Raw genomic sequence first — 115,343 nt, forward strand, 5'->3', positions numbered from 1 at the left:
CGACGATGCGGTGAAGCGCTTCGAGAGCCAGCTGCTGGCCCGGCTCTATCCTGCCTTCCCGTCGACCCGTCAGCTGGCCAAACGCCTGGGCGTGTCGCATACCGCTATCGCCAACAAGCTGCGGGAATACGGCATCAGCAAGAAGTGATTTCTGCCTTGCTGCCTGCCACCAGAGAGCCCGTTACCAGACGGGCTCTCCGTTTTCTTTACACGAACTCTGTAGTTGATGGCGGGGTGAGACTTGTCAGGCCAGTGTCAGCCAACTTACTATCTGGGTTCATGTACCCGAACCGCAATGCCATAGCAGCGGTATTGTCAAGGCGACCACCTCCCGATCATGCTGTTACTCTTTTCCCCCCGTTTAACTGCCCGTCTGGCGCTCCTGTTGGTTGCGTTTGGCCTGCTGTTGCCCCGCGCGCTGGCGGAAACGGCCGCGGAGAGCCGGGCGACGGCGGTCAGGGAGCTGGTGCTCGATATCATGAGTTACACCCGCTGGCCCACCGAGCCTGCGGTGCTGCGTATGTGCGTGGCGGCACCGACCGAATATGCCGGAGCCCTCTTTACCATCGATCGTCAGGCCAATGGCCGTACCGTGCAGGTCCATCGTTACGAGGCGAGCGATCCGGCCATCAGCGATCACTGCGATGTGCTCTATCTGGGAGTGCTCGACGAGCCGACCCGGATTGCGCTGTTTGCCCGCCTGCAGGGACACCCAGTGCTCAGCATCAGCGAATACAACCACGACTGTTCCACCAGCTCGGTGTTCTGCCTGCAGACCTCGCCGGACAGCGTGCGGGTGCGGTTTAAAGTGAACCTCGATGCTCTGGCCCTGAGCGGAGTGCGGGTGCATCCCGCCGTGCTCAAGCTGGCCCATGCCGACAAGGGGGTCCCATGAGACGACAGGTGAGCGCGGCTCCCCGCCGTCTGACCCTGCGTCAGAGCCTGGGGCGAACCCATCTGGTGGCCGCCATCACAGCCGTCAGTGTGGCGGGACTCTTTTTTACTCTGGTGGCCCTGCTGGTAGTGCGTTTTTACGCCGACCACAATCTGGAGCTGGTAGCCCGCGCCATCAGCTACAGCGCCGAGGCGGCGGTGGTGTTCCATGATGAGGAGGCGGCGAGCGAGGCGCTCAGTGGTATCGTTGCCAAGGAAGAGGTGGCCCAAGCCACTATCGTACTGACCAATGGTCAGCTGCTCGCCAGTTGGGAGCGCCCCAGAAGCAACCCGCTGGTGACGCTCGAAGACTATCTGGCCCAACTGCTGATGCCGGGGCCTGTCAAGCTCCCCATGCTGCGGGGGGGTGAGCAGATCGCCACCATCGAGCTGCGTGGCCACGGTGAATACCTGTTGCTGTTTTTGCTCTCGGCGCTGCTGGTGATGGTGGTTTGCCTGATGCTGAGCGCCATGGTGGCACTCTATGTGGCTGACCGGATGCAGGTCTCCATCACCGCACCGCTGCGCAAACTGGCACTTGTCGCCCACTCGGTACGCCGACAACGCACCCTGGGGATGCGGGCACCACCGGCCGATATCGTCGAGATTAACGAGCTGGGGGATGACTTCAACTCCCTGCTGGACGAGCTGCAAGCCTGGCAGGCCCAGCAGGCCCGCGAAAATGCCAGCCTGCTCCATCAGGCGACTCACGATGCCCTCACCGGACTGCCCAATCGCGCCCTGTTTGAAGCGCGACTCGCGCAGGCCATCTCCCTCGGCGAGCAAGAGCGGTTTGCGCTGCTCTATCTCGACTGCGATCGTTTCAAGCAAATTAATGACACGCTGGGGCACAACGCCGGTGACGATGTGCTGATCGCGCTCTCAAGACGGGTGCAGCATCAGCTGCGTCCGGATGATCTGGTGTTTCGCCTCGGTGGTGACGAGTTTGCGGTGCTGGTTGGCCCACTCCAGCGACAGCATGAGGTGGAAGAGGTGATTGGCCGCATCCAGCAGGCGATGAGCGAACCGGTGGCGCTGCGTGACGGTCGTCAGCTGGTGGCAGAGGTGAGTGTCGGCTTCGCCGTCTATCAGGCGGGCATGAGTGCCAGCGTGCTGTGTGATCAGGCCGATGCAGCCATGTATCTGGCGAAACGGGCGCGCCGCAGCGAACAGCAAACCATCGCCTGACTGGCAAGAATAACAACATAAACAAGGAGCAAACCATGAAGATCACCCACCTGTTGAAAGTGACCCTGCTGGGGTTGATGTTGTCGCTGCTGGCCGGTTGCCAGAGCGCGCCCAAGGGGTTGACCCCGGAGCAAATCGCCGTGCTCAAGGAGCAGGGCTTTTATCTGACCGATGAGGGGTGGACGCTGGATCTGGCCAACCGAGTGCTGTTTGCCAACAACGTGGGGGCGCTCAATCCCCAGACTCGTCAATCCGTTGAAAAACTGGGTAAAACACTGCTTGGCGTAGGGTTGGACAAGGCGCGGGTGGATGGGCACACCGATAATACCGGCGAGAGCAGCTACAACCAGCAGCTCTCCCTGAAGCGGGCCCAGTCGGTAGCCGATGTGCTGGTCTCGGTCGGCATGAAGCCAGCCAATCTGGAGATCCATGGCCGTGGCGAGACCATGCCGCTGGCGGATAACAAGACCAGAGAGGGCCGGGCCGCCAACCGCCGGGTTGCCATCGTCATCAGCGATCAATAACCCTTTCATCGTTTCGTTACCCATAAAAAAAGAGCGCCCGACCGGCGCTCTTTTTGATCGCGACAGCTGGGGTCGCGAGGGCATGTGCGGGCGGGGTTACTGCGCGCTATTTTGCCCGTTATTGTCGTGATGGCTGCGCAGGCGGATGTTGATCATCTCCACCACCAGCGAGAAGGCCATGGCGAAGTAGATGTAGCCCTTCGGAATATGCAGGTCCATCCCCTCGGCCATCAGGGCGAAACCCACCAGGGTGAGGAAGGAGAGGGCCAGCATCTTGATGGTGGGATGGCTGTCGACGAAATCACCGATGGATTTGGCGGCAAACATCATGATGAAGACGGCAATCATGATGGCCAGCACCATCACCGGCACGTGATCGGCCATGCCGACTGCGGTGATCACCGAGTCGAGGCTGAACACGATATCGAGGATGGCGATCTGGATCAGGGTGCTGATAAAGCCCGAGGCCGCTTTGCTGACGCTCTCCGGCTCGGCCGCCCCTTCCAGGGTGACGTGGATCTCGTGGGCACTCTTGCCGATGAGGAACAGGCCCCCCAGCAGCAGGATCAGATCACGGCCGGAGATGGCTTCACCCAGCACGGTGAAAAGCGGATCGGTGAGGCGCATCACCCAGGCCAGCGAGAGCAGCAGCAGGATCCGGGTACCCATGGCGAGCCCCAGACCCAGAATACGCGCTTTTTGACGCTGCGCCTCCGGCAGGCGACCGACCAGGATGGAGATAAAGATGATGTTGTCGATGCCCAGCACGATCTCGAGCAGGGTAAGGGTGGCGAGTGCGACCCAGGCAGAGGGATCAAGAACCCATTCCAGCATGATTGAACCTTGGTTGAAAATTGGTTGGAAAATTGAAGCAGCGCATTCTAGCAGGGGCGCCACTGCTTGTCCCAGAGGGGGGAAAAGATAAAAATGGTGGCCATCGCAAGGGAGGCTGGCATGTTTCGATTAGGGTTCATCATTAATCCGGTCGCCGGGATTGGCGGCGCAGTGGGGCTCAAGGGCAGTGACGGCGTGGTAGCCGAGGCGCTTGCCCGTGGTGCCGTGCCCAAAGCGCAGGAGCGGGCGCGGCAAGCTCTGTTGCCACTGTGCGAGTTGAATGTCCCGTTCGAACTGCTGACGGTGGCGGGAGAGATGGGGGAGGCGGTGGCTCGCGAGCTGGGGTTGCCCTGTCGGGTCATCTATCAACCGGTCGGGGAGAGCACCTCGGCCGATGATACCCGCCACGCCGCCGGGCTGATGCGCGAAGCCGGGGTCGATCTGCTGCTGTTTGCCGGTGGCGATGGCACGGCGCGGGATATCTGCGCCGCGGTGGGGGAGTCCTGCCATGTGCTCGGCATTCCCGCGGGGTGCAAGATCCACTCCGGCGTCTACGGGGTGACGCCTGCCGCCAGCGGGCGGGTGGTGGCGCGGATGATCGCAGGGGAACTGCTCAGCCTGATCGATGCCGAGGTGCGCGACATCGACGAGGAGGCGTTTCGCGCGGGCAAGGTGCGGGCCCGCCACTACGGCCAGCTGAAGGTGCCCGGTGATCTGCGTTACGTACAGGCGGTAAAACAGGGGGGCAAGGAGTCCGAAGAGCTGGTGTTGGCGGATCTCGCCGCCGGTGTGGTGGAGCAGATGGAGCCCGATACCCTCTATCTGATGGGCTCCGGCAGCACGGTGGCAGCCTGTATGGCAGAGCTCGGTCTGGAAAATACTTTGCTCGGTGTGGATCTGGTGGAAAATGGCCGACTTATCGGGCAGGATCTCAGCGCCGCCGAGATCCTGACCCGGATCCGCGGCCGTCGCTGCCGACTGATCATTACCCTGATAGGCGGACAGGGACATCTGTTCGGGCGCGGAAATCAGCAATTGAGTCCAGAGGTGATTCGGTGTGTCGGGCTGGACAATATCCAGGTGCTGGCAACCAAAGCCAAGCTTGCCGCCCTTGCGGGCAGGCCGCTGCTGGTGGACACCGATGATCCCGAATTAAACCGGGCGTTGCGTGGTTATCTGCGAATAACCACGGGATACAAGGATCAGGTCATCTACCCGGTGGCCAACCCGGAATAGGACGCCAAGGACGCTGCTGGCCTGGCGCCAGAGAGCTGCAATCAACCGGATTGCGGTTCCATACCCCCGAATTTTTTGCCGCAAATGAGGCTGCGTTACATGACGATTCACGATTTTGAGCACAAGTTGTTGGGACTGATCGACAGCATGGTTGCTACCGCGACCGATGATGAGCTGTTTGCGGGGGGTTACCTGCGAGGTCATATCTCATTGGCGGTTGCCCGGGCCGAGCTGGAAGGCAAGACCCTGGTGCGGGACGTCAAGAGCTATGTGCTGCGCAGCCTCAACGAGGCGATCTTGCAAGGTGAGCTTTCTGAAGAGGATGAAAAGCTGGTGCAGGCGATGTGGAGTCGTTTGCAACAAGACGCAGAAGCTTGATCGGATACACAATTCAAACTGAAGTTTGAGTTTATCCTTCCCCTGAAGTTAGTGAAAGGTTAATAATAAGTTTCTCCTTTTGTTTCAGGGATTAAACTATGGCCTCCTCCTCACGCATTGCCAATAAACTGCCGCTCGAGATGCTCTATCACTGGGAGCGGCAGTGTCCTGATCGAACCTACCTGCGTCAAACCATCAACCGCGAATATGTCGATTTCACCTGGGGTGAAGTGGCCGATGAAGCGCGGCGAATGGTGACGGCCTTGCGTCACCTCGGTCTGGTGGCCGGTGACAAGGTGGCGCTGCTCTCCAAGAACTGCGCCCAGTGGTTTATCGCCGATCTGGCGATGCAGATGGGGCAGTATGTGAGCGTGCCCATCTACCCGACTGCCAACGTCGACACCATCGAATATGTGCTGCGCCACAGCGAGGCCAAGGCGATCTTCGTCGGCAAGCTGGATGACTGGAAGAGTCAGGAGGCGGGCGTACCCGCCGATCTGCTGCGCATCGCCTTCCCCTATGACACCATGCCGGCCAGCCACCAGTGGGACGATCTGCTGGAGGCGCATGAGCCGATCCCTGACAGCCCGGTGCAGGCCCCTGACTCCCTGCTGAGTCTGGTCTACACCTCCGGCAGTACCGGCAAGCCGAAAGGGGCCATGCTGAGCGTTGAGCGTTACGCCTGGTCGTGCGAGAAGCTGGTGGAGACGGTGAGCCTGAGCCAGGCCGATCGGGGCTTCTCCTACCTGCCGCTGGCCCACATTACCGAGCGGGTCTACATCTACGGCGGCAGCCTCTATGGCGGTGCTACCATCGCGTTCCCCGAATCCCTCGACACCTTTATCGAAGATGTCAAACGCTGCCGTCCCACCGTCTTTATCTCGGTGCCACGGCTGTGGGCCATGTTCCGCATCAAGATCCACGAGAAGCTGCCCCAGAACAAACTGGCGTTGCTGCTCAAGATCCCGCTTATCTCCGGCCTTATCAAACGCAAGCTGCAAAAGGGGCTGGGGCTGGATCAGGCACGGGTACTCGGCTGCGGCTCCGCGCCTGTCTCCCCTGCGCTGCTTGAGTGGTATCTGAGCATCGGCCTCAAGGTGACTGAAGCCTGGGGTATGACCGAGAACCACGCCTACTCCACCATCAACTACCCATTCCGCGCCGACAAGATCGGCACCGTCGGCAAGGCGGGGATCGGGGTGACCATCAAGATCTCCGACGAGGGGGAGATCCTCTGCCGCTGCGAAGGGATGATGCTGGGTTACTACAAGGATCCCGAGCACAGCGCCGAGGCCATCGATGCCGAGGGGTGGCTGCACACCGGTGACATGGGCAAGCTGGACAAGGAGGGTTATCTCACCATCACCGGTCGGATGAAGGATGTGTTCAAGACCGCCAAGGGCAAGTATGTGGCGCCGGTGCCCATCGAAGGGATGCTGGGGCAGGAGCCCATTATCGAACAGCTCTGCGTGATTGGTTATGGCATGCCCCAGCCTGTCGCGCTGGTGCAGCTGGCCGAGAGCGCAGCCAAAGGAAATCGGGATGAGGTCGTGGCCAGACTGGAGGCTGCGCGGGTGCGGGTCAACGACCAGCTGGAGTCCCACGCCAAGATCCGCGGCATTCTGGTGGTGAAAACCCCCTGGAATATCGAGAATGGCGTGCTGACTCCCACCATGAAGATCAAGCGTCACCTGCTGGAGCAAAAATATGCCCATGTCGGGGAGCGCTGGCCCTCTTCGCAAGTGGTGGTGTGGGAGGAGTAAATCCCCCATTTTCCACATCGCGACAAACAACAACGGCCCTTGATGGGCCGTTGTTGTGTTTGGGGGTTATCACTCGCAGCTATGTGGCTAGATCTGCGCCAGCGCAGCAGCCAGATCGGCGATCAGGTCGTCCGCGTCTTCCACCCCGATACTGAAGCGGATGAGGTCGTCATTGACCCCGGCGGCGAGACGGCTCGCCTCGTCCATGGCGGCGTGAGTGGTACTGGCCGGATGGCAGGCAAGACTCTCCAAATCGCCCAGACTTACCGCCTGCACGAACAGTTGCAGGTTGTCGAGCAGGGTGGCGCAGCGTTCAAACCCTCCTTCAAGTTCAATGCTCACCATGCCGCCAAAGCCGCTGGCGAAGGCGCCGAGGGCATCATGGCCCGGATGGTTGGCAAGCCCCGGGTAGATCACCTTCTTCACCGCCGGATGGGCGGCCAGAAACTCGGCCACTTTCTGGGCATTGTGCAGGTGGGCATCCATCCGCAGCGGCAGGGTTTTGACCCCGCGCTGCAGCAGGTAGGCCTCCTGCGGGCCGATGGGGGAGCCGATATGCTTGAGGGCCACGGTGCGGATCGATTTCATCAGGGCGTGAGAGCCTGCCACCACCCCGGCGATGATGTCGCCGTGGCCGCCCAGATATTTGGTGCCGCTGTGCATCACCACATCGACCCCGAGCTCCAGCGGGCGCAGCAGGTAGGGGGTGAGGAAGGTGTTGTCACACACTGTGATGGCGCCCACTTTGCGGGCCGCTTCCACCACCAGTCGCGGATCCACCACCTTGAGGGTGGGGTTGGTCAGGGTTTCGAACAGTACCACCTTGGTAGCAGAGCGGATGTTGGCCAGCAGATCGTGATCGCTCTCGTAGGCGGTGACCTTGATGCCGGCGCGGCTGAAGGTCTGCTTGAGGAACGCGTCGGTACCGCCGTAGAGCGGGCCGATATAGGCTACCTCATCACCGCTGTCGGCCAGGGCATACATGATGGAGCTCACCGCCGCCATGCCGCTCGCCACCACCAGCGCTTCGTCGGCACCTTCCAGCGCCGCCAGCTTCTGCTCCAGCTCGGCGGTGGTAGGGTTGCCAAAGCGGCTGTAGATAAAGCCGGGGGCTTGACCTGCAAAACGCTCCTTGCCCGCCTGGGCGTTGAAGTAGCTGAAGGTGCTGCTCTGGTAGAGCGGGGTGGTGAGGGCGCCGGTCTGGGGGTCGATCCGCTGGCCGCTGTGTACGCTCATGGTCTTGAATTTCATCGTGTTGCTCCGTGATGGCCAGGCTCTGGCCATGACTTGTTTTGTTGTTCGTTGCTTGTTGTTTTTGTCAGCGCGGGTATGTGCACGTGGCTGTGGCTTATGCATATACCTGCCGGCGGATCTCTGCGCTGTTCAGGCCGTTATCGCTTCGCTATCAGTGCGCGGGAGGCGAGCTGGTTCCACCGGCCCATAGTGACGCGCCGCCACATCCGGGTGGGAGCGCAGCCGCCCTTTCAGCACATTCTCCCCCACCTGATAGAAGAGCGGGTTGGTCGGGTCACTCTCCGGCCCTTGCGCCTGCGCTGCCAGCGCGGGGGAGAGGCTGAGCAGCGGCACGGTGGCATCGAGCCGCGCCGCCATAAAGAAGGCGCAGGAGAGGCGCGAGACGCCGGGCGGCGGGCTCACCACCCGATGCAGGGTCGCCTTGAGATAGCCGTTGGAGGCCAGCTCCAGCAGCTCGCCGATATTGACCACCAGCGCCCCCGGCAGGGGCGGTGCGGAGATCCAGCCGTCGGCCGTCTCGATCTCAAGCCCCGAGTGATTGTCCTGCATCACCAGCGTCAGGTAGCCAGGATCCTTGTGGGCGCCGACCCCCTGACTGCTGCCACCCGCCTCTTGCCCCGGGTAGTGAATGAGCTTCATGTGTTGGTAGGGGGCGCCGCGAATACTGTCGTCAAACACGTTGGCCGGTTGCTCCAGCACCTCGGCGAAGGCAGCGAGCAGGGTGAGGGTGATATCGCTCAGCCGCTCCTGCCACGCCAGCAGATGAGCTTTCATCTCTGGCAAGGCGGCCGGCCACTGGTTGGGGCCGATCAGCTGCTGCCAGGGTTCACGGATCTGCGCCACAGGCAGAGCCTGCGCCTCATTCATGATATCGAACTGCTCTCGCAGATCCGGCCGCTGGCGGGTCAGCTCGGCACCGACCCGGTTGTAGCCGCGAAAGTGGGGGCTGTTGACCATCTGCACCGTCAGCTTCTCCTGCTCCGGCAGGGCAAAGAAGCGCTCTGCCAGCGCCAGAGTCTCTAGCATCTCAACTTTGCTCAAGCCGTGGCCGACCAGATAGAAAAAGCCCACATCGCGGGCGGCCGCGGCCAGCCTGGCCAGCATAGGGCGACGTACCTCGGGCGCCCCGTTGAGGGCAGCCAGATCGATGATCGGCAGTGGTGAATGTTCCATGTGCACCTCCTCACTCTTTCGTTATCTCTGGCGCCATCTCTTGCATTGCCTCCGCTGTTGGCAGACCTGATAAGCGGCGAACGGGATGGCGCGACAGTGTGGCGCCATCTGGGATAAAGGGGATGCTACTGTTCGGTGTTATAAGACGGAAACAACAAATTATTCTTAGTTATATACAAAATTCGAAATGGAATTCGGCGCCTGATGGGCTGAAGGTTTTTTGCGCAGCCATTGCGGGGTAAAGGGGCAACGATGAGGGGGAGAGTGATAACCAGAAGCAAGCTACCAGCGGCAAAAATGACCAAAACAGAAAATGGCCAAAACAGAAGGGAGGCGGATGCCTCCCTTCTGGTTGAGCGGGTGTTCACCTGACCGAAAGCACAGGCGAGTGACCGTGCATTCTGGCCTTAACCGATTGCTGGCTCTCAGTAACCCAGGGTAAAGCGCTGGCGCTGGTGAGCCGGTTTTTCCACCTCGTTCAGCACACCGTCAGCCAGATCACCGGCGGTGATCCCGGCAGGCTGTTCGCCGCTAAAGAGCACCTGATCGCCACCAATCCGATAGCCGCCGCGCTTCTCGCCCGGTTCGAGGAACACCGGGGGAGAGACAAAGCGCCAGTCGAGGGTGGTTTCATGACGCAGGGCGGTGAGACCGTCGCGGGCCGCCAGCGCCCCCTGTTTCCACTCGGCCGGAAACTCAGGGGTATCCACCAGTTGCACGCCGGGGGCAACCTCCAGACTGCCGGCGCCACCTACTACCAGCAGCCAGCTGTTGGCCGCTTTGGCTGCTGCGACGATCGCGTTGGCGCCCTTGAGGTACTGGTCGTAGATATCCGGTGTGGTCCAGCCCGGGTTGTAGGCGCTGATCACCCGATCGTGCCCCTTGAGCACCTCGGCCAATGCCTGCGGGTTTTGGGCATCTACCGCCACGGCGGTGACCTGCGGATGGGCGGCCACCTTGCTGACATCGCGGACGATGGCGGTGACGTGATGGCCGCGGCTGACGGCCTCGTTCAGGATGGCTGAACCGACAAAACCGCTGGCACCGATCAGGGCAATCTTCATGGGGAACTCTCCTTCACTGTTGGAATGGGGCTATCCTACGCCGCCATTTATGATTTAATAATCACCTCAAAAATGCATTCACTTATAAGCTGGATTTAATAATGGAACAGCTCAGACGTTACGCCATCTTCGCCGCCGTGGTGGAAGCGGGCAGCATGACAGGGGCGGCCAAATCCCTTGGCATGACCCCCTCCGCCGTCAGTCAGCATATCAGTCAGCTGGAGAGCCTGCTCGGACTGCCCCTGCTCCATCGCTCCACCCGTCGTCTCAGTCTGACCGAGGCGGGAGAGGTGGTGTGGCAAGGGTGTCGGGCGTTGCAGCAGACTCTGAGCGAGACCGAGCTGCGCCTCTCGGAGGTGCGCGACGCCCTGCTCGGGGAAGTGCGGATCACTGCCCCGGTGGGGATGGCGGGCCAGCCGCTGGCTCTGGCCCTCTCGCCGCTGTTGCAGGCCCATCCCGGCCTCACCATCCAGATCATCGCCGACGACGAGAAGCGGGATCTGATTGCCGAGCGGATCGACGTGGCGCTGCGGGTCGGCACCTTGCCTGACTCGACCCTGGTGGCCCGCAAACTGGGGCAAACCCGGATGCTGCTCTGCGCCGCCCCCGCCTATCTGGCGCGCAAGGGGACGCCGCGCACGCCCGCCGATCTGGCCACCCACGACTGGCTTTGCGGCGACATGCTGGGCAACGGTTTGCTGCTGCAGGATGAAAAGGGGGGCGAGCACAGGGTGAGGTTCAAGGCCAAGGTGCTCTGCAATAACGTGTTGCCCCTACGCCAGTTTGCGCTGGCGGGGCAGGGGATCTCGCTACAACCGGAGGGAGAAATTGGCGAGGATCTGGCGCAGGGGCGTCTGCTCGAACTGTTGCCCGGTTTTCGGGTGGCGCCGATGGAGATCCACGCCATCACGCCGCAGCGGGAGATCCCGGAGAAGGTGCGGCGGGTGGTGGAGGCGCTGCGCAGCTATTTCGGCACGACGATGTCGTCATGAGCTGCGCCTTAATGGTTGAGAAAAGCCCCCCGATTATCCTGAAGGGGAATTATCCATAAGGCGATTTGTCGAGAAGAGCGATAGCCCGGATGAGGAGATGGGCATGCTTGACTGTTAAGCATACTTAAAACGAACTGACGGCCCGCACCTGATCTTTGAGCCAATTAAGCCCGGTATCCTGACCGGAGCTCTTGTACCAACTCATGTAGACGGGGCAATCCTCCGAGAGCCAGGGGAGGGGATAGCTGGCCAGATCCAGTGCCTGCCCCAGCTTCTCCATGTGCCACTGGCTGGCGACGCAGAGCCAGTCGGTACGGCTCACCAGATGAAGGGCGGTGAGCAGGGAGTCGCTCTCGTAGGCAATCTGGCGCGGCGGCAGCGGCGCCTTGGTCAGGGTGTTGAGCAGCAAGCTGTCGAGCCGCCTGGTTTGCAATACCACGTGCTTTTCGTTGAAGAAGGTGGCCATGTCGGGGGCTTGGCGGATCCTGGGGTGATCCTTTCGGCAGGCGATGCGCAGGGCCTGGGACATGATCTGCTCGTTTTCGATCCCCTGCTCCGCCATCGGCTTGGTGGCCAGCACCAGATCCACGCTGTGCAGATAGAGGCTGTTCTGGCGCAGGGCTTCGTCCTGGACCTGGGTGTTCCACTCCAGCTGACAGTTGGGTGCTTGGGTCTGCAGCAGGTTGTTGAGCTCCGGCAGGAAGAAGATATCGATATCGGGCACCCCCGCGATGCGAAAGGTGCGCCGACTGGTCTGGGGATCAAAGAGATCGGTGCGCTGCAGGCTGCGCTCCATGTCGTGCAGCGGCACCATGATCTCGTGGTGCAGACTGAGCGCTCGCGCCGTGGGGGTGATGCCGCGTCCCTGGCGGACAAACAGCGGCTCGCCCACCAGGGTGGTCAGGCGGCTGATGGCCTGGCTGATGGCCGAGGGGGTCATTTCCATCATCTCGGCGGCTGTGGTGACACCACCATAGCGGATCACCGCATCGAGGACGCGAAAGAGATTGAGATCGACTTGAGACATGGTGGCTACCGTTAAGCAAAATTAAACAGTTAACATACTGAACAGCCTCTTGTCCGGCCAGCATTCCCTGCGGTAACTGTGATGTTTCCCTCTCTATTCGTCATCTTCCATCATGCCGCGAATGCGATCGAGCCTGTTTTGCAGTCATGCTTGAGTCTGGCAGGTGGCTCGCGGCATAGAGCAGCGCGACCAGCAGCAATCCGCCCAGAAAGAGCCAGCGAGCGTTCCCCCATTGGCCGTTGTCCGTCATCAGGGCCGCCAGCAACAGGGGGCCAAGCAGCTGACCGAGGTTGGCGAGCTGGACAAAAAAGCCCTGCACGATGGCCAGTTGTACCGGCCCCTGACTCACTCCCTGTGCTGACGAGAGGATAGCCGGCGGCGCCATGCCACCCGCCAGGGAGAGGACGAGGCACATTCCATAGGCCCACCACGGCGACAGGCCGGGCCAGAAGGCGAGCATGCCGCACAGCGCCATCAGACCCAGTGCCCAGCTGATGAGCCGATCTCGCGCCATGCCCCTGCGCAGCAGCCATGCCCCCAGCAGGTTGCCGGGAATATTGGCGACCACCGCCAGCGCCGAGAGCAGGGCGATCTGGCTTTGGCCAATCCCGGGAGTGCCTTGCAACATGGTTGGCAGCCAGACAAAGAGCGCCCATAGCATCAGGCTGTAGAGCGTGAACGCCAACCCGTAGCGCCAGAGTGCCTTCTGCCGGAGCACCGTGAGTTGGCGCAGCGGGTGGCCCGAGTTGATCGAGTTTTGGGGTGCCCCTCCCCGCAGTTTATCTGCCGAGCGACTGGCGAGCAGAAGCAGCAGGGCAGAGAGTTGTGGGATCATCAGGATCAGCCAGGCCAGTCGCCAGCCACCTTGCGCCGTGAGCCAGGGGGTGAGCAGCATACCCGCCGCCGCCCCGAGAGGCAGGTTGACCGCCCACAGGCTTATGGCCAGCCGTTTATCCTCCTCCCGGGTCACCGCCACGATAAAGGCGGGCATGGCCACTGAGACCAGCAAAAAGCCAATCCCCTCGACAATGCGCGACAGCAGCATCATGGCCAGCCCGGTGGCGGGCAGTGCCAACGCCCCGCCTGTGGCGATAACCAAAAGCCCCACAACCCCGGTTTGCCGCCCACTCCAGCGAGTCAGCAGCAGGCCGAGAAAGAGGCTGAAGAGGATCGCCAGCGTATTGAAGGCCGAGGCGAGATAGCTGGCTTCGACCAGTGTCAGCCCCAGCTCGTTGCGCAGTATGCCGAGTACGGCGGGCACTTTGCCAAGGCAGAGGGCGCCGCTGGCACCGGCAAAAATGGCGAGGAAGACCAGAGGCCAACAGGTTCTTTGTGGCTGGTGGCCAGCGAGCGTGTTCATGGCTGAGATTGGCCGTTGTGCAGCCACTCATCGCTGAGCTGGCCAAATTCGCCGCGTTGATAGGCATGCAGCCGATCTGCAATGGCGTCGTGGCTGTTCATGACGAAGGGACCATGTTTGACCAGGGGTTCATTGAGTGCCTGGCCTGAGAGCAGCACGAAGTGGCAGGGCTCGGTGGCCTCCAGTTGCAGAGCCACCGCCTCGCCGCCATCGGCAGAGAGGCTGACCCCCATCCCGTGACCTGCCGGGATGAGGCGCCGCTCTCCCTCCGCCTGCAGGGTCAGCGATCCGGTCAGGGGATAGATCATCGCATTCCAGCCTGCCGCCAGCAGATGGGTGAAGCGGCTGCCGGGCGCGCAATGGCTATCGAGCAGGGTAAAGGGTTGGGGCAGCTCTGCCGAGTGTGGTGCCGTTATCCCGTTGCTGTGGCCTGCGACCACCCGTACTCGCACCCCTTCGCCATGAAACTCGGGGATGGTGGCAGCGGCTGCGTGGACGGCAAAAGGCGACATCATCTTTTGACGGGCAGGCAGGTTGACGAAGATCTGCAGGGCGTGGACATAGGGCGATTCCCCCTCCGGCTGCTCGGTATGCACGGCCCCGCGCCCGGCCGCCAGCCAGTGGAGCGCGCCCGGTTCGATGGGGCCCTGATTGCCGAGGGTGTCGTAGTTGACGTGGGAGCTCGTCGAATCCTCGAACAGATAGGTGACGGCAGAGATCCCGGCATGGGGATGGGGCTCGAAGGTGGGGGCGGTCATCTGGAAGTGATCCACCATCACCACGGGGTCTATCAGACCGTTGAAAAAGTGTTCGCCAAAATGGCTGGCTGCAAAGCCGCTGCCAATGCGCAGCGGTTGGCCCTTGACGGGGGCGGAGAGAGTCAGGCGTCTGGTCATCGATATAACCTCTTGAAGATAAAAGATGCCTTCGGTCATCTGACCGAAGGCGGGGCGAGTTACGACTTCTTGGCACCCTCTTGCATCTGCCACACCAGGGTGGCGAAAGGCATGTCGAGGGCGCTGTAGACATCGTGCGCCTTGGGGTCGACGTTGCTGCGCAGCATCTCGACCGCGGCGGAGGCGTAGTCGGTGACCGGGATACCGGCCCCCAGCAAGCGTTGCAGCCCAGTGGTGCGCTTGGCTTCGTTGAAGGTGCCGGAGGCATCGAGCACCACCCGGGCATCATAGCCGGCAGCCTTGGCAGAGAGGGCCGGGAAGCTGGCGCAGATCTCGAGGGATACCCCGGCGATGATCAGTTGTTTGCGGCCGGTCTTCTCAATGGCGGCGCGCACGGCGGGATCGTCCCAGGCGTTGATGACGGTGCGGTTGATCACCTTCACATCCGGCAGGGCACTGGTTAGTTCGGGCATGGTGGGGCCCCACATACCATCGGGCATGGTAGCGGTCACGATCACCGGCACGCCGAGGGCGCGGGCGGCGTTGGCCAGCGCCACCACGTTGTGCTTGAGCTCGCCCACCGTGGTGTCGCGCACGCCGCTCAGCAAGCCGACCTGATGGTCGACCAGCAGCAGTACCGCATTGTCTCGGGAGAGCATCTCCAGATAGCGGTTGGGTGATACGGTCGGATGGCTGGCAGCCTCGGCGGCCATGGCCGGTGTTGCTGTGGTGGCCAGCGTGGCGGTCAGGGTCGCCAGACCGAGCAGGGTGGCAGAGCAGATTTGTCGCAGTTTCATGGTGAACTCCTTGTGATATCGGAACAGTCAAACGGCCCTTGCTGGTGGGGCGGATTGCCCGCGCAGCAACCGTTTGATGGGGACAGGGCCATTATGATGGCTGCAAAAATAGCGACAATCTGGTGAAATAGGTTCTTATCGTTCCATCAATAGAACGATGTGAATGCACCTCACCCTGACCAAGGCTGCCCGATGACACCACTGGAACTTGATTTGAATGATCTCTATCTCTTCACCCATGTGGTGCAGCGACAGGGATTCACTGCCGCCGCGCGGGCGCTTGGCGTACCCAAGTCGCGGATCTCGCGCGGATCCGGCTGCTGGAGGAGCGGCTGGATACCCGGCTGCTGCAACGTACCTCGCGCCAACTCAGCCTGACCGATGCCGGTGAGGTGCTCTATCGCCACTGTCAGGCGATGCTGGCCGAAGCGCAGGCCGGAGAGGCGGCTGTGCGGCAACGGCAGCATGAGCCGAGCGGTCTGGTGCGGATCAGCGTGCCCATTACCATTGCCGATGCGCTGCTTGCCCGCTTGTTGCCCGTTTTTATGGCGCAATACCCCAAGGTGAGGCTCACCGTGCAAGCCAGCAATCGGCAGGTGGATCTGCTGGAGGAGGGGCTGGATGTGGTGATCCGCGGGGTGGCCTTCGAGCAGCCCCCCTCCAGCCTGGTTCAGGTGCCGCTCTGTACGGTGCAGTGGGGCGTACTGGCGACCCCGGCGTGGCTCTCGCGCCACAATGCGCTGGCGCATCCACGCCAGCTGGAAGGAGAGGATGCCCTGCTTTTCAGCTCGCTGGAGCGTCAGGCCGATCTGTTGCGGCTGCGGCACGATAGCGGGGAGAGTGAGGAGGTGGCGGTCAATGTGCTGCTGCGCAGCGACAATGTGCAAACCCTCAAACAGGCGGCGCTGGCGGGGCTCGGGATGGTGGGCTTGCCACTTTACGCCTGCGTGAATGAGCTGGCGGATGGGCGGCTGCAACAACTGCTGCCCGAGTGGCGTCCCAAAGATGGCAAGCTGGTGATGCTCTATCCCGCGCGGCGCGGTCTGTCACCGGCGGTCAGGGCCCTCATCGACTTTATCAAGGTGAAGTTGCCTGCACTGCTGGCAGAGGTCGGTCAGCCACGCTGAGGAGGGCTATCCCTCCATCTTGCGGCGAATGCGCTCGAACAGGCTCTGCAGGCAGGCTTGATCCCGATCGGCGGCCCGCACCGCGCCATACATATGGCGACGAATACCGCTCCCTAGGGGGCGGGCGCAGAGCATCCCCTGTCTGACAAACTCGTCGCTGGCCCAGCGCGGCAGGGCGGCGACGCCGAGTCCTGCGGCGGCCATCTGCAGCATCACAGAGGTGTTGTCCACCGGCTTGCAGCGGGCGGGCTCCACCTCGGCGGGTTGCAAAAAGCGGCTGAAAATATCCATGCGGCTGCGCTCCACCGGATAGACCAGCAGCACCTCCGGCCCCAGATCGCCTGGCTCAATGCGGCTCTGGTGGCAGAGGGGATGATCCGGCGCCATCACCAGAGTCAGATCGAAGGCAAACAGCGGCTCGAAGTGGAGATCGCCACGGGCCTGTACGTCCGAGGTGAGCAGCAAATCGAGCTGGCCGCCGAGCAGGGCATTGATGGCATCAAAGCCCGGCACCGACTCCACCTCCAGATCCACCCCTGGCCACTGGCGGCGAAATTCCGGCAACAGCGGCAGCAGCCACTGGATGCAGCTGTGGCAATCGAGCGCCAGATGCAGCCTGCCCGCATCGCCGCTCTGCAGGGCCTGCAACTGTTTCTCGGTCTGGGCCAGGGCGGGCAGTACCTGACGGGCGAGGGCGAGCAGCTGGCTGCCGGCGGCGGTCAGCACCAGCGGGCGGCTTTTGCGCAGGTAGAGCTCCAGATTGAGGCGGGTCTCCAGCTCTTTGAGCTGGTGGGAGAGGGCGGACTGGGTGAGGTTGAGGGTCAGCGCCGCACCGGCCAGCGAGCCCTGCTCGGCCAGTGCGGTCAATGTTTTCAAGTGTTTGATCTCTATCCCTGCATTGCTTGGCACTGCCATAAGATGGCTCCTTGTGAGATTGCGTATGGCGCTGAGGTTGCGGCCGGCGGTTACCCTGCTGCGCTTCTTGACTCCGGCACCTCTTGCACCTGTAAACATCGGCCTCTGTATCCTCGCGGTGAACCTGATTGGCGGTCAGTTGAGGATTATTTGAGAGCCACTTGAAGAGGATTCAATAGCCAGCGTCACCTTATCTTGTCATTTTGGATGTGTAAACATCTGGATGGCTAAATCATCCAGTTTCCCATCAGATGAATGAGCATAAGGAAATGAACCTATGACACGAGCACACACCCTGGGCTTCCCCCGTATCGGCGCCAAGCGCGAGCTGAAATTTGCCCTCGAATCCTACTGGCGTGGCGAGACCACTCAGGCCGAACTCGTTGCCGTGGGCAAGACGCTGCGTGAGCGCCATTGGCAGGCCCAGCACGGCACCGGGGTCAATCTGCTGCCGGTGGGCGACTTTGCCTGGTACGATCAGGTGCTCGGTACCAGCCTGCTGGTGGATGCGGTGCCTGCCCGCCACCGCCATGGCGAGACCGATCTCGACACCCTGTTCCGGGTGGCCCGCGGCCGTGCGCCGACCGGCCCGGCGGCGGCCGCCGCCGAGATGACCAAATGGTTCAACACCAACTATCACTATCTGGTGCCGGAATTCAGCCGTGATCAGCGCTTCAAGCTGGGCTGGAGCCAGCTGTTTGACGAGGTGGAAGAGGCCAAAGCTCTGGGGCTGCCGGTCAAGGCGGTGCTGCTGGGACCGGTCTCTTATCTGTGGCTTGGCAAGGAGAAAGAGAGCGGCTTCTCCCGCCTTGAACTGCTCGATCGCCTGCTCATCGTCTATCAGGAGATCCTGGCCAAACTGGCCGCCCAAGGGGTGGAGTGGGTACAGATCGATGAACCTGCGCTGACGCTGGACCTGCCGGACGAGTGGCGGCTGGCCTACCTCAACGCCTACGAGCGCCTGAGCGGCCCCTGCAAGCTGCTGCTCACCACCTATTTCGGTTCGGTGGCCCATCAGCGCGACATCATCACCAGCCTCAAGGTAGATGGCCTGCATCTGGATCTGGTGGCCGCCCCCGAACAGCTGGAGACCCTGGTGCCGCATCTGCCCGCCCAGTGGGTCATCTCCGCCGGGGTGATCAACGGCCGCAACGTCTGGCGTGCCAATCTGGCCAAGCTGGCGCCGACTCTGAAGGCACTGAAAGCCAAACTCGGCGAGCGGCTCTGGGTGGCCTCATCCTGCTCATTGCTGCATAGCCCGGTGGATTTGACCCTGGAGCAGGAGCTGGATCCCCAGACCCGCAGCTGGTTCGCCTTCGCCTTGCAAAAATGTTTCGAGCTGGGACTGCTCAGAGAGTATCTGGATGGGGGCGAGCTCGACAAAATCACCGCCTACAGCCAGCCCATCGTGGATCGGGAGTCCGACAGCCGGGTGCACAAAAAAGCGGTGCAGTCACGGCTCGCCAGCCTCACCAACAGCGATTTTGATCGCCACAGCCCCTATCCGGTCAGGGCCGAGCTGCAGCGCTCGGATCTCAAGCTGCCGCTGCTGCCCACCACCACCATCGGCTCCTTCCCGCAGACCTCGCAGATCCGGGTGTTGCGGCAGGATTGGCGCGCTGGTCGCATCGATGACAGCGCCTACGAGGCGGGCATAAAGGCCGAGATCCGCGATGCCATCGCGCGTCAGGAGGCCATCGGGCTGGACGTGCTGGTACATGGCGAGGCCGAGCGCAATGACATGGTGGAGTATTTCGGTGAGCTGCTGGATGGCTTTGCCATCACCCGCTTCGGCTGGGTACAGAGCTATGGCTCACGCTGCGTCAAGCCGCCGGTGATCACCCGCGATATTGACCGCCCGACACCCATGACGCTCGAATGGACCCGATTTGCCCAGAGCCTGACCGACAAGCCGGTGAAGGGGATGCTGACTGGCCCTGTGACCATCCTCTGCTGGTCCTTCCCGCGCGAAGACGTGAGCCGCGAGCAATCTGCCCTGCAAATCGGGCTGGCCATTCGCGACGAGGTGGCAGATCTGGAAGCCGCTGGCATCAAGATCATCCAGATCGACGAACCGGCGATCCGCGAAGGCTTGCCCCTGCGCAAGCAAGATCATCAGGCCTATCTCGACTGGGCGGTGCGGGCCTTCCGTCTGAGTGCAAGCCCGGTGGCGGACAGCACCCAGATCCACACCCACATGTGCTACAGCGATTTCAACCTCATCATCGAGGCGGTGGCGGCGCTGGATGCGGATGTGATCACCATAGAGACCAGCCGCAGCCAGATGCAGCTGCTCGAAGCGTTCGAGCGCTTCAACTACCCCAACGAGATTGGCCCGGGCGTCTACGACATCCACTCGCCTAACGTGCCAAGCCAGAGCTGGATTGAGGGGTTGCTGCGCAAGGCTGCCAAACAGATCCCGGCCGAGCGGCTTTGGGTCAACCCGGATTGCGGCCTCAAGACCCGCGGCTGGGAAGAGACTGAGGCCGCCCTCAAGGTGATGGTCGATGCCACCAAGGCGCTGCGGGCCGAGCTGGCGTAACCGGCAAGGCGTGACCGCCATCGGTAAGGTGGTGTGCTGAAAAACGAATGAGAGAGGGGAAGCCACTGCTTCCTCCCTCTTTTTTCGTTGGCCACTTTTTCCACTGGATCCTGAACCTTGCCGCAGCCCGCTTTGCACTAGGCTCAGAGGTGGCAGAAGTGGATGGAGTCGCGGCCATGAGAGTCAGTCTGGGGAGCGCAATCCTGTGGGGATTGCTGATGTGGCAGAGTGTCTGGGCGGCGCCAGCGGCCGAGTTGAAGCTGGTCTACTTTGACGACTTTGCCCCATATTCGTGGCGTGACGAACAGGGCAAGATGCGCGGGCTGATGATCGACGTGATGGAGCGGGTGGCAGCGCACATGGGGCTGCGGGTGCGCCATGAAGGTTATCCGTGGCAACGGGCGCAAAAAATGGTGCGGATGGCGCAGGCCGATGGTTTTGTCACCATCGCTACCCGGGAGCGGCGCAGCTATACCCTGATTGTGGAAGAGCCGGTTACCACCACAGTGCTAACCATTTTTACCCAGCGCGCCCATCCCCGCATGGCGGAGTTTCAGCGAGCCAGCCGCTTGAGCGACTTCAAATCGCTTACCTTTCTCGACTATTTCGGTAACGGCTGGGGCAAGGAGAACCTGGCGGGCTTCACCGTTCATCACACCATCAATGTTGATAATGTCTTCAAAATGCTGGCGGCGCGTCGGGGGGATCTGATGGTGACCGACTGGTGGCACGCTTCAAACTCAACCAGCTGGGTCTCTCCGGGTTGGTGGTCGAGGTGCCGCTGCAGCTTGCCTCTACCCCGTTCAATCTCTGCATCGGCAAGCACTCCCGCTTCAATACCCGGATAACCGAGTTCAACCGTGCCCTGCAACAGTTGCGACAAAGCGGCGAGTTGGCGCGTATCGTCGAACGCTATCGTTGATGCGCGGCCGCCATCTGCTGTTTGCCAACGGCGTGTTTATCTTGGCGCCATATCGGCGATGGTTGCCCAGAAGGCATCGATCAAGGGCCCCTTGCTGTGGGGCGGACGGATAAGGCCAATGGTCCAGCAGGCTTCCCCATCTCTAAGGGGGAGGGTGAGCACATCAGGGTGCTCTATGGTGGTGGAGGAGGGAACCAGAGTCCAGGCGATCTCTGCCGCCGCGGTGGCAACACCGGCGGCGAAGTCGTTGACGTACTGGATATCGCGAAATCGCAGTCCGCTCTGGGCCAGATAGTTCATCAGGTGATCGTAAAAGGACGGCGCCTTGTCCCGACGCAGGATCGCCAGCGGCTTGTCCACCAGATCCGCCAACTCCCTCACATCGCGGTAGCTGGCGGGCAGTACGGCGACAAAGTGGGCTTCGACCACCGGCAGGGCGTGCCACCCCTTGGGGGCGGGCATGCGGCAAAAACCGAGATCCAGCTTGCCTTCACTGAGCGCCAGTAGCTGGTGGTGGGTGGAGAGATCGTTGAGCTCGATGGTCACTTGCGGCCGCTCGGCGCGAAAACGGGCGATGGCCGCGGGCACCAGGATCTTGGTGGCCACGCCAAAGCCGATGCGCAGGGTGCCGACATTGCCCGCCAGCACGTCGCGGGCGGTGCGCGAGAGCTGCTCGCTCTGGATGACCACAGCGCGGGCATCCTCATACAGCGCCCTGCCCAGTCCGGTGAGGCGAGTGGTACTGGCGTTGCGCTCGAACAGCTCGCCGCCCAGCTCCTCCTCCAGCCGCCTGATCTGTTTGCTCAGGGCCGACTGGGTAACGTGTTGACGTACCGCTGCCTGGCCGAAGTGCAGTACCTCCCCCAGAGTGACGAAGGCTTTCAGATCCCGTAGCTCCATCAGGGCTCCTTTCATTCCTGTTGGGAATGTTGAGTGGTCAAATTTGTCATTGGACGGAATTTTAGAAGTGATGGATGCTTATGCCAATTCATTTCGGATGCCCCGGCACGGGGGCGCCGAGTTATCAGAGATGGTTGACACCATCAGCGCAGAAGGAGCAACACCAGATGCATCACCACAAGTTCAACGACTTCCCGAGCGATTTTTTGTGGGGCGCCGCCTCCGCCGCCTATCAGGTGGAGGGGGGCTGGAATGCCGATGGCAAGGGGCCCTCGGTGTGGGATCTCTTCACCAAGCTGCCGGGCAAGACCTTTGAGGGGAGCAACGGCGATGTGGCGGTGGATCACTACCACCGCATGGAAGAGGACGTGGCGCTGATGGCCGAGATGGGGCTCAAGGCTTACCGCTTCTCGGTGAGCTGGCCGCGCATCTATCCCACCGGTCGGGGGGAGGTGAACGAGGCGGGGCTGGCCTTCTACGAGAAGCTGATCGACACCCTCTTGGCCCACCAGATCGAACCGGTGCTGACCCTTTATCACTGGGATCTGCCGCAGGCGCTGCAAGATGAGTACGGCGGCTGGGAAGACCGACGCATTATCGAGGATTTCGAGCGCTACTGCGTGACCCTCTATCAGCGTTTTGCCGGCAAGGTGAAGTACTGGGTGTCGCTTAACGAGCAGAACTACAACCTGACCAACGCCTATCAGCTCGGCACCCATCCGCCGGCTGTGCAGGATCGCAAGCGCTTCTTTGCCGCCAACCATATCGCGTTTCTGGCCAACGCCCGGGTGATCAAGGCGTTTCGCCAGCATGTGCCAAATGGCCTCATCGGCCCGAGCTTTGCCTACTCCCCTGCCTATCCGGCGTCGTGCGACCCGAAAGATATGCTGGCCTATGAGAACGCCGAGGAGTTCAACAACCTCTGGTGGCTGGATGCTTACTGCTTTGGCCGCTATCCGCAGGCGGCGCTCGCTTACTTGCGGGAAAACGGCGAGGCTCCGGAGATCCTGCCGGGCGATATGGAGCTGCTGCGCGAGGGGACGCCCGACTACATCGGCGTCAACTACTACTACACCCTGACCTACACAGATAACCCCTTGGGCGGTCAGACCCTGCAGCGCATCAACACCACCGGCAAGAAGGGCACTACCCCGTCCAGCGGCATCCCCGGCCTCTACAAGACGGCGCCCAATCCGCACCTTGAGACCAGCAACTGGGACTGGGCCATCGACCCGACCGGGATGCGTATCGCCCTGCGTCGCCTCTCTTCCCGCTATGGTCTGCCGCTGATGATCACCGAGAACGGTCTTGGCGAGTTCGACAAGCTGGAGGCGGGCGACAAGGTGAACGATGAGTACCGCATCGATTACCTGCGCAGCCACGTCAAGGCGTGCCAGGAGGCGATGCAGGATGGGGTGGAACTGCTCGGCTACTGCGCCTGGTCGTTCACCGACATCCTGAGCTGGCTCAACGGCTATCAGAAGCGCTACGGCTTCGTCTATGTGGAGCGTGACGAGCAGGGGGGCTCCCTTCGCCGGATCAAGAAGGCGAGCTTCCACTGGTATAGCCAGGTGATTGCGAGCCAGGGCAAGCAGCTCTGACGGTTTATCGCGTCGCGTAACCAGCGGGCCCGGGCAATCCCCGGGCCCGCGCTGTTTTTGGCGGGGGAGCGGGGATAAGCCGGTTTCTCACCGTGCGACTCATCCCTGTTTGCTGATTTTTGTCCTGCCAAAGCCGCCGACCCCTGCTATTATCTGCGGCCGAACATGAGCCAATAAAAATCAGGATATCGTGATGACTGACCACACTTTTATTCCCGGCAAGGACGCGGCGCTGGAAGACTCCATCGAACGCTTCCAGACCAAGCTGCAAGCCTTGGGCTTTGATATTGAAGAGGCCTCCTGGCTCAACCCCGTGCCGAACGTCTGGTCGGTGCATATTCGGGACAAAGAGTGCCCCCTCTGCTTTACCAACGGCAAGGGTGCCAGCAAGAAGGCAGCCCTCGCGTCTGCCCTTGGCGAATATTTCGAGCGTCTCTCCACCAACTACTTCTTCGCCGACTTCTATCTTGGCGAGCAGGTTGCCAACGGCGATTTCGTTCACTACCCGAACGAAAAGTGGTTCCCCATCGAGGGTGACCAGTTCCCGGCCGGTCTGCTAGACAGCTTCACCCGCAAGTTCTACAACCCGGACGGTGAAGTGACCGCCGACATGCTGGTGGATCTGCAGTCAAACAACGAGGAGCGCGGTATCGTCGCCCTGCCGTTCGAGCGTCAGTCCGATCACGAGACCGTCTACATCCCGATGAACATCATCGGCAACCTCTATGTTTCCAACGGCATGAGCGCTGGCAACACCAAGACCGAAGCGCGCACCCAGGCGCTCTCCGAAGTGTTCGAGCGCCACGTGAAGAACAAGATCATCGCCGAGGCCATCAGCTTGCCGCTGATCCCGGACGAGGTGATTGCCCGTTATCCGGGGATTGCCGCCTCCATCGCGGCGCTCGAAGCGGAAGGCTTCCCCATTTACAGCTTCGATGCTTCCCTCGGTGGCCGTTATCCGGTCATCTGCGTGGTGCTGCTCAACCCGAGAAATGGCACATGCTTTGCCTCCTTCGGCGCCCACCCGCGCTTCGAAGTGGCCTTCGAGCGGACCGTCACCGAGCTGCTGCAGGGCCGCGGTCTCAAGGATCTCGACGTGTTCGTGCCGCCGTCATTCGACAACGAGCAGGTAGCGGATCACCACAACCTCGAGACCCACTTCATCGACTCCTCGGGCCTTATCAGCTGGGATCTGTTCAAGCAGGATGCGGACTTCGAGTTTGCCGACTGGGATTTTCGTGGCACCTCGCAGGAGGAGTTCGATCACCTGATCGGCATCTTCCATGAGCTGGAGCAGCCGGTCTATATCGCCGACTACGAGCATCTGGGTGTCTACGCCTGCCGCATTCTGGTGCCCGGCATGTCCGACATCTATCCGGCCGAAGATCTGTTGCTGGCCAACAACAATATGGGCGCCAACCTGCGCGAAGTGATCCTGGCACTGCCATCACTTGATTGGGATGCCGAGCAGTACATGGCGTTGTTTGATCAACTGGATGAAGAGGGGCACGACGAGCGTACCCGTGTACGCGAGCTGCTGGGCATCGCCGCTGCCAAGGGGACCGCGCTGCACACCCTGCGCGTTGGCGAGCTGAAAGCCATGCTGGCGCTGGCCGCCGGTGAGCTGGAGACCGCACTGGATCTCATCGACTGGACCATGGAGTTCAACCAGTCAGTGTTCACTGCCGAGCGTGCCAGCTACTACCGCGCCCTGCGTGCCTGCGTCGAGTTGTTCCTCGACGAGGAGCGGGATCCGGAGCAGTATCGCGCCGTCTTCACTCGCATGTATGGCGAAGAGACGCTGGCACAGGCATGGGCTAACGCCACTGGCGAAGCACGCTTCCACGGTCTGGAAGCGGCCGACCTGTCCCTCTCCCAGTTCCCGCTGCACCAGAAGCTGCTGGCGGCCTACGAGAAGCTGCAGAAGGCCAAGCGAGCCCATCACTGGGCGTGATCGTTGCTGTCAAGGAAGGGGCCGTGTTGCCCCTTCTGTTTATGGTGCGGCAAGGCAAGGGATTGTTATTCAAAGATGAAATAAAAAACAAAAAATACCCCTAAGGGGGTTGATGGCAGGGCAGGGGATGTGCTGTTGAACTGCAAAGATATCTTGCCAATACCATATTTCCATGCTCTGGAATAAATTCTTTAAAATCATTGCATTAAAAATGTGATATTTCTGTTTCAGCTGATACCTGGTGTAAAGTGGCGTAGCCATCGCACTAAAATATTTGTAGTAAAATTACATTCGCACTCTGATAAACTTGATCAATGTCAATTTTGGCTATTTGGCCCTTTGTTATGATTTCAACAGGCAAAACATTCAGGTAGAAAATAATTGAAAGCTGAATCTCCATTCGATTGTCTCAAGCCCGAAGCCATCGCTGCACTGGCTGAAGACATCACCTATGCCAAGGCTACCAAGCCGGCATACAAGGTCATTCCACTGGCCATCACCGCAGGCGCTTTCATCGCCATCGCATTTATCTTCTACATCACAGTGACGACCGGAACCGGCTCCATGCCTTGGGGTATGGCCAAGCTGGTGGGCGGTCTCTGCTTCTCTCTCGGACTTATTCTCTGTGTGCTGCTCGGTGCCGAGCTGTTCACCTCCACCACCCTGACACTGGTGGCCAAGGCTGCCAATCGCATCAGCTGGGCTCAGCTGCTCAAGAATTGGGGTTTGGTCTACTTCGGTAACCTGATTGGCGGTCTGCTGATGGTGGCGCTGATCATCGTTTCTGCAGAGTACACGGCAGCAGACGGTCAGTGGGGCCTTAACGCCCTCAAAGTGGCCCAACACAAAATTCACCACACCTTCTTCGAAGCGGTGGCGCTCGGTATCCTCTGTAACCTGATGGTATGTCTTGCTGCATGGATGGCCTTTGGTGCCCGCAGCGCGACTGACAAGGTAGTGGTTATGCTGCTGCCGGTTGCCATGTTCGTTGCCTCAGGTTTCGAGCACAGTATCGCAAACATGTTTATGATTCCGGTTGGTATCGCTATCCACAGCGTGGCTAGTCCGGAATTTTGGCAGGCCATCGGTCAGGATCCGGCAACCTTTGCTGACCTGACCGTATCCAACTTCGTCCTACACAACCTCATCCCCGTGACCATCGGCAATATCATCGGTGGTGGCGTGATGGTTGGTCTGACTTACTGGTTTATCTTCCGTCGTCATCATTAAGGATGATTGCGGGATACTACATCAATACCGTGTGAGGTAATGAAAAATGGCAGAACTTAACGAACAGTTCCAAAAAGCATGGGAAGGCTTCGCGGCCGGTGAATGGCAGACCTCTGTCAACACCCGTGACTTCATCCAGAAGAACTACACCCCGTATGAAGGTGACGAGTCCTTCCTGGCTGGCGCGACCGAAGCGACCACCAAGCTGTGGGACAAGGTCATGGAAGGGATCAAAATCGAGAACCGCACTCATGCGCCGGTTGATTTTGATACTGACCTGCCCTCCACCATTACCGCACACGATGCCGGTTATATCGATCAGAGCCTGGAGCAGATCGTTGGTCTGCAGACTGACAAGCCGCTGAAGCGCGCCATCATCGCCAACGGCGGTATCAAGATGGTTAAAACTTCTTGCGAAGTGTACGGTCGTCAACTGGACCCGATGGTCGAGAAGATCTTCACCGAGTACCGCAAGACTCACAACCAGGGCGTGTTTGACGTTTACACCAAAGACATCCTGAACTGCCGTAAGTCTGGTGTTATCACCGGTCTGCCGGATGCCTACGGCCGTGGCCGTATCATCGGTGACTACCGTCGTGTTGCTCTGTACGGTGTTGACTTCCTGATGGCCGACAAACTGGCCCAGTTCAAGTCCCTGCAAGCTGACCTGGAAAACGGCGTCAACCTGGAAGCCACCATCCGTCTGCGCGAAGAGATCTCCGAGCAGCACCGTGCCCTGGCACAGATGAAGGTGATGGCTGCCAAGTACGGTTGCGATATCTCCGTACCGGCCAAGAACGCCAAAGAAGCCGTACAGTGGACCTACTTCGCCTACCTGGCGGCAGTCAAGTCCCAGAACGGTGCAGCCATGTCCTTCGGTCGTACCTCCAGCTTCCTGGATATCTACATCGAGCGTGACCTGCAGAAAGGCCTGATCACCGAGCAAGAAGCCCAGGAGCTGATGGACCACATGGTCATGAAGCTGCGTATGGTTCGCTTCCTGCGTACTCCGGAATACGATTCACTGTTCTCCGGCGACCCGATGTGGGCGACCGAGACCCTGGCTGGTATGGGCGTTGACGGCCGTACCCTGGTCACCAAGAACAGCTTCCGTATGCTGAACACCCTGTACACCATGGGCCCGTCCCCTGAGCCGAACCTGACCATCCTGTGGTCCGAGAAGCTGCCGGTCGGTTTCAAAAAGTACTGTGCCAAGGTATCCATCGAGACCTCTTCCGTTCAGTACGAGAACGACGATCTGATGCGTCCGGATTTCAACAACGATGACTACGCCATCGCTTGCTGTGTGTCCCCGATGATCGTTGGTAAGCAAATGCAGTTCTTCGGTGCTCGTGCCAACCTGGCCAAGACCATGCTGTATGCAATCAACGGTGGTATGGACGAGAAGCTCAAGATCCAGGTCGGTCCGAAAACCGAGATGGTCAAGTCCGAGTACCTCGACTACAACGACGTGATGGATCGTCTGGACCACTTCATGGATTGGCTGGCCAAGCAATACGTTGCTGCGCTGAACATCATCCACTACATGCACGACAAGTACAGCTACGAAGCCTCTCTGATGGCGCTGCACGACCGTGACGTATATCGCACCATGGCGTGTGGTATCGCTGGTCTGTCCGTAGCCGCTGACTCCCTGTCTGCCATCAAGTACGCCAAGGTCAAGCCGATTCGTGACGAAGATGGCGTTGCCATCGACTTCGAAATCGAAGGCGAATACCCGCAGTTCGGTAACAACGACGCTCGCGTCGATGATATCGCCTGTGACCTGGTTGAGCGCTTCATGAAGAAGATTCAGAAGCTGAACACCTACCGTGGTGCTGTTGCTACCCAGTCTGTTCTGACCATCACCTCCAACGTGGTATATGGTAAGAAGACCGGTAACACCCCGGATGGCCGTCGTGCTGGTGCTCCGTTCGGTCCGGGTGCAAACCCGATGCACGGTCGTGACCAGAAAGGTGCTGTTGCTTCCCTGACTTCCGTAGCCAAGCTGCCGTTCGCTTACGCTAAAGATGGTATCTCCTATACCTTCTCCATCGTTCCGAACGCACTGGGTAAAGATATGGAAGCCCAGAAAGCCAACCTGGCTGGCCTGATGGACGGTTACTTCCACCACGAGTCCAACGTAGAGGGTGGTCAGCACCTGAACGTTAACGTGATGAACCGTGAAATGCTGCTGGACGCCATGGAAAACCCGGAGAAATATCCGCAGTTGACCATCCGCGTATCCGGTTATGCCGTTCGCTTCAACTCTTTGACCAAAGAGCAACAGCAAGACGTCATCACCCGTACCTTCACCGCTTCTCTGTAATCGAGACGTAGTGAGCAAAAACCGGCGCCAAGGCGCCGGTTTTTTTATGTTTGGTTTTTATTGCTAAATAACTCTGTGGGCCATGCCAACCTTGAAATTCAGGGTAACAATAGGTATAACGACGCGTTTGAGAAGGCATATTAAGTGAGCGGTATGATGCAATCCTCCTTTTGGCAGACCAAGAGTCTGCAGCAGATGACTGAATCCGAGTGGGAATCCCTCTGCGATGGTTGCGGCAAATGTTGCCTTAACAAGCTCATTGATGAAGATACAGATGAGCTTGTCTTCACCAATGTGGCTTGTAACCTGCTCAATACCAAGACCTGCCAGTGTTCCGATTATCTTAATCGCTTCAAAAAAGAGCCTGACTGTCTGCAGATAACTCACGACAAGATTGCCGAATATGATTGGCTTCCCTCTACTTGCGCCTATCGTTTACTGGCTGACGGGGATACTTTGCCAGAGTGGCATCCACTGCTGACCGGCAGTCGCTCTGCCATGCATCAGGCGGGTCAATCTGTACGTGGCAAAGTGGTTCACGAGGTGCAGGCTGGTGAGTGGATTGATCACATAATCACTTGGGCCAGTTGAGCCAAGCGATCAAGAGCAATGTGGCCTTATCTAGAAGCTGAAAACGTCACCCATTTTTAGATTGTGTTTTCTACCTCAAAACCCCCGATATAGCGTATCGGGGGTTTTGTCGTTCAGAAGGCGGTTCTGGCGTTCGCTTGTTGTAGATCTCCGCGGTCCCACTCAGATGACCTGTGCTTGAAGCTGCCTCTCTTGACCATCACTACAACAAAGGTCAGCAAGTCTGGTTGATCTGTTCAGTCAGTGTCTATTGGGCAACCAGATAGAGCTCCTTGCTGTAGACCACATCTTGCGGGTTAAGGTGGGGGTAGCCTTTCACGAAAGGCTTGAGCAACCTGGATTTGACCGAGAAATAGATTGGGGCGATGGGGGCATCCGCATCAATGAGTGCCTCTGCCTGTTGATACAGGGCATTGCGTTCAGCGGGATCCAGCGAGTCGTGGGCCTTGGCCAGCAGGGCGTCATACTCCTTGTTGAACCATTTGCCGCTGTTGGCACTGCTGCTGGAGGTCATGATGTCGAGGAAGGTGGAGGCATCGTTATAATCCCCGTTCCAGCCATAGCGGCTAACCCCGAAATCCCCCTCGTTGAGTGCCGAGACCATGGTCTTCCACTCCATGTTGTTGAGGGTGGCAGTGACCCCCAGGTTGTGTTTCCACATGGAGGAGACGGCCAGCGCAATCTTTTTGTGGCTCTCGTTGGTGTTGTAGAGAATGTCCACTGTGAGTGGCTTGTCCGGGCCATATCCCGCTTCGGCCAACAGGGCTTTGGCCTGCTTGATCCGCTCCTCTTTGCTCTGCAGCTGGCTGGCCGGTTTTTTCAATTCAAAACCGTCCACAATGGGGGGCGTGAAGCTATATGCGGCAATTTGTCCCTGTCCCAGGATCTTGTCGGTGATGGTCTCCCGGTCGATGGCGAGCGAGAGCGCCTTGCGTACTTTCGGGTCATCGAACGGTTTGCGCTGGGTATTGAAGACATAGTAATAGCTGGCCAGCGTGGGGACGCTGACCAGTTCTTCCGGGCTCTTGCTCTTGAGCTGCTTGTACTGCTCCAGCGGATAAGTGGTGTAGTGCAGTTCACCGGTGCGATAGCGGTTGTAGGCGGCGGTTTCCGAGACGATCTCCAGATAGACCACCTTGTTCAGGACGGTGTGCTGGTTGTTCCAGTAGTGGGTATTGCGCTCTGCACTCAGCCGCTCGTTGGGGGTCCACTCTTTGAGTACAAAGGCACCGTTGGAGACGATATTGCCCGGTTTGACCCAATCCTTGCCGAATTTTTCAATGGTGGCCTTGGGGGCCGGGAACGTGGTGTAGTGGGCCAGCGTCTTCAGGAAGAAGGGAACCGGATTTTTCAGGGTGACCTGCAGGGTGTGGTCATCGAGCGCCTTGATCCCGAGCTCTGACGGGCTCTTCTTGCCCTGGGTCACCTCGCTTGCATTGACCACTCCGGTCAACTCGATAAACCAGGCGTAGTTGGAGGCCGTCTTGGGATCGGCTGCCCGTTGCCAGCCGTAGACATAATCGGCGGCGGTGACCGGTTCACCGTTTGACCACTTGGCCTCGGGCCTCAGCTTGAAGGTGTAGACGGTACCTGTCTTGTCGACCTCGTAGCTGACGGCGCCTGCTGGTTTGATCTTGCCGGTATTATCCAGCTCATAGAGCCCTTCAAACAGATCGTTGACGATGGCACTACCGGCGGTCTCTTCTACCAGCTGGGGGTCGATGGTGGTGGGTTCGGTGCCGATATTGGTCACGTAGATTTGTTGGGCATCCGGCAGCAGCTTGGTACCGGCAGGCACCTGGGCAGCCCAGGCGGGAAGGGCAAACAGTCCGGCTACCATGCCGGCAATGAGAGTCTTGTTCATTGATAATCCTTGAGTTTTATTTGCTTCCAAAGCGAAATCAGTGTGCTGGATTGGCGATCGAATCTCAAGAGGCAATGGCTGAGGGAACAGCAGGCCCATCAGACTCCATTTTTAATGGACCAAGGCCAGTCAGCTCATGGCTTGCAGCAGGTTATTGCCACGAATTAAGGGGCTGAAAGTTATCGAATGAAACCGAATAAAACGCGTCTTTTACCATAACGTGAGGCGAAATAGCCTATTTAATAGGCCGCTTAATTTGCTGCAAAAATAAAAAACAGACGTTACATTAGGTTACAAATCAAGGCCGCCGGTGATCGGCATTTTTTTGTCGACGCCTGCAAACGTTTTCAATGCCAACGGATGCGATCTAAAGGAACAAAAATGCGAAACATGATCACCATGGGTGAGTTCATCGTCAAAAAGCAGGCGGATTATCCTACCGCGACCGGTGAGCTGACTTCGTTGCTCAGCTCGATCCGCCTTGCTGCCAAGGTGGTGAACCGGGAGATCAACAAGGCGGGACTGGCGGATATCATCGGTTCCATGGGCGCTGAAAACGTACAGGGCGAGGTGCAGCAGAAGCTGGATGTTTATGCCAACGAACGCTTCAAGGCGGCGCTCGAAGCGCGCGGCGAGGTGTGCGGCATGGCTTCGGAAGAGGAAGAGGACTTCGTCGCCTTTGACTCGCCGCTCTCCAAAAACTCCAAGTATGTGGTGTTGATCGACCCGCTCGATGGCTCCTCCAATATCGACGTCAACGTCTCGGTCGGGACCATCTTCTCCATCTACCGCCGTTTGAGCCCGCAGGGTTCGCCGGTGACCCTGGAGGACTTCCTGCAGCCGGGCAACCGTCAGGTCGCCGCCGGTTATGTGGTCTACGGCTCCTCCACCATGCTGGTCTACACCACAGGGTTTGGCGTCAACGGCTTTACCTACGACCCCTCCATTGGCTGCTTCTGCCTCTCCCACGAGAACATCCGCATTCCGGAAGAGGGCAAGATCTACTCCATCAACGAGGGTAACTACATCAAGTTCCCGGATGGGGTGAAGAAGTACCTCAAATATTGCCAGGAGCGCGATGAGGCGACCCACAGACCCTACACCTCCCGTTATATCGGCTCTCTGGTCTCTGATTTCCATCGCAACCTGCTCAAGGGCGGCATCTACATCTATCCGTCCGGCACCAACTCGCCGAATGGCAAGTTGCGGCTGCTCTATGAGTGCAACCCGATGGCGTTTCTGGTGGAGCAGGCTGGTGGCAAGGCCTCCGACGGCTTTGGCCGCATCATGGATATCCAGCCCACCGCGCTGCACCAGCGCACCCCTTACTTCGTTGGCTCGACCAAGATGGTGGAGCGGGCCGAGGCCTTTATGCGCGAGTTCTCCGCCCATGAGGATCCAGCTAACCAGGGCTGATAGTACGCAGCTGACTGATAGCGAATAAAAAACGGGAGCCGATATGGCTCCCGTTTTAGTTGGCATTATCTCTCTGGCTCGCCGCCAGCGTTGCAGATATTCACAGGCTGTTGTTGGCCAGATCAGCCAGCAAACCATCCACCAGTTTCAGGCGCATCGCACGATCCTGGGTCGGTACCTGGAAACGCAACCGGGTCGGCCCGTCCATCTTGTAGACCCGTGGCTGGCTGGAGAGCAGTTTGACCAGATAGGCCGGATTGACCTTGGTCTCCTGGGTGAAGTCGAGATAGCCACCGCGCTCGCTCATCTCCACCCGGCGAATGCCAAGGGTGGTGGCACGCTGGCGGAAGGCGGCCAGCTCCAGCAGGGTTTTGGTCGCCTCCGGCAAGAGGCCAAAGCGGTCGATCAGCTCCACTTTCAGCTCCCGCAGCTCCTGCTCGTCTGCCGCGCTGGCGATCCGCTTGTACATGGAGAGGCGCATATTGACGTCCGGAATATAGTCATCCGGCAGCAGCGCAGGCAGGCGCAGCTCCACCTCGGTGTGCTGGCTCATCAGCTGCTCCAGCGATGGCTCCTTGCCATTTTTCAGCGCCTCGACCGCCTGCTCCAGCATCTCCATATAGAGGGTGAAGCCGACCGATTCAATCTGGCCGCTCTGATCGTCGCCGAGCAGTTCGCCCGCGCCACGGATCTCCAGATCGTGGGTCGCCAGCGCAAAACCGGCGCCGAGATCTTCAAGCGAGGCGATCGCCTCCAGCCGCTTCGCCGCATCCTTGGTCATCAGCTTGGGATGGGGGGTGAGCAGGTAGGCATAGGCCTGATGGTGAGAGCGGCCAACCCGACCCCGCAGCTGGTGCAGCTGGGCCAGACCCAGGTGATCCGCCCGATCCATGATGATGGTGTTGGCGCTCGGTACGTCGATACCGGTCTCGATAATGGTGGTGCAGACCAGCAGGTTAAAGCGCTGGTGGTAGAAGTCGGACATGATCCGCTCAAGGTCACGTTCGCGTATCTGGCCGTGGGCGATGCCGATGCGGGCCTCTGGCACCAGTTCGGCAAGATCGGCGGCGCACTTCTCGATGCTCTCGACATCGTTGTGCAGGTAGTAAACCTGACCACCACGCTTCAATTCCCGCAGTACCGCCTCGCGTACCACTGCCGGTTCGTGCTGGCGGACAAAGGTCTTGATGGCGAGCCGCTTGGCGGGCGGAGTGGCGATGATGGAGAGATCCCGCATGCCGGACATCGCCATGTTGAGGGTGCGCGGAATAGGGGTGGCGGTGAGAGTGAGGATATCCACATCGGCCCGTAGCGCCTTGATCTTCTCCTTTTGGCGCACCCCGAATCTGTGCTCCTCATCGACGATGAGCAGTCCCAGATCCTTGAAGGTGAGTTCGGAGCCGAGCAGCTTGTGGGTGCCGATGATGATGTCCACTTTGCCTTCGGCCAATTCCTTCATCACAGCGCTCTGCTCCTTGGCGGAGCGGAAGCGGCTCAGTACCTCGACCCGCACCGGCCAGTTGGCAAAGCGGTCGCGGAAGTTGTCGTAGTGCTGTTGCGCCAGCAGAGTGGTGGGCACCAGCACGGCAACCTGCTTGCCGCCGTGCACGGCCACAAACGCCGCCCGCATCGCCACTTCGGTCTTGCCGAAACCCACGTCGCCGCACACCAGTCGGTCCATGCTCTTGGCCTGACACATGTCCCCCAGCACCGCATTGATGGCGTTGAGCTGATCGTCGGTCTCCTCGAACGGGAAGCTGGCGGCAAACTGGCGATAGGCCTCTTTGTCGTGCTTGAAGGCAAACCCGGCGCGAGCGGCGCGATGAGCGTAGACATCCAGCAACTCGGCTGCCACGTCGCGCACCTTCTCCGCCGCCTTGCGCCGCGCCTTGCTCCAGGCCTCGCCGCCGAGCTTGTGGCTGGGCGGGTTATCAGAACCGGTGTAGCGGCTGATAAGGTGCAAACTGGTGACCGGCACGAACAGCTTGTCGCCGCCGGCATATTCGAGGGTCAAAAACTCGGTGGGCAGACCACCGGCGTCGATGGTTTCGAGCCCCAGATAGCGGCCGACCCCGTGATCGAGATGGACCACCGGCTGACCCTGGGTCAGCTCACCCAGGTTTCTGATCACCGCATCGGAGCTTAAGTTTTTGCTCTTCTCCCGTGCCCGCTTGCTGCGCACCTTGCCGCCCAGCAGCTCGGTTTCGGTGATCAGGGCCAGTGGCTGATTACTGGCATCAGCTCCGGCTTCTTGCCACAGGAAGCCACGTTCAAGCGGTGCAACCAATAGGCCGTGGCGATCCGGGCTCGCCATAAAGGCGTCGAGGGAGGGGAACTCTTTGGGTTGCAGCGAGATACGAGCCAGCAGATCGCCGAGCACCTCCCGTCGCCCTTCGGATTCCACCGCAAACAGGGTGCGCCCGGCAAAGCCTTGCAGGAACTGGTTAAGCGCCAGCAGGGGTTGCTCCTTGCTGTGATCGAGTTGCAGATCCGGCAGCGCCGAGATGGGCAGATCATGCTGACCGGCATCACCGGCGGTAGCGGCCTCTTGCAGCCGCACCGCGCCATATTTGCCCAGAGAGGCAAAGAGCTGCTCCACCGGCAGATAGAGCTGGGCCGGTGGCAGCAGGGGGCGGGTGTTGTCCCAGCGTCTGTCTTCATAGCGCTGGCCGATGTCGTTCCAGAAACGCTGGGCGGCGGGGTAGATATCCCCCACGGTGAGCAGCAGGGTCTCTTCCGGCAGGTAGTCAAACAGGCTGGCGGTCTGGTTGAAGAAGAGCGGCAGATAATACTCGATGCCGGCGGGCCAGCGTCCCTTGCTCACCTCCTGATAGACGGAACCCTCGGCCCGCGACAGCTCGAACTGCTCGCGGAACTGGCCGCGAAACAGTTCGATGGCCGCCTCGTCGGTGGGGTATTCCCGGGCGGGCAGCAGGCTGACCGTCTTGACCGGTTCGCTGGAGCGCTGGGTTTCGGGATCGAATGGGCGGATGGAGTCCACTTCATCGTCGAAGAAGTCGATGCGATAGGGGCTGCTACTGCCCATGGGGAAGAGATCGAGCAGGGAGCCGCGGGCGGCAAATTCGCCATGTTCCAGCACCTGATCCACCGCCACGTAACCCGCCTCGGCCAGGCGTCCGCGCAGCTGTTGCAGGTTGAGGCGCTGGCCGGCCTTCACCATCAGGCTGTATTTGTCGAGATAGACCCGGGGGGCGCAGCGCAACATCAGGGTGGAGATGGGGACAATGAGTACCCCCTTGCTCATCTGCGGCAGCTTGTAGAGAGTCTCGAGCCGCTGGGAGATGATGTCCTGATGGGGGGAGAAGGTGTCGTAGGGCAGGGTCTCCCAATCGGGGAACAGCAATACGGGGGCGGACTGATCGGCTAGCTGCTTGTCTGCCAGCAAATACTGAAGCTCCTGCTCCAGGCGCAGGGCGCTCGGGGTATCGGCGGTGATAAGCAGTACCGGCCCCTTGGCTTCACTGGTGAGACGGGCTGCAATCAGCGAGAGGCTGCTGCCGACCAGCTGGCCGAGCGTGATCTTTTGGCCCGCTTTGGCGGGCAAGGCGGGAAGTTTCATTGGCATGGTTCGATTCTTTTAACGTTGACGTTATCTATCGCTGACGTTCGCTCTGGTTAGCGCTGACGCTCTTGGGCGCGCAGCTTGAGCTGTTTCGATTGCACGTGGAGGCTGGCACGAACCAGCAGTTCACGGTCATCTTCGCGGATCCGCACATAGTCGAGCTGCACATGGGTGCCATGTTCACCGCCGTCGAGCTGTTTGACCTGGCCATAGCAGTAGATGGCGGCCGCCTCTTCCCGCAGGAAGATCTTGAGGCGGACGATCTGGTGCAGGTGCGGCGCATCCCCGTGATCATGATAGGGGTGGAGGTAGGTGAGCTGGCCAGCCCCGAAGCGCAGGGTGTGAAAGCGCTGCTCCGGATGGTCCTGCAGGGAGAGCACATAGCCCATGATCATGTCGATCTTGCGGGACTGCTGATTGACGATCTCGATCAAATCGTGCATCGACTCGTTCTGGTTGCGCAGCAGTCGAGTGGTCACCAGATCGATGGAGGTAATGGCCGAAGAGATCCGAAAGGGCTCCGGCAGCTCAGCGTCAAGCTCCTCCAGCGAGGGGAGGTGGAAGTCGGCCGGCATGGGGATCACATTGACCGGCGTGGCATGAGTGACGCTGAAGAACTGTTCCTGCATGGAGGCTATCCCTTGTTGTCATGGACGGTTTCCCTTTATTATCCGGTATCTTATTTTGTTGGCAACGTACATATCCTTGAAGACCGGACTTTTTCAGCCCCTTTCGCTGGCCATCGGCCTGCGTTATGCAGGCTCGAAGCGCAGCAATCGCTTCGTCTCATTTATCTCCCTGTTCTCTACCTTTGGCATCGCCATCGGGGTTGCCGCCCTGATGGTGGTCATTTCGGTGATGAACGGTTTCGAAGGGCAGCTCAAAGGGCGCATCCTCGGGGTGATCCCCCATGTGGTGGTGACCAATCAGGCTGGCCGTATTGATGCAGACCCGCAAGGCTTGCCGGATCTGGCCAAATTAGCCCATGTGGTCGCCTCGGCCCCCATGCTCGACAGCGAAGGGATGCTGCAAAGCCCCGGCCAGCTGACCGGGGTGAGTGTGCAGGGGATCGACCCTGCAAAGTGGCCCAAGGATGACATCCTCCACAGCCAGATGCTGGGGGGGCGCCTCGATACCCTGCAGGCCGGCCACTACCGCATCGTGCTGGGGCAGGGGGTGGCTCGTCGCCTCAATGTCTCCATTGGCGATCAGGTTCGACTGATCCTGACCGAAGGGACCCGCTTCACCCCGTTTGGCCGGGTACCGGCCCAGCGCCTCTTTACCGTCTCCGGCATCTTCGGGGTCGGCGCCGATGTGGATAACCAGATTGCGCTGATCGCGCTGGGGGATGCCCAGCGGCTGCTGCGCCTGCCGCCAGAAACCGTCGGTGGCATTCGCCTCTGGCTCGATGATCCGTTTGCGGCCGATGAGGTGATCAAGACGCCGTTGCCTGACGGATTGGTCTGGCAGGATTGGCGCCGCGAGCGGGGCGAGCTGTTCCAGGCGGTCGCCATGGAAAAACGGATGATGGGGCTGATGCTGGTGCTGATCATCGCCGTGGCTACTTTCAACATCCTCTCCGCGCTGGTGATGGTGGTAACGGACAAGGAGGGCGAAGTGGCCATCCTGCGCACCATGGGCATGAGTGAATCGGGGATCGTCAAAATCTTCATGGTACTTGGCGCCTCCAGCGGGGTGATTGGAGCCCTGTTTGGTGGACTGGCGGGCCTTGCGCTCTCTCTGGGTCTCAACCCCCTGCTCAATGCGGTGGGGCTCAACCTCTATATGGCGGCGGGCGGTAGTGGCCTGCCGGTCATCGTCGAACCGGCTCAGGTCATCACCATCTTGCTGGGCGCCGTGCTGCTGAGCTTCAGTGCCACCCTCTATCCGGCGGCCCGCGCTGCGCGGGTGAAACCGGCCGAGGCGCTGCGTTATGAGTAATGCCGTGAATAATACATCTTCTGTTGTTACCTCCGGTGCGAGTACCGGCGTTGTTACTGGTGCCTCTGTGGTCACTGGCGTAAGTGGAGCCCCTGTTATGAATGAAGCCGTATCCCGTGAACCTCTGCTGCGCTGCCAGGCGCTCAATCATGTCTATAAAGAGGGAGAGCTGGAGACACAGGTGCTCAAGGGGATCGATCTCTGTGTCGCACCCGGCGAAATGCTGGCAGTCGTGGGGAGCTCAGGCTCTGGCAAGACCACTCTGTTGCACCTGATGGGGGCCCTCGACAACCCCTCCAGCGGTGCCGTACTGTTCAAGGGGGAGGATATCCACCATTGGGACAGCCGCACCCAGGCTCGCTTTCGCAACCGCGAGCTGGGCTTTGTCTATCAGTTCCATCACCTGCTCTCCGAGTTCAGTGCGCTGGAAAATGCGGCCATGCCGCTGCTGATCGCCGGTGAGTCGGTGGCGGTCGCTACCGAGAAGGCGACCCGGATGCTGGGACGGGTAGGGCTCTCCCATCGTCTCAACCACAGACCGTCCGAGCTCTCCGGTGGCGAACGCCAACGGGTGGCGATCGCCCGGGCGCTGGTCAACGAACCGAGTCTGGTGCTGGCGGACGAGCCGACCGGTAACCTGGATCACGCCAGTGCCACCGCAGTGTATGAACTGCTGTGTGAACTGAATCGTGAACTGGGCACCGCCTTTGTGGTGGTGACTCACGACTTGAGCCTGGCGGCCAAGCTCCATCGCCGGGTGACCCTGGTGAGTGGCGTGATGGCGGAGGTTGCCTGATGTTCAAACCGCTGCCCCTCTTTCTGGGCCTGCGTTACAGCCGCTCCCGCCGTCGCAACGGGTTTATCGCCTTTATCTCAGCCTCTTCCCTGATCGGTATCGCCCTCGGGGTGATGGCGCTGATCTTGGGCCTCTCCGCCATGAACGGTTTCGAGCGGGAGCTCAAAGACAGGGTGCTCTCCGTGGTGCCACAAGGTGAGCTGGACGCCGTCGAGCGGCCGTTGCCGGATTGGCCCCGTCTGCGCGACTACCTGCTGGCTCAGCCGGGCGTTGAGGCGGCAGCGCCGGTCATTCGCCTCAATGGCCTGCTGGAGCACGGCTCCGCCCTCAAGGGGGTGCAACTGCGCGCGGTATTGCCGGAGCTGGAAGCCAATTTGTCGGATGCGGGCAAATACATGACGGGCCGCGGCCTGCGTGAGCTGCAACCGGGTGAGCGTGGGGTGATCCTTGGCAAGACCATTGCCGACAAACTGGGCGTCAAGGTGGGTGACACTCTTGGTTTGTTGTTGCCACAAGGGGGTGATCAGACCGGGATCAAGAATCCCCGGCGCGAAGCCCTGACCGTGGTGGGGCTGCTGGAGATCGGCGGTCAGCTCGACGGGTTGCTCGGCTTTATGCATCTGGCCGATGCGCAAGCGATCACTGGTATGGGCAGCGATGTGGAGGGCTTCAGCCTGCGGGTGAGCGACGTGCTCAAGGCGCAATCCATCACGGTAGCCGCCGCGCAGCAGTTTCCCCATCATGTTTACATCCGTAGCTGGATGAACAGCCAAGGCTACCTCTATCAGGACATCCAGATGGTGCGTACCGTCATGTATGTGGTGATGCTGATGGTGGTGGCTGTCGCCTGCTTCAACATCGTCTCCACCCTGGTGATGGCGGTGAACGAGAAGCGCAGCGAGATTGCCATACTGAAGACCATGGGGGCGAGCCCCGGCCAGATCCGGCTTACCTTCGTCATTCAGGGCATGGTCAACGGCGTGGCCGGTGCCCTGCTCGGTGCCCTGCTGGGTGGGCTGCTTTCGAGCAAGCTGACCCAGATCCTGAGCGTTGTCGAAAAGCTCATCGGTCACCGCTTCCTCAATCCGGATATCTACTTTATCGACTTTTTGCCGACTGAGTTGCATATGCAGGATCTGCTCATCGTGACGGGCGCCGCCATCCTGATGAGCCTGGTGGCGACACTCTATCCCGCCTGGCGGGCGAGCGGTCTGGTACCGTCCCGCGAGCTGGGTCACTGATGCGTTGCATCTAATGCGCAATAAAGAACGAAGGGCCCGCCGGTGCAAACCGGCGGGCCCTTCTGTTTTTCAGGTCATGTAGACTGGCTTAGTGAGCGTTAAGCTCATCGAGTGGCAGGGAGAAGCTGGCCACGAAGGTGTCGATAAAGTAGCGCATCTCATCGCTCATCCGGGCTGCCAGCATGGCCTCGAGGCGCTTGCGAGCCGGTTCGAACTCCCGGTTGCCGGCGTTGATCTCCTCCAGACATTTGGTATAGGCGCAGAGGGTGTCGGCATCTTTCACCAGCCTGGCCAGCTCGTCATCCTGGGCTGCCGAATCGAGCAGGGGGCGAAAGTCCTCCACCAGTTCCGGCGGCAGCATGCCAAGCAGACGCTGCTCGGCGGCCAGTTCTATCTTCTTGTACTCGCGGGCAATTTCGGGGTTGAAGTATTTGACCGGGGTAGGCAGATCGCCGGTCAGCACCTCACTGCTGTCGTGGTAGAGGGCCATCACGGCGGCGCGGTCGGCATTCACGCTGCCGCCAAACAGCCGGTTTTTGATGATGCCGAGGGCATGGGCCACCATGGCGACCAGCAGGCTGTGTTCGGCAATGTTTTCCGGCTGGATGTTGCGCATCAGGGGCCAGCGGTAGATGAGTTTCATGCGGGCGAGATTGGCGAAAAAGTGGCTGGGTAACATGATGGCCTCAACAAAAGAGAATAAAAAAGGGCAGACCCTAGTCTGCCCTTTTTTTCGTTGCAGGGCAGCGTCTGCCCGCGCATTTCCCGTGTTTAGCGGATATAGCGGCCCGATTCCGCCTCCTGGTTGGTCACAATCATCTGGCCGATAGGAGCCAGGCTGATCAGCGCCAGCTTGAGGTGCTGGATACCGAACGGGATACCGATAATGGTTACGAAGCAGGCCAGCGCGGAAGCGATGTGGCCGATGGCCAGCCAGACGCCGATCAGCACGAACCAGAGGATGTTGCCAATCAGCCCCAGAGTGCCGGTGCCGATATCGCTCTGGCCGGTTATGGTTTTGCGATTGACGGCCTGCTTGCCAAACGGGAAGAAGGTAAAGGTGCCGATCACGAAGCAGGCACGTCCCCAGGGGATGCCGACCAGCGAGATAAAGCAGACAAGACCGGCCAGCCACCAGGCCAGGCCCATAAAGACACCTCCCAGTACAAACCAGAGCAGATTGAACAAGAAGCGGAAAAAGGCCATGTGAGTGACTCCAGATCATCAATTTGGTTGCCACCATAACGAGGGAGGGGTAGGGACGCAATGGTTGATTGGCCCAATCGCCATTTGGCTGGTCAAATTGAGTCGCCGCCCGCAACGGTGGGCTGTTTTTCGGCGAAAGATGGGCAATAAAGCGGCGTTCGGATGAAAAAAGGTGAGCAAACGCAAAATTATTGCCATCGGATAGTTGAAGTCGGGCACCTCTCTCCCCATATAAAGGGCAGTTTTGCACGAATTGTGCTTGCACGCCGCTCAATGTGGGGGATGTGTGGCTCGACTCGACCAAAGTGCGCCGCTATAATGCCGCGTCATATTTTCTCATCACAAAGACATATCGTTGTCTTTATAAACAGGAAGACTCCGGGCTTTGCCCAGGGGCAATAAAGGGTCAGCACACAGTGCTGAGTTGAACGAGGTAGAAGAATGCAAGTTTCTGTAGAGACAACCCAGGGTCTGGAACGCCGTCTTACCATCACTGTACCGGCCGCTACCGTAGACGCCGCTGTGCGTAAAGAATTGAATGGCCTGGCCAAAACTCGTCGCATCGACGGTTTCCGTCCTGGCAAGGCTCCGGTTGCCATCATCAAGAAGATGTTCGGCGCCATGGCTCACGCCCGCGTTGCTGATGAAATGATGCAGAGCAACTTCATCAAAGCCATCATCGAAAACAAACTGAGCCCGGCCGGTGCCCCGACCATGGATCCGAAAGAGATCAAAGAAGGTCAGGATTTCGAATTCACCGCCACTTTCGAAGTGTATCCGGAGTTCGAAGTTGCAGGTCTCGAGACCATCAAGGTCGAGAAGCCGGTTGCTACCGTGAAGGATGAAGATCTGGCCAACATGATCGACACCCTGCGCAAGCAGCACGCTACCTGGGCTGATGCCGATGTTGCCGCTGCCAATGGCATGCGTGTGACCATGGACTTCGTCGGTTCCATCGACGGTGAAGAGTTCGACGGCGGCAAAGCTGAAGGCTTCAACCTGGTTCTGGGCGCTGGCCGCATGATCCCGGGCTTCGAAGACGCCATCCTGGGCAAGAAAGCGGGCGACGAGTTCACCATCGAAGTGACCTTCCCGGCTGACTACCACGCTGAAAACCTGAAAGGCAAAGAAGCCAAGTTCGCTTCCAGCTGATCAAGGTTGAAGAGCAGATCCTGCCTGAGCTGACCGAAGAGTTCGTGAAGCGTTTCGGTATCGAAAGCGGTTCTGTTGAAGAGCTGAAAGCCGAAGTGCGCAAGAACATGGAGCGCGAACTGGCTCAAGCTCTGAAAAACAGCGTGAAAGAGCAGGTTCTGAACGGTCTGGTTGAAGCCAACCAAATCGACCTGCCGAAAGCAGCTGTTGCTCAAGAGATCGACGCACTGCGTCAGCAGGCTCTGCAGCGTTTCGGTGGCTTCCAGGGCGGCAACGCTCCCGAGCTGCCGGCTGAACTGTTCCAGGCTCAAGCCGAGCGTCGTGTACGCGTAGGCCTGCTGCTGGGTGACGTGATCCGCACCAACGAGATCAAGGCTGACGATGCCCGTGTAAACAGCATCATCGAGTCCATGGCGACTGCCTACGAAGATCCGAAGGAAGTGATCGAGTACTACCAGAAGAACGAACAGATGCTGAACGGCGTTCGTAACCTGGCAGTAGAAGATCAAGCCATCGACCTGATCCTGTCCAAAGCGCAAGTGACCGAAAAAGAAGTTGCCTTTGACGAAGTGATCAACAAGTCTGGCGCCGCTGCCTAAGAACATTTGACTTAAGGTCAAGACTGTTAAGTATAATGGCTCGTGTGATCTCCACTCGGGCCATTTTATTTTAGGGACAATGCCTTATGTACAAGAACTATAACGATATGACCGATTCTCCCAGCAATGCGCTGGTTCCCATCGTGGTCGAACAGACTGCCAAGGGTGAACGTTCCTACGATATTTACTCCCGTCTGCTGAAAGAGCGGGTGATCTTCCTGACTGGTCAGGTTGAAGATCACATGGCCAATCTGGTGGTTGCCCAGTTACTGTTCCTCGAGTCCGAGAATCCGGACAAGGACATCTATATCTACATCAACTCGCCGGGTGGTTCGGTGACTGCGGGCATGTCCATCTACGACACCATGCAGTTCATCAAGCCGGATGTCAGCACCGTCTGCATGGGGCAGGCCTGCTCCATGGGTGCCTTCCTGCTGGCCGGTGGTGCCAAGGGCAAGCGTTTCTGCCTGCCTAACGCCCGCGTGATGATCCACCAGCCGCTGGGTGGCTTCCAGGGGCAGGCATCTGATATCCAGATCCATGCCCAGGAGATCCTGAAGATCAAAAATACCCTGAACGAGCGCCTGGCGTTCCACACCGGTCAGGACATGGCTACCATCGAGCGTGACACCGATCGTGACAACTTCATGTCCGCCGAGCAGGCTGTGGCCTATGGTTTGGTAGACGGTGTCCTGAGCCAGCGTAGCTGAGCAGGGTGTCCCGGTCTGTTGTAAACTCAACAGGCCGATCCATCCTCTATTGATAAAACGAGGTTGCTGAATGACAGAGAAACGCAAGGGTGAGGGTGATAAGCTGCTCTACTGCTCTTTTTGCGGCAAAAGCCAGCATGAAGTGCGCAAGCTGATCGCTGGCCCTTCCGTCTACATATGTGATGAGTGCGTCGAGCTGTGCAACGACATCATCCGCGAAGAGATCCGCGAGATCTCGCCCAAGCGCGATGGTAACGAGCTGCCGACCCCTCATCAGATCCGCGCTCATCTCGATGACTATGTGATCGGGCAGGAGTACGCCAAGAAGGTGTTGGCCGTTGCCGTCTACAACCACTACAAGCGTCTGCGCAACAGCGGCGAAAACAGTGGTGTGGAGCTCGGCAAATCCAACATCCTGCTGATTGGCCCGACCGGTAGCGGTAAAACCCTGCTGGCCGAGACGCTGGCTCGTCTGCTGGATGTGCCGTTCACCATGGCCGATGCGACCACCCTGACCGAAGCCGGTTATGTGGGCGAGGACGTGGAGAACATCATCCAGAAGCTGCTGCAAAAGTGCGACTACGACGTAGAGAAGGCCCAGCGTGGCATCGTCTATATCGACGAGATCGACAAGATCTCCCGCAAGTCGGACAACCCCTCCATCACCCGCGATGTCTCCGGGGAAGGGGTACAGCAGGCACTGCTCAAGCTGATCGAAGGGACCATCGCTTCCGTGCCGCCGCAAGGTGGTCGCAAGCATCCGCAGCAGGAGTTCTTGCAGGTTGATACCTCCAAGATCCTCTTCATCTGTGGCGGTGCCTTTGCTGGTCTGGACAAGGTGATCGAGCAGCGTTCCGTGAAGGGAACCGGTATCGGTTTTGGCGCCGAGGTGAAATCCAAGGATGCCAAGGCCACCCTGAGCGAGACCTTCGCCAAGGTAGAGCCGGAAGATCTGATCAAGTATGGTCTGATCCCCGAGTTCATCGGCCGCCTGCCGGTGGTCGCGACCCTGACCGAGCTGGACGAGTCTGCCCTTATCCAGATCCTGAAAGAGCCGAAAAACGCGCTGACCAAACAGTACGCTGCGTTGTTCGATCTGGAAGGGGTTGAGCTGGAGTTCCGTGACGATGCGCTCAACGCCATTGCCCGCAAGGCGATGGAGCGTAAAACCGGTGCTCGTGGCCTGCGTTCCATCGTGGAAGCCGTACTGCTGGATACCATGTATGACCTGCCTTCTCTGGAAGGGGTCAGCAAGGTGGTGATCGACGAGACCGTGATCAAAGGGGACTCCGCGCCCTTGATGATCTACGAAAATCCCGAAACCCAGGCTGCTGCATCAGAGTAAATGTCTGATTTTTAATCGAATGGAAGGGGCTTTTTGCCCCTTTCATGCTTTTTACGGTTTCGGCGATTGAATCTCATCTCAGCGCCCCCATATACTCAGCCAAGCGCTTTGCCAACGGTATAACAAGCCGAGAGGACATATATGAACCTAGAGCGTTCAGAACGCATCGAGATTCCCGTCCTGCCTCTTCGTGACGTGGTGGTTTACCCCCACATGGTCATTCCACTCTTTGTGGGGCGGGAAAAATCCATTCGCTGTCTGGAAGCGGCCATGGAGCAGGACAAGAAAGTTCTGCTGGTGGCCCAGAAGGATGCGTCAACCGATGAGCCGACTGTGGAGGAGATCTTCACCGTCGGGACAGTGGCCAATATTCTGCAGATGCTCAAGCTGCCGGACGGCACCGTCAAGGTGCTGGTAGAGGGTGGGCAGCGTGCCCGCCTGGAGCGGATGATCGACGACAAGGATTTCTTTGTCTGCGAGGCCCAGTACATCCCCTCCCAAGCCATTGAGGAGAAGGATCAGGAAGTACTGGTTCGCTCCGCCATCGGCCAGTTTGAAGGCTATATCAAGCTCAACAAGAAGATCCCGCCCGAGGTACTGACCTCGATCTCGGCGATCGACGATGCTGCGCGTCTGGCTGACACCATGGCGGCCCACATGCCGCTCAAGCTGGAAGACAAGCAGAAGGTGCTGGAGATCGTCTCGGTTTCCGAGCGCATCGAATTCCTGATGGCGATGATGGAGTCGGAAATTGACCTGCTGCAGGTCGAGAAGCGCATCCGTACTCGCGTCAAGAAGCAGATGGAAAAGAGTCAGCGCGAGTATTACCTCAACGAGCAGATGAAGGCCATCCAGAAAGAGCTGGGTGAGCTGGAAGATAGCCCGGATGAGTTTGAAGCCCTCAATCGCAAGATTGAAGAGGCTGGCATGCCGGAAGATGCCCGTGAAAAGGCCCAGGCCGAGCTTGCCAAGCTGAAGATGATGTCTCCCATGTCCGCCGAGGCTACCGTGGTTCGCAGCTATGTGGACTGGATGGTACAGGTGCCGTGGAAGGCGCGATCCAAGGTCAAGAAAGACCTTGGCAAGGCGCAAGAGGTGCTGGATGCCGATCACTATGGCCTCGAGAAGGTCAAGGATCGCATCCTCGAATATCTGGCGGTACAGGCACGGGTGAACAAGCTCAAGGGCCCCATCCTCTGTCTGGTTGGGCCTCCCGGTGTAGGCAAGACCTCGCTGGGCCAATCCATCGCCAAGGCGACAGGCCGCAAATATGTGCGGATGGCCCTCGGTGGGGTGCGTGACGAAGCGGAGATCCGCGGTCACCGCCGTACCTATATTGGTTCCATGCCAGGCAAGCTTATCCAGAAGATGGCGAAAGTCGGCGTGAAGAACCCGCTGTTCCTGCTCGACGAGATCGACAAGATGAGCTCGGACATGCGTGGCGATCCCGCATCCGCCTTGCTGGAAGTGCTGGATCCGGAACAGAACAACAGCTTCAACGATCACTATCTGGAAGTGGATTATGACCTGTCGGACGTCATGTTCGTGGCTACCTCCAACTCCATGAACATCCCGGGCCCCTTGCTGGACCGGATGGAAGTGATCCGTCTCTCCGGTTACACCGAAGATGAGAAGCTCAACATTGCCAAGCAGCATCTGGTTGCCAAGCAGATCCAGCGTAACGGCCTGAAAGAGTCCGAGATCACCATCGAAGATTCTGCCCTGGTCGGAGTGATCCGTTACTACACCCGCGAGGCGGGTGTGCGGAGTCTGGAGCGCGAGATCTCCAAGATTTGTCGCAAGGCGGTCAAGCGCATCCTGCTGGACAAGAGCATCAAGCATGTTCAGGTCAATCAGGAGAACCTCAAGGAGTTCCTCGGGGTGCAGCGTTTCGATTACGGCAAGGCCACCGACCAGAATCAAGTGGGTCAGGTGTGTGGTCTGGCGTGGACCGAAGTGGGGGGCGATCTGCTCACCATCGAGACCACCAACATGCCGGGCAAGGGCAAGCTCACTTATACCGGTTCTCTCGGTGATGTGATGCAGGAGTCCATCCAGGCGGCCATGACCGTCGTGCGTGCCCGTGCCGAGAAGCTGCGCATCAACGCCGACTTCTACGAGAAGCGCGATATCCACGTGCACGTACCGGAAGGGGCAACCCCGAAAGATGGTCCGAGCGCCGGTATCGCCATGTGTACTGCCCTGGTCTCCAGCTTGACCGGTAATCCGGTTCGTGCTGATGTGGCTATGACAGGGGAGATCACCTTGCGCGGCGAAGTGCTGCCCATCGGTGGTCTCAAGGAGAAGTTGCTGGCAGCCCATCGTGGCGGCATCAAGCGAGTGCTTATTCCGAAAGAGAACGAGCGTGACCTTGAGGAGATCCCGGCAAACGTCAAACAAGACCTTGAAATTTATCCGGTTCGCTGGATTGACGAGGTGCTGGAATTGGCGTTGCAGGACAATCCACAGGGGTTTGAGCGCGTTTCTGTCGTGTAAATGTTGATGCGCCGCAAATTTGGCGCATTCGGCGGGTGGTTAAGGCTTGCATGCGCCCGATAACGGAAGTAGCCTTGACCACCGATCGGGTACTCGTGATGAGTCGCAATGCGTTGTGTGGCGCGGGTTTGCGCCAGATTGTCACTTGCAACTGATCAGGAGGCTTGCTATAAAACCTCCACTTGTTGTGGCCAGGGAAATCAGCGCCGCAGCGGTGTTTGATAAAAGGGGAATATAAGAGTGAATAAATCTCAACTGATTGACAAGATTGCAGACGGTGCCGATATCTCCAAAGCTGCCGCTGGCCGTGCGTTGGATGCCTTCATTGATGCTGTTGGTGAAGCGCTGAAAGAGGGTGACCAGGTTGCTCTGGTTGGTTTTGGTACTTTCGCTGTACGCGAGCGTGCTGCCCGTTCAGGCCGTAACCCGCAGACTGGCGCGACCATCGAAATCGCTGCTGGTAAAGTTCCTGCCTTCAAAGCCGGTAAGGCCCTGAAAGACGCTGTTAACTAAGTCGGTCGCTGATATCCGTCGGCTACCGTCCTTGGTCGCAGACCAGACAAGTTAGAGAGTCTTCTCTCATACTGATTGACCAAGGCGCATCGCAATCGGTGCGCCTTTTTATTGTTTACGCCCATCGAGTTCGGGAGCATAAGTACAAACATGATGTTGGATAAACTACGCGAAGGGGCGCAGGGCAAGGTAGCCAAGGTTATCTTGGGCCTGATCATCCTCTCCTTTGCCTTGGCTGGTGTAGGTAGTTACCTGAACGGCCCGGCCCGTACCGCCCCCGCCACCGTCAATGGCACCGAGATCAGTGCTGCGGCACTGGAAAATGCCTACCGTAACGAGCGCGCCCGCATGGAATCCCAGATGGGAGAGGCATTCAGCCAGCTGGCCGCGAACCCCGATTACATGAAACAGTTCCGTCGCGGTGTGCTGGATCGCCTGATCGATCAGGCGCTGCTGGACAGCAAGGCCCGTGAACTGGGTCTGCGTATCAGTGACGAACAGATCAAGCAAGCCATCGTGGCCATGCCGGAGTTTGCCGAGAACGGCAAGTTCAACAATGACCGCTATCTGCAGCTGATCCGTCGTGCCGGCATGACTCCTGAAATGTTCCGTGACTCCCTGCGTCAGGACATGGTGCGTCAACAGTTGATGAGCGCCCTGCTGGGCACCGAATTCTCCCTCAAGGGCGAAGCGGAGCAGCTCGACAAGCTCTACAACCAGACTCGCGATCTGCGTCTGGTGCGTCTGGCTGCTGCCAACTACATGGCTGACGTTCAGGCCTCCGACAACGAGCTGGAGCAGTACTACAAGACCAATGGCGCCCGTTTCATGAACGACGAGCAGGTCAAGGTCGACTATCTGCTGCTGGACGCTGCCAACCTCGCCAAGGATATCAAGGTCACCGAGCAGGATGCCCAGGATTACTACGATCAGCACCAGGATCTGTTCCAGCGTGCCGAGCGTCGCCACGTGGCTCACATCCTGATCCCGTTTGGCAAGGACGAGAAAGCGGCCGAGCAGAAAGCAGAAGCCGTGCTGGCCAAAGCCAAGGCGGGTGATGATTTCGCTGCGCTGGCCAAGGCTGACTCTTCCGATACCTTCTCTGCCAAAAAAGGCGGCGAGCTGGACTGGTTCGAGAAAGGGGTGATGGATCCGGCCTTCGAGAAAGCCGCGTTCGCCCTGAACAAGGCTGGCGATCTCTCCGGCGTGGTGAAGAGCCCGTTCGGTTTCCACATCATCAAGCTGCTGGGGGTTGAAGCCGCCCAGACCAAGCCGTTTGCCGATGTGAAAGAAGAGACCATCACCCGTCTGCAAGCTGACAAGGCCAAGGAGAAGTTCTTCGCCGAGCAGCAGAAGATGGCTGACAACAGCTTCGAAAACCCGGACTCGCTGGATCTGACCGCTGATGCCATGGGGATGAAGGTTCAATCTTCCGATTTCTTCACCCAAGCGACTGCTCCGGCTCCGCTGAATGATCCCAAGGTGCTCTCCGTGGCGTTCTCCGAACAGCTGCGCGATGACAACACCAACTCCGACGTGATCGAGCTGGCTGACGGCAAGGCGCTGGTGCTGCACATCACTGGTCACAAGCCCAAAGCAGTCAAGCCGCTGGCCGAGGTGAAAGAGCAGGTGATTGCCGCCATCAAGCATGACAAGGCCAGTGAAGTGGCCCGTGGCAAGGCCCAGGGCCTGCTGGACAAGCTGAAAGTCGGTGAGAGCATCACCGCCGATCTGACTGCACTGGGTCTGAAAGTGGAGACCCACAAAGGGGTTGCCCGCTTCGATCGCGAGCTGGATCAGAACCTGATTGCCCAGGCATTCACGCTGCCCCATCCGATCGACGGCAAGCCGAGCGTGGCTCTGGTTGCCGAGACCAATGGTGACCGCGTTGTAGTTGCGCTGGACAAGGTCAACGTCCCTGCCGCCGCATCCGGCATGGCCGCCATGCTGCAAGCTCAGCTGGGTCAGGGCAAAGCTCAGGTGGATTACAAGTCTCTGATCGACGAGTTGCGCAAAGCAGCCAAGATCGAGTACTTCACCAGTGTGGAAGCGACCGTCGAGTAATCGGCACTGCGCAATCCATTGAAAACGGCTCCTTGATGGAGCCGTTTTTTTATCTGTGGGCAAAAGAGGGGGATACTCAAGCTCTGCTCTCTGCTCTCTGCTCTCTGCTCTCTGCTCTCTGCTCTGTGGCGTGTAGTCACACCACTGCTATATGCCATCTCAGTCGTCTAAATACGGGATATAAAAAAACCGGCACCTGAGTGCCGGTTTTGCATTGCGCACTTGCGCAGGAGCGGGGTTACACCACGCCTTGGGTGCGCAGGTAATCCTCGTAGGTGCCGCCGAAGTCGCGGATGCCATCTTCGGTCAGCTCCAGGATGCGGGTCGCCAGAGAGGAGACGAATTCGCGGTCGTGAGAGACGAAGATCAGGGTCCCCTGGTAGAGCTCCAGTGCCATGTTCAAGGATTCGATGGATTCCATGTCCAGGTGGTTGGTCGGCTCATCCATGATCAGGATATTGGGGCGCTGCATCATCAGCTTGCCGAACAGCATGCGACCCTGTTCACCACCGGAGAGCACCTTGACCGGCTTCTTGATGTCGTCCTGAGAGAAGAGCAGACGGCCCAGTATGGAGCGTACAGCCTGCTCGTCTTCGTTCTCCTGTTTCCACTGGGCCATCCAGTCGAACACGTTGAGATCAGTGTCGAAGTCTTCGGCGTGATCCTGAGCGTAGTAACCGATCTGGGCGTTCTCGGACCACTTGATGGTGCCGGTATCCGGAGCCAGTGCGCCCACCAAGGTCTTGATCAGAGTCGATTTACCGATACCGTTGGTACCCAGAATGGCGACCTTCTCGCCCACTTCCATCATCATGTTGAGGCCCTTGAACAGGGGACCGTCGCCATAACCCTTGGATACACCTTCCACTTCCAGGATGTTGCGATAGAGCTTTTTGTCCTGCTCGAAGCGGATGAAGGGGTTCTGGCGGCTGGAGACCTTGACGTCCTCAATCTTGATCTTGTCGATCTGCTTGAGACGGGAGGTCGCCTGACGGGACTTGGAGGCGTTGGCGCTGAAACGGGAGACGAAGGATTGCAGATCGGCAATCTGGGCCTTCTTCTTGGCGTTGTCGGCCAGCAGACGCTCGCGCGCCTGGGTGGCGGCCAGCATGTAGTCGTCGTAGTTGCCTGGGTAAACGCGCAGCTCGCCGTAGTCCAGATCCGCCATGTGGGTACAGACAGAGTTAAGGAAGTGACGGTCGTGAGAGATGATGATCATGGTGCTTTCACGTTCGTTGAGCACCTGCTCCAGCCAGCGAATGGTGTTGATATCCAGGTTGTTGGTCGGCTCGTCCAGCAGCAGGATGTCAGGGTTGGAGAAGAGGGCCTGTGCCAGCAGCACCCGCAGTTTCCAGCCAGGGGCCACTTCGCTCATCGGGCCGTTGTGCTGCTCGAGCGGAATGCCGACACCCAGCAGCAGCTCGCCTGCGCGCGCTTCGGCGGTGTAGCCGTCATATTCGGCGACCAGACCTTCCAGCTCGGCAGCCTTCATATAGTCTTCGTCGGTGGCTTCGAGGTTGGCGTAGATGGCATCGCGCTCGGCGATGGCTGCCCACAGCTCGGTGTGGCCCATCATGACCACGTCCAGTACGCGCATCTCTTCGTAGGCGAACTGATCCTGACGCAGCTTACCGATGCGCTCGTTGACGTCCAGGCTCACATTACCGCCAGTGGGCTCCAGATCACCACCGAGGATCTTCATAAAGGTGGACTTGCCACAGCCGTTGGCGCCGATAAGGCCATAGCGGTTGCCGCCGCCAAACTTGACGTTGATGTTCTCAAACAGCGGCTTGGCGCCGAACTGCATGGTGATGTTGTTGCTACTTAACAAGGTATGTGTCCCGATTGGTCTGTCAAATGGCGCGCATTATGGCACAGATCCCCCGAAAGTTTTAGCGAGAAGTGTGATCTTGATCGGGGCAAGCGGGCGTGCAGCCGATTGATGGGCAATATAAAAAAGCCGGCGCGAGGCCGGCTTGGAAGGATGAACTTGATCTGTTAGTGGGAGGTGGCGCCAGAGGCACCCAGCCCGGTCTGGGAGCGAACGAACTGCGGCAGGAACTTGGCATGCTCGTCGGCGGCGTTCTGGGAGCTGTCGGTGATGGAGAAGAACCAGATCCCGACGAAGGCCAACCCCATGGAGAAGAGGGCAGGGTATTCGTAGGGGAAGATGGCCTGGGCATGGCCCAGCACTTTCACCCACACGGTCGGGCCCAGGATCATCAGGGTTACGGCGCTCACCAGTCCCAGCCAGCCACCGTAGACGGCGCCACGGGTGGTCAGGCGTGACCAGAACATGGAGAGGAACAGCACCGGGAAGTTGCAGCTGGCGGCGATGGAGAAGGCCAGACCCACCATGAAAGCGATGTTCTGCTTCTCGAACAGGATCCCCAGACCAATGGCAACCACACCCAGCACCAGAGTCGTCATCTTGGATACACGCAGTTCATCGGTCTCGTTAGCCTTGCCCTTCTTCAACACGCTGGCATAGAGGTCATGGGAGACCGCAGAGGCTCCGGCCAGGGTCAATCCGGCAACTACCGCCAGAATAGTGGCAAATGCCACGGCGGAGATGAAGCCGAGGAACAGGCTGCCACCGACCGCATTGGCCAGATGGACTGCCGCCATGTTGGTGCCGCCCAGCAGGGCGCCGGTGGCGTCCTTGAAGGCCGGGTTGGTGCTCACCAGCAAGATGGCGCCAAAGCCGATGATGAAGGTGAGGATGTAGAAGTAGCCGATAAAGCCGGTGGCGTAGAACACAGATTTACGCGCTTCCTTGGCATCGCTCACGGTGAAGAAACGCATCAGGATATGGGGGAGACCGGCGGTGCCGAACATCAATGCCAGACCGAGCGAGATGGCGGAGATGGGGTCAGCAACCAGGCCACCCGGGCTCATGATGGCGATCCCTTTCTCGTGCACCTTGACCGCTTCGCTAAACAGGGCACCGATATCGAAGTTGACCGATTTCATGACCATGATGGCCATGAAGCTGGCACCGGAGAGCAGCATCACTGCCTTGATGATCTGCACCCAGGTGGTGGCCAGCATGCCGCCAAACAGCACGTAGAGCACCATCAGGATACCGACCAGCACTACTGCCACATGGTATTGCAGGCCAAACAGCAGCTCGATCAGCTTGCCGGCACCGACCATCTGGGCGATCAGGTAGAGGGCGACCACCACCAGCGAACCACAGGCGGAGAGGGTACGCACTTCAGTCTGCTTGAGACGATAGGAGGCGACATCGGCAAAGGTATATTTGCCAAGGTTGCGCAGCCGTTCGGCGATCAGGAACAGAATGATGGGCCAGCCCACCAGAAAGCCGATGGAGTAGATGAGGCCGTCATAACCGGAGGTGTAGACCAGCGCGGAGATCCCGAGGAAAGAGGCGGCGGACATATAGTCACCGGCGATGGCCAGACCGTTCTGGAAGCCGGTGATACGGCCACCGGCCGCATAGTAGTCGGAAGCCGAGCGGTTGCGCTTGGAGGCCCAGTAGGTGATGAACAGGGTAGCGGCCACAAAGACCACGAACATCACGATGGCCGATACATTGAGGGGTTGGCGTTGTACTTCGCCGGTCAGCGCATCCGCTGCCAGCAGGGGGGAGGAGGCCAGTGAGGCTAACAGCAGCCACTTGCCTTTCATGCTTTTTGCGCTCATGACTGCACTCCCTTGAGGATTTTCTGATTCAGCTCGTCAAACTCGCCGTTGGCCCGAAACACATAGATGCCGGTCAATACGAAGGAGGAGAGGATCAGTCCCACCCCGACCGGAATGCCACGGGTGACGGTGGTGCTGTCGCTGAGCGGGGTGCCGAGCCAACCGGGGGCAAAGGCGATGAGCAGAATAAACGCCAGGTAGAGTCCCAGCATCAGAGCCGAGAGGGCCCAGGCAAAACGCTGGCGCTTGGCGACCAGCTCCTGGAAGTTGGGATCTTGCTGGATCCTCAGATAGCTTTGCTGTTCCATTGCAGTTCTCCATGACATGAGTGTCAGCGGTGGATGGGGTAACCCCGACGAGCAGGCAATCTGCTCATGTAAGCAAAATGTGAATTAAATGTTATTTGTCGACAATTAGACTTTGGGATAAGCCAGTGGCGAGCCGCAGGTCAGGCGCAGGTAGATGAGCGCGGCCGTGGTGGCATCGGCAAGGGCATCGTGGGCGGGTAGGGATGGGAGTTCAAGGTGGCTGCAGATGGCACTCAAATGGAGGTCAATAGCCGCATCGGGGTAGCGGCGATAGAGGTGGTCATGATAGAGCTGGCTCACCTCGATCCCTCGCTGGGGCAGAGTCAATCCCCACAATTTCTGGCAGGCGAGATTGAGAATACGCAGGTCGTAGGCGATGTGATAGCCCACCAGTTCACGGGGGCCGATAAAGTGAAGCAGCAGGCGCAGCGCGGCTTCCAGCTCCATTCCCTGTTGCAGATCCTGATGGCGCAGACCGTGGATCACCACAGATTGACTGGTCAGGCTGGCCGGTGGCTGTATCTTGATGGCGAGGGCCTCGCCGGTCAGCAGCCGGTTACCCTGAATGCGCACCGCCCCGATGGAGACGATCTCGGCCTGCTCGGGATCGAGACTGGTGGTCTCGAAATCGAGGGCGATCCGTTCATCTTCCGGTGGGGTGGCAAAGAGCAGCGCGAACTCGCCAGTTCGGAACGCACGGCCATACCAGTAGCGTCGAACGAGGCTAAACATGGCTATTGTCTCAGACGAAAGTGCAAGGTGAGCCACTGCTGGAACTTCTTAACCTGATGCAGCGCCTGACGCAACAGATCCCGCTCGCTGTGGCTGAGCTCGCTTGTCTGCACCCGACTATTGCCCCCCTTGAGCTGGCTGCGCAGCCTCAGCCGGATAAAGAGCCGGAACGCCTCTGCCAGATTGCTGCCATAGTCGGCACTGAGCCGATCGGCGGCCACCAATGCGTCGATACGCCCCAGGGTTGAGGTCTCCAGAATGCCTGCCTCAAGGACCAGCATGCGGATACCGTGCACCAGCGGGAACAGGCCGCCCCGCTTCAGATCCAGCCCTTCCGGTGGCTGCTCCAGCCTGCCAAACAGGGTGAGGGGGGCATGGAAGGCCACCGCCGGTCGCACCATCTCCGCCAGCAGATCCCGCCTGTCCGCCAACTGCTCGCGCAGCGCTCTGGCAACCGGCAGATGGAGCTGTCGATCCCCCGCGATGGGGTGAGCATCGGCCAGGGTGGCGAGCCAGAGCAGCTCATCCTCTTTTGCCGTGGTGCAGGCGCAGGCAATGGCGCTTTGCCACTCGCTGCCTGTTTTCACCCAGGCCGGATTGTTCACCATCACCTGCCCGGGGCACAGCGGGTAGCCGAGGCGCTCCAGCAGGGCGCTGAATTCGGCCAGATCGGCTGCCTGGGTGGGCCATGTCAGCCCCTCTGGCAGGATCAGGGCGTTGTCCTGATCGGTTTTGAGGATCTGCTCGCCACGCCCCTCCGAGCCCAGCATCAGCAGGCAGACCTTATCCTGCACCTCGGGGGGATCACCAGTGCAAAGGCTTTGGCGATCAGCTGTTCGTTGATGGTGGCGATGAGCTTCATCAAAAAGGCGGTGTGGATCCCTTGGGCAAACAGTGAGCGGGTCAATTGTTGCTGCTCGCGGGCCACCGCCTCCAGCGCCGGCAGGCTGTCGGCGCGGGCGATACGCAACGTCAGCACGTGGGAGTGGGTGGAGAAGAGCCCCAGCACCTGAGTCAGTTGCAAGATGCCCGCCACCTCGTTGCCACGCCACACCACCAGTCGCTTGATGCGATGGCGGGTCATCAGCAGCAGGGCATCAAACAGATAGCTCTCCAGCGGCAGACCAATCAGCGGTGTAGGGGTCAGCACCGAGAGGGGCGCCGTCAGCGGCAATCCCTTGAGGGTCAGGGCGTGGAGCAAGGTCTTGCGGGTTGCCAGCGTGAGGGAGCCATCGTGGGCCGGGTAGAGCAGGCAATCGGTTCCCTCGCTCACCATGGCTTCGGTCGCCGCCAGCAGTGACAGCTTGCTGTCGATGATAAGCGGTGCTTGCAGATGGCCGGGTTCGATGCGGGTCAGGATAAATTCCGCCAGATTCTTCTGCCCCAGTTGTTCGCGTTGCTCCTGCTGGCGCTGGCGCTCGGCCAGATTGGCGGTGAAGTAGCTGGCAAACTGCGGATCCTGCTCACAGAGCGTCAGAAAGGTGCGGCGAGGAATGAGTTGGCAGAGGCTATCTTCCAGCGCGGTGAAGCGGTGGCGGCAGCGGCCGTCAAACTGGGCGCGCACATCGAACAGGTCATCGACCCCGTAATCACCAAACTGATGGTGAGGGGCCGACTCTTCCACCGCCCCCTTGATGATGAGATAGAGGCCGGGAGGCTCGTCCCCCTCCTTGAGCAGCAGATCCCCGGCCCGAAAATAGCAGAGCGAGAGGTGACGGGAGAGCCGCTCGCGCGCCTCCTCATCCAGTCTGTCGAACGGTGGTCTGGCAAAATTGAACAGGGTTGACATGACAGCGTCCTCTGCTGGCTTGCGGCACTCATGCAGCTCCCAGTGTGACAAAGGGAGGGGGAGGCGACCAGCCGACTTTAGTCTCAGCTGTACCGCCTGTTCACACTCTGATAACGTGGTGGTATGACCAGTGAGTCAGTTTCAGGGATCAAGGAGAGGACAAGGGAGATGGAAAAACCAAGGATCAAGTGCGAGATCCACGACGGGATTGCCGAAGTGATGCTGATGCGGGGGGATAAACTCAATGCACTGGACAGAGCCATGTTCAGCGCCATCGATGAGACATTGACGCAGCTCGCCCGGCACAAGGGGTTGCGGGCGGTGATCCTGCATGGCGAGGGGCGGGCCTTCTGCGCCGGGCTGGATGTGAAATCCATGCTGAGACAGCCGGTGGCGGCGCTCGATATTCTCAAGCGCGAAGCGGACGAGGCGACCAATCTGGCCCAGCGGGTTGCCTATGGCTGGCACCAGCTGCCGGTGCCGGTGATTGCGGTGACCCAGGGAGTCTGTTTTGGCGGTGGATTGCAGATCGCGCTCGGCGCCGATTTTCGCTTCAGCACCCCCGATTGCCGCTTCTCGGTGATGGAGATCAAGTGGGGCATCATCCCCGATATGAGCGGCAGTGTCACCATGCGCAACCTGATGGGGCTGGATACCGCCATGGAGCTGGCCATGAGCGGGCGCGAACTGGATGCCGTCGAGGCCAAATCCCTCGGGATGGTGAGCCGTGTTTGCGCCGATCCGCTGGTGGAGGCGCGAGAGTTTGCCCGCACCCTCATCACCAAGTCGCCCGATGCACTGGCGGGGATCAAGCAGCTCTACAGCCAGGCCTGGGCCCGCAGTGACGAGGCGATGCTCAAAGAGGAGACTCGGCTGCAAAAGCAGATTTTGGGGCGACCCAATCAGTGGCGGGCTACCCTTAACAGCCTGTTTCGCTGGCGGCTGCCATTCGGGCCACGCCGCAATGCGCTTTGAGCTGGGTATTAGCCATGGCTGCCTTGGTGCCGAAGTAGTCGACGGTTAATTCAGTTTTCATGCTCACTTCAATGTTCTGCTTGCTGAACGGGGTTCAAATGACTTAATCTTACGTGAAGTTAAATAGTCTGGACTTTTGGGTTAAGCACTTTAGGCTGAAAATTGTTTAGATTACTGAACTATGAAAAGTGAACGTATTAGAGAACTCAGGAAAAAGCATGGACTTACCCAGCAAAAGCTGGGTGAACTCATTGGTGTAAAAAAGTCATCCATTTCTCAGTGGGAGAATGATGAGCACTCTCCCAGTGGCGACAACTTGGCCCAGTTATCCAAGGTGTTTGGAGTGTCCGCACATTGGCTTGCTACGGGGAAGGGCTCCCCTGAGCTTTCGAACGTGGAACCTGCAGTGATCCCGCAAGGTAACAGGGTTCCGATCCTCAGCTACGTCCAAGCGGGCAACTGGCGCGAGATGTGCGAGCAGGCCACTGCCTTTGATGGCAATGTCGAATATGTAGCGGCAGGTGGCGAGATCGGTCCCTACGGCTTTGGTCTGTGGTTACGGGGTGATTCCATGTTGCCGCAGTTCAAGGAAGGGGATCTCATCATCGTTGACCCTGACGAGTCGCCTCAGCCAGGGGATTACGTCGTGGCCAAGAACGGCAGCGACGAGGCCACGTTCAAAAAGTACCGGCCCCGCGGCATAGACGAGAGTGGCAAAGAGGTTTTTGAATTGGTCCCCCTCAACGACGATTACCCCACCATGCATTCCGACCGGCAGCACATCCAGATCATCGGCGTGATGGTAGAACACAGATCTTATAGAAAAAGACAAACAGGGCGCTAATGCGCTCTGTTTTTGTATCCGTTGCCAGCTTATAGCCACGCCAAGACGAAAATAACATTGGACGACATGCTTGAGCGGTAGAGACGTTTTAGGGAGAAAACATGCCAGAGTTAAATGATGTGCCAATATCATTTGGTTACAAGCGTAATAAGCAAAAAGCTTTGATCAGCCTCCACGGTATCTTGAGTGGTCTAACTGCCGATCAACGCCTTAATGACACTGAAATACTCTTTATGGCCACTTGGTTGAAATCGGATTCCGAGTTCAAAAAAGATGGCGATTTCCTCGATATTCAAGATCTCATCCATGACGTTCTCGAAGACGGTGTCATCACTTCAGATGAAAAAGAAGATCTGCTGAACCTGCTCAACGATGTGCTGCAATACAATGAAATTGAGCACGACAACATGGATGCATTGGTCAACATGTTGCTTGGCTTTCTGCAAGGTATCAGTGCCGATAGCAACATAGTAGAGCAAGAAGTTATCGCACTTAGTTCGTTGCTGCTCAAACATCGTGACCTGTTGGCCTCATGGCCGGGTAGTCTGCTGTTCAATCGCCTTAACGATATTCTGGCCGATGGTAAGATTTCTGACGAGGAGCGTGAAGACCTGCTGGAGTTGGTCAAACAGCTCTCTGGACAGCGCTTTACTGAATCGGGCCTCGCAGCGGGAATGGCTACTGAGTTTTTTGCCGATGGAAATATAATGAGCATCCAAGGCAAAACAGTCTGCTTTACTGGTAAGTTCCTTTCCAATACCCGCCACAATCTGGAACAACAAGCCAAATTACTAGGTGCAGAACCAGCGAAAGCGATTACCAAAAAGGTAAATGTGCTGATAGTTGGGAGTCTTGCTAGCCGAGATTGGATGTTTACCAGCCACGGACGCAAGATAGAAGCTGCAATTAAAGCGAAGGAAGAAGGACAGGATATCCAGATCATCAATGAAGAAGATTGGATTCGGATTGCATCAGAGCCTCTTTAAATAATTTATAGAAAATTTTTTAATAAAAATCTGCGTTGCAATTAAATAAGGTGAGAAAAATGGCAGAGCAATGTGAGTGTAAAAATAGAAAAAAAATGAGTACTCGGGAGTGGGTAATGGTATGTGTGCTCATAGTCCTGATTCAACTGCTTCTGCATTATTGGACTACTGAGTCGATGAATAGTGGTGAAGTTTTGGCATATGTATCATTTGCGGGAACAATAGTTTCAATAATATTGGCTGTTTTGGCAATCATATATTCATTTGTTCAGACCCAATCACAACAAGCAACCTCTGAATCTATATCAAGAGAGATTTTTAGATTGACAGATATCACAACCCACATAGATGCAACCTCAAAAGATGTGACGCATGTGGTTACTCAACTTCCTATAGTTTTAGAAAAATTTTCTTCTCTCCCTGATATAGTGTCTGGTGAAGTGAAAAGTATGATGTCAGATATTAGTTTGTCTAACAAAACCCTGCATGAAAAGACAGATTTATTGAAATCTGAAATAATGGGTAAATTAGAGCGCGTTAATGAGGTGTCACAAGAAACAAAAATTCTTACTCATGATGAAGATTTGCCTTATTTTACTAAAATAATATATGATGTTCCTGCATTTGTATTGGCTAGTTATCTTTTGTTCACTAAAAGTAACCATGTTGAGCTAAGTGAGAGAGCCTTTGAAACGTTACCTGCTGAACATGCAAACACAATCGTGTATTTATTATATAAGGCTGATGCAATGAATGAGTCATATTATATGTTAAGTGCTTTAAAGAAATATGAAACAGGCGGCTATATATTTAATGATGATGAACAAAGAAAGGAAATTACTGGGATGGTAAAGAAATTATATTGCGTATACGCGGATAGGCTTGAGTCTATTGTTAACGTGAACCACTTTGATGAACAAGTAGTCAAATACTTACTGAGTTTATTCAAAGAAGCTGGCTATAATGCTAAGAATGTTAAAGTTGAATGGGGTATCGAATGAGTTTATGTTGAGTTCGCTATCATATAAAATTTATTTGAAATGTAAATGTACGCCCCATTAAAATAAGTGATCCCCTAAGTTATTTATATATGGCAGTTACCTTGTTAAAGGAAGAGTCAATAAGAAGGTGGCTCTTCCATTTGATTCTTCAATTTTTTAACTTTCCCACCAAAACTTCGATAATATGCAACTCCTCCAAATATTATAATGTATGCAGGTATTCGAGTTGAACAATGATTTTTCGAATTGAGCGCTGTGTAAAATCACTGTTTCCTGATGGAGGTAGGATTAGATCGGGAGGGCATGGTTGGGAGCTGTGTCGATGTGTGAGTCGTAAGGCACGTTGAGAGCCTTCCAGTATAAGGAGGAACGATGAGCATCAAGTCCACGCCTGAGGGATACCTAGTTGATATCCGTCCGCAGGGGAGGGAAGGGAAGCGGATCCGCAAGCGCTTCAAGACCAAGTCCGAGGCGCAGCAGTTTGAGCGCTGGGTGATCGCCACCGAGCACAACAAAGAGTGGGTGGAGCGCCCGGCAGATAACCGGACGCTCTCCGAGCTTATCGAACTCTGGTGGCGCTACCACGGCCAGACTCTGAAGTCGGGAGTAAATGCCATTACCCGATTGCGCAAATTGGATGCCGCGTTGGGCTATCCGCAGGCTCGGCAAATAAACCGCCTGCTGGCAGCACTGACAGGTGACAACCAGAAGGTGGTCAAGTTGTGTCTGGCTACAGGGGCCCGCTGAAGCGAGGCGACTGGGCTGCGACGGGATGATGTGATTGCCAGCCGGGTGACCTACATCAACACCAAGAACGGCAAGAACAGGACTGTACCCATCTCGGCCGCCTTGGCGAAAGAGATCACCCTGGGTATTCATCGTGGCCTGTTATTCAAAGACGTTGACTATCTGCTGGTGCGTGATGTGATCAAGCAAGTTGCACCAGATCTACCTGCAGGGCAGGCGGTTCATGTGCTGCGCCATACGTTCGCTTCTCACTTCATGATGGCGGGTGGCAATATCCTGGCACTGCAAAAAATTCTGGGGCATCAGAACATTCATCAGACCATGACTTATGCCCACTTTGCACCGGATTATCTGAATGATGTGGTCCGCTTCAACCCGCTAGAAAACCATCTTCAACCAGCTTGATCTTCCCTGAGAATGGGCGTGGAAAAGTGTCCACATTTTGCCAATTTTGGTGTCTTTTCACGTCCCAAAGTGTCCCCTTGTGTGGCACTCAACCCCTTGATTTTTATGTAATACATTGAAGTTAAAGAAATAAAGATGGCAGCCGAGGCTGCCATTTTTATTGATGTCTTATGTCGTTCTGGTTCAGGAGGTCTTGCGATCCTGATCCGGCTCGAACTGATGGCCCGATTTCTCCAGCTCCAGGTTCTCTTCGGAGCGTTTGCCCACCCAGTAATCGGCGTTCTTGATGCCGAGCTTCTCCGGGTGGAATACGGGGTCAATCCCTTGTGCCTGCTGCGCTTCATAATCCTTCAGACAGGTGAAGGCGGTCTTTTGCAGCAGCAGAATGGCGATGATGTTGAGCCATGCCATCAGGCCGACCCCGATATCACCCATGCCCCACGCCAGATCTGCCGTCTTGACGGTGCCGTAGACAGTGGCAGCCATCAGCGCAATCTTCAGCAAGAAGGTGAGCCAAGGGCGATTAATCTTGCGGTTGATGTAGGCGATGTTGGTTTCGGCGATGTAGTAGTAGGCAACGATGGTGGTGAACGCGAAGAAGAACAGCGCGATGGCCACGAAAATGCTGCCAAAGCCCGGCATCATGCTCTCCATAGCGGTCTGCACATAGCCCGGGCCTGCTGCGATACCGGCAATACCCGTGTAGATGGCAGCGCCGTCCGGCCCTTGTACGTTATAGAGACCGGTGATCAGCAGCATAAAGCCGGTGGAGGAGCAGACGAACAGGGTGTCGATATAGACGGAGAACGCCTGCACCAGACCCTGCTTGGCCGGGTGACTCACTGCCGCAGCAGAGGAGGCGTGCGGCCCGGTACCCTGACCCGCTTCGTTGGAGTAGACCCCGCGTTTTACCCCCCACATGATGGCCAGACCCAGAATAGCACCGAAACCGGCATCCAGACCGAAGGCGCTCTTCCAGATCAGCAGGAGCACGCCCGGCAGCTGGCCGATATTGAGGGCTATGATGACGCAAGCCACGATGATGTAGCCCAGTGCCATAAAGGGCACTACGGTACTGGCGAAGTTGGCGATACGCTTGACGCCACCGAAGATAATAAAGCCGAGCAGCAGCGCCAGACCGGCGGCAGTGACGTTCGGATCGATATTAAAGGCGGTCTGCAGGCTTGAACCGATGGAGTTGGCCTGCACCCCCGGCAGCAGCACGCCGCAGGCGAAGACGGTCGCGATGGCGAAGGTCCAGGCGTACCACTTCATGCCAAGCCCTTTCTCAATATAGAAGGCCGGGCCGCCGCGGTATTCACCGTTGATCTTCTCTTTGTAAACCTGACCCAGAGTGGACTCCACGAAGGCGGAGCTGGCGCCGAGGAAGGCGACCATCCACATCCAGAACAGGGCGCCCGGGCCACCGAAGGTGATGGCGGTGGCCACACCGGCGATGTTACCGGTACCCACGCGACCGGCCAAGGTCATAGCCAGCGCCTGGAAGGAGGAGACACCGGCATCGGTGCTCTTGCCATCAAACATCAGGCGCACCATCTCTTTGATATGACGCAGTTGCAAAAAACGAGTGCGCAGGGAGAAGTAAAGACCGACCCCCAGACACAGGTAGATGAGCGCAGGGCTCCAGATTACACCATTGATGGCATTGACGATTTCATTCATGTACAACAACTCCTTTGTTGTGTTTGTGGCGCTGTCTTGGCGAGATCTTGGCCTCGCTCTCTGTCACTGTTTTCGGCCCTGTTTGTTAACAATCCAGTTAACAAATGAGCGCGAGGTTGAGGGGTTAAGCAGAGCGCAAACACGCGCCATGCATGGTTTGTAACATATCGAGTTGTATCGGTGCTTCCCAGCGAAAAATGTTGCCTTGTTGCAAATTTGTGAATTGACAAGGGTGGGGGGATAATGGCAGGCAGAGTTTTCTATGAGTTAAAGATGAGATCCTCCTTGTTGATCTGCGCCAGACAATGTGACGGGCGTAACACAATGGAAAGCAAACATGAGGCCAACAATGAAAAATGATCCTGAGACGTTGACGATCCGTCCCCCTGAGGCCGACGACGGGAGCGCCATCGCCCACCTGTTCAGCCAATTGGGGTATCCTGCCGAAGGCGCTGACGTGACGGCGCGCCTGTTGGCGCCGGATCCCGCGAGCGTTGTGCTGCTCGCATCCCTAGGCGACAAGGTGGTCGGCGTGCTGGTGTGGCACAAGCTGGCACCGCTGCATGTTGCACCAGCTTGGGGCCTGATCTCGGCGCTGGTTGTCGATGAAGGGGCAAGAGGGGCGGGAGTGGGCGCAGCCTTGCTCAAGGGAGCTGAAGCGATGGCGCGGGCCGCAGGTTGCGCCCAGCTGGAGCTATCCAGCAGCCTCAAGCGCGAGGCGGCTCACCGTTTCTATCTGGCGCAGGATTATCAGGAGCGGCCGAAACGGTTCGTCAAACTGTTATGACCTGTTTTTTGCATCAAAAGAAGGAGTAGGCGTGCTGGGATGGTTCAAATGGCTGGGGGGTCGCCCACAAACGTCCATGAGTGAGGATGAGTTGGCGCTGTGGCGTCAGGTACTGGCGGCTGTGCCCATCTTGCAAGGGCTCAGCGACACCGAGCAGACGACGCTCATCGGCTTGGGGCAACAGCTGCTCAAGCGCAAGACCCTGACCCTGATCGGGGTAGAGCTCAGCCGCCGTCAACAGGCGGTGCTGGCGTTGCAGGCGGCGTTGCCCATCTTGCACCTTGGCCTTGACTGGTATCGCGGCTTTCACGAAATCATCATCATTCCCGAACCAGTGACCCGGCGTCAGGAGGTGCAGGATGAGTTCGGGTTGGTGAGCGAGTTTGAAGAGGAGAACGCAGGCGAATCCTGGCCGCAAGGGCCGCTGGTGCTGGCCTGGAGCGAACTGCAGCAAGATGGCGACTGGGACGGCTTTAATCTGGTGATCCACGAGCTGGCCCACAAGCTCGATATGCTGGGCGGTGAGGCGGACGGTACGCCGCCGTTGCCGGGGCAGATGAGCAGCCAGCTCTGGCAACAGGCATTTCAGAGCGCCTTCGATGCGCTGTGCCAGCAGCTCGACCGGGACGAAGTGACCGATATCGATCCCTATGCTGCTGAACATCCCGCCGAATTTTTTGCCGTCAGCTGCGAGTGTTTCTTTACCGATCCGCTGCGGCTGCGGCAGGTCTATCCCGCGGTATACCGGCAACTGAGCCAGTTCTTTAGCCAGGATCCCGCACTGCGTTTCCCCGCGACCCGCTTGCTGGCGGGGGAGGCGGACGCCGGATCACTTACCTGATAACCGATTGGTTGAATGGTGATTCGAGATAGCAAAAAGGCACCCGAGGGTGCCTTTTTCACAATCTGAGTGGCTTGCCTATCAGGCAGCGGCTTTCAGCTGTACGGCGGCGGCTTTCTTGTGATCGCCGATCGGCATTACGGTGCGGCCGAACTGCTCGTTGATCACGGTGGCCATGGCCAGGTAGATGGCGCTGGCGCCACAGATGATGCCTTCGAAACCGGCGATGGTGCCGATCAGGGTGCTGCCGGTGAAGTCACGGGCGGCCAGCAGGAAGAACAGCACTGTCAGGGAGGCGAACACGAACTGCTTGGCGCGCGGGTAGTTGATGGTGCCAACCAGCATGAACAGGGTGAACATGCCCCACATCAGCAGATACCAACCCATGTAGGCGTGCGGAGTCGCTTCGGCCAGACCCATGGTCGGCATGACGAGCAGGACAACCAAGCTCAGCCAGAACAGGCCGTAGGAGGTGAATGCGGTCACACCGAAGGTGTTGCCACGTTTGTACTCCATGATGCCAGCGATGATCTGGGCGATGCCGCCGTAGCACAGGCCCATGGCCAGGATCATGGCGCTGATGGGGAAGAAACCTGCGTTATGGATGTTCAGCAGGATGGTGGTCATACCGAAACCCATCAGACCCAGAGGGGCAGGGTTGGCCAATTTTTCGCTCACGTGGCGTTCTCCAAAAATAGAGGTGGGGGTTAACAAAAGACGCGCGATTTTAGGCAGGCTGTGGCGAGCCCGCAAGGGGGCAAGGGGGATAAATCGTAAAAAAACTACGTGATTATTTGCATCAGAGGCCAAATGCTCACCAAGGCAGGCTGTTTGGTGAGCAAAAGGTGTCAAAATAGTTGAGGGGTTGTATTTTTATTACACATTTGCGCAGTGCGGCGGCGTCACTGATCCAGTGTCAGGATCACTTTGGCTTCCTTGTCTTCTTCTTTGACCTGGCTGTCGAGCACGAACAGCCGCTCCGGGGCGATCCCCTGGCTGTCGACCAGAAACTCCTTGGTATTTTGCGCCCGGCGCATGGCGAGATTGCGCAGGGATTTGGCGGTGATGAGCTGCTGATCCCGCAGCAGGATCACCGCCTGGGCCCGCAGTGCCTCGCTCTCTTCATCTAGATGGAGCCGATCGGCCAGGTCATCCAGATCTTCGCCAAAGCGCTCTTCATAGGCCTGGGCCAGCGCCTCTTGCAGGGCGGGGTCCTGTTCCAGCAGGTCGAGATCCGCCTGATTGCCGGTGAGCTTGGCCAGTACCCGTTCCAGCTTTTGCCGTTGCAGGATAGGGCGCTCCTCGTTGAAGTTGACCTTGCCGCGAATATTCATGCTGAGCTTGGGTCTATCCTTGAGGGCCTGCGCCAGCTTGACCAGTTTCTCCTGCTGGGTGGGGGTGAGATCGGGATCCCCCGGCAGGAAGGGTAGCTCGTCGAGATCTTCGGTACCATCGGCCAGCGAGGCGAGCAGGGAGAAGGGGGAGGTGATCGCCTTGCTCAGGGTGTTGCCCAGCACATCCCAGAAGATATTGCCGATGCTGAAGTCCGGTTGATCGAGATCCCCCTTCACCTTGAGGTTCATCTGTATCACCCCGTTGGCATCACTCAGCAGGGCGATGGCCAGCCCCAGCGGCAGATCCTTGGCCTGATCGCTCTTGATCTTCTCGCCCAGTTGCAGCTTCTTGATGGTGATGTCGTTATCCCCCTCCAGCCGGTTGCCCTCCAGCTTGTAGTGCAGCTTCATGGAGAGCTGCCCCTTGTCGATGGCATAACCGGCATAGGTGCCCGAATAGGGGGTAAAGGTGGTGAGCTCCAGATTGTGGAAAGCGACCGCGATGTCGAGGATTGGGTTGGCCACCAGCAGGTTGGTACCGCCGCGAATGGTCACTGGCGCATAGCGATCCACCTTGCCGTTGAAGGCGAGATCGGAGCGTTGCCCCGGAATATTGCTGATATGGCGACTCTGGCCGCCCAGCGAGGCGATATCGGCCACAAAATCCTGACTCAGGCTGCGGTCGGCAAAGCGCAGGTTGCCCTGCTCTGTGCGCAGTTGGTCAATGGTGAAACGAAAGTCGGGAGTCTTGCTGCCTGCCGCCGCTTGAGTACTTTTGGTTGCCGCCGGTTGCGGCAACAGCAGCTGTTGCAGGTTGGTGGTGCCATCTTCGTTGATCTCGATGCGGGCGAAGGGCTTGTTCAGAGCAATGTCCTTGATCCGCATCTGCTGGCTGATGCCGTCGTACGTCAGACCGGTGAGAGCCAGAGTGTTGAACTCCAGCAGCCGCTGATTGTCTGCCCGATCGACTACTTTGAGCCCGTTGATATCGAGCCCCCCTTGCAGGGTCAGCTTGCTCAGATCTCCCTGGGCGGTGGTGGCGAGATCAAGGCGGGTCTTGCTGCTCAGCAGCCCGTTTTGCACCTTGATGCGTACCAGATCGGCCAGATAGGGCTGTGCCAGCGTCAGGGGCAGCCCCTGCTGGTTGATGTCGCCGCTTAAGGTGAAAGGAGTCAGGGTCAGTTGGCCATCAAAGGCGAGGGGGCTGCTCTGGTTGAACTGGGTGGCCAGAGTCAGTTTGCTCGGTTGCTCCCCCTTGCTGCCCAGTGGCCCCAACGCCAGCTTGAGGCCGGAGAGCTGGCGTGCCTGCGGTTTGCCGCTGCTCGATTCGGTGAGAGTGAGATCGCCCTTGTCGATAAGGATCTGCTTGATCTGCCACTGCCAGGGTTTGTCTGCCCCGTGCTTCTTGCTGTTACCGGCTGTTTTTGCTTGTTGTGCCGACTTGGGCGCCGCATTGTTGGCCACCTCGTTTGCGGCGTGGGCCCCTTTGACGGGCTTGGCGGGGGCCTGTTCAATCAGCAAGTCAGCCAGATCAAGCTCCTGCTGTGGGTTGAGGGTGGCCTTGAGCAGGGGCTGTTGCAGGGTCACCTTGCCGATCTGGAGCGACTGTTTCTGGCCATCGACAGCCAGATCGCTAAGGGCCAACTGGCCGAAGCGTGCAAATTCGTCGCCCTGGTGTTTTTTAAGCTGCCAGTTGTCCAGTGTCAGCTTGCCTTTGGACAATTGCCACAGTACTCCTTGCTTGCCCTCTTTAAGCTGGTACTCCACCTCGGCATTGGCGTGGCCCTTGGCCAGATCCAGCTTGAGATAGGGTGCCCAGAGCGGGGCGAAGGGTTTCAGATCGACCTGTTTGAGGCTCACCTTGCCCTGACCCATGCCGCTCATCACATCGAGTTTGCCGTGAGCGGAGAGGCTGCTTTTGCCGTTGATGGCGGCGCTCAGCTGATAGGCGGTCGGGCGATTTGCCTCGGTGCGCAGGTTATCGAGCTTGAGGGTCACTTTTTCCAGATTGAGAGGCGGCAACCAGCCAGGTTCGCTCTCCTTGCGTTGATCCTGATAGCGCACATGCCCGTCAGTGACATTGACGCTGGCAATGTCGATCAGCAGCGGTGCACTGGCTGTTTCGGGTTCGGGGGAGGGGGCAGGGGCGAGCAGGGTCGCCAGCGCATCGGTCAGATTGAGCCGAACATCCCCCTTTTTGTCTGCCAGCCGTTGCAGCAGCACCACGGGTTTGGTCAGGGTGACGGCGGAAAGCACGGCCCCTTTCTGCTGCCAGCTGGCTTGCAGGTTTGGGGTGATAAAGAGCTGCTCAAAACGGATGATAGGCCGCTGTTTGGCATCGAGCAGGGCAGTCGCGCCGAGGGTGAGGGAAGGGTTGCGCAGCCCTACGTCAATCTCCCCCAGCGTCAGTTGCAGGCCATAGTGCTCGGCCAGCCAGCCGGGCAGATAGTGCTGGATCAGACGGGGGGTTTGCCACAGCAGCAGGGTGAGCAGGATAAGAAGCAGCAGGAAAGCGTAGGCAAGGTAGCGCAGCAAGCGGAGCTTGGGGGACGCGGGCTCGGTGGTGTTCATTTGGTGCACTCCCATTTGGTTCCCGCCATGGTACAGAAAAGCTGGATAGTAATCATGGGGTTGCGTGCTGTTGTACGCCGTACTTTGTCCAAAGGCGCTCCAGTTCCCCCTTTTGTTGCAGCGCTGCCAGCCACTGTTCCAGCTGGGCAGGGGTAATGGGGGCCTCAGGGTGAAGGATGGCGCGGTGTTGATATCGTTGATCCCATTTCTGCGAGATCAGCAACTGGTCGGCGGTGTCGGGGTGGGCCAGCAGATACTGGTTAAGGTAGGAAACGTTGAGAATGGCTACCTCGCCACGTCCTTTGAGCAGGGCTTGCAGGGCGCTGATATTGTCTTTGACCAGGGTGATATTGAGCTTGCGCTGCAGGTAGAGAGGATCGGCATTGAACTGGCCAACGCCGTAGTGGTAGCCGGTCACCCCGATAAGATGATGCCGAGAGGGGTCATCGAAAAAGCGCTGATCCCGACCCGTTTTGTTCAGGGCCACATAGACCTCGCCACCACCGAGGAAGGGTGCTGTCATCTTGAATTTATCTGTGTCCCAGCCCCATTTGGTGTCTTCAAACAGCATCAGCGAGAAACGGCCCAGATCGAGCGCCTTGTAACGGTTGGCGGCCGAGGTGGGAACAAACACGAATCTTACCTCTTGCTGGATCTCGTTTAGCTTGGCGATGAGGTCCAGCGTCAGCCCTTCATAGCGGGAATCGGGGAGTTTGACCACAAAGGGGGCATAGGGGTATCCACCAACCTTGATGAGGGGATGGCTCCAGCCAGAGAGGCTGAACAAGAGCAAAAACCAGCACCAATATCTCATGGGATCCCCAGGGCAATAGCTTGCTCCCAGATTCGGTTAATCTGCGCCAGTTTTCAAGCTGTTAAGGGAATTAACACAGCGCTGTTCGGCGGCTTCCAGCTCGGCCATCACCATCTGGATATCCTCCAGCTGCTGGCGCAGCACGCCGCGTTTTGCCTCGATCAGCTGGATCATGGAGTGAAGCTGGGTTTTGCTCGATTTGTCGGTGTCGTACATATCGAACAGCTCGCGGATCTCGGCCAGGCTAAACCCCAGCCGTTTGCCGCGCAGGGTCAATTTGAGCCGGATCTTGTCTCGATGGCTGTAGATGCGGGTTTGCCCCTCCCGTAGCGGGGTGAGCAGCCCCTCATCCTCGTAGTAGCGGATGGTGCGCGGCGTGACATCGAATTCGTGGGCCAGCTCCGAAATGCTGTAGGTGATCTCCTTGCCGGGCAGGGAACGGGACATGGTCATGACTCCTGTTGCTGGGCGTGTGGCTGGCAGAGGCGGGCACGCAGCCGCTCGGCATTGGCGTGCAGGGCCTGACCGACCCGCGAGCCGTTGGGGCGACTGAGCTGCTCGCTCACCCACTGGCCGGTGGCCGCCAGTTTGTCGAGATCCACCCCCGTCGTCATGCCAAGGCCGTGCAGCAGGTAGACCACCTCTTCTGACGCCACATTGCCGGAGGCGCCCGGCGCATAGGGGCAGCCGCCGAGCCCCGCCACCGAGCAGTCGATGGTGCGAATGCCACGCTCCAGCGCGGGTAGCAGGTTGGCCAAGCCCTGACCGTAGGTGTCGTGAAAATGGACCGCGAGTCGACCCGCCGGGATCTCGTGCAGCACCGCATCCAGCATGGGCGCCACCGTGCCCGGAGTGCCGACGCCTATGGTGTCCCCCAGCGAAATTTCGTGGCAGCCGAGGTCCAGTAACTGTTCGGCCATCGCAGCGACTCGTTTCGGGCGGGTCGGGCCATCGAACGGGCAGGCGATGACGGTGGAGAGGTAGCCGCGCACCTTGATGCCGAGGCGGCGAGCTTCCTGCACCAGCGGGGCGAAGCGTACCAGCGACTCCTCCACGCTGATGCCGATATTGGCCCGGGTAAAACCGTCGGAGCAGGCGGTGAAGAGGCCAATCTCGTCGGCGCGGGCGGCAATGGCTGCCTGCAAGCCTTGCAGATTGGGCACCAGAGCGCCGTAACGGGTTGAGCCCTTGCGCGGCAGTGCCTCGAACAGCGCTGCGGAGTCCGCCATCTGCGGCACTTTTTTGGCAGAGACAAAGGCACCCACCTCGATGCGTTGCAGGCCGCTGTCGGTAAGGCGCTGGATCAGCTCCAGCCGCTGTACCAGGGAGAGGGGCGCAGCTTCATTTTGCAGGCCATCTCGCGGCCCCATCTCCACCAGACTGACCCTGTCGTCACGGACGTCCTGTGATCGGTTCATGGGTGTTCCTCCTGTGAAGCAGTCTCTTCGGCAAAGCGCACCAGCACGGTTCCCTGGCTTACCTGCTCGCCCTGTTTGCACTGCAGGGCTTCAATTACCCCGTCCCGCTCTGCACGCAACTGGTGTTCCATCTTCATCGCCTCCAGCACCAGCAGGGGTTGCCCCTTGCTAACCGTTTGCCCCTGCTCGATCAGCACGGCTACCACTATGCCGTGCATGGGGGCGATGGCGCCCTGCGCCTTCTCATTTGTCTGATCATGATGGTGGCTGTGCTGCCGATCATCGGCCACGAAGCGGATGCGCTGGCCCCCCAGGGTCATGATGAAGGCTGCCTCTGGGCCTGCGACCGTCTGAATGGGGATCTGTTGCCAGCAGCCACCCTGCTGCAGCCGGATATTATCGTCACCTCTCTGGTAGCAATGAGTCTCCCCTTGCCACTCAAACTGGCCGCCATGATCGTTAAGGGTCAATACCCGGTGCTCATCACCGATGCGCACCGCTGCTGTCCAGCAGCGATCCGGCCCCAGCCGAAATCCGCAGGCTTGCTGCCAGGGGGAGCTGCCCGCAGGGCGGCTCGCCAGCCAGAGGGTGGCCAGCGGCCAGGCGAGCTCAGGAATGGGCCGTGCTGTGGTAGGAATGGGCCACTGGGTATGGTGGCCCATGGCCAGGACGTCAGGCTCTTCACACAGGCGCAGCAAGAGCGCGCCGTTGTGCACCAGCGGGCCGAGATCCAGTGCCGCCAGCGCATCGGCCAGTTTGGCGAACGCCTCGGCGCGGTTCTGGCCGTGGGCGATCAGCTTGGCGATCATGGGATCGTAATAGGGGCTCACCTCATCGCCAGCGGTGACGCCGGTGTCGATGCGCACGCCAACGGGCCAATGGAGCCAGTGGATAGACCCGCTGGCAGGCAGAAAACCGGCCGCCACATCCTCGGCGTATAGGCGCGCCTCCACCGCATGGCCGCGCAGCACCACTTCCTCCTGAGTGAGTGGCAGCGGCTTGCCTTCGGCTACGGCCAACTGCCAGGCCACCAGATCCTGCCCGGTCACCGCTTCGGTGACCGGATGCTCTACCTGCAGCCGGGTGTTCATCTCCATAAAGAAGAACTCATCCTTGCAGAGCAGGAACTCGATGGTGCCAGCCCCCTGATAATGGATGGCCTTGGCTGCGGCCACGGCTGCCTCCCCCATGGCGCGGCGCAGAGCCGGAGGGATGTCGGGGGCGGGCGCCTCTTCGATCACCTTCTGATGGCGTCGTTGCAAGGAGCAGTCCCTGTCCCCCAGATAGATGGCGTTGCCGAGGCTATCGGCAAAGACCTGCACCTCAACATGGCGAGCCTGGGGCAGATAGCGCTCCAGCAGCACCAGATCGTCGCCAAAGGCGGCCTTGGCTTCCCGTTTGACTGCCGCCAGCGACTCGTCAAAGTCGGCCAGCTGATCGACCCGGCGCATCCCCTTGCCACCGCCGCCACTGGCGGCCTTGATAAGAAGCGGGAAGCCAATCTGGCTCGCCTGATCGCGTAAAAAGTCCGGCCGCTGATCTGTGCCGTGATAGCCGGGCAGCACAGGTACACCGGCAGCCTGCATCAGCGCCTTGGCGCCCGATTTATCGCCCATAGCGAGAATGGCGGCGCCGCTTGGGCCGACAAAGCGCAGGCCGCGCTGTTCGCAGGCGGTGGCAAAATCGCTGTTTTCCGACAGAAAGCCGTAACCGGGATGGATGGCATCGGCGCTCGCCTCTTTGGCAACCTTCAGCACCTTGCCGGTGTCCAGATAGCTCTCTCTGGCCGGTGCTGGCCCCAGATGCCAGGCCTCATCAGCCAGACGGGTGTGCATGGCGTGGGCGTCGGCATCGGAGTAGAGGGCGATGGTGTGGATGCCGAGGCGTTTCGCCGTCTTGATGATGCGCACGGCAATTTCACCGCGATTGGCAATCAGCAGGCGCTTAATCTGAGTGTGATGGGTCATGTCTCTTCCTTGAAACGGGGGCGCCAGGCGGGAGGGCGTTTGTCGAAGAAGGCTTGCATCCCCTCCTGAGCTTCGAGTCCCACCCGAACCCGGGCGATGGTCTCGACAGTTCTCTCTTCGTGCAAGCGGGAGGGATGGGCCTCTATCGTCGCCAGCAGCCGTTTGGTCTCTTTCATCGCCTCCGGCCCGTTGCGGCACAGACGAAGGGCCTGCGCCCGTCCCTCCGCCAGCAGTTGATCCGGTTTGCAGAGTTGGTGTGCCACATTGAGCCGACAGGCGGTGATGGCATCGAACGGCTCGGCACTGAGCATGTAGCGGCGTGCCTGACGCATTCCCATGGCGCGTACCACGTAGGGGCTTATAACCGCAGGCACTAGCCCGAGGCTTACCTCTGAGAGGCAGAAGCGGGCATCATCGCTGGCCAGCACCATATCGCAGGCGCAGATGAGCCCCAGCGCCCCGCCGTAGGCGGCCCCTTGCACCAGCGCCACCGTGGGGAAGGGGAGCTCGTCCAGGGTCTGCATCAGCCGGGCCAGTACCCGGGCATCTTCGCGATTGTGCTCAAAATCGGCGTGGGCCAGATTGCGCATCCAGTTGAGATCGGCGCCCGCGCAAAAGTGTTTGCCTTCGGCCCGCAGCAGCAGGGCGTGGGGGCGTTCGGCAAGATCATGACCATGGAGATGGGCCAGATCATCGAGGCAGTCGAGTAGCCCCAGCATCAGGTCGGCATCAAAGGCGTTGTGGCGGGCCGGGCGCGACAGCACCAGCTCGGCCAGCGGGCCGTGCCGTTCCAGCCGAAACGGGCCCTGTGTTGAAGAGCCAAGTGCTGAGGAAGTGAGTGGATCTGACATCGTTTTGCTCCTTACATCCGGAAGATGCCGTACTGCTCGGTTTCAATGTGGGCACCCTGACAGGCGGCGAGCGCCAGCGCCAGCACGGTGCGGCTCTGGGCCGGGTCAATGACGCCATCATCCCACAGGCGGGCGCTGGCGTAGTAGGGGTGACCCTGGCGCTCATACTGTTCGATCACCGGGGCGCGGATGGCGGCCGCTTCCTGCTCGCTCAAATCTTTGCCCTCGGCAGTCAGCTTGTCGCGACGCACCTGCACCAGCACTCCGGCAGCTTGTTCGCCACCCATGACAGAGATACGGCTGTTGGGCCAGCTAAAGAGAAAATCGGGCTCATAAGCGCGGCCGCACATGCCGTAGTTGCCAGCGCCAAAGCTGCCGCCGACGATCAGGGTGATCTTGGGCACCCGGCTGCAGGCCACTGCTGTGACCAGCTTGGCGCCGTGCTTGGCGATCCCCTCTTTTTCTGCGCTACTCCCCACCATAAAGCCGGTGATGTTCTGCAAAAAGAGCAGCGGGATGGCACGCCGGTTACAGAGTTGGATAAAGTGGGCCCCCTTCTGGGCACTGTCGCTGTGCAGCACGCCGTTGTTGGCGAGGATACCCACTTCCATGCCGCAAATACGGGCAAAGCCGGTCACCAGTGTGGTGCCGAACAGCGCCTTGAACTCGTCAAAGTCAGAGCCATCCACCAGTCGGGCAATCAGTTCGCGGGCATCGTAAGGGCGTTTGAGACTGGTGCCCACCAGACCGTAGAGCTCCTCGATCGGGTAGCAGGGGGGCTCGTAGCCGGGGCTGCTCTCTATCGGCTCGTTACCCAGATGAGTAACCAGCGTGCGGGCGATGGCCAGCGCATGGGCATCGTCACGGGCCATATGATCAGCAACGCCGGAGTGGGCACAGTGCACTTCAGCGCCGCCCAGGGCCTCGGCGCTGATCTCCTCGCCGGTGGCGGCCTTGACCAGCGGCGGACCCGCCAGAAAGATGGTGGCTTGCTCCCTGACCATGATGGATTCATCAGCCATGGCGGGCACGTAGGCGCCGCCTGCGGTGCAGAGCCCCATCACCACTGCCAGTTGAGGGATGTTTTGGGCCGACATGCGGGCCTGGTTGTAGAAGATGCGGCCAAAGTGATCCCGGTCGGGGAACACCTCGTCCTGCATCGGCAAGAAGGCGCCGCCGGAATCCACCAGATAGAGGCAGGGGAGGCGCAGCCGCTCGGCGATGGCCTGGGCGCGCAGGTGCTTTTTCACCGTGAGCGGGTAGTAGGTGCCGCCTTTCACGGTGGCGTCGTTCACCACCAGCATGCAGAGCCTGCCCGAGACCCGGCCGATGCCGGTGATGATACCGGCGGCGGGCACTGGCTCGTCATAGACCTGCCAGCCAGCCAGCGCCGAGAGCTCGAGAAACGGGGAGCCCGGGTCCAGCAGCTGATTGATGCGCTCGCGGGGCAGCAGCTTGCCACGGGCCTGATGGCGGGCGTTGTTGGCCGCACCGCCCCCTAGCGCGATCTCGGCAATGCGGGCGTGGAGATCGTCGACCAGCCCCTGCATGGCGGCCCGATTGGCCGCATATTCCGGGCTCGCCGTGTCGAGGCGGGAGTGGATACGACTCATGCATTTTCTCCCATCAGCTCGCGGCCGATGAGCCAGCGGCGGATCTCCGAGGTACCGGCGCCGATCTCGTAGAGTTTGGCGTCCCGCAGTAGGCGGCCGGTGGGGTATTCGTTGATGTAACCGTTGCCGCCGAGCAGCTGGATAGCATCGAGGGCCATCTGGGTGGCGTTTTCGGCGGCAAACAGGATGGCTGCGGCGCAATCTTTACGGCTGGTGCGACCCTGATCGCAGGCGCTCGCCACCGAGTAGACCAGCGCCCGGCTGCTGGCTAGGCGGGTATACATGTCGGCGAGCTTGCCCTGCACCAGCTGGAACTCGCCGATGGCTTGACCAAACTGCTTGCGCTCACGCACATAGGGCAGCACTACATCCATGCAGGCCTGCATGATGCCAAGGGGGCCCGCAGCCAACACCACCCGCTCGTAATCGAGCCCGCTCATCAGCACCTTGACCCCGCCGTGCAGGGTGCCCAGCAGGTTTTCCTGCGGCACCCGGCAGTTGTCGAACACCAGCTCGCAGGTGCTGGAGCCGCGCATCCCCAGCTTGTCGAGCTTCTGGGCGGTAGAAAAACCGGGAGTGCCGGCTTCAACGATAAAGGTAGAGATTCCTTTGGGGCCGGCACTGGCATCAGTCTTGGCATAGATGACGAAAGTGTCGGCATCGGGTCCGTTGGTGATCCACATCTTGTTGCCGTTGAGCACGAAGTGATCGCCCTCGCGCTCCGCGGTCAGGCGCATGCTGACCACATCTGAACCTGCGCCCGGCTCGCTCATGGCCAGCGCCCCCACATGCTCGCCGCTCACCAGCGGGGGCAGGTAGCGCGCTTTCTGCTCCGCCGTGCCGTGGCGATGGATCTGGTTGATGCAGAGATTGGAGTGGGCGCCGTAGGAGAGGCCGACCGAGGCGCTGGCGCGGCTCACCTGTTCCATCACCAGCACGTGGGCCAGATAGCCGAGATTCACCCCGTCATACTCCTCCGCCACCGTAATGCCGTGCAGCCCCAGTTCACCCATCCGGGGCCAGAGATCACGGGGAAAGGCGTTGCTCTGATCGATCTCGCTGGCGCGCGGGGCGATCACTTTCTGGCAGAAGGCCGCAACCTGTTCGGTCAGGGCATTCAGGGTCTCATCCATCTGCATCCATGCTCTCCTTGCGGATATGACAGTCGGTTTGGAAGGTTGGGTCGACCGGCTGACTCGGCGTTACGGCTGGCAGTGGTCGGTCCATTTTGTACTTCACTTCTGCCACAAGTTTACGTTAGCGTAAACGTAAATCAATTGTTAATCTGTTGTGTGTCGATAAAGCGGTGGTAGTGAGAGCGTCATCAGCTACCACGACAACAGCGCCATAGTGGCAGATCCGACTGACGCAGCGTGTGGGCGCCGTGTCATAAAGCGCTAACGCAGGAAAATAAGCGCGGGGAAACAAGGGAGCGAACGACAAGATGGATTTTACCCTGACCGATGATCAACAGGCGTATGTGGAGGCGGCCGCCGCCTTTGCCGATGAGGCGCTCAAACCCCATGCCGCGCGCTGGGACAAGGAGCATGAGTTTCCGATCCCGACCATCAAGCAGGCGGCCGAGCTCGGGTTTTGTGGTCTCTATACCCCGGAGCAGTTTGGCGGATTGGGATTGCCTCGTCTCGATGCGAGCCTCATCTTCGAGCGTCTCGCCATGGGCTGTACCTCGACCACGGCTTATCTGACCATTCACAACATGGTGAGCTGGATGCTGGGCAGCTGGCTGCCCAACGAGGTTGCCAAGGAGTGGGTGCCCAAACTGGCCAGCGGCGAGCTGCTGGGCTCCTATTGCCTCACCGAGCCGGGGGCGGGTTCCGATGCTGCGGCACTCAAGACCCGATCCACTCGCGAGGGTGATAGCTACCTCATCGAGGGAACCAAGGTCTTTATCTCGGGAGCGGGCAGCACTGACGTGCTGGTGGTGATGGCCCGTACCGGTGGTGAAGGTGCGAAGGGGATCTCTGCCTTTATGGTGCCGGCTAATGCCCCCGGCGTGAGCTATGGCAAGGCAGAAGAGAAGATGGGCTGGAACAGCCAGCCGACCCGGGAGGTTGTCTTTAATGGGGTTCGCATTCCTGCCTGCTATCGGTTGGGTGAGGAGGGGGAAGGGTTCAAGTTCGCCATGCAGGCCCTTGATGGGGGGCGCATCAATATTGCCACCTGTTCGGTGGGCACAGCCCAGCAGGCGCTGGACGATGCGCTGGCTTATGTGCAGCAGCGTCAGCAATTTGGTCACCCGATCAGCGAATTCCAGAGCGTGCAGTTTCGCCTGGCCGATATGGCGACCGAGCTGGCTGCCGCCCGCCTGCTGGTACGTCAGGCCGCCGACAAACTGGATCGCGGGGCACCGGACAAGAGTGCCTGGTGTGCCATGGCCAAACGGTTTGCCACCGATGTGGGTTATCGAATCTGTGATGAGGCTCTGCAACTCTTTGGCGGCTATGGTTATATCCGCGAGTATCCGCTCGAGCGCTATCTGCGCGATACCCGGGTACACCGCATTCTGGAGGGCACCAACGAGGTGATGCGACTCATCATCGCGCGCCGCATGCTTGCCGATCCCGGTTTGTCGCTGGGCTAACCGGTGGTCGCATCAAGGGTGTGTTGCCTGCCACCCGATTGCACCATGCCGGTTTCGGCTTTGTGAGCCAGCCACAGGTTGGTGTCATTCAAGCCTGTCATCATGGCGGCAGCTTCATCGACAAGGACAATGTTATGACAAGGATCAGACTCGAATATCATGGCCACGTGGCCTATATCACCCTCGACCATCCCCCTGCCAACACCTGGACCCTCGCCAGCCTGCAGGCCTTTTTGCAGATGATGGTGGAGCTCGACAGTCGTCCCGATGTGGTGGCGCTGGTGATCCGTGGTGCGGGCGACAAATTTTTCTGCGCCGGTGCCGACCTCAATATGTTTGTCGAGGGGAATGTCGAGCTGGCCCGCGAAGTAGCCGAGGCCTTTGGCAAGGCCTTCGAGGCGCTGGCCCGTTTTCACGGCGTCAGTATCGCCGCCATCAATGGTTATGCCATGGGCGGTGGCCTGGAAGTGGCGCTGGCTTGTGATATCCGCATCGCCGAGCAGCAGGCGTTGCTGGGACTGCCGGAAGCCTCGGTGGGCTTGCTTCCCTGTGCCGGTGGCACCCAGCGTCTGACCGAGCTGGTGGGGCCGGGCTGGGCCAAGCGGATGATCCTCTGCGGTGAGAAGGTGAGTGCCTCGCTGGCCTACGAGATGGGGCTGGTGGAGGAGGTGGTGAAAACCGGTCAGGCGTGGGAGGCGGCGCACCAGATGGCCCATCTGGTGGAGCGCCAGAGCCCGAGCGCCCTGCGCGCCTGCAAAACCCTGATCAATCAGGGCCGCAGTGGCCCGCGGGATGCCGCCTTGCCCCTTGAGCGGTCGCTGTTTCTCGCTCTCTTTAGCGATGCCAATCAGCGTGAAGGGGTGGCCGCCTTCATGGAGAAACGCTTACCGCGCTGGCAATATGGCCCAACAGAATAAATCCATACGGAGCCGTTTATGAGTGAGCCGGTCAAGGTTAGCTGTTATCCCACCGAAGATGGCCATCAGGTCGGGGTGTTGACCCTCGACAGCCCTGCGTCTCTCAACGCATTGAGCCTGCCGATGATCCAGATCCTGCAACAGACGCTGACCCGTTGGGAGCAGGATCCCGCCATCGTCTGTGTACTGCTGCAGGGGGCGGGTGAGAAGGCATTTTGTGCCGGTGGCGATATCCGCTCCTTCTATTACCGTAAACAGGAGGCGAGCGGATCGGAACTGTTCGAGTATGCCCGCGACTTTTTCGAGCAGGAGTACCGGCTCGATCACCACATCCACTGTTACCGCAAGCCCCTGATCTGCGTGGCGGACGGTATCTGCATGGGGGGCGGCATTGGCCTGTTTGCCGGTGCCGATTTTCGGGTGGTGACCGAAAGAAGCCTGTTCGCCATGCCGGAGGTAACCATAGGACTCTACCCCGACGTGGGAGCGAGCTGGTTTTTAAGCCGGATGCCGGGGCGACTCGGGCTCTGGCTCGGTCTGACTGGCGCCCGCTTCAACGGGAGTGATGCCATCGGTCTTGGGCTGGCGGATCACGCCATAGCCAGCAGCGAGCGAGCCGAGTTGCAGCACCGATTGGCGGCACTCGACTGGTCAGCCGGTTGTGAGCCCCGTGAGCAGATCGATCAGCTGCTGCGGGGCCTTCATAAAGGCGCCGCAGCGCAGTTGCCTGCGCCCATCCTGCTGCCCCATCAACAAAGAATCGATGACCTGCTGGCGGGGCGAACGTTGGCGGGAGTGTTGGCAAGACTGTTTGCTGCCCGATTTGACGAAACGGCGGGAGAGAAAGCATTGGCCCAGGCGCAGGAGAGCTGTCGCACCGGCAGTCCCATCAGCCGTGCCATCCTCTGGCGCCAATATTGGCAGGCTCGCCGCAACTCCCTGGTCGAAGTATTTGCCGAGGAGCTGACCCTCTCGGTCAACTGCGTGCTCAAGGGGGATTTTGTGGAAGGGGTACGGGCACTGCTGATCGACAAGGATAAAGATCCCCGCTGGCAACTGTTGCCACCGGAGGGGGAGTGGCTGGACGAGTTCTATCGCTGGCCGCAGGGGCGCAATCCGTTGGCCTGCAAGGAATAACAGGTTGGCAACCGGCGGACGCCGCCATCAGCAACGCAAGGAGCAAGCGGGATGACAAGGATAGGGTTTATCGGGCTCGGCAACATGGGCGGCCCCATGGCGGCCAATTTGGCCAGGGCCGGGCACACGGTGCAGGTGTTTGATCTGGTTGCTCAAAACATTGAGCGCGCCATCGCCGCTGGCTGTATCGCAGCGGGGGATGCCCGAGAGGCGGTGACCGGCTGCGAGGTGGTGATCAGCATGCTACCTGCGGGGGAGCATGTGCGCGACCTTTGGTTGTCTGAGGGGCAGGATCTGCTGGCAGCCCTGCCGGTTGGTGCACTGGTGATCGACTGCTCCACTATCGATGTCGACTCTGCCCGTCAGGTCGGGGAGGCGGCCCGCGCACGCGGTTTGCGCTTTATCGATGCCCCTGTCTCGGGCGGTGTCGCCGGTGCGGCCGCCGGGACGCTCACCTTTATCGTTGGCGGCGATAGGGCGGATTTCGAGGCGGCGAAACCTTTGCTCGCCTGCATGGGGCAGAACCTGTTTCACGCCGGGACGCTGGGTGCCGGGCAGATCGCCAAGATGTGCAACAACATGCTGCTTGCGATCCATATGGCGGGTACCGCCGAGGCGCTGGCCCTCGGGGTGAAGGAGGGACTGGATCCCGCCGTGCTCTCCACCATCATGGGCAAGAGCTCCGGCAACAACTGGAGTCTGGAGCGCTACAACCCCTGGCCCGGGGTGATGGATAATGTCCCTGCCGCCCGCAACTATCAGGGGGGCTTTATGACCCGTTTGATGGTGAAAGATTTGGGATTGGCCATGGCGCTGGCCGAGCATGGCCACAGCGCTGTGCCCATGGGGGCGCTCGCGCGTAACCTGTTCAACCTGCATGCCGCTAAGGGGCAGGGGAGCCGCGATTTCTCCAGCATCGTCGAACTCTATCTGGATAAACAGGATCCCGCCTGACGGGCCACCTCTCTTCAAGGCATCTCCCTTCGACCAGCTACAAGGAGCATTGATGGATATCAAAGATAAGGTCATCGTTATTACCGGCGCCGGACGTGGCTTGGGACGGGCCATTGCGCTGGCCCTGGGCGCACAGGGGGCGACGCTGGCACTGCTCGACATCAATCGCGCCGATCTGGAGGCGACCGCAGCCCTGGTGCGCAGCCAGAATGATCAGTGCGATCAAGATAGCCAGTGCGAGCTGTTTGTCTGCAATGTGGCGAGCGAAGCCGAGGTTGAGTCGGTTTTTGCTGCCATCAAGGGGCGTTTTGGCGTGCTGCACGGTCTTATCAACTGCGCCGGCATTTTGCGCGATGGCATGCTGATCAAGGTGAAAGAGGGTGAGCTGGTGGAGAAGATGACGCTGGCCCAGTGGCAGAGCGTGATTGACGTCAACCTCACCGGTACCTTCCTCTGCGGTCGCGAGGGGGCGGCGCTGATGGCGCAAGGGGGGCAGGGGGGCGTCATCATCAACATCTCCTCTATCGCCCGCGCCGGCAATATTGGCCAGAGCAACTATGCCGCCAGCAAGGCGGGGGTTGCCTCGCTGGTGGTGACCTGGGCGCGGGAGTTGGCGCGCCATGGCATTCGGGTGATGGGGATTGCCCCCGGGGTGTTTGCCACCGACATGACGGCGGCGATGAAGCCGGAGGCGATGGCGCGGATGCAGCAGGCCATTCCGGTCGGCACCCTTGGCGAGGCGCAACAGCTGGCCGAGACGGTGAGCTTTATTTTTGCCAACGACTATCTGTCGGGGCGGATGATTGAACTGGATGGCGGTTTGCGTTTATAGGGATTTACATAATGGGCCCCGGTGTTTCCACCGGGGCTTTTTTATGCAGATTATTTATACAGAGAGTGCCTGAATGGCGATGCATAGGAACCATGCGAGTCAGGTTGTGTTGGCAGAAAAATGAGAAATATCAATGGGTCTTGGTTAATTTGAGCCAGCTCACAGGCCATATGGGTCAGTGCTGTAAAATTGCGCGCGGTCAAGGCGGTGCATGATTGACGGGACGAGGGATTGCGGTCGGAATAGTCATGCAATATAGTTGCCGCCTTTTTCACGGGGTCAGGATTCCCAGCCCCTCCCATATTGCGCGCAGTATGAATACGGACGCTCTGCCGCCGCCTAAATAAACAGGATTGAAATGGACAAGAAACTAGGGCTGGGCGCCCTCATTTCGCTGGTGATCGGCTCCATGGTCGGCGCCGGGGTCTTCAGTCTGCCACAAAACATTGCTGCGCATGCCAGTGCCGGGGCGGTCGCTCTGGGTTGGGCCATCACCGGTCTTGGCATGATCTGTCTCGCGCTGGTCTATCAGAACCTCTCCATGCGCCGCCCCGATCTCGATGGCGGTATCTTCAGCTATGCCAAAGCCGGTTTCGGCGATTTTATCGGCTTCAACGCCGCCTGGGGTTACTGGCTCTGCCAACTGCTGGCCAACGTCTCCTACGCCATCGTAGTGTTTAGCGCCCTGAGCTACTTCTTCGATACGCCGGACAACGTCATCTTCGGTGACGGCAATACACCGGTGGCCATCACGCTGGCCTCCATCCTGATCTGGTCGGTGCATGCGCTGGTGCTGCGCGGGGTACAGGTTGCTGCACTGGTGAATATCGTCACCACCATCGCCAAGATGGTGCCGCTCATCGTCTTCTGTGTTGCGATCCTGCTGGCCTTCAACATGGATACCTTCACTCTGGATATCTGGGGCCAGAACAACATGGAGCTGGGCTCCGTGATGGATCAGGTCAAGTCCACCATGAAGGTGACCCTTTGGGTCTTTATCGGGATTGAAGGGGCCGTGGTGGTCTCTGCCCGTGCCCGTCATCGCAAGGATGTGGGCCGCGCTACCGTGCTGGCGCTGCTCGGCGCCCTGACACTCTATGTGATGGTGACCCTGTTCTCGCTAGGTGTCATGAGCCAGCCGCAACTGGCGGCGCTCAAGAACCCCTCGACCGCCATGATCCTCGAGGCCGTGGTCGGCCCCTGGGGCGCCTGGCTTATCAACATTGGTCTGGTGGTGTCGGTGATGGGTGCTCTGCTCAGCTGGACCGTGCTGGCCGCTGAAGTGCCCTACATCGCAGGCAAGACCGGTGTGTTCCCGGGCTGGTTTGCCAAGGAGAACAAGAACGGCTCGCCGCAGGTGTCCCTCTGGTGCTCTACCTGTCTGGTGCAGATCTTCCTGATCATCATCTACTTCCAGAGCAGCACCTATCTGGCGCTGGTCAACATCGCAACCTCGGCGGCGCTGGTGCCTTACGTCTTTTCGGGCGCTTATGGCCTGAAGCTGGCATTGAAAGGGGAGACCTATCAGGGGCAACCCCATCAGCGCAAGCGTGACCTGCTGCTGGCCCTGGTGGCGACGGTTTACGGCTGCTGGCTGGTCTACGCTGCTGGTGTGGAGTACCTGCTGCTGGTGGCGCTGCTCTATAGTCCGGGCATCTTCATCTACTGGAAGGCGCGTCAGCATCACGGTCTGCGCGGTCTTAACCGGCTGGAGCAGGGGATGACGGCGGCCCTGCTCGGCTGCGCCGTGCTGGCCTTCTACAAGGTGATGGACGGTACCATTCCACTGCACTAACCGGCACAATGAAGAGATGGCCCTCGCGCCATCTCTTTTTTTTCATGCAGATATCCACTGTTGCCCGGCCGTGTTGGCTAGTTTTTGTTTAACACAGGAATTTTTATGCTGTTTATGGGTTACCTCCTGCTGGGCGCCTTTGCCGGTATGCTGGCGGGACTGTTCGGGATCGGCGGCGGTCTTATCATTGTCCCCGTGCTGGTCATGACCTTTCGCGCCCAGGGCATCGACCCTGAAATCATTACCCATCTGGCCCTCGGCACCTCGTTGCCCACCATGATCTTTACCGGATTCAGCTCGCTGCGGGCCCACCGGGAGGCGGGCGCCGTCGACTGGGTGATGATCCGCCGACTCGGCGCCGGCATGCTGATCGGGGGCTGGCTTGGCGGCATGACCGCCAATCTGCTCAGCACCAGCACCCTCAATATCATCATCGGTTGTTTCGCCTGGAGCATGGCGCTGCAGATGGGGCTCAACCTTAAACCCAAAGCGGAGCGCCATATGCCGGGGCCGCTCGGCACAGGCATCGCCGGTACCATCATTGGCTGGATGTCTGCGCTGTTTGGTATTGGCGGTGGCTCGCTGACCGTCCCTTATCTGAGCTGGAACTCGGTGCCAATGCGCAATGCGGTAGCGGCCTCTGCAGCCTGCAGCATGCCCATCGCGCTGGCGGGGAGCCTCAGCTACCTCTATGCGGGTTGGGATCATGCCGATCTGCCCGAGTGGAGTGTGGGCTACATCTATCTGCCCGCCCTGCTTGGCATTGTGCTGACCAGTACCCAGTTCGCCCGCATTGGCGCCAAGCTGGCACACCGCCTGTCACCCACACGCCTCAAGCAGGCCTTTGCCCTGCTGATGCTGCTGGTGGGGGCAAAATTTATGTTGTTTAGCTGATTCATTCGGCAGATTGTTGAAAAATAAGGCAAACGATCTGTTGGAGGGTAGAAAGCCGTTGCATTGAACGCCCAGTTTGCCTATTCTCCTCGCCGGTGGTCCTATTGGTCCTCTCGCATTGATAACCCGTCGACCTGGTCAGGACCGGAAGGTAGCAGCCAAGGCGGGGGACTCGAGTGCCGGGATGTGGCTGGTAGGGCCACCACTTGTTTCTGCAATTCAATAAGTTAGCTTTCTAAAGCCCTTGGTCATCCACTTTGTGTGGACGACGAGGAGCTCATCGATGAATCTCTGGCTCAGTCCCACGGCATCTGGTATTACCGGAAAGTCACCACGCTCCCCTGTGGTCGTCGTAAAGAGATCAAAAAATCCCTGCATACCCGAGACAAGCTGACGGCCCGTGCAGCTGTTGCGAAGCGGCTTGCCTGTGTGCGTTCCAGACCCAAGCCCATTCAGTTGCCTGCAGACGTCAATGCTGCCCCACATGAGCAATCAGTAGCCCAGCCGATGACTCCGGCGACCAAACCGCGTGCTCCGCACCTGTCGGTCCTGAGTGACCGCTATCAGAAAGAGAAGGCCCTCTCCTGGGCACCCAAAGAGCGAAAGAACCAGAAAAACTATCTCGGTTCCTTTATCGAAGCTATCGGCGACAAGCCAGCGGCAGGCTACAGCAAGGCTGATGTGGTCAAGTTCAAGGAGGGGTTGCTGAACTCTGGCAAGAGCCCAGCCACCATCAACAAGTATCTGCAGAAGCTATCCCTGTTATTTAGTTGGTTAGCTAACCATCAGGAGGGGATCGTCAACCACTTCGCTGGGCTCAAGTTGCAGCGGGTCAAGGAGGTGAACTCACGAAGTGGGTATACAGCGGAAGAACGTCGCAAGTTTATCGGGTGGACTAAGCAGCAGGAGCCCCACCGCAGGTGGATTGCTCTGCTGGGGCTGTTCACCGGAGCTCGTGCCAACGAGATCTGCCAGCTCTATGCCGATGATGTGCAACAGGTTGACGGTATATGGTGCCTGAATATTCGCAGTGGACGGCCAGACCAGAAACTCAAGACGGCCAACAGTGCTCGTCTCGTTCCTCTCCATCGACACCTCCTCCAGAACGGTTTCATCGAGTTTGTGAAGGGTAGGATAGGGGGACGCCTCTTCCCTGAACTGCCACATCGCCAGGATGGATACAGCCACCTGTGGGGGCAGTGGTTTAGCCGCCATCGCCCCGTCGACAAGGATTTCCACAGCCTGCGGCATACCGTGGGGACAGCCCTCAAAGATCACGGTGTGCCATTGCAGTATGCGGCGGCGATCTTGGGTCACACCAACGGGGCGATCAGCTATGACCGATACGGAGGGGATGTCTCGCTGGATAAGCTTCATGAGGTGATAGAGGCTGCCCTCTCATCCTTTGCTGATGCCGGATAAAGGGAAGGGTGGGTCTGCCGAGATGCTGAAATTTTGGCATTTTTAAGAACTTTTTCTACGAAGTCTCATACAGAAAAGTTCTATAACTGGCTGAAGTTTAATCAAATTAACTGCTTGGTTTGGACCCTTTTCCTTTGTTGGCGGGCAAAATGGGAAAGTCAAAAACGGCAGAGGGGCCCGCAGGCCCCCCATTCGTCATACTGTGTAGTTCGCTCCTGTCTCCGGCTGCTCTCGATGGGTTGAGACCGTCATGTCCGCCATCTCGTTATCGAGCAGGGTCAACCCGATGACGGTTGCCTTGCTGTTATAGCGGGGGACAGCAAAGCCCTTCTCAATCAGCTTCTTCTTGAGGGCCAACTGCTTCATGGCCCATTCACCGTTCTGCTGTGCCCAGCGGCTGTAGACTGCATAGACCTCACTCATGGGCACTTTGGCCCCTGCTCTGGCCTGTGTGCACTCTTCCAGGAAGCAGCCGACCATATCCGACTCAGCACGGTAGGTCTCGACATCCTGCTTGAGGCGAGCAGGAATCGACGCCTTGAGTCTCTGCTCTTGCCACATCTGGCAGCCCTGGATGGCCCAGTTCAGAATGCCGGGCATCTCGGCCCGTAGCTTCTCCATCAGCATTGGGTCCAGCTGTGCCTTCGTGAAGGAGGCATTGAATGGCAGCATCAGCATCCGACGCCACATGCCATTGCTGGTATCGCGGATCTCGGGCTTGTGGTTGCCCACAATCACCAGAGAGAAGGATGGGCGGAACTCCATCTCCTTCTTGGCGTAGGGAGCACGAGCGACAATCACGTCATCCCCTGTCATGGCCTTTACCAAGTTCTCATCCATGCGAGAGCCCTCTGGCAGCTCGTTGGCGACCACGAGGCGTGCATCCACCAGCTTGGTCAGGGACGGGTTCGGACCGGTATTGCCGTTGCGGTTGAACAGCAAGACGTTGCTGCTGATCTGCCGACTGAACTCTCCCAGCAACTGCTGAATGACCGACATGAAGGTACTCTTGCCGTTGCAACCGCCTCCGTAGAGGAAGAACAGGAGTTGTTCATCGGTGCGGCCGGAGATCCAGTAGCCCACACAACGTTGCAGGAAGGCGGCATACTCGGCATCGTCACAGGTGATCTCGCTGATGAACTGCTCCCATCGCGGGCAGACAGCGGCTGGGTCATAGGCCACCGGGCTATGGTGGGTAATCATGAATGCCCGTCTCGGTGCCAACAGGCGACCCGACTTCAGGTCGATGACACCATTCGCCGTGCCCAACAGCATCGGATTGGCGTTTAGCTCGTGCAGTCTTGCCGTCATCATCGGCTTGGCCAGTTCCAGCATGTTCTGAATGCCTGCCCGGTTAAGGCTGCTTGAGCCGTGTCTGAGCACTGCATAGGCCCAAGACAGCTCCTCTTTCTTGCACGCCTGCTTGATCAACATCTGTCCGATTTCCTGGATCTCTTTGCCCACGGTTTGAGCAAGGATCATTGGCGTCAAGTCATTCTGGGTCCAGTGCGTACCATCAAAGTGGATGAAGCCACCTAACTCAGGGACGAACTTCAGGTTATGCCCGTGCATCTGCACAAACCGTTCGGCGTTGGCCGAATCGTTGAGCTCGTTTTCAAAGATGGCAGTACGTGGCATGACCTTGACGACTTCCGGCAGCTGATCATCGTCCTGAACGGCTTCGGCTTCGGCTTCGGCTTCGGCTTCGGCTTCGGCCACAGGCTCAACCAGGGTGAATGCCGCCACCAGCTCGGTTAGAGGCAAGGGGTTGTCGCCATGCAGGTATTCGTCGATATCCTTCACGCAATCTGGCAGCTTGACTTGGGTCAGCTTGAGGCCCAGCCGAGCCACCTTTGAGCGGTACTTGTCGCCCGCGTCATCAGTGTCGAAGAAGGTGACAACATCACTGTCAGCCAGCTCACGCTTCAGCCACTCCAGCTGGGTCTGTGACAGCGTGCCAATGGTAGCCAGCACAGGGCCTGGCCAACCGGCATCTACTAGTGACAGGCGGTCATTCTCTCCCTCTACCAGGGCGACAGGGCCGGGGGCATTCAGGCTCTCTTCTCCGTAGAACTGCACCCCGTTAAGCCAGTACTGGCTCGGCAACTGGAACTGATACTGCTTGTTTGGGTCCTTGAAAGTGAAGCGGCTGACTTGTCCGTTGCGGTTGAAGTGCGGGAACACATAGACACCGCTCGGGAAGAAGTCACGAAGCAGATCTGGGGCATCGTTGCGAAGCTTGACCAGACCGGAGGCTAGTCGCTCCTCTTGGCTGAATCCTGCGTCCTTAAGTGCCTTGTTCAGGCCACCTGAGAAGCCGATATCCAGCCCCACCAACACATCCTCAGAGTGGCCACGCAACTCCGTCAGTTCGTCTACATCCAGGCGAGCCTGGTAGTGGTTGGCGGCCAGCTTGAAGAGTTCTTGCAGGCGAGCTGGTGGGGCCGTGTAGATCGGCTGCTCAAGCTTCACCACTTTGCGAACGGTCGGGGCGACTGACAGCTCGTCCAGCAGAAGCAAGCGGGCTGCATCAGCAGGGCTACGGGCTTTGTCACACTTGACGACTAGATCGAGCACATCCCCATGTTCATCACAGCTAAAGCACTTAAACCTATCGTTGTCAGGATAGAGGGTGAAGCAATCATTATGGCCGCACAGTGGGCAACTGGCATCATCCAGTCGATAGGTGTTGGAGCCGACTTTCTTGACGTCTTGCCCGGTCAGGGCCGAGGCGACATCCATAATGGAGAACTGCTCTTTGATGGCAGCAAAGTCGATAGTCAGGGAGTGGCCTGCATCGGCCAGGGCAAATTCAAGGTCAACTTGTTGGGTTTGAGACATGGTGTCTCTCCTTCGATGACCGCTGCTGTGGAACTAAAATTAGGTTGTGTGTGTTCCAAGTGGCGGTAATCAGGTCGGGTAACAGCGCCCCCCGTGGGCCTATGGCGTGAGCCAAGGTGCGATGTGCGGGGGCGTCTGCCCGCCGACAACCCCGACTATACGGATCGGCAGAAGCAATACAACCCCTCCTTTTTCATCCCAAAGACCCAATTTCTAAACTTTGTTGTGAACAATGTAAAACATCGAGATATGATTTTTTTTCATATCTAATTTGTACTGAGTTGGTATTCACCTGACAGCTGTTCACAACAGGGAGTGGTCATACGGCTTTAAACCGGATAACAAAACGGTACCCCTACCGTGTTATCTGGAGTCACCGTATGACCACCAACGAGAAAGTAGCACGTCGTACCCTCAGCCTGTTAGAGCTCGCAAAAGAGCTCAATTACGTCAGCAAAGCCTGCAAGCTCATCGGCTACAGCCGTCAGCAGTTCTACGAAATACGTCGTAACTACCAGACCCTATGGCGCTGGGGGCTTGCTCGACAAATTGCCCGGCTGTAAAGGGGCTCATCCCAACCTGGTCGCACAAGAACTGGCTCTGCAAGATGTCAATATCAGTGCAGGAGGTGTGCGTGGTGTGTGACTACTCTCCAAACACGACCGCTTGTTGCGTCTTGAGAAAACCCGATTGAGCTGAATGATGAGCAAATTCGCCTGTTAGTGCGTTTCAGCCCCGAGTTTCGTGAACGTCAGATAGAAGTTCACTACACCGGGGTACTGGTGGTGCTCGACACCTTTTTCGTGGGGCGTTCAAGGGGGTAGGTAAGGTGTATCTGCAAACCGTGCTGGACGGCTATAGCTGCCATGCTTGGGGGCGGCTCTACACCTACAAGCTGCCAATCACCTCGGTCCACGTGCTCAACGAAACAGTGCTGCCGTTCTTTGAAGCCCATGAGGCTCGGGTTTACTATTCTGTTGGACAACGGGCGTGAGTTCTGCAGACAGCCTGACCATCATCCCTGCGAGCAGTTCCTGCAACTGGAGGGATTGAGCACCGGACAACCAAGGTATGCAGGCCACAGAGCAACGGATTTATCGAGCGGCTACATCGAACCTTGCTGGATGAACACTTCCGTATCAAGGGGAGGACAGTCAGGTATGAGACGGTAGAGCAGATGCAGACAGACTTGGATAGTTACCCAAAACACTAGTACAACACTCAAAGGTCACATCAAAGCTGGATGATGGAAAGATAGACCCCCTACCGCATGTTCAAAAAGAGTCTGAAATTGATACCGAATGAAGTTCACTCTAAAGTAGCGTAAACAAGAGATCGGCTTGAGGCCGGTGTCAGGTAATAACTAGATCTGTTAATGTGGTATAACTTGAACATGCATCGCATTAACTCATGGATTTTTTTTCTCTATGAAATAGCCTTAAAAAACAATGTGGAGTCCGAGGTGGTGTTTATTCACATGAAAAATATGATGTGTATCACATTACTATATGTTCTTTTTTGTAAGAAAACTAAGTGTGTCTAGCCATTTTCCATACCAGGTTTGTAACTGTTCACTAGGCATAGGATATCCTGAAAAATATCCTTGGCAGGCATCACAACCAATTTGAGATAGTAACTTCCACGTATCTATATCTTCAACACCTTCAGCTACAGAGTTTAGACCTAACCTCTTTGCCAAGTTAATGCTAGATTCTATGATTGCTAATTTAGAAAGGTCATGAGTACAGTTTTCAATGAAAGAACAGTCTAGTTTGAGCTCAGTAAATGGTAGTAAAGCAAGTTGTTGCAATGAAGAATAACCAGCACCAAAATCATCTATGGATATGCAAAAACCATACATTCTGAGACGAGTGAGAATTTCTAGTGACCTGCCTAAATCTTGTGTGAAAGCACTTTCAGTTATTTCTAACGTTATAAATTTAGGGTCTATCTTTGATTGTTTACAATGCTTAATTAACATTGCACATAACTCACTATCAATTAATGAGGTAAATGGGATGTTCATCGATACATTGAGCTGTAGTTCATTATATCTCCATATTAAATCATCATTAAGACACTTGTTAACTATAATATCGGTAATGTAGCCAATAAGCTTGTGTCGTTCAGCTAATTCGATAAAATCTGATGGCATCAATAGACCATAAATAGGATGCTGCCAGCGAGCAAGAGCTTCTACCCCAATCCAACGACCGTTAGATAGGGCTACTTTGGGTTGGAACCATGGAAGAAATTCATCCTGCTCTAAAGCTCTATTTAAATCCTCAACTGTCAAATAAATATCTTTGTTTTTCTTTGGTTGAAATTTTTTAACGTTATGACGCTCTATTATTTCCTTCAGTTTAGTTTGACTACAAGGTTTTTCTAGTCGTCCAATGATTTTTAAACTGTAGGATTCGCCCATTCGTTGAACTGCAGTAATAACATCATTATCTAAAATACTTGAAATAACTATGCTGCCATCAAATTCAGATAGCGACAATTTATGCAAAAGAGCCATGCCATCCATTCCTGGCATTCGTAGATCACAAAAAATAATGTCAACTTTTTGATTTAAGCAAATATCGAGAGCTTTTTCCCCTGAGGATGCCTCAAGCAAGCCTTGATAACCAAGGCTTTTAATTTGATGTATAAGAGCTTTACGTTGAAAAACATGATCCTCAACTACCAGAATGATAAGATTGTCAAGGTCATTTATCATTTAGCCATACTCCAATATCATTCTTTACTATCTGCATGAGGGCCAACAAACGTTCTCCAGCTGATACACATTCTTCCCACTGAAGCCCCTTTACTGCAGCCTCCAATTGTGTGGCTGAATCTGCTAACTCAATTAATCCTACCATTTTAGCTGATCCTTTAATCCTATGGGCAGCATCAGGAAATAAAGATAGGTCTTTTTCATTCAATGCTTTGCGTATAACCGACTCATCCTGTGTATTCGAACGTATATATTCTAGCGCCATAGTCCGTGCATTCTCTTCATTCCCAAACAAACCGATCCAAGACTTTGATATTTGTTCTTGGGTCTCCTCGTTATGTATCTCTAATGAGATTGATTTTTTTTGATGGGAGTCAGGTAACCATTTGTTCAAAATATGCCACAGAGTATTCAATGTATATGGTTTAAACAGCTTATCATTCATCCCTGCATTAGCCATATTTGACACTGCTTCCTCAGATGCATCTGCAGTTACCCCGATTATAGGTTTATTTTCACCCATGCTTCGTAATTGTTTGGTTAAAGAGTAACCATCCATAAATGGCATATGACAATCAGTAAGAAGTAGATCAAAATTATCTCTATTCCAATATGTAATAGCATCCTGACCATTCTCTACTGCTTTAGCTGTGACCCCCAAGGTGTTAAGTTGTCTGAGTAGTAGCTCTCTATTTATGGGGTGGTCATCTACCACTAACACGTATCCATCCAAGAGGATTGGAGTTTGTGGGCCATATATAGATTCAGACTGATTACTAATTAATAGTTCACTAACCTCACATAAGAGATCTGGGTAGGTGGGAGCATTACCAAGCCTCCACCATTTGCTGCTATTTAACCGAGTTCTTGCCTGCTCATGCTGTGAAAAAATGATGCCTCCTGTAGGAATCATCAAAAGTTGCTCTTGCCACTGGTTACCAAATATTCTTTTAAGAGAAGCTTCATCGGCCAATAATCGACTTTCAATACCTTTTCGAACCGCATCATCATCTATTTCTGATAGAGTTGCACCCAAGCTCTTCATCATCATTATTATGTCATGGGATAAATCGAGAGTATTCCAGTGTGTCCCCAGTAATGGTTGGAATGTTTGTTCTTCTTTACATAGGGGCACATTGAATATAATACAGGTTCCTTGTGCTAGCTCACTTTCTACGGTTAACGAACCGTTCATTTGCTTGGCTAATAAATAACATATAGATAGCCCAAGGCCAGAACCACCGTAGCGACGAGTGATATCTACATCTAACTGCTCAAATGGAGTAAAGAGTCGATTTATTTTTTCATGAGGGATGCCAATGCCGGTATCTTTTATGGCAATAGTTAATTGATTATCATCCCAATTAATGCTTATTGTAATCTCACCTTTAGCAGTAAACTTGATTGCATTACTTAGCAAGTTAGATAAAATTTGGCCGATACGCACAGGATCGAAGTATGATTTAATTGGAACCAAAAGCCCCCATTTAAGATTTACGATAAGGCCCTTTGCTTTCGCAATCGAAGTATGGCTACGAATAATATCACATAATACAATGTGTAGATTACAAAGCTGAATATCTAAATGTAGCTGATTAGCCTCTATTTTTGAAAAATCTAGAATATCATTGACTAAATAGAGTAGGTTGTTAGCTGAACCCTGTACATTACGTAAGAGATATTTTTGGTTTTCATTAAGATCACTAATTTCAAGCAGCTCGAGCATACCATGCATACCTGAAATTGGTGTGCGTAGCTCATGACTCATTGTTGCTAAAAAACGACTACGAGCTTGCATCGCTTGCTCTGCAATATTACGGGCGTGTTGTAGTTCTCTAGCTTGATGTCTTAATGTGGTTATATTCTGTACCATGACAAAAAGCATAAAACCGTTATCATTTGTTGGTAAAACTTTGCCCTTGAGCTGAAAACTAAGCTCCTCCCCGGATGGGGTTATAAGTTCAAACACTAAGTCAAGCTGATGTTCTTTAGTTACCTGGTGAATAAAAAGTGGGACGTATTTACTTTCGTCAATTGTTATTCCTACATATTTAAATGCTGCGAGCAAACTATTAAGATTGTAGAGTGTTTCTCTAGTAACTCCCAATGAGGACTCTATTCCTGCACTTACGTAAATAATTTTACTGTCTTCAGGTGAACGATATAATTGTTGATAAACAAAACCAGGTACGTTATCGGTTAATTGAGTTAATCTTGCCTCCATTTCTTGAGCGTGTACTTTAGCTTGTCGTAATTCAGTAATGTCGGTTAAAACGGTTAATATCCCTAAGCGAGACCCATTTTCGTTAACAAGTAATTTTTTAGTGTACAGCAATTGACACATCAGACCATTTTTAAGCTTGACTTCGCCATTACCACTTAGCTCTACACCTGTTTCCCAGATATGCTTGTCATCAGAAATAATGTTGTCTATTATATCTTTAGATAAGTGAGAGTCGAGCAAAGTGTTATAACTCCCCTTAAGATCTTGACCGGAAAAAAATACATCACGATAGCTGTAGTTTGACATTATTATTTCATGTCGTTCATTTGTTAATACGACTAAAGTTGGTAAGCTATCAACTAGTAATTGTATGAATGAAATTTGCTCTTTAAGGCACTTTTCAGCAATAACCCTCCGAATCACTTGTCGGCGCAAAGTCCTATTCCATAAAATAAAAAGTAAAGATATTGAAATGAAAATAATCGTACCAATACTTCCCCAAAGAACAACCTTTTCAGGATTTAGTCCAGTTTGAATAGTTAGATTTAGCCAGCGCCTTTGCAAGTTGGCTAATTCATCAGGCTTTATCGTTTGCAGTGCTTTAGTTAGAATTCCTTGCAATATTTCAGCGTCGCGTTGTACAGCCATAGATATCGGCTGGTTCAGATTTTCATCTGAATAAACTACAGCGTAACGCTGGTTGAAATTTTTAGTTATTGAGTCTTGTACGTTACGAACAGGTAATAAAATGTAATCTACATTACCGAGATCTAACTGTGGTAACAAAAAGTTGTTGCTTGGGAATGTTATTGGTATTGCTCCTGATTCACGTAAGATGGTTTCTTCATATGAGCCAGAAACAATACCAATTCTCTTTCCTTTGAGTTCAGATAAAGTTGTTATTTCATCATCACCAGACTTACCAATAATAACTCTCTGTGCATTAGCATAATCAGGAGTAAAAAGCATGGTCTTTTTTCTATTCTCAGTCGGAGTTATACCTGGTAAAAAATCGACTTTTCTATCATCAAAAAGACGCAGGCTCTCCTCCCAACTAGATGTTGGTACTAAAGTAAAAATCAAACCAGTACGCTGACGAAGTAAATTGAATAAATCGTTCAGATATCCTTTTAGTTGGCCATGTTTATCTATTTCGCTAAAATTTGACCAGTAGGGTGCAACAGCAAAGCGTAAAGGGCCATGTGATAATAACCAATGGCGTTCAGCTTGGCTTAATGAAGGTAATGAAAATACTCTAAATTCATTTATTTTTCCAAATTGTGGTTTGTCAAAAAAATCTTGACGTTCAGACAGAGGAATTTGATTGATACCAAAAGATATCATATCTTTAAACTCTTTACTTCTCTGAGTCGAGATAATTGCTACCATATTACTGGTTTTTAACCACGACGGCATCACTAGTTGTAGAGATGATTCATCATATTCTTGGTGCCAAAGTAATGTAGGTCGATCTGCTACATATCCATCAATTATTCTATGTTGAAGTAATACCACACCCTCTTGGTCACTTTTAACAGTGATTATTTTCTTGATTCCTAAACTGCTTAGAGCGGAGCAATGAGCACTTCCAAGCTCACATCCAAATCGCATTTCTTTAGCATTTGCCAACGAGGGGATGGGATCGCCTTCTCTCAACAATATAGAACGAGGTATTGTTAATATATTAATAGTGTTTAGCGAAATTGATTTTTCATCTTTTTCAGCATCAAAAAAACCAAATAGTATGTCAACTTCTCCAGCCCCTAAAGCTTCGCGAGCTGAGGTATAAGTGAAAAATGGAGTGTAATTTATTGTAATCCCGAGCTTTTCAGATAGCTTGCGAACAAGTTGTATTAGTGGGCCACTATATTGCCCCTCTGCATCAACATAAACATATGGAGGCCATCCTTTCACAGGCACTGCAACGCTGAATGTAGCTGAAGTTTTGAGGAAGTGATTTGTATAAACCGAGGGAGAGTTGACTGATGCAATGCTGTCGCTCAGGCAGCTAGCTGAAAAGATACATAATAGAGTGATTTTTAGCCAGATGGTCTTCATGTGAAAGATAGATATCAAAATGATTTATTTACAATATAGTATTATTTACCCTTGAATGCATCATTTTTTGCTCACAATGGTCAGATTTGTACGCACTTAGTAGTTTTATGGTATTTTTCTATTGTGTTTTTTTGGTCTTTGTGGTCAGGGAGTGTAATTTTTGTCACAAGAAGTTTACATCGCGTGATTTTGTTAGCCTTCTAAAAGGTTATGCTTTAGATTTTATTGTGTAATGTATTTGGAAAAGACCATTTGCTCCCAATTCACTTGCTTCGCCTAAACCGAGATTAACCTGATTTGCTAACTGAGTACCACTGAGTACCACTGAGTACCACTGAACCTCCTATTTGACCAAGGAAGATCTGAATTTCCACTAGCGTTGCCTGATGGCACTGCTGTCTGTATTAGATTATATCGTTGTGCATGAGCTGGCCAATCGACTCTACCGTAACCATAAAGCGGCATTCAGGGATGCTGTCGATAAGGTGCTACCGGATTACCAGAAGCAAATGGGGCAGGGATGACACTTTAATGCGTCTATCTCCCGGAAAAGAGGATACACAGAGCCATAGGGTGGGGCGATTCAGAACTGCCATTCTGCTGAAATTTTGGCGTTATATGAACTTTCTTTTTCGACATTCCACACAGAAAAGTTCTATAACTAGATGAAATTTTGGCAGAATTATCTAACGGGAAAAGCCCTTTCCTCCTTTGTTGTAGTGAAAGGGCAAAGTTCGATATCCGCAGATGCTGGGTGTACAGTTACTCACTCGGGGTACGAAGTGGGCGCCAAACGAATTCTGACAGTTCTTTCGGATTCTCGGGGGGGAGTGCTATAGAGTTATCAGGCTCGAATCCTCGTTCGTACATCATGTCGATGATCGAGTAGCAGGTGCGTTCACCTTGAGTATCGGTAAAGGTGCCATCATGACGTTGAATAAAGTTGGGGGTGACATTTTCACCAATGGTAGATACTGGCCAAGCTTCTATGACGACTTCCCCTTGCCCTGTTTCGTATGCTTTGGTCAGGAAGCCGATTAACGGATGACGTTCGAGCACTACATCACAGGCTTCCGATGTTTGGATGTCGAAGTAGGCATATTCATTGGGCTGAGCGGGGATGAATTGGGTGACAGACAAGGGTCTCTCCTTATACTCAAGTTGTTGATATTAAGCTAAAAATTTAGCTTTTGGTGATTTACCCCAATAGCAGGGATTAGCAAAAACATACCTTGCTATGAAGAGCAAAACCGTGACTCTTATCTAAAAATTTTTAAGGGGGGTGACCAATAAAGGCCCTGCTTTCTCTACTTATACCCGCCTGAAACTCATTCAATTGTCTCGTACATTCTTGGCATAAGTAACTCGTGTATCCAAACGACGCGAGGTTACTGTTATGAAACACCACTATGATGATCACCCTGGACACGGCGATCACATCATCAATCAGGCATTGGCCATTCTGGAGAGCCGACAGCGGCATCTGGGCCAAGCCTTCATCCAGCCCCAAGCTGCTGCAGACTTCCTTCGGCTCAAGATGGGGGAGTACGAGCGGGAAGTGTTCGCCGTCATACTGCTCGACAATCAACATCGACTGCTCGATTACCAGGAGCTGTTCTTCGGCACCATCAATGCGGGCACCGTTCACCCCCGTGAGGTGGTCAAGGCGGCCCTCAACAAAAACGCCGCAGCGGTCATTCTGGCCCACAATCATCCATCCGGTATTGTGGACCCCTCGGACGCTGACAAGACTGTTACCGAGCGTCTCAAGGATCTGCTCGAGATGGTAGACGTGCGAGTGCTCGACCACTTCGTGGTGGGACAGCACGACATCGTCTCGTTTGCCGATAGGGGGTTGCTATGACCCCATCCAAACCACTACAGGCTTTGTTCACCAAGATCATCGGCAGCTACCCCGATGCCACTGCCCTGACCCTCAACTTCCGCAGTCCCGAGTATTCCGCCGACACCGGTGGTTACCGTCCGGTCGAAATCCGTCTGGAAAAACGGGCTGGTAGCTGGGGGATGGCCTACGTCACCGAGTTCACTTACCTCGGTGGCGAGCTGGTCAAGGATCTCGATTTTGACTTCAACGCCGGGCTGGCATCACAGCTCTGGTGTGGAGAGCGGCCGCTGGCCACCACCATGGACCTCTACCGGCTCTGGGAGAGGAACTTTCTCGACTATCGCCGGATGGAGGTCTACCGCCTGAAGATAACCCCTGAGTAATCGCCATGAATGACTTCATGAAAACCTTGCTGCTGGACGCCTTGAAGGCAGCCCTAACAGCATTTGCGTCGGTCATCGTCAACGCGATGATGGCCCGCTACATGCCGCCACACTTCTACAACATGAACGAAGAGGACTACCCATGAACAAAATGATCCTGACCTCGGTGACTCTGGTTGCCATTGCAGGGGGAACCCTGATGATCCGCCTAATCGCCCGTGACAAGGTTCATGCTGAGGAGCTGGCCAAGGTATTGCGGATGCCGGGCGGGGCAACGCGTCATTGAGATCCCCCGATCGGCACCCTGCATGACCAATAGATAGAGCATCCAGAGCATCTGGTTGACTACCCCTGCGGGCCATCCATCACGGAATGGCCCGTTTTCATTTGTATCACTGGCACAGGTCAATAGACCAAGCCCGTGTGACGCGAGCGAAAGTGCCACTTTTTGCCGGTCATATGGGTTCCTTTCGACCTTCTGACCGGTCGCGTCAGTGTACCTTGCCCTATTGACCAGGAGGAGACCATGGCACTGGTGGGATATGCACGTGTCAGCACTGTGGGGCAGAGCCTGGATGCCCAGCTTCAGGCACTGGCCGAGTGTAGCAAGATATTTCAGGAGAAAGTGAGCGGGGCCAAGGATGATCGCCCGCAGCTCTCGTTGATGCTGGATTTTGTTCGTGAGGGAGACGTGGTGATGGTGACCAAGCTGGATCGCTTGGCTCGCAACACTCGCCACCTGTTGGAGATCTCGGAGTACCTGCACGCTAAGCGGGTTGCTCTGAGGATTTTGAATCTGGGTATCGATACCTCGACACCTACCGGAAAACTGATGTTAACCATGATCGGAGCCATCGCCACGTTTGAGCGGGAGCTGATGCTGGAGCGTCAGGCAGAAGGGATTGCTATGGCAAAACAGCGTGGGGTCTACAAAGGTCGTAAGCCGACCGCCATGGCTAAAGGGGAGGAGGTTCTGTCACTCGCTGAACGGGGAATAGCCAAGGCAGAGATAGCACGTCGAACGGGGATTAGCCTATCCAGTGTGCAAAGAATACTCAGGCAGTTAGAGGGAAGATCAATGTAATCAACAAGATAAAGTCGTCATTAATGCGTGAAAGCGCTATCAATCACACAAATCTTAGCTGCGATTTATTAGCATGCCTCCTTTGGAATCAAATTGGGTTCGGTGTGCTGATAATAAAAAAGACAAGGAGAGAAATAGATGTCAGTTCGTTCACTGGTGAGTATGGGTATATGCATAGCTCTGACTGCTTGTGGAGGTGGTGGTGGAGATAGCGGTGGCACCCCGACCCCTCCTAAACCCAAGGCCGCGATCTCGGGGAAGGCGATCGATGGGTATGTTCAAGGTGCCTCTGTCTATCTGGACCTGAACTTCAATCGGCAATGGGATGAGGGAGAGCCTAAGAGCATCACATCTGGGGCTGGTGATTATCGTCTGGAGCTGACAGAGGCTCAGCAAGCGTGTGCTCAATACGTGCCCTTGGTTGTCGATGTGCCTGTGGGGGCCGTGGATCTGGATCTGGGGCCTGTTGAGAAGGCTTATCAGATGGTACTACCGCCGAAGTTCAAGCCGATCACGCAAGATGATTTCTATCATGTGACGCCGCTGACCACTGTGCTGTGGAGTTCAGTAGAAAAGGAGTTGGCTGCTGGTGGGGCTCTGACTTGCCAGAGTGTGATGGAAAACCAGCAAAAGCGTGAGCAACTGATGCAGTCGCTGAAACAGGCTGTAGATCGGGTGGTGTATCACTACAACATCCCCGAGAATAAACTGTTCGATGACTTTATCGCTACCGGTGATGACGAGACGGCGATCAAGGCCCAAGAAATCGTACGCGGGCTACAGAAGTCATTCAGCGCCAGTGAAGAGCTAAAGCGTGCCCATCCTGATGCGTTCTATGCCTATGTGGATTACCACCAGGGTGACTCGAGAGACAACAACAATGCGCATCCCAAGGCTTGGTATCGCGAGCAAGGGATCTATTGGCCAACCAAGAGTCAAACTGAGCTGGTTAAAGTCAGTAACGACTTCAATCAAGATATCAAAACCATCATCTATGGCGAGAAGATCAGCGTTGCTGGCAAGGACTATCGCTACAGCAATAGCTACGAGTTTGAGTCTCGGAATGGAGACGGAACCCCTTACAGCTGCGACATCAAGGAGACTGTCTCCACTAACGCTGATGCGAAGGAATACGAGCTGGTGAACCTTGCTAACGGTGAGGCTCAGGCGTTTGAAGATTGCATCCCAGAGAACCTGGCTGGGGCAATTACTCATCGCTATGCGACGGTCGGCTATAAAGCGGAAGGGGCCAACTACAGCAGCCAGTTTGTTTACTTCCTCGGCGGTTCTGCCAGTTTCCCTTTCCTCAGTAACTGGGTAGGGATGGCTAATGATCACGCGACTCGTAACATGAGCGAGTTGGTTGCCGCTTTCGAGCAACTGCCATATCGCTATGACGACAAAACACCTGAGCCTGAGGCTAGTGCTTGGTTCAAGAAACAGACCGTTACTGACAGCAATAAGGTCACCACCACTATCAGTTATGACAACCAAGGGCGTTACCGCAAGTTCACCGTCTTTGCTGATGGGACGCACAAAGAAGAGTGCGGCACCGATGGCGTGACATGGGGGGAATGTATTAATTGACGTTTAAAGAGGAGCCCGCCAAGGGCTCTTTTTGATGATTGAAAGGTTGTGTTGTCATAATGCGAGAAGGGTATTTCACTAAATGAAATCTAAATTCATACTATCATTTTTATTTATTACTTTTATTCCCATGGCCTATGCTACTAAAGAATCAGAAGAGTTCATGAGTGCCAAATATGAATGGGATAATTGTGGTGATGCGAGTAGTGATCAATGCATAGATGCCTTTCAACGGTATCAGGCTGCCAGCAATGCACTAAGCCATTCAGTTTTAACTAAAATGCAGGATGCAAATGAGAGAGCATTACAGGCCCAAGTAGATGATAAGCTACAACAGATTTTAGTTAGTGAGAATATCAAAGTATCTCAAGAAACAGAGAAGCCTAATGGTGATAGTATTAATCAGCCAGACCATGGTGAAACAGGAAAAAGCGATCGTGATTCTATAACTACAGTAGATAAATCTACGGAAAAAGAGAATGTTGATAGAGTTGTTAAGGGGGGAAGTGATCCTGCTTTAGTGTTGACTCATGAAGTTCAAGGGCGGCTTTTTGATCTTTTTGGTGATGAAGGGGAGTTTATTTATTTTGATTCCGATCTCAGGAAAGCTCTGGAATCGTCAAGTTTAGAGCAGTTATCTACAATGATTAAATATCCGTTACGCATTACTGGAACTGAATGGGGGGTGATTGCTATCACTAATCCAAATAGCTTAAGGGATAACTATTCTCGTATTTTTACTAAAGAGGTTGTTAATGCTATTTTGAAAACAAATCCTAATGGAATTGTATCGAGTGGTGATGGCATCCATTATTCTGACGGTAACAACTCTAATGCGAGTGTCGGAGTCATAGCGTTATATGTTGACAAAAAACTAGCGTATAAAATTGGTTCTATAAATCTACCACTTACAGCAGAACGTAAGCATTCAAAGGATGAAACAGGCATCACATATCAATGTGAGACTAAAAAGCACATGATATTGATCGACTCGATGCCTAACAACTTGTATCGATATCGCTCTTGGAATAAACCAAGAAAAATTACAGAAAAACCAGATGTAGAGATAAAAGATCCAAAAGCATGGCGCCCTCAAGGCACAGGGGCTTGTAGTTATACACTATGGGATTTTTCTCGGGGTAATATAAGCTACCAAATTGACGAAGGCTCTCCATGTGGAGAACAATCCATCTCCGATAAAAAGGGTTTCGTTAGAGTCTATATTGGTGGGGCAGAGAAACTAAGTCTTCCCTGCCTTTGATATAGCGAGTTTATCCTGAAGGGGCCTTGATGGGGCACCTTCAGATTTACAAGTTTGTATTGGAGTAAGGATGTAACGATGCTTGGCTCGGCAACCACGGCACCATGATTGTATCCTAGTTACACCAGCCATCCGTCTGAATCCGAATTCTCCTGCCCGATAGAACACATGAACGCCAGCCTGTTCTGAACAGCTCGGGCAGCTTTTGAGTTTCTGCCCGTTTTGATGGAACACAACTGAATGGTTGAGGGGCTGGCCACAAGAACACTGGTCGGTCATCGATGAACTCACTTCCGGCGGTTGTCGGTTTCTTTGGCTACCCCTTTGAAGGGCTCCCCACCTTGTTTCTGCTCGATAAACTTGCCGCTATCCGTATCACGTTTCGTCCAGTTCCCATTAACCGGGTTCTGAACTTGGGTACGGTCGTTGACGGAACCTTGTCGATAGCCTTTGCCTGTGTTCGTAGCCATATGTCACCTCGGGTTTAAGTGAGACCCAAAGTTACCATTAGATTTCATTTTGCTCAATATTGGGTTGATTGTTGAGCTGCTGAGGGAGGGGATGGGGCCTGTAATGAGGTGCTTGCAGTGTACGGGAGAGGGCGGGTAGGATTGGCCTGTTTGTTACCAATTTAAGCATGTCCACTTGATGTGGATGACCGTACTTCCGGCGGATTCTCGCTTGTTGAGGTTTCAGAACACTGTGATGGCAATCAGTTCCATCCCCAAGTGCCTGATTTATTTGGGCTCGCATTGATAACCCGTCGACCTGGTCAGGACCGGAAGGTAGCAGCCAAGGCGGGGGACTCGAGTGCCGGGATGTGGCTGGTAGGGCCACCACTTGTTTCTGCAATTCAATAATTTACAGCTAATAGCCCCCCTTCAGACCTCTTGGTAATCCACTTTGTGTGGATGAATCAGGAGTCTTCTCTGTGAATCTCTGGCTCTCTCCGCAAGGTATCTGGTACTACCGCAAGGTGACAGTGCTCCCCTGTGGTCGCCGCAAAGAGATCAAAAAATTCCTGCATACCCGAGAGAAGCTGACGGCCCGTGCAGCTGTTGCGAAGCTGCTTGCCTGTGTGCATTCCAGACCCAAGCCAGTTGTGCAACCCACAAGCGAGCCAGATAACCCTCAACCTCAGCCGAATATCAAGCCTGCTGTTCCGGCGGCCAAACCGCTTGCTCCGCTGTTGTCGGTCTCGTATGACCGCTATCAAAAAGAGAAGGCCCTCTCCTGGGCACCGAAAGAGCTCAGCAACCAGAAGAACTACATCGGCTGCTTCATCAAGGCGCTGGGTGAAATTGCACTGTGCGATGGCGAATGGATTTGCTAACGGATGGGTCAACTTACTGGTCAAGCGTGACGGGCCTTAGTCGGCTGCCATTGCCGACCACCATGGAGGCGGCGGTCAGTAACAGGGCACTGCCCATAAAGGTGGCACTGATAGAGAGGGAATCCAGTAACCACCCCCCCACGGCAGCCCCCAACGTGATCGCCAGCTGAATAGCTGCCACCATCAGGCCTCCACCGCTCTCGGGTGAATCTGAGATGCCCTGGGTGATCCAGGCTGACCAGGCGACCGGAATGGCGGAGTTAGGGGCGCCCCAGAGGATCAGCATCAGGGCCACACTCCAGAAGTGATGCTCCACCGCAAGCAGCGCCAGGGTGATAACGCCTAGCGCCAGTGGCAACCAGCGCAGCATCCGGTAAAGATGACGGCGCAGCAGCATGCTTACCGCTGTGGTGCCGACAAAACCGGCCAGCCCCAAAGCCAGCAGCAGCGCCGAGAGTTGTGGCAGGTCGACCTGGGTGCGTGTCTCTAGGAAGGGGCGAAAATAGGTAAAGGCACTGAAGGCGCCGGCAAAGGTCAGCGTCACGCCCATGATGGCAATGGCGACGTTGGGTCTGCGCATAAGGCGAAATGCGCTGTGCGGGCGTGCTTGGGAGTGCATGGAAGGCAGGCAAAGTACCATCCACAGCAGGTTGATCACTACCAACGGTACCAGCAGCCAGAACACGCCTCGCCAGCCGATAAGTCCACCCAAGTAACTGCCAATGGGGGCCGCAAAGGCGGTCGCGACCGCATTGCCGGTATACAGGATGCCCAACGCTTTGGGGACGGATTGGCTTGAGACCAACCGCATGATGGTGGCGGTTGCCAGCGCCCAAAAACCGCCGATAACGATCCCGAGCAGAGCGCGTGCCACCATCAGCACGGTAAAGTTGGGGCTTAGGGCGATCACGATTAAAGAGGTCAGCATCACGACGGCTAGCCCCATGAGCACATGACGTCGGTCCAGCCTGTGAGAGAGGGGGGCGATCAGCAAACTGGTCGGGACGGCAAACAGGCCGGAGATGGCAATAGCAAGACCGGCCATGCCATTGCTGGCACCTAGATCGGTGGCGATCGGCGTTAGCAGGCTGACCGGCATAAACTCGGCGGCAATGAGCAGTGCCACACACAGGGACATGGCAGCAACCGCAGACCAGTGTTCGTTGACGACAGCGGGTGTATGTGATGATAACGATGTTACGTTCATGGCATGACCTGAAAGTGAAATATGGGCTTATTCGATTGCTTCGATCGTGATGCTGGCGGCCGAGGTTATGGTCAGGTGGGAGAGACCCGATTCAATGCGCCCTAACTTAATCAGTCCGGTCGAATAGCCAAAGTCCCGATAGAAGATCGCCAGATTGCCCCACGGGGCGTAATAGGTGAGATCCCCCACGTTCGGGTCAATGCCTTTTGGGGCGCCCTGTGTGGTCAATTTGCGGGGCAGATAAGCAATCTTCTCGGTGTCGGCGTAATCCTCGAGGGGCAGTGTCAGGGGGAGCATGGCAAAAAAGTCCCGGGCGCTGTGACTATCTTCCAGGGTGGCCGTGATGATCTGGCTGGCTATCGTCATCTTGATGTTCATACTCTCTGCCTTGTTCTGAGCCTTAGCACTTGTAGCGGTTGCTGTGCTGGTCACCCCCAGCAACAGAGCCATCGCGCCAACAAACACTCCTCTGATCATTGAGCTTCTCCCTATGTGACGTGAATGGTGGCGTCGAAACCAGTGAGAAAACGCGGCGAAGAGGCCGCCGCGCTTTCGACGCTTACTTCATGTTGGTCTTGAAGAACTGCTCGAACTTGGCGAACGGGATCTTGCCAGCCTGGTTGTCATACAGGTCGACATGATTGGCGCCAGGCACAACGACCAGCTCTTTTTGCTTGCTGCCAACGGCTTTGAAGGCATCTTCGGCAAAGTAACGGGAGTGAGCCTGCTCACCGGTCACGATCAGGGTGGGAATGGATATTTCGCTTGCATAGCTCAGCAGCGGCATATTCATGAATGACAGCGGCATGGTAGTGGTCCAGGCCCCGTTGGAGTTCACCGAACGGGCATGGAAACCACGCGGTACACGGTAGTAATCGAAGAACTCCTTGAGTACCGGGTGCGGGTTTTCCGGCAGAACCTCTGGCAGGGTGCGGGCGGCAGCGGTGACATTTCCCTTGTCATCGACATAGAGGTCGTGATTGCTATGGGCATAGGTGCCACTTTCCGCGTCTTTCCAGCGTTGTTCATTCAGGTATGCCAGCACGGCGCGGCGATCGGCGGTGGAATATCGATCCTTGCCATCGCCCACCCCATGCCCCATGGCCCGGCTCATGTCATACATCACGCTGGTTGCCACCGCCTTGATGCGGGTGTCGCCAGCGGCGGCATTGAGGGCCATGCCACCCCAGCCGCAAATCCCCAGTAGACCGATACGGTTGCGGTCGACCTCTTTTTGCAGGCCGAGAAAATCGACGGCGGCGCTGAAATCTTCGGTGTTGATGTCTGGCGAGGCCACATCACGCGGCTGGCCGCCACTCTCACCGGTGTAAGAGGGGTCAAACGCCAGCGTGACAAAACCACGCTCAGCCAGGGTCTGGGCATAGAGGCCGCTCGACTGCTCTTTTACGGCACCAAATGGGCCGCTCAGAGCAATGGCCGCCAGCTTGGCGTCTCCCCGGTTTTTCGGCAGATAGAGGTCAGCCACGAGAGTGATGCCGTAACGGTTCTTGAAGGTGACCTTGCGATGATCGACCTTGTCGCTTTGGGCGAAGGTCTTGTCCCATTGGGTGACCATGGAGACAGGTTCAGTGGGGTTGGTTGTTTGGGCATGACTCAATGTAGATACTCCGGTTAATGCGGCGCCCAGCAGCAGGGTAGACGCGATAGCTGTCAGTTTCTTGGGGAGAACATTCATGGCAAAGTTCCTCGAAATCGGATTTCTGATGCGTGGTCCTGGTGGTGGATGGCTGGTTTTGTGAACCACGACACACAGTCTAGTTAGAACGAATAGTGATGATTAGAGGCGGTTTTTTGATAACATTAATGCTTGTTTGTTCTAAATTAAGACGTCTGACGCGCACCTGACTCAGGTCGTGGCGGACAGGAATATAGGGGGTGAACAAAATGACAGGCCGCGAGAATTACAACGATCTCCACGTCTTTATGCTGGTCGCTCGGGAAGGGAGTTTTACCAAGGCCGCAGCTAGGTTGGGGCTTGCCCAGTCCGGGGTCAGCCGAACGATTCGGGATCTCGAGGCACGGCTCGGGGTGCAGCTTCTGATGCGCACCACCCGCAGCCTCTCCTTAACCCAAGCGGGTGAGCAGTTGTACCGCACGGCGCAGGGCTGTTTTCAGTCCCTTGATGCGGGTCTGGCCACGCTCGCCCACTATCGTGATACCCCTTCAGGCACGGTACGGATCAACGCCAGCCAACATGCCATCGACAAGGTGCTGCTTCCCAAGCTGACCATCTTCAGGCAGCGTTATCCCGATATTCGGCTGGAACTCATCAGTGAAAGCCGCTTCGTGAACATCATCGATGAGCGCTTTGATGCTGGCGTGCGGCTGGGTGACGAGGTGGATGAGGGGATGGTGGCCGTGCGCATTACGCCTGATCTGGAGATGGTGATGGTAGCCACACCAGATCATTTTCTTCAATACGGATTTCCCCAGGCGCCTGCCGATCTGGCGGGACATCCCTGTATTGCTTACCAATTTGCCGATGGCAGCCTCTATCAATGGGAACTGTGGCAAGAGGGGAAGGCGATTAAGCATCGACCACAGGGGCAGTGGGTCTTCTCTGACAGTTATATGGAGGCGGCTGCTGCCAAAATGGGGCTGGGACTGGCCTATGTGCCAGAGGAATTGGTGAGCGATGAACTTGAGCGCGGCATCTTAATCCAGGTATTGAAACCCTATAGTCACCGTTTGGCTGGTCTGTACCTCTATTATCCCCACCGGAATGTTTCACCCGCATTAAGAGTGGTTATTGATGCATTAAAAACATAAATATAGTCATTCACTCTGGTCTGGACTTTGTAGGGAGGGGATTACTAGATCTGTACAGATCAAAAAATCCCTGCATACCCGAGACAAGCTGACGGCCCGTGCAGCTGTTGCGAAGCGGCTTGCCTGTGTGCATTCCAGACCCAAGCCCATTCAGTTGTCTGCAGACGTCAATGTTGCCCCACATGAGCAATCAGTAGCCCGGAATCCGCGGTTTTATTGCTTGGTGACACGCAGGGTGGCGTTGTATTTGAGCCGACCATGGGAAATATGTCTGTTTATCTCGCTTAGCAGCGTCTCTTTATTGATGGGCTTGGTGATATATCCATTCATGCCATGGGAGAGATAGTATTGCTTGGATTCCGGCATCGCATCAGCCGTCAGGGCGATGATGGGGATATCTGCCCAAGGCATCTGGGAGGTGCGGATCCGGGTGGTGGCCACCAGGCCATCCATCACTGGCATCTGGACATCCATCAACACCAGATCAAATTCGGTGTGACCCAGTTTCTCCAGCGCCTCTTCTCCCTGAACGGCCAGTGTGACCTGATGACCCACGGAGTCGAGCATGGCGCCGATCACCTTGCGGTTGGTGGCATTGTCATCAACCAGCAAGATGCGATAGCTCTCCTGAGCCAGCGGCTTGGACGGCAGGCAAACAATCGAGGGGGTCGTGGCTCTGGCGGGCCAGATGTAGGTAAAAGTACTGCCATGTCCCTCGCTGCTCTCTACCGAGATATCGCCGCCCATCAGGCGTGCGAGGTTACGGGATATTTCAAGTCCCAGGCCTGATCCGCCATATTGGCGGGTGATCGAGACATCCGCCTGAGCGAAACGTTGAAACAGGTTCTTTAACTGACTTTTGCTCATGCCGATCCCGGTGTCCTGGATCGAGATGCGTATCGAGTGGCGATCCTGCTCCAACAGGGTGCTAGCAACGTGGATCTTTACTTCCCCCTGATGGGTGAACTTGATGGCATTGCTCACCAGATTGAAGAGGATCTGGCGCACTCTCAGCGGGTCGATCATCAACCACTCCGGCGTATCGGGGGCAACAGCCAGGGTCAGCTTGATCCCTTTCGCATCGCAGTTGCTCTGCATCAGGGCCCGAATATCCTCCAGCAGCTGGGGCAAGTGATGGGGGGCCAGTTGCAGCTCGATCTTGCCCTCTTCCAGCTTGGATACATCCAGAATGTCGTTGAGCAGACCGAGCAGATGGTTTGCCGATTCCCGCGCCGTCTCCAGATAGTCTCGCTCCCTCGGATCCATATCCCGGTCGGCCAGCAGTGAGAGCATGCCGAGAATGCCATTCATGGGGGTGCGAATTTCATGGCTCATGTTGGCCAAAAAGCTGCTTTTGGCTCTTGTGCCTGCCTCTGCCGCCTGATTTGCCCGCAGCAGTTTGTCATTGAGCTGCTGCATCAGTTTGTGTTGCAGAAACGAGATATTCATTTGCCGCCAGATCAGCAGGGCGAGCACAAAGAGCAGCGCAAATTGCAGGGTTGCGATGAGTGTCGTCGTGATGATCTGCTCCCTCACGCTGTCGCGACGCGCCACATCAAACAGGGTCGCCTGCTGGTTCACCTCCAGAGTCAGCTGATGGAGCAGGGGGAGCAGGGAGGCGAGCTGTTGGCGCAGCTCCTGATGGGCAAGATTGTCCAGCGGCTTGGTGGCTTCCGGGCCGAGCCAGATATCCGCCAGAGAGATGTAGGAGCGAATGGCTTTGCTTGCCTGCTGGTAGATCTCTGTTTGCTGAAGCAGGCTGCGATCCTTGCTCTCCAGCACCAGATCCATGCGGCTGACCAGAATATCGTATCTGAGCTGGAAGGTCGGTTGCGACTCATGGAGCAGCGAGCTTTGAAAACGCAGCGCTTCGTTATAGAGCTGGAAATAGTTCCACATCACGTTGTCTTCGCCCTGGCTGGTACTGCGCTGCAGATCCTGAAATTGCCGGTACTGAATGGTACCAATACCGGCAAAGGCTAGGAGCAGCACACAAAGCACCACAAACAAGAAACGTTGACTGGCCGCCATGGAACGCATGATGGGATCTACTCCACTTTTATCGCACTGATCTGCCAGATAGCCCGACCGTAATAGAGCTTGTTTTGCAGTTCGGGATATTGATCAAACGGATAGACAAGGAACAGCGGCCCTTTGTCGCGCACCGACAGTGGCTTGCCATTGATCGTGCGGGCGAGGATGACCCGATACTGCTCGGCATCGCTTGTCGGCACCTGTACCGAGTAGTCATTGAGCGCGGTAATGGTGAGCTGTTTGCCGGTTGCCCCGACCTTGGCCAATACATCTTGCAGCAGCGGGCCGCGAAAGGTCTTGGCTTCGTCATACCAGGGGGTATGGGTTTTGATTTCGTGTACCGGCAGTTGATCCAGCATGGCGCTGTCCCACAGGGCCAGAGCCTGATGAGTGGGGCTGCTGATGGCGCCTTCAACCTTCAACACGGCGCTGTCAGGGGAGGGGGCTGCGTATGCGGTGCCGCAAAGGGCTGCCAGCAGTGGTGCGATGTAAAGGCCTGCTTTCATGATCTCTCCTTCCTGGAAAATGGCGGCATGGGGGCCGAGCCAAAGGTGGCTTGTGAAGTGTGTCCAAAGGCAAGCAATAATCGGGCCCAGTCTAATGGGCTTGAATTATCAGCCATTTAGCCTGTTATCGGGCGATCTCGGCCAAGGTGAATTGCAGTTTGCAACGTGCGGGGGAGGTTAATTGCAATTTGGCAATCAAAACGAGGAGTGGGTGTCGGCGAATAAGGCGCAAAGAGTATCATTTGGAGAACAAGTGCCGTGGCACTGTCCGGCATAACATTTGCAGCGTGCTGAATGCCGTGACAGCAAATAGTCTGAGAATCGACAAGGAGCTAGCGATGGAAAGCATGACTTACACCCTTAATGATATCCAGGTAGTGGTACTGGAAAACGAGTTTGACGCGATGGCCGTCAGTGAGCTCCGCCCGTTGTTTGAAACCCTCTCGACCCACCCGGGAGATATCCTGGCCGATATCAGCGATGTTCATTTTATCGACTCGTCGGGGATCGGAGCCTTGGTATTTCTCTATAAAAGATTGATTATGAACGGGCATCAGATGGCCCTTGTCTGCGGACCCGGTCAACCTCATGACCTGCTGGAGATGCTGCATATCGACCGGGTGATCCCCTGCCATGAGAGCATCAAGGCCTATATGCGTTCCCGTGGCATGATGGCCGCTGCATCATGAAACGCTTTGGTATCCTGCTCTCGTCCATTCTGCTGTCGGGTTGTGCGCAGTGGCCGCCGGAGGGGTATGGCGGCATGGCCGAGGCAAGACCCACCCGTATTCCGGTCAATGAGGATGAACGGCGGGTCTGGTCTCGTTATGATGAGCGTCAGAAGGAACTCGACTTGCAGCTGACGGAATTAAAGCAAGCGAGTCTGCAGGGGTGTATGCCTGCCGAGTTGAAACGACTACAATCTCAACGTATTGATATCGAACGGGATATGCACGGACGGCTCTGGTCGGATGTAGCCTGGCGTCAGACCGTGTTGGCACAATCACTACAACAAGTACGTTTGCGGCTGCAACAGACAACAGCGGATGGCTGTCGTGCTGATTGGTCAGGGCTCCCCTTACGCCAATGGGGGCAGACGTAACAGACGAAAAGGATGTCTATGAAACGGGGCGCTCTCGAAGGATTGATCTGTGTTCTCTTGCTGTTGTTCACCTGCCCGTTACTGGCCTCCACCTTGTTGGCTCCCGGTGATCGGTTGGCCATAGTGCAACCCGGTGAGCCTGCTTTTGATCAGCCTTTCCAGATCAACAAGCAGGGGGAAATTGCACTGCCTGAAGTTGGTAACGTCGTGGTGGGGGGGAAGACCCTGCAACAGGCGGATGAGCTGATCCGCACCGCCCTCAAACCTGTTTACAACAACCTCTCTCAATTGACCGTCACCTTGCTGGAGAAGCGGCTGCTGATCAGCGTGATGGGCTATGTTAAAAAACCCGGCAGTTATGATCTGGCGCCCGATGGCAACGTGCAGATGGCCCTCGATGCCGCTGGCGGTCTGGTGCCTGGTGCCCAGCTCAACAATATGCAGGTGCGGCGCGGCAGCACAGTCTCTAGCTTCGACTACAAGCGTTATCTCGATACCGGCGATGCCAGCGTGTTGCCGCCATTGCAATCCCTTGATGTGGTGTTCGTACCCGCCTCTCCGCTGATCGGCAACGTGCAGATTGATTTTGATGCGGCAACCCTGGCGGCAGGTGGGGATGGCGATACCGGCAAGGCGATCAAGGTGTTTGGCGAGGTCAACAGCCCCGGCGCCTTCAGTTTCAAGAGTGGCAACTCCATCGTGGATCTGCTGATGCGAGCCGGTGGGGTGACCCGTTTTGCCGGGGTGGAGCGGATCCGGGTGATCAATGGTGATGCCCCTGAACTGTTCGATCTCAAAGCCTATCTCGACTCCGGCAACAACAAGTTGCTGCCCAATCTGGCGCCGGGCGCCACCATCTTCGTGCCCAAGGATGAAGAGCAGATAAAACGGGGGGCACGTACCATCTACATCATGGGCGAGGTGTTCAAACCCGGCGCCTATGAGGGGCGGGAAGGGGACTCCTTCCTCGATATTCTGGCCAATGCCGGTGGCCCGACCCGCTATGCCGAGAGTCGCCAGATCCGTTTGCTGCGCACCGATGGCACGATCGAACCCATCGACTTGCAGGCCTATACCGAAGGGATGCAAAAGGCGCTGCCCCAAGTCAAACCCGGTGATGCCATCTTTGTGCCGGAAAAAACCGATATCAACGAGAAGTCCTGGTTGAAGGTGGCACCCGGGAGGGCGGTGATGGTGATGGGGGCGGTGCGGATCCCGGGCCGCTATGAATGGTCTGACGAAATGTCGCTGCTGGATCTGATCGCCCACGCCGGAGGGCCCAACGAGCGGGCCGATATCGCCAAGGTGCAGATCCTGACCGCCGAAGGGGGGCAGGCCACGCCAACCCTGTTTGATCTCGACAAGTTCCTTCATCAGGGCGGGGCGCTGGCCAGCCTGCCGAAGATCCGGGCCGGATTCACCATCATGATCCCCGAGCTGCCCACCGATCCCAGTGACAACAAGTCCCAGTGGGTGCGCCAGTCACCGGACAGTTCCATCTATATCTTCGGTCAGGTCGGGGCCCCCGGTCGCTATGCCTTCAATGAGCAGATGGGCTTTATCGACATCCTGTCGGCCGCCGATGGTCCGACTGCGGCGGCGGATCTGCGCAATGTGCGCATCGCCCATCGCAGTGGCAGCACGGCACGGGTCAGCAAGCTCGATCTTGCCCTCTACTTTGAAACCGGCGATGAAACCTTGCTGCCCAAGGTGCTGCCCGGCGACTCCATCTACCTGCCGGAGAAGAATCGCCCCTGGCTCGACGAGCCGAAGGAGAACACCATTCGGGTGTTGGGGGCGATTGCCCGTCCCGGTCGCTACCGCTTTGACTCCTCCATGACCCTGCTGGATCTGCTGGCTGAGGCAGGGGGCCCGACCAGCAGCGCCTATATCAAGAAGATTGTGGTGATCAACATGGCTACCAGTGGTCAGGGGGATCAGGCCCGCAGCTTCGATCTCGACGGCTTTGCCAAAGAGCCCGACTTTAGCCAGTTGCCGGTGCTGCGCGCAGGGGACACTGTCTTTATCCCTGATAGCAAAAGCAGCAACTGGGCCATTTTCATGGATGGCATGCGCGACATCCTGACCACGATCTCGGTGGTGGCCCTGGTCGGGACGCTTTGATATGAGCATCCCCATTCAATATCTGGAGCTCGAATCCCTCTACGCGGCGACGGTCGCCCGGGGGATCCGCTCGCTGGCGGTAACCTCGTCAGAAGGGGGAGAGGGGGTGAGCTCCATCTGCGATGCGCTGGCAAGGCGCTCGGAAGCGGATGGGCTGCGCACCCTGCTGGTGGATCTCAATCTCTATCACCCCGGCCGCGCCACGGCAGTTGCCTGGGGTCCCAATGATGTGCCCGAGCCGGTGGCCACTGGCCGCTCCTTGTCCTTGCTCCCGGCGCCGGGCAAGGATCTGATGGCTTTTCGCAACAAGGATACCTTGCGTCAGCTGCTGGTTCGCTGGCTGGAACATTACGATGTGGTGATCTTCGATACCTCACCGCTCACTGCCCTCAATCGGGGCAATATTCCGGCCGATCAGGTGTGTGGGGCCTGTGAAGGGGCACTGCTGGTGGTGCTGGCGGGAGTGACGCCGACGACCGTGGTACAAAGTGCGGTGGATAAACTGACTCGTGCCGAGGCCAATCTGATTGGCGCAGTCTATAACGACAAGCTCAACCCGGGGCTGGCCAGCGAGATCCTGCGCGAGCTCAACCGGCTGCCCAGTAACCGGGTGACCGAATGGCTCAAGCGCTGGTGTCGGCGCAGTGCCTTGCTCAATTTCCGGATCTGATCGCCCGCTGATGGAGGCCCGATATGGATGACTGGTTGCGATCTGCTCCGGCAACCCTGCAGGCGGTGCGCGAACTGCGCAACCGGCTGGCGCAGGGACTCTCCCTGTTTCAGGTCTCCCCAAAGGATCAAGCCAACTGGCTGCTCTGTTTCAGTGAGCTGGCCACCAATAGCGTCAAACACACAGCTCCTCCCGCGACCCGGCTCTGGCTCACTCTGAAAGAGGATGAAACGGGTTTGAGTCTGATACTGGAGGATGATGGCGGCCCGCAACCCGGTCTTGCCAGTGCGCCGTTACCCGATGAACTGCAGGAGGGGGGATACGGGCTGGCGCTGGTGCACCAGCTGTTTGCCGAGGTGCACTTCTCTCGCGACGATGATCGCAATCGCGTGACCCTTCGCCAGCAGGGCCCGGTCAACCAACTGCCGGTGATAGCGGTGATCGACGATGACAAGGTGATGCGTGCCTTGCTCACCGCCTACCTTCATGAGCACTACCGAGTTGAAAGTTATGCCGACTCCCATGCCGCCCTGCTGGCGCTTGGAAAGCAACCCCCCGCGCTGGTGCTCTCCGATATCGAGATGGAGGGGATCGATGGCTTTGGGCTGCGCCAGCAGTTGATGAAGGATCCCAAGATGAAGGGGGTGCCCTTTATCTTCCTGACCGGTCATCAGGATCAGTGGACCCAGAGTCGGGCGGGGGCGCTGGGGATCGATGACTTTCTGGTCAAGCCCATCACCAAGCAGGACCTGTTGCTGGCGGTTTCGCGGGTGCTGCAACGCTCGGAGCAGCTCAAGTCGCAATGGGGCGAGCAGCTGGATCAGCGCATGACCTCGGCGCTGCGCCCGTTATTGCCCGCCACCTCGATAGGGGGATACCAGCTTGCGTTGCAAACCCGCGCGGCCACCGTGGGGGGCGGGGACTTTCTGCTGGTCAAGGATCGGGTGTTGTGGCTCGGGGATGTGATGGGCCACGATGCAGAAGCCAAGTTTTTTGCCCATGCCTATGCCGGTTATCTGCGCGGCTTGCTGACGGCGCACGATCTGGAGCGCGCCCCCGCCCGTTTGCTGACCATCTTGTCCAATGCGGTTCACAGTGATCCGCTCCTTGGGGCTACCCTGCTCACCACCCTCTGTATTGAGCTCGGCAACGAGGGGCGGGTGCAGTGGGCCAGCGCGGGCCACCCTGCGCCCTGGCTGGTCGGGCCCGGCACCATCCGTCAGGTCGGCG

Annotated in this window: 92 protein-coding genes, 2 other RNA genes and 6 pseudogenes (2 of these 100 cut by a window edge); 60 read left to right on the plus strand and 40 right to left on the minus strand. The window is 57.1% G+C overall.

Translation table 11 applies throughout. The annotated features are described in order from the left end of the window. The 4 genes from tyrR to ACTG2T_RS18655 form a co-directional block, all read left to right on the plus strand. On the plus strand, window positions 1-148 hold the 3' portion of the coding sequence (gene tyrR, locus ACTG2T_RS18640; protein WP_069556244.1) for a transcriptional regulator TyrR. Its footprint begins 1,400 nt before the window's first position; the window shows 148 of its 1,548 coding nt (coding positions 1,401-1,548); its start codon lies off the left edge, out of view; its stop codon occupies window positions 146-148. 189 nt (window positions 149-337) lie between these two features. Continuing rightward, the gene (locus tag ACTG2T_RS18645) at window positions 338-895 is read left to right on the plus strand and encodes a YfiR family protein (protein WP_005333646.1); all 558 of its coding nucleotides are present in this window, start codon (window positions 338-340) and stop codon (window positions 893-895) included. Beyond that, entirely contained in the window at window positions 892-2,121 is a 1,230-nt protein-coding gene (locus tag ACTG2T_RS18650) for a diguanylate cyclase domain-containing protein (RefSeq protein WP_330124547.1), read from the plus strand. Before ACTG2T_RS18645 ends, ACTG2T_RS18650 begins: the two co-directional genes overlap by 4 nt. A gap of 35 nt (window positions 2,122-2,156) precedes the next feature. Next, window positions 2,157-2,645, plus strand: coding sequence for an OmpA family protein (locus ACTG2T_RS18655; RefSeq protein WP_005333642.1), 489 nt, complete (start codon window positions 2,157-2,159; stop codon window positions 2,643-2,645). Window positions 2,646-2,741: 96 nt separating this feature from the next. Here the strand turns inward: ACTG2T_RS18655 and ACTG2T_RS18660 are convergent, their stop codons facing one another. Continuing rightward, entirely contained in the window at window positions 2,742-3,479 is a 738-nt protein-coding gene (locus tag ACTG2T_RS18660; protein WP_005333641.1) for a TerC family protein, read from the minus strand. A gap of 120 nt (window positions 3,480-3,599) precedes the next feature. On the opposite strand from ACTG2T_RS18660, the gene ACTG2T_RS18665 reads away from it, so the two are divergent. The 3 genes from ACTG2T_RS18665 to ACTG2T_RS18675 all read left to right on the plus strand — a co-directional run bounded on the left by ACTG2T_RS18665 (window position 3,600) and on the right by ACTG2T_RS18675 (window position 6,856). Beyond that, window positions 3,600-4,715 (plus strand): ATP-NAD kinase family protein, encoded by a 1,116-nt coding sequence (locus tag ACTG2T_RS18665; RefSeq protein WP_236396902.1) that lies wholly within the window; start codon window positions 3,600-3,602, stop codon window positions 4,713-4,715. 99 nt (window positions 4,716-4,814) lie between these two features. Continuing rightward, on the plus strand, window positions 4,815-5,093 hold the full coding sequence (locus ACTG2T_RS18670; RefSeq protein ID WP_005333639.1) for a YfcL family protein: 279 nt from the start codon (window positions 4,815-4,817) through the stop codon (window positions 5,091-5,093). 98 nt (window positions 5,094-5,191) lie between these two features. Then, on the plus strand, window positions 5,192-6,856 hold the full coding sequence (locus ACTG2T_RS18675) for an AMP-binding protein (protein WP_330124548.1): 1,665 nt from the start codon (window positions 5,192-5,194) through the stop codon (window positions 6,854-6,856). A gap of 87 nt (window positions 6,857-6,943) precedes the next feature. Here ACTG2T_RS18675 and ACTG2T_RS18680 read toward each other — a convergent pair whose 3' ends face one another. The 3 genes from ACTG2T_RS18680 to ACTG2T_RS18690 form a co-directional block, all read right to left on the minus strand. After that, on the minus strand, window positions 6,944-8,107 hold the full coding sequence (locus ACTG2T_RS18680) for a trans-sulfuration enzyme family protein (RefSeq protein ID WP_330124549.1): 1,164 nt from the start codon (window positions 8,105-8,107) through the stop codon (window positions 6,944-6,946). 132 nt (window positions 8,108-8,239) lie between these two features. Then, the gene (locus ACTG2T_RS18685; RefSeq protein WP_330124550.1) at window positions 8,240-9,283 is read right to left on the minus strand and encodes an isopenicillin N synthase family dioxygenase; all 1,044 of its coding nucleotides are present in this window, start codon (window positions 9,281-9,283) and stop codon (window positions 8,240-8,242) included. 425 nt (window positions 9,284-9,708) lie between these two features. Then, entirely contained in the window at window positions 9,709-10,347 is a 639-nt protein-coding gene (locus ACTG2T_RS18690; RefSeq protein ID WP_330124551.1) for an NAD(P)-dependent oxidoreductase, read from the minus strand. A 101-nt stretch (window positions 10,348-10,448) separates the two neighbouring features. On the opposite strand from ACTG2T_RS18690, the gene ACTG2T_RS18695 reads away from it, so the two are divergent. Next, window positions 10,449-11,339: a LysR family transcriptional regulator gene (locus ACTG2T_RS18695; RefSeq protein ID WP_005361146.1), complete on the plus strand. Its 891-nt coding sequence runs from the start codon at window positions 10,449-10,451 to the stop codon at window positions 11,337-11,339. 124 nt (window positions 11,340-11,463) lie between these two features. Here ACTG2T_RS18695 and ACTG2T_RS18700 read toward each other — a convergent pair whose 3' ends face one another. From ACTG2T_RS18700 to ACTG2T_RS18715, 4 genes are all read right to left on the minus strand, one after another. After that, the gene (locus ACTG2T_RS18700; protein ID WP_330124552.1) at window positions 11,464-12,366 is read right to left on the minus strand and encodes a LysR family transcriptional regulator; all 903 of its coding nucleotides are present in this window, start codon (window positions 12,364-12,366) and stop codon (window positions 11,464-11,466) included. A 100-nt stretch (window positions 12,367-12,466) separates the two neighbouring features. After that, a complete protein-coding gene (locus ACTG2T_RS18705) occupies window positions 12,467-13,726 on the minus strand; it encodes an MFS transporter (protein ID WP_330124553.1) in 1,260 nt (419 codons plus the stop codon). After that, window positions 13,723-14,622 carry a pirin family protein gene (locus tag ACTG2T_RS18710; RefSeq protein WP_158109227.1) on the minus strand — a complete coding sequence of 300 codons (900 nt, stop codon included), beginning with the start codon at window positions 14,620-14,622 and terminating at the stop codon, window positions 13,723-13,725. The genes ACTG2T_RS18705 and ACTG2T_RS18710 overlap by 4 nt, the downstream gene beginning before the upstream one ends. A gap of 59 nt (window positions 14,623-14,681) precedes the next feature. Beyond that, window positions 14,682-15,419, minus strand: coding sequence for an isochorismatase family protein (locus ACTG2T_RS18715; protein WP_041210334.1), 738 nt, complete (start codon window positions 15,417-15,419; stop codon window positions 14,682-14,684). Window positions 15,420-15,611: 192 nt separating this feature from the next. Here ACTG2T_RS18715 and ACTG2T_RS18720 point away from each other — a divergent pair. Further along, window positions 15,612-15,799: pseudogene (locus tag ACTG2T_RS18720) on the plus strand (LysR family transcriptional regulator); the annotation flags it as partial. 12 nt (window positions 15,800-15,811) lie between these two features. Then, window positions 15,812-16,546 carry a substrate binding domain-containing protein gene (locus ACTG2T_RS18725; protein ID WP_439973826.1) on the plus strand — a complete coding sequence of 245 codons (735 nt, stop codon included), beginning with the start codon at window positions 15,812-15,814 and terminating at the stop codon, window positions 16,544-16,546. Between the two features lie 6 nt (window positions 16,547-16,552). Here the strand turns inward: ACTG2T_RS18725 and ACTG2T_RS18730 are convergent, their stop codons facing one another. Continuing rightward, entirely contained in the window at window positions 16,553-17,461 is a 909-nt protein-coding gene (locus tag ACTG2T_RS18730; protein WP_330124555.1) for a LysR substrate-binding domain-containing protein, read from the minus strand. Between the two features lie 277 nt (window positions 17,462-17,738). Between ACTG2T_RS18730 and metE the strand changes: the two genes are divergently transcribed. Next, complete coding sequence (gene metE, locus ACTG2T_RS18735; RefSeq protein ID WP_330124556.1) at window positions 17,739-20,003, plus strand: 5-methyltetrahydropteroyltriglutamate--homocysteine S-methyltransferase; 2,265 nt, start codon at window positions 17,739-17,741, stop codon at window positions 20,001-20,003. Window positions 20,004-20,179: 176 nt separating this feature from the next. Next, window positions 20,180-20,925 (plus strand): annotated as a pseudogene (locus tag ACTG2T_RS18740) (substrate-binding periplasmic protein). A gap of 36 nt (window positions 20,926-20,961) precedes the next feature. On the opposite strand, the gene ACTG2T_RS18745 reads toward ACTG2T_RS18740, so the two are convergent. Continuing rightward, window positions 20,962-21,825 (minus strand): LysR family transcriptional regulator, encoded by an 864-nt coding sequence (locus ACTG2T_RS18745; RefSeq protein WP_139440577.1) that lies wholly within the window; start codon window positions 21,823-21,825, stop codon window positions 20,962-20,964. 167 nt (window positions 21,826-21,992) lie between these two features. Here ACTG2T_RS18745 and ACTG2T_RS18750 point away from each other — a divergent pair, with 167 nt between their 5' ends. The 5 genes from ACTG2T_RS18750 (at window position 21,993) to ACTG2T_RS18770 (ending at window position 29,530) form a co-directional block, all read left to right on the plus strand. Further along, the gene (locus ACTG2T_RS18750) at window positions 21,993-23,426 is read left to right on the plus strand and encodes a glycoside hydrolase family 1 protein (protein ID WP_021231363.1); all 1,434 of its coding nucleotides are present in this window, start codon (window positions 21,993-21,995) and stop codon (window positions 23,424-23,426) included. A 193-nt stretch (window positions 23,427-23,619) separates the two neighbouring features. Next, complete coding sequence (gene ycaO / locus ACTG2T_RS18755; RefSeq protein WP_330124558.1) at window positions 23,620-25,380, plus strand: 30S ribosomal protein S12 methylthiotransferase accessory factor YcaO; 1,761 nt, start codon at window positions 23,620-23,622, stop codon at window positions 25,378-25,380. A gap of 381 nt (window positions 25,381-25,761) precedes the next feature. Next, window positions 25,762-26,610: a formate transporter FocA gene (focA, locus tag ACTG2T_RS18760; RefSeq protein WP_005333620.1), complete on the plus strand. Its 849-nt coding sequence runs from the start codon at window positions 25,762-25,764 to the stop codon at window positions 26,608-26,610. A gap of 46 nt (window positions 26,611-26,656) precedes the next feature. Then, window positions 26,657-28,939, plus strand: coding sequence for a formate C-acetyltransferase (pflB, locus tag ACTG2T_RS18765; protein WP_005352571.1), 2,283 nt, complete (start codon window positions 26,657-26,659; stop codon window positions 28,937-28,939). Between the two features lie 156 nt (window positions 28,940-29,095). After that, the gene (locus ACTG2T_RS18770; RefSeq protein WP_185900049.1) at window positions 29,096-29,530 is read left to right on the plus strand and encodes a YcgN family cysteine cluster protein; all 435 of its coding nucleotides are present in this window, start codon (window positions 29,096-29,098) and stop codon (window positions 29,528-29,530) included. A gap of 247 nt (window positions 29,531-29,777) precedes the next feature. Here the strand turns inward: ACTG2T_RS18770 and ACTG2T_RS18775 are convergent, their stop codons facing one another. Next, complete coding sequence (locus ACTG2T_RS18775; RefSeq protein WP_330124559.1) at window positions 29,778-31,394, minus strand: peptide ABC transporter substrate-binding protein; 1,617 nt, start codon at window positions 31,392-31,394, stop codon at window positions 29,778-29,780. A gap of 381 nt (window positions 31,395-31,775) precedes the next feature. Between ACTG2T_RS18775 and fbp the strand changes: the two genes are divergently transcribed. Continuing rightward, window positions 31,776-32,810: a class 1 fructose-bisphosphatase gene (gene fbp / locus ACTG2T_RS18780; protein ID WP_005336993.1), complete on the plus strand. Its 1,035-nt coding sequence runs from the start codon at window positions 31,776-31,778 to the stop codon at window positions 32,808-32,810. Window positions 32,811-32,910: 100 nt separating this feature from the next. Here the strand turns inward: fbp and mfd are convergent, their stop codons facing one another. Together mfd and ACTG2T_RS18790 are read right to left on the minus strand one after the other, a co-directional pair. Beyond that, window positions 32,911-36,390 carry a transcription-repair coupling factor gene (gene mfd, locus ACTG2T_RS18785; protein WP_330124641.1) on the minus strand — a complete coding sequence of 1,160 codons (3,480 nt, stop codon included), beginning with the start codon at window positions 36,388-36,390 and terminating at the stop codon, window positions 32,911-32,913. A gap of 56 nt (window positions 36,391-36,446) precedes the next feature. Further along, the gene (locus ACTG2T_RS18790) at window positions 36,447-37,022 is read right to left on the minus strand and encodes a hypothetical protein (protein ID WP_005351323.1); all 576 of its coding nucleotides are present in this window, start codon (window positions 37,020-37,022) and stop codon (window positions 36,447-36,449) included. A gap of 76 nt (window positions 37,023-37,098) precedes the next feature. Between ACTG2T_RS18790 and ACTG2T_RS18795 the strand changes: the two genes are divergently transcribed. The 3 genes from ACTG2T_RS18795 (at window position 37,099) to lolE (ending at window position 40,371) form a co-directional block, all read left to right on the plus strand. Continuing rightward, entirely contained in the window at window positions 37,099-38,334 is a 1,236-nt protein-coding gene (locus ACTG2T_RS18795) for a lipoprotein-releasing ABC transporter permease subunit (protein ID WP_330124560.1), read from the plus strand. A gap of 97 nt (window positions 38,335-38,431) precedes the next feature. Continuing rightward, window positions 38,432-39,130, plus strand: a complete 699-nt coding sequence (gene lolD, locus ACTG2T_RS18800) for a lipoprotein-releasing ABC transporter ATP-binding protein LolD (protein WP_005360062.1) — start codon at window positions 38,432-38,434, stop codon at window positions 39,128-39,130. Then, window positions 39,130-40,371, plus strand: coding sequence for a lipoprotein-releasing ABC transporter permease subunit LolE (gene lolE / locus ACTG2T_RS18805; protein ID WP_005360064.1), 1,242 nt, complete (start codon window positions 39,130-39,132; stop codon window positions 40,369-40,371). Before lolD ends, lolE begins: the two co-directional genes overlap by 1 nt. A gap of 88 nt (window positions 40,372-40,459) precedes the next feature. Here the strand turns inward: lolE and yfbR are convergent, their stop codons facing one another. After that, a complete protein-coding gene (gene yfbR, locus ACTG2T_RS18810) occupies window positions 40,460-41,050 on the minus strand; it encodes a 5'-deoxynucleotidase (protein ID WP_330124561.1) in 591 nt (196 codons plus the stop codon). A gap of 92 nt (window positions 41,051-41,142) precedes the next feature. Further along, complete coding sequence (locus ACTG2T_RS18815) at window positions 41,143-41,577, minus strand: YccF domain-containing protein (protein ID WP_106843766.1); 435 nt, start codon at window positions 41,575-41,577, stop codon at window positions 41,143-41,145. 441 nt (window positions 41,578-42,018) lie between these two features. Between ACTG2T_RS18815 and tig the strand changes: the two are divergent. The 6 genes and pseudogenes from tig to ppiD all read left to right on the plus strand — a co-directional run bounded on the left by tig (window position 42,019) and on the right by ppiD (window position 50,456). Next, a pseudogene (gene tig / locus ACTG2T_RS18820) lies at window positions 42,019-43,328 on the plus strand (trigger factor). Window positions 43,329-43,414: 86 nt separating this feature from the next. Then, window positions 43,415-44,038, plus strand: coding sequence for an ATP-dependent Clp endopeptidase proteolytic subunit ClpP (gene clpP, locus ACTG2T_RS18825; protein WP_005336979.1), 624 nt, complete (start codon window positions 43,415-43,417; stop codon window positions 44,036-44,038). A 70-nt stretch (window positions 44,039-44,108) separates the two neighbouring features. Next, a complete protein-coding gene (clpX, locus tag ACTG2T_RS18830; RefSeq protein ID WP_005336977.1) occupies window positions 44,109-45,383 on the plus strand; it encodes an ATP-dependent protease ATP-binding subunit ClpX in 1,275 nt (424 codons plus the stop codon). 141 nt (window positions 45,384-45,524) lie between these two features. Continuing rightward, on the plus strand, window positions 45,525-47,879 hold the full coding sequence (gene lon / locus ACTG2T_RS18835; RefSeq protein ID WP_005336976.1) for an endopeptidase La: 2,355 nt from the start codon (window positions 45,525-45,527) through the stop codon (window positions 47,877-47,879). Window positions 47,880-48,119: 240 nt separating this feature from the next. Further along, window positions 48,120-48,392: a nucleoid-associated protein HU-beta gene (hupB, locus tag ACTG2T_RS18840; RefSeq protein ID WP_005315375.1), complete on the plus strand. Its 273-nt coding sequence runs from the start codon at window positions 48,120-48,122 to the stop codon at window positions 48,390-48,392. Between the two features lie 150 nt (window positions 48,393-48,542). Continuing rightward, entirely contained in the window at window positions 48,543-50,456 is a 1,914-nt protein-coding gene (gene ppiD / locus ACTG2T_RS18845) for a peptidylprolyl isomerase (RefSeq protein ID WP_330124562.1), read from the plus strand. Window positions 50,457-50,694: 238 nt separating this feature from the next. On the opposite strand, the gene ACTG2T_RS18850 is transcribed toward ppiD, so the two are convergent. From ACTG2T_RS18850 to ACTG2T_RS18870, 5 genes and pseudogenes are all read right to left on the minus strand, one after another. Next, window positions 50,695-52,287 (minus strand): ABC-F family ATPase, encoded by a 1,593-nt coding sequence (locus tag ACTG2T_RS18850; RefSeq protein WP_069553922.1) that lies wholly within the window; start codon window positions 52,285-52,287, stop codon window positions 50,695-50,697. A gap of 167 nt (window positions 52,288-52,454) precedes the next feature. After that, window positions 52,455-54,107 (minus strand): cation acetate symporter, encoded by a 1,653-nt coding sequence (locus ACTG2T_RS18855; RefSeq protein WP_026035062.1) that lies wholly within the window; start codon window positions 54,105-54,107, stop codon window positions 52,455-52,457. Between the two features lie 11 nt (window positions 54,108-54,118). Further along, on the minus strand, window positions 54,119-54,430 hold the full coding sequence (locus tag ACTG2T_RS18860; RefSeq protein ID WP_005336970.1) for a DUF485 domain-containing protein: 312 nt from the start codon (window positions 54,428-54,430) through the stop codon (window positions 54,119-54,121). Between the two features lie 105 nt (window positions 54,431-54,535). Further along, window positions 54,536-55,162, minus strand: a complete 627-nt coding sequence (locus ACTG2T_RS18865) for a 3'-5' exonuclease (protein ID WP_330124563.1) — start codon at window positions 55,160-55,162, stop codon at window positions 54,536-54,538. Between the two features lie 2 nt (window positions 55,163-55,164). Further along, a pseudogene (locus ACTG2T_RS18870) lies at window positions 55,165-56,951 on the minus strand (putative nucleotidyltransferase substrate binding domain-containing protein). A 168-nt stretch (window positions 56,952-57,119) separates the two neighbouring features. On the opposite strand from ACTG2T_RS18870, the gene ACTG2T_RS18875 reads away from it, so the two are divergent. The 5 genes and pseudogenes from ACTG2T_RS18875 to ACTG2T_RS18895 all read left to right on the plus strand — a co-directional run bounded on the left by ACTG2T_RS18875 (window position 57,120) and on the right by ACTG2T_RS18895 (window position 61,909). Continuing rightward, window positions 57,120-57,926 carry a crotonase/enoyl-CoA hydratase family protein gene (locus ACTG2T_RS18875; RefSeq protein ID WP_330124565.1) on the plus strand — a complete coding sequence of 269 codons (807 nt, stop codon included), beginning with the start codon at window positions 57,120-57,122 and terminating at the stop codon, window positions 57,924-57,926. A 181-nt stretch (window positions 57,927-58,107) separates the two neighbouring features. Further along, window positions 58,108-58,770, plus strand: coding sequence for a LexA family protein (locus ACTG2T_RS18880; protein ID WP_005336963.1), 663 nt, complete (start codon window positions 58,108-58,110; stop codon window positions 58,768-58,770). Window positions 58,771-58,871: 101 nt separating this feature from the next. After that, entirely contained in the window at window positions 58,872-59,756 is an 885-nt protein-coding gene (locus ACTG2T_RS18885) for a BRCT domain-containing protein (protein WP_330124566.1), read from the plus strand. Window positions 59,757-59,815: 59 nt separating this feature from the next. Then, window positions 59,816-60,757: a hypothetical protein gene (locus ACTG2T_RS18890; protein ID WP_330124567.1), complete on the plus strand. Its 942-nt coding sequence runs from the start codon at window positions 59,816-59,818 to the stop codon at window positions 60,755-60,757. Between the two features lie 372 nt (window positions 60,758-61,129). After that, window positions 61,130-61,909, plus strand: a pseudogene (locus ACTG2T_RS18895) (phage integrase). A gap of 183 nt (window positions 61,910-62,092) precedes the next feature. On the opposite strand, the gene ACTG2T_RS18900 reads toward ACTG2T_RS18895, so the two are convergent. Next, a complete protein-coding gene (locus ACTG2T_RS18900; RefSeq protein ID WP_330124568.1) occupies window positions 62,093-63,592 on the minus strand; it encodes an alanine/glycine:cation symporter family protein in 1,500 nt (499 codons plus the stop codon). 349 nt (window positions 63,593-63,941) lie between these two features. Between ACTG2T_RS18900 and ACTG2T_RS18905 the strand changes: the two genes are divergently transcribed. Together ACTG2T_RS18905 and ACTG2T_RS18910 are read left to right on the plus strand one after the other, a co-directional pair. Then, complete coding sequence (locus ACTG2T_RS18905; protein ID WP_139442687.1) at window positions 63,942-64,379, plus strand: GNAT family N-acetyltransferase; 438 nt, start codon at window positions 63,942-63,944, stop codon at window positions 64,377-64,379. Window positions 64,380-64,455: 76 nt separating this feature from the next. After that, a complete protein-coding gene (locus tag ACTG2T_RS18910; protein WP_330124642.1) occupies window positions 64,456-65,220 on the plus strand; it encodes a zinc-dependent peptidase in 765 nt (254 codons plus the stop codon). Between the two features lie 81 nt (window positions 65,221-65,301). Here ACTG2T_RS18910 and ACTG2T_RS18915 read toward each other — a convergent pair whose 3' ends face one another. The 9 genes from ACTG2T_RS18915 to ACTG2T_RS18955 form a co-directional block, all read right to left on the minus strand. Beyond that, entirely contained in the window at window positions 65,302-65,898 is a 597-nt protein-coding gene (locus ACTG2T_RS18915) for an acetate uptake transporter (RefSeq protein ID WP_021230311.1), read from the minus strand. A 224-nt stretch (window positions 65,899-66,122) separates the two neighbouring features. After that, window positions 66,123-69,125: a DUF748 domain-containing protein gene (locus ACTG2T_RS18920; protein ID WP_330124569.1), complete on the minus strand. Its 3,003-nt coding sequence runs from the start codon at window positions 69,123-69,125 to the stop codon at window positions 66,123-66,125. Window positions 69,126-69,177: 52 nt separating this feature from the next. Further along, window positions 69,178-69,939, minus strand: coding sequence for a substrate-binding periplasmic protein (locus ACTG2T_RS18925; protein WP_330124570.1), 762 nt, complete (start codon window positions 69,937-69,939; stop codon window positions 69,178-69,180). A gap of 36 nt (window positions 69,940-69,975) precedes the next feature. Then, the gene (locus ACTG2T_RS18930) at window positions 69,976-70,386 is read right to left on the minus strand and encodes a MerR family transcriptional regulator (RefSeq protein ID WP_026034924.1); all 411 of its coding nucleotides are present in this window, start codon (window positions 70,384-70,386) and stop codon (window positions 69,976-69,978) included. 2 nt (window positions 70,387-70,388) lie between these two features. Then, window positions 70,389-71,357, minus strand: coding sequence for a hydroxymethylglutaryl-CoA lyase (locus ACTG2T_RS18935; protein WP_236284556.1), 969 nt, complete (start codon window positions 71,355-71,357; stop codon window positions 70,389-70,391). Further along, window positions 71,354-73,324, minus strand: a complete 1,971-nt coding sequence (locus ACTG2T_RS18940) for an acetyl/propionyl/methylcrotonyl-CoA carboxylase subunit alpha (protein WP_330124571.1) — start codon at window positions 73,322-73,324, stop codon at window positions 71,354-71,356. The genes ACTG2T_RS18935 and ACTG2T_RS18940 overlap by 4 nt, the downstream gene beginning before the upstream one ends. Further along, window positions 73,321-74,175, minus strand: coding sequence for an enoyl-CoA hydratase-related protein (locus tag ACTG2T_RS18945; RefSeq protein WP_330124572.1), 855 nt, complete (start codon window positions 74,173-74,175; stop codon window positions 73,321-73,323). Before ACTG2T_RS18945 ends, ACTG2T_RS18940 begins: the two co-directional genes overlap by 4 nt. Window positions 74,176-74,186: 11 nt before the next feature. Next, window positions 74,187-75,788 (minus strand): carboxyl transferase domain-containing protein, encoded by a 1,602-nt coding sequence (locus ACTG2T_RS18950; RefSeq protein ID WP_330124573.1) that lies wholly within the window; start codon window positions 75,786-75,788, stop codon window positions 74,187-74,189. Next, window positions 75,785-76,927: an isovaleryl-CoA dehydrogenase gene (locus ACTG2T_RS18955; RefSeq protein WP_330124574.1), complete on the minus strand. Its 1,143-nt coding sequence runs from the start codon at window positions 76,925-76,927 to the stop codon at window positions 75,785-75,787. Before ACTG2T_RS18955 ends, ACTG2T_RS18950 begins: the two co-directional genes overlap by 4 nt. A 305-nt stretch (window positions 76,928-77,232) precedes the next feature. On the opposite strand from ACTG2T_RS18955, the gene ACTG2T_RS18960 reads away from it, so the two are divergent. The 9 genes from ACTG2T_RS18960 (at window position 77,233) to ACTG2T_RS19000 (ending at window position 86,341) form a co-directional block, all read left to right on the plus strand. Further along, window positions 77,233-78,390, plus strand: coding sequence for an acyl-CoA dehydrogenase family protein (locus ACTG2T_RS18960; protein WP_330124575.1), 1,158 nt, complete (start codon window positions 77,233-77,235; stop codon window positions 78,388-78,390). Between the two features lie 134 nt (window positions 78,391-78,524). Beyond that, entirely contained in the window at window positions 78,525-79,307 is a 783-nt protein-coding gene (locus tag ACTG2T_RS18965) for an enoyl-CoA hydratase (RefSeq protein WP_330124576.1), read from the plus strand. Window positions 79,308-79,325: 18 nt separating this feature from the next. After that, window positions 79,326-80,444, plus strand: a complete 1,119-nt coding sequence (locus ACTG2T_RS18970) for an enoyl-CoA hydratase/isomerase family protein (RefSeq protein WP_330124577.1) — start codon at window positions 79,326-79,328, stop codon at window positions 80,442-80,444. A 51-nt stretch (window positions 80,445-80,495) separates the two neighbouring features. Further along, on the plus strand, window positions 80,496-81,398 hold the full coding sequence (gene mmsB / locus ACTG2T_RS18975) for a 3-hydroxyisobutyrate dehydrogenase (RefSeq protein ID WP_330124578.1): 903 nt from the start codon (window positions 80,496-80,498) through the stop codon (window positions 81,396-81,398). A 52-nt stretch (window positions 81,399-81,450) separates the two neighbouring features. Further along, entirely contained in the window at window positions 81,451-82,230 is a 780-nt protein-coding gene (locus tag ACTG2T_RS18980) for an SDR family oxidoreductase (protein ID WP_279490713.1), read from the plus strand. Between the two features lie 358 nt (window positions 82,231-82,588). Then, a complete protein-coding gene (gene arcD, locus ACTG2T_RS18985) occupies window positions 82,589-84,025 on the plus strand; it encodes an arginine-ornithine antiporter (protein WP_005336921.1) in 1,437 nt (478 codons plus the stop codon). A gap of 105 nt (window positions 84,026-84,130) precedes the next feature. Beyond that, window positions 84,131-84,919: a sulfite exporter TauE/SafE family protein gene (locus ACTG2T_RS18990; RefSeq protein WP_005360120.1), complete on the plus strand. Its 789-nt coding sequence runs from the start codon at window positions 84,131-84,133 to the stop codon at window positions 84,917-84,919. A gap of 102 nt (window positions 84,920-85,021) precedes the next feature. Next, window positions 85,022-85,118: signal recognition particle sRNA small type (ffs, locus tag ACTG2T_RS18995), an RNA gene on the plus strand. 62 nt (window positions 85,119-85,180) lie between these two features. Then, a complete protein-coding gene (locus ACTG2T_RS19000) occupies window positions 85,181-86,341 on the plus strand; it encodes a tyrosine-type recombinase/integrase (RefSeq protein ID WP_439973809.1) in 1,161 nt (386 codons plus the stop codon). A gap of 195 nt (window positions 86,342-86,536) precedes the next feature. Here the strand turns inward: ACTG2T_RS19000 and ACTG2T_RS19005 are convergent, their stop codons facing one another. Then, window positions 86,537-89,182: a phage/plasmid primase, P4 family gene (locus tag ACTG2T_RS19005; protein ID WP_330124580.1), complete on the minus strand. Its 2,646-nt coding sequence runs from the start codon at window positions 89,180-89,182 to the stop codon at window positions 86,537-86,539. Between the two features lie 380 nt (window positions 89,183-89,562). On the opposite strand from ACTG2T_RS19005, the pseudogene ACTG2T_RS19010 reads away from it, so the two are divergent. Continuing rightward, a pseudogene (locus tag ACTG2T_RS19010) lies at window positions 89,563-90,509 on the plus strand (integrase core domain-containing protein). A 177-nt stretch (window positions 90,510-90,686) separates the two neighbouring features. Here ACTG2T_RS19010 and ACTG2T_RS19015 read toward each other — a convergent pair. Together ACTG2T_RS19015 and ACTG2T_RS19020 are read right to left on the minus strand one after the other, a co-directional pair. Continuing rightward, window positions 90,687-91,904 carry an EAL domain-containing response regulator gene (locus ACTG2T_RS19015; RefSeq protein ID WP_254196881.1) on the minus strand — a complete coding sequence of 406 codons (1,218 nt, stop codon included), beginning with the start codon at window positions 91,902-91,904 and terminating at the stop codon, window positions 90,687-90,689. Then, entirely contained in the window at window positions 91,894-96,042 is a 4,149-nt protein-coding gene (locus tag ACTG2T_RS19020; RefSeq protein WP_330124581.1) for an ATP-binding protein, read from the minus strand. Before ACTG2T_RS19020 ends, ACTG2T_RS19015 begins: the two co-directional genes overlap by 11 nt. 530 nt (window positions 96,043-96,572) lie before the next feature. On the opposite strand from ACTG2T_RS19020, the gene ACTG2T_RS19025 reads away from it, so the two are divergent. After that, window positions 96,573-96,710 (plus strand): M48 metallopeptidase family protein, encoded by a 138-nt coding sequence (locus ACTG2T_RS19025; RefSeq protein WP_159164712.1) that lies wholly within the window; start codon window positions 96,573-96,575, stop codon window positions 96,708-96,710. A gap of 238 nt (window positions 96,711-96,948) precedes the next feature. Here the strand turns inward: ACTG2T_RS19025 and ACTG2T_RS19030 are convergent, their stop codons facing one another. Further along, window positions 96,949-97,326 (minus strand): hypothetical protein, encoded by a 378-nt coding sequence (locus ACTG2T_RS19030; protein ID WP_330124582.1) that lies wholly within the window; start codon window positions 97,324-97,326, stop codon window positions 96,949-96,951. 256 nt (window positions 97,327-97,582) lie between these two features. Between ACTG2T_RS19030 and radC the strand changes: the two genes are divergently transcribed. The 7 genes from radC to ACTG2T_RS19065 all read left to right on the plus strand — a co-directional run bounded on the left by radC (window position 97,583) and on the right by ACTG2T_RS19065 (window position 102,347). Further along, window positions 97,583-98,050, plus strand: a complete 468-nt coding sequence (gene radC, locus ACTG2T_RS19035) for a RadC family protein (RefSeq protein WP_330124583.1) — start codon at window positions 97,583-97,585, stop codon at window positions 98,048-98,050. Further along, entirely contained in the window at window positions 98,047-98,415 is a 369-nt protein-coding gene (locus ACTG2T_RS19040) for a DUF2787 family protein (protein ID WP_330124584.1), read from the plus strand. Before radC ends, ACTG2T_RS19040 begins: the two co-directional genes overlap by 4 nt. Window positions 98,416-98,432: 17 nt before the next feature. Next, window positions 98,433-98,561, plus strand: a complete 129-nt coding sequence (locus ACTG2T_RS19045; RefSeq protein WP_254902196.1) for a hypothetical protein — start codon at window positions 98,433-98,435, stop codon at window positions 98,559-98,561. Next, entirely contained in the window at window positions 98,558-98,701 is a 144-nt protein-coding gene (locus ACTG2T_RS19050) for a hypothetical protein (protein WP_330124585.1), read from the plus strand. The genes ACTG2T_RS19045 and ACTG2T_RS19050 overlap by 4 nt, the downstream gene beginning before the upstream one ends. A 240-nt stretch (window positions 98,702-98,941) precedes the next feature. Further along, window positions 98,942-99,499 (plus strand): recombinase family protein, encoded by a 558-nt coding sequence (locus ACTG2T_RS19055; protein WP_201912428.1) that lies wholly within the window; start codon window positions 98,942-98,944, stop codon window positions 99,497-99,499. 138 nt (window positions 99,500-99,637) lie between these two features. Further along, window positions 99,638-101,086, plus strand: a complete 1,449-nt coding sequence (locus ACTG2T_RS19060; protein ID WP_201912429.1) for a hypothetical protein — start codon at window positions 99,638-99,640, stop codon at window positions 101,084-101,086. Window positions 101,087-101,168: 82 nt separating this feature from the next. Beyond that, window positions 101,169-102,347: a hypothetical protein gene (locus ACTG2T_RS19065; RefSeq protein ID WP_330124586.1), complete on the plus strand. Its 1,179-nt coding sequence runs from the start codon at window positions 101,169-101,171 to the stop codon at window positions 102,345-102,347. Window positions 102,348-102,634: 287 nt separating this feature from the next. On the opposite strand, the gene ACTG2T_RS19070 is transcribed toward ACTG2T_RS19065, so the two are convergent. Further along, window positions 102,635-102,817, minus strand: a complete 183-nt coding sequence (locus ACTG2T_RS19070) for a hypothetical protein (protein WP_021230269.1) — start codon at window positions 102,815-102,817, stop codon at window positions 102,635-102,637. A 269-nt stretch (window positions 102,818-103,086) separates the two neighbouring features. On the opposite strand from ACTG2T_RS19070, the gene ffs (ACTG2T_RS19075) reads away from it, so the two are divergent. Beyond that, an RNA gene (gene ffs / locus ACTG2T_RS19075) (signal recognition particle sRNA small type) lies at window positions 103,087-103,180 on the plus strand. 98 nt (window positions 103,181-103,278) lie between these two features. Next, on the plus strand, window positions 103,279-103,680 hold the full coding sequence (locus ACTG2T_RS19080; protein WP_236284569.1) for a hypothetical protein: 402 nt from the start codon (window positions 103,279-103,281) through the stop codon (window positions 103,678-103,680). 13 nt (window positions 103,681-103,693) lie between these two features. On the opposite strand, the gene ACTG2T_RS19085 is transcribed toward ACTG2T_RS19080, so the two are convergent. The 3 genes from ACTG2T_RS19085 to ACTG2T_RS19095 form a co-directional block, all read right to left on the minus strand. Next, window positions 103,694-104,818, minus strand: a complete 1,125-nt coding sequence (locus tag ACTG2T_RS19085; RefSeq protein ID WP_330124587.1) for an MFS transporter — start codon at window positions 104,816-104,818, stop codon at window positions 103,694-103,696. Between the two features lie 96 nt (window positions 104,819-104,914). Beyond that, window positions 104,915-105,364 (minus strand): cyclophilin-like fold protein, encoded by a 450-nt coding sequence (locus ACTG2T_RS19090; RefSeq protein WP_236284576.1) that lies wholly within the window; start codon window positions 105,362-105,364, stop codon window positions 104,915-104,917. A gap of 82 nt (window positions 105,365-105,446) precedes the next feature. Further along, window positions 105,447-106,583, minus strand: a complete 1,137-nt coding sequence (locus ACTG2T_RS19095) for an alpha/beta hydrolase (protein ID WP_330124588.1) — start codon at window positions 106,581-106,583, stop codon at window positions 105,447-105,449. A 209-nt stretch (window positions 106,584-106,792) separates the two neighbouring features. On the opposite strand from ACTG2T_RS19095, the gene ACTG2T_RS19100 reads away from it, so the two are divergent. Next, window positions 106,793-107,677, plus strand: coding sequence for a LysR family transcriptional regulator (locus tag ACTG2T_RS19100; RefSeq protein WP_021230264.1), 885 nt, complete (start codon window positions 106,793-106,795; stop codon window positions 107,675-107,677). Window positions 107,678-107,890: 213 nt separating this feature from the next. Here the strand turns inward: ACTG2T_RS19100 and ACTG2T_RS19105 are convergent, their stop codons facing one another. Together ACTG2T_RS19105 and ACTG2T_RS19110 are read right to left on the minus strand one after the other, a co-directional pair. Beyond that, a complete protein-coding gene (locus ACTG2T_RS19105; protein WP_330124589.1) occupies window positions 107,891-109,717 on the minus strand; it encodes an ATP-binding protein in 1,827 nt (608 codons plus the stop codon). 8 nt (window positions 109,718-109,725) lie between these two features. Continuing rightward, entirely contained in the window at window positions 109,726-110,217 is a 492-nt protein-coding gene (locus ACTG2T_RS19110; protein WP_005351410.1) for a molybdopterin-dependent oxidoreductase, read from the minus strand. 338 nt (window positions 110,218-110,555) lie between these two features. On the opposite strand from ACTG2T_RS19110, the gene ACTG2T_RS19115 reads away from it, so the two are divergent. The 5 genes in view from ACTG2T_RS19115 to ACTG2T_RS19135 are tightly spaced (at most 23 nt apart) and all read left to right on the plus strand, a layout consistent with a single transcriptional unit that may run on beyond the window. Continuing rightward, entirely contained in the window at window positions 110,556-110,906 is a 351-nt protein-coding gene (locus ACTG2T_RS19115) for an STAS domain-containing protein (protein WP_005333409.1), read from the plus strand. After that, the gene (locus ACTG2T_RS19120) at window positions 110,903-111,319 is read left to right on the plus strand and encodes a hypothetical protein (RefSeq protein ID WP_005351415.1); all 417 of its coding nucleotides are present in this window, start codon (window positions 110,903-110,905) and stop codon (window positions 111,317-111,319) included. Before ACTG2T_RS19115 ends, ACTG2T_RS19120 begins: the two co-directional genes overlap by 4 nt. Before the next feature lie 18 nt (window positions 111,320-111,337). Then, window positions 111,338-113,443, plus strand: a complete 2,106-nt coding sequence (locus ACTG2T_RS19125; protein ID WP_005360128.1) for an SLBB domain-containing protein — start codon at window positions 111,338-111,340, stop codon at window positions 113,441-113,443. A gap of 1 nt (window position 113,444) precedes the next feature. After that, a complete protein-coding gene (locus ACTG2T_RS19130; protein WP_005360129.1) occupies window positions 113,445-114,113 on the plus strand; it encodes a tyrosine-protein kinase family protein in 669 nt (222 codons plus the stop codon). Window positions 114,114-114,136: 23 nt separating this feature from the next. After that, window positions 114,137-115,343 carry the 5' portion of a SpoIIE family protein phosphatase gene (locus ACTG2T_RS19135; protein WP_330124590.1) on the plus strand. 284 nt of this gene lie beyond the right edge of the window, so 1,207 of the gene's 1,491 nt are visible here — the first part of the coding sequence; the start codon lies at window positions 114,137-114,139; its stop codon lies off the right edge, out of view.

This window comes from Aeromonas sp. 75A, from assembly GCF_051919425.1.
Lineage (GTDB): Bacteria > Pseudomonadota > Gammaproteobacteria > Enterobacterales > Aeromonadaceae > Aeromonas > Aeromonas veronii.

What these genes read in the sequence shown, in the direction of transcription:
- ACTG2T_RS18645 (WP_005333646.1), top strand. Translation starts at nt 338, where the DNA reads ATGCTGTTACTCTTTTCCCCCCGTTTAACTGCCCGTCTGGCGCTCCTG.
- ACTG2T_RS18650 (WP_330124547.1), top strand. Translation starts at nt 892, where the DNA reads ATGAGACGACAGGTGAGCGCGGCTCCCCGCCGTCTGACCCTGCGTCAG.
- ACTG2T_RS18655 (WP_005333642.1), top strand. Translation starts at nt 2,157, where the DNA reads ATGAAGATCACCCACCTGTTGAAAGTGACCCTGCTGGGGTTGATGTTG.
- ACTG2T_RS18660 (WP_005333641.1), bottom strand. Translation starts at nt 3,479, where the DNA reads ATGCTGGAATGGGTTCTTGATCCCTCTGCCTGGGTCGCACTCGCCACC.
- ACTG2T_RS18665 (WP_236396902.1), top strand. Translation starts at nt 3,600, where the DNA reads ATGTTTCGATTAGGGTTCATCATTAATCCGGTCGCCGGGATTGGCGGC.
- ACTG2T_RS18670 (WP_005333639.1), top strand. Translation starts at nt 4,815, where the DNA reads ATGACGATTCACGATTTTGAGCACAAGTTGTTGGGACTGATCGACAGC.
- ACTG2T_RS18675 (WP_330124548.1), top strand. Translation starts at nt 5,192, where the DNA reads ATGGCCTCCTCCTCACGCATTGCCAATAAACTGCCGCTCGAGATGCTC.
- ACTG2T_RS18680 (WP_330124549.1), bottom strand. Translation starts at nt 8,107, where the DNA reads ATGAAATTCAAGACCATGAGCGTACACAGCGGCCAGCGGATCGACCCC.
- ACTG2T_RS18685 (WP_330124550.1), bottom strand. Translation starts at nt 9,283, where the DNA reads ATGGAACATTCACCACTGCCGATCATCGATCTGGCTGCCCTCAACGGG.
- ACTG2T_RS18690 (WP_330124551.1), bottom strand. Translation starts at nt 10,347, where the DNA reads ATGAAGATTGCCCTGATCGGTGCCAGCGGTTTTGTCGGTTCAGCCATC.
- ACTG2T_RS18695 (WP_005361146.1), top strand. Translation starts at nt 10,449, where the DNA reads ATGGAACAGCTCAGACGTTACGCCATCTTCGCCGCCGTGGTGGAAGCG.
- ACTG2T_RS18700 (WP_330124552.1), bottom strand. Translation starts at nt 12,366, where the DNA reads ATGTCTCAAGTCGATCTCAATCTCTTTCGCGTCCTCGATGCGGTGATC.
- ACTG2T_RS18705 (WP_330124553.1), bottom strand. Translation starts at nt 13,726, where the DNA reads ATGAACACGCTCGCTGGCCACCAGCCACAAAGAACCTGTTGGCCTCTG.
- ACTG2T_RS18710 (WP_158109227.1), bottom strand. Translation starts at nt 14,622, where the DNA reads ATGACCAGACGCCTGACTCTCTCCGCCCCCGTCAAGGGCCAACCGCTG.
- ACTG2T_RS18715 (WP_041210334.1), bottom strand. Translation starts at nt 15,419, where the DNA reads ATGAAACTGCGACAAATCTGCTCTGCCACCCTGCTCGGTCTGGCGACC.
- ACTG2T_RS18730 (WP_330124555.1), bottom strand. Translation starts at nt 17,461, where the DNA reads ATGGCAGTGCCAAGCAATGCAGGGATAGAGATCAAACACTTGAAAACA.
- metE (WP_330124556.1), top strand. Translation starts at nt 17,739, where the DNA reads ATGACACGAGCACACACCCTGGGCTTCCCCCGTATCGGCGCCAAGCGC.
- ACTG2T_RS18745 (WP_139440577.1), bottom strand. Translation starts at nt 21,825, where the DNA reads ATGGAGCTACGGGATCTGAAAGCCTTCGTCACTCTGGGGGAGGTACTG.
- ACTG2T_RS18750 (WP_021231363.1), top strand. Translation starts at nt 21,993, where the DNA reads ATGCATCACCACAAGTTCAACGACTTCCCGAGCGATTTTTTGTGGGGC.
- ycaO (WP_330124558.1), top strand. Translation starts at nt 23,620, where the DNA reads ATGACTGACCACACTTTTATTCCCGGCAAGGACGCGGCGCTGGAAGAC.
- pflB (WP_005352571.1), top strand. Translation starts at nt 26,657, where the DNA reads ATGGCAGAACTTAACGAACAGTTCCAAAAAGCATGGGAAGGCTTCGCG.
- ACTG2T_RS18770 (WP_185900049.1), top strand. Translation starts at nt 29,096, where the DNA reads ATGCAATCCTCCTTTTGGCAGACCAAGAGTCTGCAGCAGATGACTGAA.
- ACTG2T_RS18775 (WP_330124559.1), bottom strand. Translation starts at nt 31,394, where the DNA reads ATGAACAAGACTCTCATTGCCGGCATGGTAGCCGGACTGTTTGCCCTT.
- fbp (WP_005336993.1), top strand. Translation starts at nt 31,776, where the DNA reads ATGCGAAACATGATCACCATGGGTGAGTTCATCGTCAAAAAGCAGGCG.
- mfd (WP_330124641.1), bottom strand. Translation starts at nt 36,390, where the DNA reads ATGAAACTTCCCGCCTTGCCCGCCAAAGCGGGCCAAAAGATCACGCTC.
- ACTG2T_RS18790 (WP_005351323.1), bottom strand. Translation starts at nt 37,022, where the DNA reads ATGCAGGAACAGTTCTTCAGCGTCACTCATGCCACGCCGGTCAATGTG.
- lolD (WP_005360062.1), top strand. Translation starts at nt 38,432, where the DNA reads ATGAATGAAGCCGTATCCCGTGAACCTCTGCTGCGCTGCCAGGCGCTC.
- lolE (WP_005360064.1), top strand. Translation starts at nt 39,130, where the DNA reads ATGTTCAAACCGCTGCCCCTCTTTCTGGGCCTGCGTTACAGCCGCTCC.
- yfbR (WP_330124561.1), bottom strand. Translation starts at nt 41,050, where the DNA reads ATGTTACCCAGCCACTTTTTCGCCAATCTCGCCCGCATGAAACTCATC.
- ACTG2T_RS18815 (WP_106843766.1), bottom strand. Translation starts at nt 41,577, where the DNA reads ATGGCCTTTTTCCGCTTCTTGTTCAATCTGCTCTGGTTTGTACTGGGA.
- clpP (WP_005336979.1), top strand. Translation starts at nt 43,415, where the DNA reads ATGTACAAGAACTATAACGATATGACCGATTCTCCCAGCAATGCGCTG.
- clpX (WP_005336977.1), top strand. Translation starts at nt 44,109, where the DNA reads ATGACAGAGAAACGCAAGGGTGAGGGTGATAAGCTGCTCTACTGCTCT.
- lon (WP_005336976.1), top strand. Translation starts at nt 45,525, where the DNA reads ATGAACCTAGAGCGTTCAGAACGCATCGAGATTCCCGTCCTGCCTCTT.
- ppiD (WP_330124562.1), top strand. Translation starts at nt 48,543, where the DNA reads ATGATGTTGGATAAACTACGCGAAGGGGCGCAGGGCAAGGTAGCCAAG.
- ACTG2T_RS18855 (WP_026035062.1), bottom strand. Translation starts at nt 54,107, where the DNA reads ATGAAAGGCAAGTGGCTGCTGTTAGCCTCACTGGCCTCCTCCCCCCTG.
- ACTG2T_RS18860 (WP_005336970.1), bottom strand. Translation starts at nt 54,430, where the DNA reads ATGGAACAGCAAAGCTATCTGAGGATCCAGCAAGATCCCAACTTCCAG.
- ACTG2T_RS18865 (WP_330124563.1), bottom strand. Translation starts at nt 55,162, where the DNA reads ATGTTTAGCCTCGTTCGACGCTACTGGTATGGCCGTGCGTTCCGAACT.
- ACTG2T_RS18875 (WP_330124565.1), top strand. Translation starts at nt 57,120, where the DNA reads ATGGAAAAACCAAGGATCAAGTGCGAGATCCACGACGGGATTGCCGAA.
- ACTG2T_RS18880 (WP_005336963.1), top strand. Translation starts at nt 58,108, where the DNA reads ATGAAAAGTGAACGTATTAGAGAACTCAGGAAAAAGCATGGACTTACC.
- ACTG2T_RS18885 (WP_330124566.1), top strand. Translation starts at nt 58,872, where the DNA reads ATGCCAGAGTTAAATGATGTGCCAATATCATTTGGTTACAAGCGTAAT.
- ACTG2T_RS18890 (WP_330124567.1), top strand. Translation starts at nt 59,816, where the DNA reads ATGGCAGAGCAATGTGAGTGTAAAAATAGAAAAAAAATGAGTACTCGG.
- ACTG2T_RS18900 (WP_330124568.1), bottom strand. Translation starts at nt 63,592, where the DNA reads ATGAATGAAATCGTCAATGCCATCAATGGTGTAATCTGGAGCCCTGCG.
- ACTG2T_RS18905 (WP_139442687.1), top strand. Translation starts at nt 63,942, where the DNA reads ATGAAAAATGATCCTGAGACGTTGACGATCCGTCCCCCTGAGGCCGAC.
- ACTG2T_RS18910 (WP_330124642.1), top strand. Translation starts at nt 64,456, where the DNA reads ATGAGTGAGGATGAGTTGGCGCTGTGGCGTCAGGTACTGGCGGCTGTG.
- ACTG2T_RS18920 (WP_330124569.1), bottom strand. Translation starts at nt 69,125, where the DNA reads ATGAACACCACCGAGCCCGCGTCCCCCAAGCTCCGCTTGCTGCGCTAC.
- ACTG2T_RS18925 (WP_330124570.1), bottom strand. Translation starts at nt 69,939, where the DNA reads ATGAGATATTGGTGCTGGTTTTTGCTCTTGTTCAGCCTCTCTGGCTGG.
- ACTG2T_RS18930 (WP_026034924.1), bottom strand. Translation starts at nt 70,386, where the DNA reads ATGTCCCGTTCCCTGCCCGGCAAGGAGATCACCTACAGCATTTCGGAG.
- ACTG2T_RS18935 (WP_236284556.1), bottom strand. Translation starts at nt 71,357, where the DNA reads ATGAACCGATCACAGGACGTCCGTGACGACAGGGTCAGTCTGGTGGAG.
- ACTG2T_RS18940 (WP_330124571.1), bottom strand. Translation starts at nt 73,324, where the DNA reads ATGACCCATCACACTCAGATTAAGCGCCTGCTGATTGCCAATCGCGGT.
- ACTG2T_RS18945 (WP_330124572.1), bottom strand. Translation starts at nt 74,175, where the DNA reads ATGTCAGATCCACTCACTTCCTCAGCACTTGGCTCTTCAACACAGGGC.
- ACTG2T_RS18950 (WP_330124573.1), bottom strand. Translation starts at nt 75,788, where the DNA reads ATGAGTCGTATCCACTCCCGCCTCGACACGGCGAGCCCGGAATATGCG.
- ACTG2T_RS18955 (WP_330124574.1), bottom strand. Translation starts at nt 76,927, where the DNA reads ATGCAGATGGATGAGACCCTGAATGCCCTGACCGAACAGGTTGCGGCC.
- ACTG2T_RS18960 (WP_330124575.1), top strand. Translation starts at nt 77,233, where the DNA reads ATGGATTTTACCCTGACCGATGATCAACAGGCGTATGTGGAGGCGGCC.
- ACTG2T_RS18965 (WP_330124576.1), top strand. Translation starts at nt 78,525, where the DNA reads ATGACAAGGATCAGACTCGAATATCATGGCCACGTGGCCTATATCACC.
- ACTG2T_RS18970 (WP_330124577.1), top strand. Translation starts at nt 79,326, where the DNA reads ATGAGTGAGCCGGTCAAGGTTAGCTGTTATCCCACCGAAGATGGCCAT.
- mmsB (WP_330124578.1), top strand. Translation starts at nt 80,496, where the DNA reads ATGACAAGGATAGGGTTTATCGGGCTCGGCAACATGGGCGGCCCCATG.
- ACTG2T_RS18980 (WP_279490713.1), top strand. Translation starts at nt 81,451, where the DNA reads ATGGATATCAAAGATAAGGTCATCGTTATTACCGGCGCCGGACGTGGC.
- arcD (WP_005336921.1), top strand. Translation starts at nt 82,589, where the DNA reads ATGGACAAGAAACTAGGGCTGGGCGCCCTCATTTCGCTGGTGATCGGC.
- ACTG2T_RS18990 (WP_005360120.1), top strand. Translation starts at nt 84,131, where the DNA reads ATGCTGTTTATGGGTTACCTCCTGCTGGGCGCCTTTGCCGGTATGCTG.
- ACTG2T_RS19005 (WP_330124580.1), bottom strand. Translation starts at nt 89,182, where the DNA reads ATGTCTCAAACCCAACAAGTTGACCTTGAATTTGCCCTGGCCGATGCA.
- ACTG2T_RS19015 (WP_254196881.1), bottom strand. Translation starts at nt 91,904, where the DNA reads ATGATAAATGACCTTGACAATCTTATCATTCTGGTAGTTGAGGATCAT.
- ACTG2T_RS19025 (WP_159164712.1), top strand. Translation starts at nt 96,573, where the DNA reads ATGGCACTGCTGTCTGTATTAGATTATATCGTTGTGCATGAGCTGGCC.
- radC (WP_330124583.1), top strand. Translation starts at nt 97,583, where the DNA reads ATGAAACACCACTATGATGATCACCCTGGACACGGCGATCACATCATC.
- ACTG2T_RS19040 (WP_330124584.1), top strand. Translation starts at nt 98,047, where the DNA reads ATGACCCCATCCAAACCACTACAGGCTTTGTTCACCAAGATCATCGGC.
- ACTG2T_RS19045 (WP_254902196.1), top strand. Translation starts at nt 98,433, where the DNA reads ATGAAAACCTTGCTGCTGGACGCCTTGAAGGCAGCCCTAACAGCATTT.
- ACTG2T_RS19050 (WP_330124585.1), top strand. Translation starts at nt 98,558, where the DNA reads ATGAACAAAATGATCCTGACCTCGGTGACTCTGGTTGCCATTGCAGGG.
- ACTG2T_RS19055 (WP_201912428.1), top strand. Translation starts at nt 98,942, where the DNA reads ATGGCACTGGTGGGATATGCACGTGTCAGCACTGTGGGGCAGAGCCTG.
- ACTG2T_RS19060 (WP_201912429.1), top strand. Translation starts at nt 99,638, where the DNA reads ATGTCAGTTCGTTCACTGGTGAGTATGGGTATATGCATAGCTCTGACT.
- ACTG2T_RS19065 (WP_330124586.1), top strand. Translation starts at nt 101,169, where the DNA reads ATGAAATCTAAATTCATACTATCATTTTTATTTATTACTTTTATTCCC.
- ACTG2T_RS19070 (WP_021230269.1), bottom strand. Translation starts at nt 102,817, where the DNA reads ATGGCTACGAACACAGGCAAAGGCTATCGACAAGGTTCCGTCAACGAC.
- ACTG2T_RS19085 (WP_330124587.1), bottom strand. Translation starts at nt 104,818, where the DNA reads ATGTCCCTGTGTGTGGCACTGCTCATTGCCGCCGAGTTTATGCCGGTC.
- ACTG2T_RS19090 (WP_236284576.1), bottom strand. Translation starts at nt 105,364, where the DNA reads ATGATCAGAGGAGTGTTTGTTGGCGCGATGGCTCTGTTGCTGGGGGTG.
- ACTG2T_RS19095 (WP_330124588.1), bottom strand. Translation starts at nt 106,583, where the DNA reads ATGAATGTTCTCCCCAAGAAACTGACAGCTATCGCGTCTACCCTGCTG.
- ACTG2T_RS19100 (WP_021230264.1), top strand. Translation starts at nt 106,793, where the DNA reads ATGACAGGCCGCGAGAATTACAACGATCTCCACGTCTTTATGCTGGTC.
- ACTG2T_RS19105 (WP_330124589.1), bottom strand. Translation starts at nt 109,717, where the DNA reads ATGCGTTCCATGGCGGCCAGTCAACGTTTCTTGTTTGTGGTGCTTTGT.
- ACTG2T_RS19110 (WP_005351410.1), bottom strand. Translation starts at nt 110,217, where the DNA reads ATGAAAGCAGGCCTTTACATCGCACCACTGCTGGCAGCCCTTTGCGGC.
- ACTG2T_RS19115 (WP_005333409.1), top strand. Translation starts at nt 110,556, where the DNA reads ATGGAAAGCATGACTTACACCCTTAATGATATCCAGGTAGTGGTACTG.
- ACTG2T_RS19120 (WP_005351415.1), top strand. Translation starts at nt 110,903, where the DNA reads ATGAAACGCTTTGGTATCCTGCTCTCGTCCATTCTGCTGTCGGGTTGT.
- ACTG2T_RS19125 (WP_005360128.1), top strand. Translation starts at nt 111,338, where the DNA reads ATGAAACGGGGCGCTCTCGAAGGATTGATCTGTGTTCTCTTGCTGTTG.
- ACTG2T_RS19130 (WP_005360129.1), top strand. Translation starts at nt 113,445, where the DNA reads ATGAGCATCCCCATTCAATATCTGGAGCTCGAATCCCTCTACGCGGCG.